This is a genomic window from Paenibacillus sp. 1182, from assembly GCF_017833915.1.
GTDB lineage: Bacteria > Bacillota > Bacilli > Paenibacillales > Paenibacillaceae > Paenibacillus > Paenibacillus polymyxa_D.
In genome coordinates this window covers 1-107,873 of sequence record NZ_JAFICR010000018.1, presented here as the reverse complement: position 1 = coordinate 107,873, position 107,873 = coordinate 1, and the positions used below count along the sequence as shown (strand labels likewise).

Here is a 107,873-nt window from a genome sequence, read left to right as displayed (position 1 = left end):
AATTCCTTCGTGGATAACTTCTCGTTTTCCGTGCATTTGCATGCGGTTATTTATGTATTCGCTGAAACATGCCGAAACTCATAGCTTTAAACTAGGTCTACTTATCCACATGTGGGTAATGATTAGGAAATTAAAAAAAGAACCCTTTCCATAAGGAAAAGGTTCTTCTGTATTCGAAATATTAACGTTTCGAGAACTGTGGTGCACGACGAGCAGCTTTGAGACCGTATTTTTTACGTTCGAAAATATAACGTTCGGATATATTCAGTTTTCCGCACTATAATAGGAAGAAAAAAATTTTTATTCCGACTTTCTAGGGTCTGTTCTGGTTCAAATATGGTCAAAATATGGTCAAAAGCTACATGTTCTTTCTCGTCTTGGTCCTGGAGAATTCCAGGGCCTTTTTGCTTTAACTTCATTTCTTAATCTTCATCAAATTCAAAATGATGATATTTGATTTCATCTTCTACATACTCGACAGTTCTTAAAATGTATTGACCTTCTGCATAGCACAAAAGTTCCCAGCCATCAATTGATAACTCATCTAAAACATATAGAAGATCCAATTCTCCGTATTCCTGTATAACATCCTCAGACTTAAATCTCCAACACTCTTCAGGATGATTGATTTTTTCCAGTATACCATGGCGTTTTAGTTTTACTTTCTCAATTTCAATCTTCTTCATTCCTGCTTCCACGTGTATCCCTCCAAATCAATATTTGTTTGAACAAAAAATCTTAGTACGGCAGAAAAGGCGACTGTATAATCTATTCTTTACTATAACTATCTCTATGTTCTTGTTTACGTTTTTCAATCCAATCTAAAAAGTCGCTTTTCATGGCTCTTCTACTGTTACCCACTGAAAAATTAGGAATTCCACCGTAATCCTCATTAATTCTGAATAGTTCATATACGGTGCTTCTTGAAATGCTCATATATTTAGCTATATCATTAGCAGTAAGTACATCTGGAAGTGATCTTAATGTTTTTCTTTCTTTGGCCACAGCCGACATTTCATGTTCACTATCATTTAATATCTTTTCTCTGTAATGTATTTCAACTTCTTCTTGTATGTATTGGTCAATGTCCTTTAATAGTTTTTCGAAAAAATCCCTTTTATTCCTCATGCTGTTCCTCCTTGTTAGAAGATACATCATCAACGAATGTTCCATTACGTATAGCTCTTAAAATCGCCTTTGCACAAAGTTCGTGGATGAAATCCTGTACATCCTGCGGAAACTGACTAATGTGCATTTGAATCCCCCTTTTTTTTATGGATAAAGGTACATACAATAAGAGTATCTTAAATAAGTTTAGAGGAGGATTCTATGAAGATTGTATCAGAAAAAGTTATAGACAAGAATGGAACCATTATAGGGGACGATCCAGGTGAATTTCCAAGTATCATAGCAAAGTGTAAGGCTCTAGTACTGACACTAGAATCAGGCATAGAACACACTTTCGTTGAGAAAGAGGGGAATATGCGTAAGAATAGACATTAATGAAAGAATAAAAGATCATGTCAATAATATGTGGATGAGCTTTTAATAGAATAACTTTCTAAGGATTCATCTGGCCCAATCATTTAGCTCAGAATGATCATATTTGCGTCAATGTGCAAATTAGGCACATCAATTTCTTATCAGCAATATTAAGTATTCCTCGTTATTCTGCTTTTAAAAGCCTTTTATCCTCCATAAATCTCGTTCATGTTGCTCGTCCCTCTACCTCGATATAAGTGAAGAATTTAATATTTAAATACAGAATCCTGCAATAAATTAAATTATTACAGCTAAGTAACAATAACATAAACTCCAATTTTCTAAAAAACAAGACCAGGACTTAAGTTTCAGCCTGCGAATATAATATCCTCTAGCTTAATCCAACTAAAATCATCCTCACCACGAAACAGTTTTACTTCGCGTCTAGCCGTGTTAATTGACGTAACAACACCAGTCATAACCGTGTCGTCGAATGGACTAAATACGGTCACGCTGACAGGCTGACGTGAGTTGTAGGAATCTATTAGAGCCTGCTCAATTAGCTGTACCTCTTGGTCGTCCAACTCCGGTTTGCCCCGCCGTTGTCGATCCTTCATGAGACGCAAATAAGCCTCTTTATGCTCTGGTATGATAATGCGGCTGCTTTCCCATAATCCGTTACCTTCTAGTTTTTTAGACATGTATGTAGCCTCCTGATGTGTTATGTATTGATTATATTGCGAACACTTGTTCTGTGCAATAAAATATTATTGCCAAGTCACACAGAAGTTTTTCAATTTAGGTTGTTTTCTTACTCCTGAGTTTACCTATATTATATTGGCAGATATAGCCAAACGCGTATCAATAGGGTAAACTATACTTACGGAAGATGCACAGCAACTACTCCAGCCGATGGAGATTCATGACGGTGAGAATATGCTTAACGATACAAGAATTTATTACTTTATCCTTTCAGAGGACATGACCAACATAGGCGCTTTCGATGAAAAGAAAAAAATGTTAATATATGAGCCTTTTTATAAACGAAAGATGTCTCTACCTTCAAAATTGAAATTTTGCATTACTTCAGCTATGCATTTACATGAACCTAAAAACAATAGAATCACTGCTGAGTTTAGAGACCCATCTGGAAATGTGTTGGATGTACTCCCGCTTAGTGAATTAATGTTAGAAAATAATAACGATATAGAGAAAATTAAGTCTGTAGATGGAGGCGTTAGCGTCGCCACACAACAGGGTATTGAAGTTGATACGGCCGGAGAATATCATTTTGTTGTTTTATTGAATGACGAAGTCACCCTGTTTACAGCCCCGGTTATAATAGAAAATGAAAATGGGGATTCGAGCGATGACGATGAATAATTTCGTGAAAATAGGAGATAGAGAAGGCTCGAATGTAGTAAAGTTCGGAATAAAAGAAAACAGACGGCAAAAAACTACTCCTAAACAACAATGGTCTTCAAATGAATCAGCAGCTGGTGAGGAAAGCCCAACAGGAAGCGGAGGTGGAGGCGGAATGAACGATATACTGCGTAGAATAGAAAGTCTGGAGCAAGGTCAAAAAGACTTGAAAGACGATTTAAAAGATAAGGTTTCAAAATCAGACTTGGACAAATCCACTTTAGAATTGAAGCTATACATGCGTGAACTTTTCGAAAAAGTGCCCACCGAAGACAGAATCAAGACCATCTTTAGTGAACAACTTAAGTCCCACGGTGTAGCCACTGAAACATATGTAAAAGCACAAATCAACGAATCTAACGCTACTCTAATGAAATGGATTGTCGGAATCGGAATATCGGCAATTGTTTCTATTGGTTTGGCCCTAATACGCTTTTTCACTCATTAAAACGAAAGTCCGCCACGCGTCGGACTTTCGTTTTTTTTTAATATTCTGTATAGTACCTATTTGCAGCCCCCGGAGGCGTAACGATCTTTTGATCACGATCCCAGCCCTCTATTATCATGATGTGTCGGGTATCGCTCTTGTTATCCCATGCAATATAGTTGTCTTGTTCCAAAGCCAGCAGGCCCGCCTTTATATCCGCTGCACTCCTACCTGTCTTTATTTCCAGTTCCTTAATCGTTGGTAGTCGGCGGCGACCAGCAGAATAGTTGTACAGTATCCGCAGTAATTTTCGTTCCCGATCAGTGAGCATAAGGCAATACCTTAAGTGCACGCGGCATATTCTCACCACGTTCAATATATCCCTTTTTCTGTAGACGCTCCATGTACCCATATGCTGTTGATGTAGATGCCAGCCCCAACCCTATTTGTAGTTCTCGAACCGTTGGCGGATATTTACTCACCTCGATAAATTGTTCGATATAACTCAAGGCTCTCAGTTCTTTCGATGTCAATTTCATCATGATGTCACCCCTTGATGTTTGGATGAACTCATTATATAACGAACAAATGTTCTTATCAATACATAAAAAGCCTTGAGCCTTACCCGTGGTATGTGCATGCACAGCTTATTTATTATACTTTAGTATAATTTTTATTTGACTATAGTATAACATCGGTGTATAATTAATATCAGAAGGGAGGGAAAAAGAATGGCAAAGAAAAAGAGAAAACGTAAGCCCCCTGAAGTCAAAGATGTAATCCAGTTCTTGACGGTCCTGATTACATTTATGACAGCGATCATCAACCTCATAGTCTTACTACTTAGGTAGTAAGCTGAGGGTTACGGTTCGCCCCCAAAAGGGGCGGATTGTAACGGGGCTTATGTTCTCTCTTTAATTAAGTATACCACGAAGCGAAGGAGGTTACACCGTATATGAGCAAGTTAAACACTGCCAGCTTTATAATGAGTCTAGCCGGGTTTGTCATAAGTGTAATTACCCTCATAATTGTGTTGAAAGGCTGATAAAAATGACCATCGCGGAAATGATCGTACGCGAAATTGATAAGCGAGGATATAAAAATAAATGGGTGGCCGAGCAAGTAGGCATTAAAGAGGTCACCTTTTCTTTAAAGTTAAAAAAGGACCGTTTTACTGCTTCTGAGTTGGTGCGGATCGGCATACTGTTTGATTTGGATCTTAACGTATTCAAAGAATGCTCTATAAATGAGGTATCGGAATGAAATATGGACCACGCAAGCCCAGCCTAAACAAGCGTTTAGCAGCTCGTACCAGCCTCAAACGGCAGATTGTACACCGTGCAGGACTACAGATGCCACGGGGCTGGGGATGGCTAAGAAACCCACGTAAGGCGGCATACAATAAGGCGTACAATCGCAGCACGTTTGATATATTCAAGCTGCTTTCAAAATTGTTCAAATAAAAATAGCTCTGCCGACCAATTAAGGTTAGCAGAGCTTTCTATTATATACCGCCAAATAAGACTGCCTTTTTTCAATTCTCTTAACAACTATATTTTATGGTACTTAGTGACTATGTACACAGATATACAGATTAATTATAATTATTTTTGTAGTTAAATTATAGAAAGAAGGGATTTAATTTGAAAAGATTAATGAGTTTTGGTATCGCCACATCATTGCTTCTGTCACTAAGCCCTGCTGCTTTTGCGCAGGATTCAATTTCAGCAAATCAAACTGATAATGGTTACATTAAAGTGATCGAAAATACTGAGAATCAGGACGGACATGTTATTACTCCTTTTGATGTTCAATTGATTAATCCGATACATCACACTGGAAAAGGAGCATTTGAGAAAACCTTCACCATGATCCCTGAGAATGGAGAAGACGCCAATGTGTTCGTTAAAAATAATGGAAGTTCAACAGCTTATGTAGAGATTAAGAAAGCTGGTTCCAGCACCTCTATAGACACTTCGGTTTCACCTGGTAGTCAGAAGACCTTGCAAATTTATTCCCAAAGTAAAAACTCATATAGTGTATACATTTACACCCAAGACGGTTCCCAGATGGACCTCAATATAAGCGCAAGACAATTCTAATTAATGTACAGAAATTACTAAGTGGCTTCATATACATTCGACTCACATAAAACAGAGAAGGACTCTATCGGTTATATACCGTTGGAGTCCTTTTTCACATCTACTCTAAATTCAAACTGCTTACGGAAAAAATAAGATCCGTTAATCCTAATTGACTCTGGTGTAATCTTCTCCACTGCGCCACCGTAATCCACTATATCTATCAGATCCTCACCCAACGTCTGGACTACATATACTCTTACCTGGCTTAATGCAGCTGCAAATAATTCTATATCCGACTTTAACACTTTATATGTATGGTTCATGCTGATCACCTCAGAATAGTTATTCGGTGATTGTTGTGATTTTTCCTCCAATGAATAAGGTCCCGCTAATCTAAATTGGCGGGACCGTTTTACTTATTCCGTTTAGAATCCATAGCTAACCCAGTAGCTTTTCCTTCAATTCAATACTCCTATTACTCTCGGCCAGCTTTTCAAGCACTTCTCGAGCATCCCACTCATGAATTGGATGCACTCTAAGTTGATAATCTTTTATAAATTTTTCAAACACTTCGTAACTTAACTCAAAATCATTAACTTTGAAATGTTCTTCAAAGTTCTTAGTGATTTTTTGAACATCGGGGTTACTTTGATCAGGATGCAATCGTATGTTAAATAACATACAAAGATTCGTGATAAAGTGTTGATCTTCACGACTAAGCTCTTTTTCTGCACACCATTTATCATATGGTGACAATTCATCTTCTGCTAAACGTAACAATGCAGATTTCCATTCAAGCAAAATGTTTATACGCTTCTCAAGTTGAGTTATATCCGGGTTTTCCATGATGCACCTCTCATTTTTCAAGTCATTAAAGTATTACTTTGCTACCATAATAAATCAACCACTCCACAACCATCCCTACTCCTTCTGCGATTCCTTTACTAACGACTCCTCTCAATTCCTGAACGATTGCAGACCTTGCGCCTGCGGCTATTTCAGCAGTAGTCAATTCTACTGCTCCTAAGTAGCTTTCAAGAACACCAAAAACCTTATTGTTATATTTAATAACAGCTGCCACTGTCTCTGTATCAAAGAATTTTTCCAGAGTCCACCGCGACACAGGGTTATCGATAACATATCTTAATGCTTTAATAGCAGTTTCTACAGCCTTAACTTTCACCCCTTGGGTACTAACTTCCCCATCAGGCTGTACAGTAGGAGCAGGCGGAGTTACAGTATTTGCATCGATTGTTGGTGTTGTTCCGTATGTAGCAGTTACTGAAGATGTTTCTGCAAATGCCGCGAAAGGAGTTATAACAGAAAATAATAAAGCAGTTGCCATTGAGCTCAAAATAGTTTTTTTAGCTAATTTCCATTTCACTTATACATTCCTCCAATATTTTGTATTTACAACAAAATAATATACAAAAGTGAATGTCGAAGTAACGGGAAAATAGTAAATTGTAATAAACAGTAAGGAAGTCCCATGATGAATTGTTTAAAATTCTAAGTATTTAATCAATAACATAAATAAATTTCAGGCTATTCCTCCTTCATAAATATGGTCTTTTGAACTATTAAATCTAAATGTAGTGTTGATTAATGTCAAAAACCCCCGCTAACCTAAAACTGGTTGGCGGGGGGTTGCTATTTTACTATAAATTCCACTCGGGTCCCGTCAGCATAGTCGTCCAGCTTGTGTCCTACCCACGATCCAGCTCCACGATTATCCTTTGGACTTATGTACTTAATGTCTGCACCCTCTCCACCTTCGGAACACATCGCCATAGGCCATTCATCGCGATCTTCGCCCTTCTTGGTGGGTACACCTTTCAATGATAAATCCCGGTTATGGTCGGCTCCTTCACGGTCTATAGTGCATACTGGTGACTTTCCGGCTGCTATAGCCTCTTTAATGTGCTGTGCTGTCTCGGGATAACGGTCTGACGGGAATTCCAGCTTGACCGTATCGGCAGATACCTGCGTTACCGGAACGGCTACAGGGTCGCTCTTAGTGCTCTTTACAACGTCTTGTTGTACGCTGCATCCAGCTAATAGGACTGTTATCAACACGGTAAATATCCACTTAAACATATGTATACCTCCCATATGGATTATGCTGATCACCTCATGTTGTAAAACGCTCGACCTTTTCTGAAGTACCTTGGGTTATTACTTTAACCTCATCTCCAACGATTAAAATGCCATATTCATTTTCCTGTACTCTGACTTCTTTCCGATCTGATCCTTCAAATTGGCATGTTATAAAATATTTTTTTGTTGAAGAATTCTCCACCCAGTCTACTCTTTTATCAATTACTTTTGCGATTCGTTCAATTTTGGGTAGTTTTGAATTCCTTGCGTTTTCGCGTTCGGCAGATATTATTGCAGGTACTAAAACGGCCATTATTAAACCGATCATTATAAGTACAATTAGAAATCCTTCGAGCATGTATTATTCACTCCTTAAAATTTCATTAATAAACTGCTATATCCCAAAACGTAAAAACACCCCACCAGCTTAGCCAGTAGGGTGTCACCGATGCCTTCGGATTGCACAACGGTGCTTCCGTATGTGTTGTTATCAGTATAATTGGTTTGGGTGATTCTGTAAATACATTCAAAAAAATATGGTGAATTCTGGTGAATCATAGAGTAAAGTTAATTCTGCATCTAACAACTACTAAGGAGAGTATTTAATATGAAAGAGATTATTTATCTGGACACTAATTTTCTGAATTCTTTTATGGCCCAAACTCACCGTGGTCTTCCTTCCAACTCTACGCATGAACAGTTCGAACAAGATACAAGGACAGATTCATCTGCTACCAAAAGACAAGGTACACATGATGTTACGGCACAATTAAATACGGGGTCGGTAAATATTCCGTTCATTTCTGTTTCTCCAAACGGTACAGTAACCTACAAGTATTCAGCAAACAATCAAGCTGATGAGGTATTCTCTCTTACTCAATTAGAGGCTGGCAAAGAAATTATATCGAAGCAATTACACGACAACTCACTTATTGAGTTTGAAAATTATCTTGAAACTATCAATATAGAAACTATCACTAATGTTAACGAACCAAATTTAGAAAACCTCTTTGGTAAATATGTAAAAGTTTCTGCTGACTTTAGTATTTTTGATTTTGACTATCTCAAAAGCATAGCCGACCCTAATGCATTAATTGAAGTTATGAAACAAACAAATCCTCATGCTCAATCCGGTGATGTCGAAGAAACAAAAAAGATGTTTGAGTTAATCGGAAGCTTCATTGAATATCTCGGAAACATCCTACCGACAAATCTTTTTTTAAGACAAGGACTGTTTATCTCACCATTGAAAAAGGAGCACTTACGAGAAAGTAGTTCGGAACTAAATTTTAAATACGGCGGAGGGTCTAAGCTGCAGATTCATGTATTGGCGAAAGCGACTCGTGTTTTCGAGGATTTAAATATAGATATGTTTGAAGGTAATAGTAATCTTGAACAGTTATCAAGCATGATGAGCGGAGTTACTGAAATGATACTGAAAACAGTTAGCGCAATAAAAAAAGGAGATATCATTTTATCTCCAGTTGCTATTTATTTTGAATAAGTCTGCGTTTTTTTGCTCTTTCTTTCATTTCGCTTTTGCCATCGGCAATTTGTTTAGATATTCTTGAAAAGTCTTGATCAAAAATTTCTCGTTCTCTGTTAGTTCGGGCTATACCTTGGCCGATTATACTTTTAATCTGTTTTTTCAAGGACATTTTCTTCACCACCCTATTTTTATTATATTCTCATACTTGATAATATTCCACCACACAAAATTATCTATACCCATTAATACCCTGCCGTCACCGCATCCCAGCAGGGTATTTGTTTTATAGATTTATTCTGCAGTAACAGGCGTTTGGACAGATTCAGTTGGCATAGAAATAGGGTCTGGTTCAGGTTGAACCTGAGCAACTGGTGTTACCTCTGCTGTAGCCTGTGCCAAGAAATCATTCAACTTTGCAGCCAGACCCGATACAGCTTCTTTAGCTGCTGCCTGAGAGGCTTCTTCGATGTTGATTTTGGGTTCTACTGTAACGATGCCCGTTTGCTGTTTCTGTTTAGAATTGAACTCCAAATAAGCTTTTTCAATAGTTGCCTGCAATTCTGTAGCCGATACCACAATACCCTGTTCTGTAAGCCTCAAGGATGCATACTGTAAAGCTTCTTTCATCTTTCGAACCCCGCCTGCATCTTTAAACGTAGTCTGAGCAAGCGCGAAAGCTTCCCCCGCTACTTTGTGGATTACCTCACGTTGCGCGGCTGTTGTACGTGCGTCTAGCCAGTTGTTAGCCTTATTCTTTAGTGTATTAATCCCTGCCAAAGCAAAGGTCACTAGTACGCCTACAATGGCTGTAACAATGGTACTAATAGCTGGTTGAATTGTTTCGATTACATTTTGCATTTATAAATCCCCCTCTTATTGTGTTGGCAAACCTGCAGCACGTCGCAAGTAATTAGCCAGGTTGTTATAGTGTTGCATTTGTTCCTTGTCACCCTCTTGTTTCGCTTTAAACCAAGCTGGTTGCAGCCAGCGGAAGATAATCTCTTGGGCATTGGATTTAAACAGCTTCACAGCTCCAGCAAGCGGCAGATTTTTTTCGTTCAACCCTGCCGCAGCCCGCAGGTTGTTAGCGAGGTTATGAAAATGCGTCTTGCCTTCCTGATCCCCCGCCTTCTGGCTTGCGAACCAAGCTGGAGATACGTAGTTATCAATTAAGGATTGAGCGATATACACAGGTAACGGCGTAAAGTCCAACGCAGCAGGAGCCACAGCAGCGCCTTTAAGCTCCGTTTCCACGTCATAAACCAATTCCTTTAGCGTTTTGCCAATCGTCGCCAGAGCTTGGTCTACGTCCCTCTTACGATACGGGTCAAGCTGCTTATGCGATGGGATATGTGTACGTGGGTTAATCCCCCATTTGTTACAGCAGTAGGCCAAGTACCATACAAAGCGTTTGTAAGCCTCCAGCGTATTGATCTTGCCTCCAAAGCATAATTCCACGCCCAAAGCTATATCGTTCGCATCGTCGCCAAAGCGTTCGTTATCCGTAGTGACGTTATACAAGACATGCCAAGCTTTCTCGGCTGCATCCGATCCGGTTCCAGTTGGAATAATCTCAAGTATCTTCTTATCATCCACAAAGACCTGAGCAGATGCGGATCGGTCTTTTAGATTTTGAAAATAGGCAAAGTGGTTATCCGCTGAAGCTCCTGGATTACCTGTGTCGTGTGCAACTAAAAAGACCGGATTCCCGCTTGTTAGGCGAGTACCCGGTCTTACATTATGGCGCTTGTTTATGTAGCGCCGTTCTATTGTGTATTTGGTTTGATTAAACAATCTTTACAATCCCCCTTTTACGAATACCGCCGTAACAATAGCGATTATAGTCCCACCCAACACAAACGTGAGGAACTGAAACCACTGCTTGTTATTCGTGGTTCGTTCTTTAACGCTGTCCTGCTGAGTTTGTTGGAGCCAGCTGAACAGTTTCATTTCCAGCGTATCAATTTTGGTCATAACTTGATCGAATTGCAATTGCATCATTCTAGTCGAATCCTTGAGCTGGCGAATCTCTTCATCATGGCGCCCCGCTGTTTGTTCGATCAGTTTAAAACGCGCTTCATCCGACAATGTTTGTGCGGAAAGCCTCGCAAACTTCGCGCTCAAACCTTGTAGCTGAGCTGTTAACTCTTCTGTTTTCGCGTGCAATTGTTCAATTGCCATCACGTCTCCTTCCGGCATACCCTTTCCCCCGTCTCTATCTATTTTGCTCAGGAAATTTTTCCTGCCTTACTCTTCCCGTTTTTCTAATGGTGTGCCATCTACATCTAATCCCCAACTTACTAGATATGCTCTAACCGGTTCCTTTTGTATATCTGGCACCTGAGCAAACGTCTTTATGCCTTTCATGATTAGAGATCCATATATGGCTGCCACGTTAATCACCTCCCCTCTTTAAGAGCTTTAAGTTCAGCTTGCATTGCAAGCATTTGCTCGTACATATCAGCCATTGCAATCTGTGTATTTGTAAGTTCTTCACGAAGCTTTGGCTGCGGTTCTGGCTGCTTGGTTAGTTCCGCTATCTGTTCCGGCGTAAGTCCCTCAGTCCATAGTTTGTCTGGCTGCTTAGGAGCAACATATGCTGGCTGTCCCCCTTCTTCCCTGCCCTTAGCCTGCCAATCGTTTAACGCCGATATATACGCCTCTTGTGCCTCGTATACGGCACTCTCATAAACCTTCCATGCAGCAAGATCGAAACGCGGTTTGAACAGTCCCGGCGTTGTGATCGGTACGCCAACTGTGTAGCCTAAAAGCTCCGGCTTTTTTGGTTCGGTGCCCTCGTCTTGATCAGTGCTATCTGGCTGGGCATAAAAAGGGACGACACCATTAAAGGCATCGTCCACCAGTTCGTCCTCTAGATAGAAGCCGTCTGTATTTACTTTAGGTACTACTTTCATATGTTAGACCTCCTTATTGTTCAGCCAGAAACGGCGGCAAACTGTCCAAACTAACCCAACCAGTATTCGTTATCGTGATGCCAACTACAGCAAGTATCGCAACATTGCCATTAGATCCAATATTGACGCGCCCTAAAACATCATGCCCGCTGTCCGTATTCGCTGCCACTCCTGCCACCATTGTACGCGATGGTCTATATCCCGCAGGTAACTGGAAGACATTCGTATTCATAGCTCCTGGTTTAGCTATGCCTTTTATGTGGACATAACCTGCCGAATCTTTCAAGTAAGATATCTGACTCAACGTTACGTCATGATTAGTCCAACCATTAAGCAACGTAGGCGTAAGCCATGCAGGATTATCTTTGTCAGCCTTCTTGTTCTCCAGTACCGACACCCTTGAGGTTGTCTGCTGCATACCGTCCACCAAGTCTGCAAGCAGCGTCTTTTCATTCGCAGCATATGAGCCTGTGAATGGTACGACCGGAGATGGTGTAGCCATAAGGTATGTGACGCTATAAGAAGCTGCGGCATTAAATTTACTCGGATTCAGTTCGGACGTTATTCCGTTGCTGCTGGAATTTGTATAGTTGGCCCAACTGCTTGTATCGTTTTTGTTGTTAGCGAAAATATTGATAATTCGGCTAGGTGTATTGACTGTATTACTGCCCGAAACGGCATTAGCGTTAATATAGTAGAACCCGTTTGTGTGCAGTTTAGGACCAACCGACTCGCGCAGCACAATCCCCGTACCTACTTCAACCTGATTATCGCCCTCGTTAAACGCAAGTTGCCCCTCTGATACAATAGGCTCTACTGTAGGCGTTGCAAGCTGGTATACGAGTTGGTACGGTGTATACCCTGCATATGCCTGTTGTGGTGCGGATTGGGTAAAGTTAGGCGCACCGACACGTTGAACCCAATATTTAGTGCCTGTACCGTTCCACGTTGCTGTGGTAGCCGCCTGCGCTTGGGCTGGCGTGATGGTATTAGCGTCATAAGCTTTGTAGCCGTAGAAATAGGCTTTGATGTCGTTCTGGTCTGGTTGGTACCCGTCTGCCCATCCACTATCCGCAACGGGTATTGATAGATATAACCCGTCAGCGGCTAAAAACGATTGATCCGCATCTGTCCACGGGTAGGCATGTGCGATTAATTTGCCGTCATACTTTACAACTCTTTCGCTGTCCGTCTTTGGGTTGGGCAAAGGTAAAGTTACCTGTTTATTGCCTGCCTTGGTGTCCTTGTACGCCCAAGCTTGATTACCATCCAGCGTCAAGCCATTCCAACTCTTAGACTTGAAGTATTGTCCGTCACGCTCAAACACTGTATCCGCATTAGCCCCTGTAACTGGATCGGCATACAGGTCTGTTTGCAATGCCAACATGGAGTCCTCGCGAGGTTTGAAGGGTTTAGCTGTGCTGCCGATGTTGAGCATTATGTTTTCAAACACAAACGTCCCTGTAGCACCCTCAGCGTTATTGTTCTGCAACTCAATCCCCATTCGGTAACAATTGTTCGGCGTTGTTATGCTGGTATTAAAAAGATCGCTTATAAATGTTCCGTTGGCATCGTAAAAACTCACCCTCACATACGTGCCAAGCGGTATGGTGCCGGAAATTTTATAACTCATTCCTGGTACACAAGGTAACGCCACAGATGAAGCTTGGTTTCCCGTTGTAGCCTTTAGTTGCAGCTTGTTAGGCCCCAAAACTACCGCATTAGCGTGTAAAACCCATTCATAGAAGCTTGGCAACAGGTTTTCCCCGTACCGTATCACATATGGATTACGTACAGGCATTACACTGTCTACGTAAGGCCATTTAGCGGCTGCTTGAGCTGGTGTATAACTTGCGGCTGCTGCATAATCTGCATCACTGACCTCATAGACGCGCACGCTGTCCATATTAAACGTATTACCAGATGCACCCGTTCCCGTGATCGTAACAATGTGAAAAAAGTCCGTCGCGGCGAACCGCACAACAGATGGCGCAAAAGCAGAGGCTGATGTTACCTCATTACCTGCAGCTCCAGCAATCCCGTTTATGGATATGGCCACCTTGCTGGTATTTCCGTTTTTAACATCGCCCACAGCTATATACTTTTTCCCCGGCGTAGTTAAAAAGCTTGCTGAAGCTGTAGCGGGCACAGAACCAAGCGTAAGTTTGAATGAGCTGGCCCCGCTGGTTTTATTAGCGGTATCAACTGCTATAGTCGTATTAGACGACCACAGCCCCACGCTTTCGCAACTCCCCATCCGCCCGAGCAGATTCACCATCATCCGGCCTGTCAAACCAGAAAGCTGGAATAAGGCTGACTTGGAAGTATTGATGATCTGCACGCCCGGCTGAAGCGTTACACCCTGACGAGATATAGTATTAAGGCGTTCTTTAACCTCATCCATACCACCAGCAAAACCGTCTATCTTCTCCCAGTTATCATTCATCATCGTTTCAACGTCGAAAAAATCATTCCCGTCTGCCACCGGGTCCTTCATGTATAGGCTCAAATTAGGTGTATTACTAGCCAATCCGCACACCTCCTGCAAATTTGTTTAATTGAGTGTTATTAATTTCATTGATCTTCATCACATGGTGTATCTCACGTATAACAAGGTACCTGAACTGATACCGCACTTCTAAGTGTGCTGGCTTGATCTCTTCTATAGCATCTTTTAAGTCTTGGAGATTTGGCGGCAATCCTAGTGTCCCGATAAACCTGATCACAAAATAGTATTCAGACGGAAAAACAGTAACATCAACCTCTCCGCGATCATAGCTATCTGCCACATTTTTGATCATGCTCGCAGACACCTTGCCGCTCCCGCGCATCTTAGAGATAACCACGCTCCGCCGCTGCTCAATTGGCTTAGAGGGCATGGAAATTATTTTAAGATCCTTTTCCCAAAACTTAATGCCCCATGTCGCAGTCTCCGGGTGAAACTGGCGGAATGTATCCACTATTGCAGCATCCAAATTATCAAACTCAATATCTTCCGACTGCATTATTTCTACGAATTCTTGAATTTCCTCATAATAGTCCGGCAAGTATGACATTAGTTTTTTAGACATGCACATCCACCGTCCCGAGCACGGCAACCGAATCTAACGGAACCTGAATGTTGCTGGTTACGCCGTTAATGGTTAAATCAAAATAGTCGATAACAGGCGGCACGTCCAAGATAAAGTTGGCGATCCGCGTAATACGCACCAATGTGTCGGTATCGTTAAAAGCTAATCCCTCCAGATACTTTGAAATGCTGGCTTCCAACTGCTCTTTTACATCATCCGTAGTCGCATCCCTTGCGAGTTGAACCCGCACACTGACGTTAATAGGCACTTCGCCAGCTCCCACAACCGTAACCACTGGTCCGATTGGAGCGGCCCCCTCGCCGTGTCCATCCTGTGTTGGATCTATATAGTCTTGCGCAGCTTGAACTACTGCTGCCGATGGAGCGCGTTTTTCATTATTCAAAATAACTACCTTTACCGTGCCATTACCATTCCACAAAGGAAATACTTTCGCATCGCCTACGCCCGGCACTTCCCTAGCCCAGTTAACATATTGGTTCTTATTTGCGCTGGTGATAGCCTTAGTTACTCTGTCTTGGTACCGATCAAATAGAGCTGGGCCCGTTTCTGTATCCTCGCCGGAAACAAGTAGATCTACCAATTCCGCCTTGGCCAACCCGTTAATAAAGTCAATCGGTAACAGTGAACCCGAAAACTGATTACCTATTACACCAGCCGTTTCGCATTCCACAGCAAACTGGCCGACACCCAATTTACTGAGTACGACATAGTTTAGATCCTCAATGCTGTAGCGGCTGCCAATAGGCACATCCATGAGAACCCCTTGGCTGTCGTAAAACTTTCCTCGCCAATGTGCTTTGGTCGCTTCTTTACGAGTTATACCGGACCATGCCACAGCCGAGTCCAAATATTCCTCATTATCTGCGTTCGGGAATATCAGGCTTATACTCGTATCCAATTCCACATACATTTGCGCTAATTCGGAAGCAGCTGGGGCCAACGCATCATATATAACACTGCCCTCCCGTTTATCCATACTGTCCGGTATACGGGCTAGCATGCGCTCTAAGATGTTGTCAAAAGTTTGAGTCTCATACAATGCCGCTCACCCCCGTTTCGTTCCTGAAATTACCTTGCGTAGTCACGACTTCGAATTCTGCCAGTACGTCCGATCCTGTAAAGGTAAATTGAAAATCCCTCACATCTGTAATCCGGTCATCCGCCAGCAAAGCCTCACGCACTAATCGCTTAAGCTCAGTCTGCACAAATAACCGGCTCTGCCCTTGCAGCCGGTCTACTTCTGCCCCGTAATCGTCGGAGTATATGAGATTTTCATATCGCAGTGTTTGAAGTATCTTATACACCACTTGCCGCATAGCCTCCAGACCGTCCACAATGCCGCGTGCGCGTCCATTTGTGAAGTCTAAGGCATATGTCTTGGTGGGCATTTCCTCTTCCTCAATCTCTTCGTCAACTATGCTACCACCCTCAGGAATCATGCGTTCACCAACTTATCTATAACGGCAAATTGTTGGCCGCCCTTCATTCGCTGCAACAGCACTGCGTCCCCCATTTTCAAACCTTCGCGGATCACTAGCACATCCGGCAACGCTGTTTGAGTGTTCTTGGTAGCCGTTTCAGAAGGAGTCTCGTCTTTGTATACATGACTGTGTGTGAGACTAACCACATACCGCTTTACACGCTCCGTGACAAGTAATAAATCTGCGTCCAACACCAGCCGTTGATCAACAGTAATTTCAAGCGGATCTACTCCCGTCACCTGTCCTACCATACTTTCGCTTGGTTTGGATGCTTCTATACTGCCTAAAGCTATATCCCGCAGTTGTTTAATCATTAGTTAGATCACCTTCAATTCGAGTGACATGGTATGTTCCATTCCTGAAAATTTATGTGTGCATGAATCTACCAAGTAAACTTGGCTTACCTTCAAATCGTCGATGAAGACAGGCACATAACACCCCGCCCGGATGCTCAAGTCTCCCATAGCATCTATGCTTAAGCTTTTGCTTTCTCTGTTGTGTAAGGTGAGCAAGTTTTGCGCCTTTTGTTTTATTTGAGCAGCATTCATCTTCTCGTCTACTTTGTCATAGAGTTGAAGCTTACCCCACTTTTTAATATTGTTACCGTCTTGGTAAACGTAGGCATCGCGCTTACCTGACTCTTTATTGTCCTGCACCAGCTTTACATAGTTGTACGTTTCGCTGTCTATGGACCGTTTAAGCGCGTATCCGGTCATTAAACTGCCGTCACCCACCGAAACAGATACAAGCATGTCAGCGGCTCGTTTAAGGGCTAGAGCGCCAAAGTCGTCGTAGAAAACATAGATGGTTCCGGTAGACATTAGTGTTTGGTCTATGGCCTTGTAGATAATATCCAATAGCTTTTGATTGTCCTCTACCATGGCTGGGATTTTATATCCCGTGTCAGCTATCATTCCGGTTTTCAGCTTAAAATCCTCTGCAATTCGTTTTATCACCGCGCCAGCCGTCAGGTTTTTAAATACATAAGTGTCGTTTGCATTCAGATAACGGATCTGATCATAAGCAGTAATTTTCATGTCGGATTTCTCCGACTGCTCCACCGAAAACACATAGCCGTAGAATATCTTGTATTTACCTTTGGTAATCCGGACGATATCCCCATTCTGGACTTTAAACTTCTTGTTTTGATATATTCCATCTTTAACAAGCGTGATATCTACGCTGCCCGGGCTCCCAGTGCGTTCGGTCTTCCAAGCAAGCTCAGACACCAGCCCGGCGGCGTTTTCTTTGCCTGCCATCGCTTCGCCGGACACCTGCCACACGTTTCCGTCTCGATTGTCTATGAATATATCCATGCCATCACCCCGGCAGTCTTAGCACTTGTCCAACCTTTAGCCGTTTGGCCTGTGCATTTGTAATTTTGTTGAGTGTCTGAATCTCTTTGTAACGGGACCCGTCACCTAAGTTCTTTTTGGCAATAATCCAAAGCGTGTCGCCTGCCTTGACCTTAACCGACTTGGGTTTAACCTTCTCATTAGGACGCTTGGCCTTCGCCTTTGTGGTCGTGGTCTTTTTTGCGCCTGTCTTGGTTGTGGTTTGCTTAACCTTGGCCTGCACCGCATTGTAAAAAACGTATTTCCTGAAAGATATCGTGTACTCAATGTCCGAAGTACCAGCCACTGGCTTCCATTCAAACTCTTCTATTGTGACTGGCATGTTTATAGCAATTTCCTGCGGACTCTTTTGCGCGCCCGACTCAAAGCTGATCGCAGAATAAATAAAGCGGATGGGCCGCTTGGTGTCCATCCACTTATCTATTAAAGCAATATATTCAGGTATAGGCCTCAATTCGTCCCCGTTAACAAAGGGGTACGCCTGACCGGGAAAGAAACTGTCAAACGATATTTCCGTCAGCTTTCGCGATTGAATTGCGTTAATCTCGCCCCCGTCCACGATTTTAAATGTGGAACCGTCTCCAGCCTCTTTGATGCTCATTTCAGGGGGATTGACTGGAATTCGAAATGCTTCTTCCCCGTTGTTGTAGCTTAGTAGTATGGCGTGTTCCATTAGGTGTACACCCCCTGTGCCGTAGAAACAAACTGTTCTTCCAGATGATCACCAATCTTTTTGATGATTGTATCTACATCAGCCCCATTGTTTATATCGCCCGTCTTGACTTGCACTGTAGGCGTAAGAGTAACAAAGTTCTGTATAGACTTCATTTCTGCGATATCCCGCATGACCTTGAGGTCTTCGCTTGAGATATCTACCTTGTCTTCGATCTTGCCTACTTTGCCCACTTTACCAACCTTGCCAACATCGCCAGCGCCGTTTGGCTTTGCTGCCTTAGGAGCTTTATAAGGCTGGGCAGTTCCTTTAAGAGAAAAATTGCTTACGGATTTAGTAAGGTCGTTAGCCATCGACTTACCATTATTGAATGCTTTGAGAACATCCATTGATTGCATACGGTACTTGCTAAAGTCCATAACATCTTTATCCGAAGTCGGCTTTTGCGGACCATCTGCCATCTTCATGTACTGGATCGCAGAAATGGTAGAACCGGTAATCGAATTTGTTTTTTCGATCAGCCAGTTTAAGCCATCGACCATCTTGTTTATCAGATCTACGAAATACTTACCGATATCATTCCACAGGTCATAAAACAGCTTTTTGATTGCGTAAACCGGGTCGATAAAAATATTTGCGAAGAACTCCACGAAATCTAAAATTACATTCCAGAATCCAGCAATCCAGTTGTTTAGTTGGGCAAACATTGCATAAAACACCCCCACAACAAAAGCCACAACTTCCCCGGTGGATATCCCGAATTTATTCAGTACCGTTATAATACCAATGATAGCAGCCACAATTAGAGCTAATGGCCAAACGGCTATAATCCAATCTATCGCAAACCCAACAGCTACAGCGGCAGCTACAACGCCTAAAACTAATAACGTGTTTTTCACCAGATCCCAGTTGTTCACAAGAAATTGAACTACGCTTGTTGTTGCTGTTGCAATCATGGACATTCCAGCTTGAATACTGCCGAAAAATTGATCAAACTTACCGCTTTGGAAACCGTTGTTTATCATATCGAACAATGGTTCAAAGGCTTTTAATGCCTGCATCCCTGCCTTAGATAGGCTAAACTCAAAAGTGTTTACTGCCTTCTTCCATTTTGCAGCTGGAGATTCTAACATTTTGTCAAATGCCTTTTGCGTTAAATTCTGTTGGTTAAGGAGCTTATCCATTCCCTTTATGAATTCATCAATATTTCCTGCCTTACCAGCCTTCAACGCATCACTTGACCTAATGGTACTCCTCCCTATGTCGAACCTTTCCACGATGGAAGTGTAATCCCCCGAAAGGAGTTCCTTCATACTAAAAGCTGCCCCTTCTAAACCTTCAGCAGGATTTAACTTCGCAAGCCGCATAGAAAGCATATTCAACTTTGTTAACTGTTGAGGGTCCATAGTGTTAGACATAAACTTCATCGTTCCTGACAATGCTTCATTTACATCTTGCCCAGCCTTTAATGCTTGTTTAGTAATCGAATCATAAATAGCATTCCCTAGATTCAGATCACCAGCTCGAGAGGAAAATGTGTCAATAAATGATTGTTGATCCATCGCCCCGCTCATAACCTTTTCAAATAGGGCCTTTGCCGCTGCAATAGAAACGTAAACGGCTGCAATGTTTCTGAGGTTGCTCAACATACTCTCGGAAGCCCGTCCGCCCTCACGCAAACGTCGATTCAGTCTTTCTTGTAATTGGTTTATCTTCTGTTCCAAAGCTTCTATCCGTGCTAATGCGGCTTGTAACGATGCTGCGTTTGCGCCGCTGCTTGTTCTCAGTTGCCGAACAACACGAATGAGCCTCAATACAAGCATTTGCAGATTGCCAAACATTGCTTGTAACGATGCTGGTAATTGTATCCGTATTCTGGCTTGGATATTCCGCAGTTGGCTGTCAATTTGTTGCCGAATGTGCCGCGCCTGCGCTATTGCATCAGCAGCGTTGATTGTTATATTTACAACCGAAGCTGTAAACATCCCACGAATTCGGTCGCGAATAACAGTAATTTCGCGCAAAATATCAGCCGAGTTCACCACAATATTGACAACAGATCCTGAGCCCATTTGCCTTATGTGGTTACGCACGACTTCCAGCTCTCGAATTGCATTGGCTGCATCAATATTGATTCGCACATTCCCATCGGATAAAGATTGCAGTCTTCGTTGTACAGTATTCAACTCACTAACTGCATTAGCCGCGTTTACGTTTATTTGAATATTAGCACGGGCAGCCGTTTGCAACCGTTCCATTTGCCGTGTTGTATTTTGAAGAGCCTGATTGACTGCATTTAGTTTGTTTGAAAAGTTATCATATAATTGGAGCGTCGATTGAACAGTAGCCATTTTCCCTCCTTTCCAAAAAAAAGGCACAAAAAAAGCACCCTATTTGGATGCTTTACCTGTACTTTGTTTTTTAGGATTTACTATTTTTTCAACTACATTGATTTCCTGTAAACCTGCCTTCACTCCTACTAAATACAAAGGAGAATTTTCTCGATATTCAGCTAATTCACTTGTTTTACCATCATCCAAGTATTCAAGTAACGATGCCAGCGCAGAGTCTTTCATAGCTACTCCATCCAAAATCTTTGATTTTCCTTCCGTTAAATGAGCTCCAAGTTTCTCGGGAAATCTTTCGTCAAACTTCATTGCTATTAAATTTGATCTATGTTGATTAATTATATCCCGATACTCTTTAACGTTTTCGTAAGCTTCGACTTGACTAAACGAACCAGATGAATAAGCTTTAACGAATTCATTGAAATTCGCTTCACTCTCAATCATTTGTGTAGTTTCACTGAGAACTTGCTTTTTAAACGAATCAAACTCCTTCTTTATTTGAGCGGATTCTGTCATGGGTTTTACAGATTCTTTGCCGCTCTCTGAACCTTTTGTGATTCCAACAATGATAACCAAAGGAATTCCTATTATCAATATGATTGCGAGAAGAACCAATTGGCTTTTATGACGTTTCTTTCTTTTTTCCATCTTGTATTCTTTTTTCGATTCTTGCCACTCGCCGTAATTAGACATAATGACCCTCCTGAGTGGGTATATTTTACCATTATTCTATCAACCCGCTCAGGAAGAGTAAATCATTTATTTAGTCTCGCCGCTTCTTTTTTCTCATTTTCGATACGTTCCTTAATCATTTGATATATGACTCCACGCTCAGTGACAGACATTTTCATCAAGTCCTGGGGCAATATACGTAATTTGTGGAGGGCATAATATGCGAAGTTTGCATCCGCATCGCCCTCCTCCATTAGTTTTTTGTTTCATCCATAACCTTGTTGATATCTTGATCGTAACCGTTAAGCTCCTGCACCTTTTCTAACAAAGTAGCGAACTCACCGGACAAAAGCATTTTATTGAGTAAATTGTCTGCCCCAACAACACCATAGTTCTCTTGCAGTTCTGCATCTTTCAGGTTAGGATACACAACGCTTTCCAAAACTAGCTTTGTGGTATAATCGTCCGGGTCAATTTCAGGAATCTTCATTCCCCCTTTGCCCTTCTCTGTTTTTGTAGCAGACTTTCTAATGGATTTGTTCCGCTCTTCTGAAATACCTTGGATCTTCCACAGAATAGGTTTGCCGTCTTCATCTTTAAATCTCTCAGAAACAACAACCTCTTCTGTAATATCAACTGAAGAATTTTCTTTAAAGAATGCGCTAAATTGACTCATTATTTATATCCCCTTAATTTAGATTATTTTAGTTACCACCCAAAACAGGTTTTGTGAAACTGTCTTGCAATCCTACCCCGGAAAAAGTAAAGTCCAAATCTTCGTCCAACAATTGAGATTCAGTATCCAACTTAGCAATAATAATGCTGCTTATATTGACATTCTTGAGCGTCACGGTTTGTTTGCCGATCGAGGAAGTCGGGTCTTCATTGACCGCAACCAGATCAAAATAGGTATCTTTTCCTGTGGTCACATAATCCAGCATCATTTGTCTGAACAACGAGGTCACATAGTAAAAAGTCATTGACCCCGTTCCCTTCCAACCATTGGCTTTATTCTGATCCCCCAGATATCCCAATACTTTTACTTCTGTCATGTTTTTCTCGATCTTTGCCTCGAATTTCTTGCAGTAGGCCATCTCTTCCACACTACCGTTTATGGTGGCGTACAATCGACCCTGCTGGCCGGAAATAGTATCCTTAGCTTGCAACCACTGTGTCATATTATCTCGCCCTCACTAACTGATAGATTTTTTCGATACTGTCTACTGGTTTAACGTAATACTCAGCGTAAATAGCATCTTTGTCTGTACCAGGCACGATCGTTACGTCCGTCTGAGGATTAAACTCCTCAATAGCACTGATTTGTTGATTAAGTTCGAACAAATTGATAGCTTCTTTTTTGACGAGATTACGTCCGTCAACGTTGTTATCAACTTTGCCGATGTATGACTTTTCAAAGACTCGTTGTAAATCAGTCTTGATCCCATCCAATGTACGAACGACTCTATTTTTGCGAAAGTCTTTATTCTTTTTAGGCGTAAAGCTGCGGAACGTGTTGATATCCTGCTGTACTTTGGCCTTGCCGCCTTTATAGATAAAGAAGAATTGACCACTTTGCACACCTGCGATTGCTTCACGGTTCGTGAACCTCACATCTACATCTACTGCATCGTCGTAGTCAGCATAAGTAAGTGATTCGTTAACGTTAGCCGCGGCTGTTGCAGCTGCGACCCAAGCAACTGCTTTAACCTTATCGATCACCGTACCGTCCGAAAGAATAACGCCGTTCGTGACGTTTATTACTCCTTCGCTGTCGGCCGCACTGTAGTTTGGTAGTACCACTTGTACATTTTTGCCCTCGTCATTCCGCAGGCGATTAACGTAAGTGGTGTACAAAGGTTTCAACGTTGCATCATCGTATGGTACTCCAACGGTGTTGAAATCTTGGGTCTCAATGGCTGCCATATAATCGGAATGATCAGCGTTGGTTACAGTGCCATTTGCCCCGCCAGCTAATGGAGCTCCCGCCGTGGCTGCCAACGTTTTGTCAGTAGCAGATGCTTTGAATGTCACCCACTCGTTCGGAACCAGCCCGTCAATGTTGGTAACCTTTTGAGTATTCATCTCTCGGCCCTCAACCAGGGTGCGAACGTTGAAGCTAGAAGGCGTATCAATGTCAGCCTGAATTACAATGGAAATATCATTGCCTCTCACGCCTCCATACTTCGCTGTAGCAACAAGATTGCCACTTGTGACTGTAGCCTTTGTTCCTTCGTTTAATCGGTACACCAACAGCGTCTTGGCGCGCTTAAGAGCCTCCTTAACCAGCAGGAGGCTTGTATCTGTAATGTCGTATCCCAACGCTTTTGCGATATCATCACCAGCATCAATGGTAATGATTTGTTTTGCTGGCCCCCAGCTTAATGTCAACGGCAAGGTGACGACACCGCGATCACTCAATGTACCTAGCGGTTTAGGCTCGGAAACGACGTTGGTATATACGCCAGGTAGATCCTGGTTCTGTGTAACCCATGTACCGGCCATTATTTAACCTCCTTCTTTAACCATTCAGCGAGAACGCGTCTAGCTTCACTAATGGTGTAATCCTGGTCATCCGCTAGAAGGACGTTCAGTGTATCTTTTTCAATCTGTGTAAACTGATGAGATTCTTGAAATTGTACTTTGGCAAAACGGGGTTCTACCGAAGCTGCAGACGTTGCCGTCTCTTTCTTCGTAGGTGCCACAACAGGCGTTGCCCCGGTTTCTGTTTCTTGGTTATCAGTATCAGCCACGTATACCAGCCTCCTGTTTTAAAGTCCTCATTTTTGTTTCTGGTCCCTTTGGACGCATTAAATGGACATTCACATCCAGGAAGAAATGCAGCACATCATCGACGATTTGGTGTTTCAACCCCACCGCTCTGTACAAGCTACCTTCCCATTGGATGTACTCCAATTCCTCATAAAGCCGATAAGCTACTGCTTCGCATTCACGGCGCTTCTCCGGGTTGTCTGGGTCTGGGAAATAGTGAATGTCGAAACTATTAGTCCGCATGTAGCGGCGGCCTAACTCTCGTGCCTGTGCGCCGTCTATGAGCAGCACAAAAAAGCACGGTTCATGAAAACCCTGCTCAATTCTTTCGTCGTACACCGGGGCACCAGTTTGAAAGGTGCTCAGGTACTTCAATATTCCGTTTTTTACATCTTCCATTGCATCACCTCAAATGGTCTTCCATAAAGCGTCTAAGCTTACGGTCCATGAGCGCAGGCAATTCGCGTTCAAGTTCCCTTTCGGAAATGGTGAGCATGAATCTGCCTTCCACCCAGCCCGTGTGTAACCGGGTGCGGTGTCCATATTCCACATAAGGCGCATATTCGATAGGGTTAAACAATTCGATACTGTAACCCCCTCCTACGCGCTCTACAGGCCCTAGTTGCCAGTTACGCCGGAGCATCCCCGTATCTACGGGAGTCCTCGCCACCGTTTTAGCTAAAAGCCTGCTGGCAAGTTCTCTTACGCAGTTCTCGACGAACTGTGGGTAATCAGCTTGCATCTTTCGCAGGCTCTTGCCCAGCTGCTCAAACTCTGAAAAATCAAATTCAGCAAAGCTCATGCCTTACCAACCCGCTTCATTTTGATTTCTTGATGTGTTGGGTATATGAAAGGTTCGCCTGACTGCTGAAACTCATAGCTCATGCCGTCCTGCGTCACATAAATGCGGCTTCCAGACGGGATAACAATGTCAGGTGCAATGAATAGTTTCCCATCATAGGCAACATCATTGTTCGTGTCCGTTTGGGCCGCACTTGGCAATGAAGCTTGAGACAATGCACACGGCTGGTTGTCTAATATAACGCCTTTGCGCGGTCGCTCAGTGCCTGTTACCGGGTCTTTGTAGGTTATCTGTCCTTCTACCTGACAAACGCCTGTGTAGGTCATTTCAAGCAGCTTGCGTTCAGTTGTTGGATTGCCCAGTTGCATGCTACCACCTCAATCTGCGGAAGGCATTTAGCTGTGCGCCATATGCCTTAATAAAAGCTGTACCCTCAACGCCCTGCTTAGCATCCGCAAAGAATGTGAATTGCACGTCACCACGCTTGATGCTCTGGACGTTCTTCTCACCCTCGCCAGCTGCAGCCGGAGCTACAAACTGGTTAAGGTAATAGTCCTTAGCAATCAACAGCACTGTGTTTTCCAACTGCTCTGGGATATCAGAGCAGTTGCAGTAGTTTTTGATACCGTCAATCGTAAAGTTGAGGGCAAAAGACAACTGCACATCCTTATCTGTTTCGGTGACTGGAAGTCCAAGCAGAACCTTTAGCTTGGCGAGTAAGGCTTCAAGACGCTTCGGGTCCATATTACTCACCAGCCTATTCGGTTTTATTTGCGGTGTCCGCTTCGGCTTTATTTGCGCTGTCCGTTTTCTTTGCTGGTGTTACTTCTTCAAGTACGCCTTTTTCAACTAGCTTGGCTCCATACTTATCGTCAAGATCGATTTCACCAGAATTCACAATAACCCCGGCTTGGATCACCGGGGATAGTACCTTATATTTTTGTTTTGCCATGATATAAGTTCCTCCTATTAAACCGACAAGCGGTAGATTTGGGACGGTTTTTGTACAGCTACGAAAGCAGATTCACCAACGTATACTTCTTCACTTGGCGGTGGACCCTCTTTTACGATAGGCAGTACATAGATTCCTGGTTCAAAGTTCTTTTCAATTGTTGGACCTTGTACAGTGATGATAGGTTGTTCGCCTAACAGCGCCACCGTACGAGCTTCCAGCAACCGCGTTGGTGCCGCACCTTCCAAGGAAACCACATCGTCGTTAACACGGATCGTAATTGGAGCGTCAGCGATTTGTGTAATGATTCCTTGTACTTGCTCCCGCGTAGGAAGCATAGCGCTGTTAACGCCGAACAACGCGCCTCTTGTCTGAGCATTGAGAGTCAGATCAAGCATAACGTCACCCGAAATGTCGATATACCGCGGCGCTTGGCCTGCGTTAGCGTCTTTGTATGCCTTAATAGCCACTCGTAAATCATCCAGCGGCGTAGAAGCGGCGCGATCCGACCACAGAACTGTTGGAGTTACCTTTGCGCTCAGCCCAAAACCAACGTTAATCTGCACATCGTTTTTGTTATAGACGATAACACCGTTATAAACGGCCTGCGCTCTCAACCATTCCTCTGTATCGTTCACGCCCTCGATTAGGCGGTCAGTTTGATCATAGATGCGTTGAATTGCCCGTTGGCGCTCGTTATCCACACGTGGATTCGTGAATTTAAGCTGTTCACGCTCATCCAAACGGAATCCGTGCTGAATCTTTGCCACCTCTTGAGTAAGTGTTTTCAGACCTTGCTTGTCACGCAATGGAGCACCAGAGTTCCAGCCAGTGATAGATGCGCTTGGCGCGTACGTTTGTGTAAATACGTCATAGCTAAAATCAAGGTCGTACGTTGTATCCATGGCACTGACAGCCTTAAGCAAATATTGCCGCGCTAGTACCCGATTTTCGACGTACCCCATGAATTCCGGTTGTTTAAATTGATCCAATGAAAGAATACCCATTTATATATTCCCCTTCCCTTATCCCCGTTTTAGTAGTAGCGGTAACGTCCGCCTGCCGCTGTTTTAAATGCTGCTGTAACGCCTGTGAGTTTGCTTTCCACAACCAAAGCTTCTGCCCATGCACCTACGATGACGTTTTGCGTGGTTGCATCACCTGTGAATACGTCATGTGACGTGAGATAAACCTTACCTGTGTCTGCGTCTGCAAAAGGTTTAGCCAGCCCGTTAGCTTGGATGCTGACTGCTGTACCGGCTGGAACAAGTGTGTTTACAGCAAACTTTGTGCCATCCAATGTAACCCCACCGATTTTTTCAATGGAGCCCTTTACGACATAAAGGATTTCCTTTTGTGATCCATACTCTTTAACTCGTGGATTCAAATTCATTATTTTTCACTCCCATTTCTTTGCTCGGCAATAGACTTGCCTGCGTCATAGCCCTTCAATGGTGCTGGTGGGTTGCCTGCTCCTGCACCTTCTGCTGGTTTAGCACCTTTGAAAGTCGGTTGCGTATTGCCTTCCTCTTTTGGCACAAATAAAAAACCATCGCTTTCGCGAAGGCCTGTGAGTTGGTCGTCCAAACCGCTTTTTATAGCGCCATTGTCGTCCAATTCGATTTTTGTTTTGTCCAGTAGCTTCGCTACAATATCAGCGTTATGAACCTGACCACTCAAAGCCATCTTAAGTGCTGTGTTCAAGCGCAGTTCCTTCATATCAGCTTCGTACTTCTCGGTAGCGGCTTTATTGTCCGTCTGAAGCTTCGTAATCTGATCTTGTAGCGCTGGCACATCCCCTGCGGCCTTCTGCAAATCAGCCAACTGCTTATCCCGGTCCTTCAGATCCGTTTCGAGTCGTTTCTTGGTATTGTTCACTTCATCGAATTTATCTTTAGGGAACCAGTTGCCATCATTTACGACCGCTAGTTTCTTATCACCAGCCTTTTCAACAACTTGGTTATACAAATCTTCTCCAAGTAATTCTTTCAAATCCATCAGTAACACCCCTAATTAGTTTTTATGACGTGTAACCCACCACGCATAGGATACGTTCAGTCAGCCCCGAACCTTTAAAGAGGGCGGTACCCAGTTTATAGCCATATGGCAGGGCAAAATAAAAAGCCTGCTGCAACTAAATGTGCAATCAGGCTTTAATCCTTACTATTTTGTTTTTCAAATGGCTCTTTGACTTGCCTTAGCATGTCAGCAGCTATTTCTTCAGGCGTTTTAGTAAAATCCAACTTTAGCGGCGTATCATCGATTAAACCGATAGTCCGCTTTGGCTGCTTGGAAGTCTTCGACATACGTCCACCCCAGTTTCTTAATTATTAACTGTAGCCATAGATAATCCATATACTCATTCTTGGCTGTTTCTGACATTGTAGCATAGTTCTCGCTGCTTTGTAACTGCTCAAGAGCGGTCAATGCGGTAGATTCCAGCACATTATTAAACACAAGCAGATCGGAGGATTTACCATTAGATGATACTCCACTTACTCCACCATCATGCCCAACTGCAAGCAGGCTAGATATAGCCGGATAAATCGCCATGTTGCGTATATCCTTAACGTTAACCCTTGTTCCTCTTGGATGATTGTGAGTAAGGATTACGCTATTCGGCGGCGCTTTGACAAGTGATTCATGTATCTCAGGAGTAAATGTGACTTTGTTTATGATACCGTCAGCTCTGCCAATTTTTTTGCCTGCTGTCTGATCCATAATAACCATGATTTCTTTGCCAGCTTTGTGACCTTCCCGAGCTAGGCTACGGTTAACCTCAGCTAACTTTTCTAATACCGGTTCGGATACGCTTGGCAGATCAACATGGTAAGAAGCTTTAGGATTGTATTTCCGGTTAAAGCTGCCTCCAGGTTCTTCAACCTCAGGATCAGGCACGTTGCTTTCTGTGGGTTCATTCGGTGTGTTTGGCTTAACATACTCCTTTTCCCACTGCTCATAGGTAATGTCACCGGGTACCGCTTGGTTCTTTCCATCTTCATCCCGAGCTATTCGCTCCTGAACATTGTCCTCGTAATAAGGAATCGTCGTTGAACGACAATAGGCATGCAACGGCGGGTAATTGACACCTACCTCAGCCTCTGAAACCGCAAATACCTCTCCATCCATGTGCCGGCAGATACTTGATGTGCGTTTATCCAGGGTAGCCGTAAACTTATATTGCTCTACGCCCAGTTCCTTATAGGCATCCATACGGGATTGACCGGCAAAGTAGGCGGATTCCGTTTGGATAATACGCGCAGCTGCTGAACGGGAAACTCCCATACGGTCAGACAGCGCGTTAATCATCTTGTCCGGTGTATCGCCGCGTATCATTCCTTGAGTCAGTACGGTTTGAAGCTCATGCACCAGCTTGTCCCGGTCTTTCCAGATACGAGCGCTAAAATTAGATCCATCGGCTGCCCAAGGCTTCGATAAGACCGCCTCAATCTGCCGTTTGTCCAGTTTGGAGAATGTAGCACCTAGCCCTGTGCCTTTATGGAGCTCGAAGATGGAATGATAGTACCCATCCTTGTATATGTCGCCCATAAGCTCTTTAGCGCCTGCCTGACGCTTTCCAGTCAATACCTCGACATGTTGCCGCATCTGTAACTTTAGAGCCTCAAGACGAGTCATACGGACTCTGATGGATGCATTCTCTAACTCTTTCATCCAACGCTGATCGACCGCATTCTCACGGCCTGCCTTAATGTAGTCCTCAACAGTCCATTTGAACTCTTTGAGCTCGCCAGCTTTGAGCACTTGCCGCGCTTCAGCTAGGCCCATTTCGTTATTCTTAGCAAACCGTTGATGAAACGCGTCAATATCCTTTTGAATGGCTGCGTTAGCCTTGGCATACTCTATCTCCATTTTACGGACATAAGCATCACCCTTGCTTAGCTGCGCCTCATTGAGGGCATCCATACGGCCTGACCAGTATTCCTCGGACTTCATGACTGTTCATCCTGTTTCGGGTCTGTCTCAGGAGGATTGCCGCCCGTACCGCCATAAGGCTGGTCTTGCACTGTTTTTAAGGCCTCGGCAGATTCTTTCCTTTTGCGCTCTTCTTCGGCTTGAACATCAGTGACCCAAGGATGATTTGCCAAGTTAGTTTCATCGGACAGTATGCCTACGCTGTTTTTGACATTCTCAACCGCTTCAGTCTCATTGATCATAACGTCCCGGTTAAGAATGAAATCAACGTCATAACTGGAGTAGTCAACCTTTGTTGTGTTATACAGATGTTGATCTACGAACCAAAGGAGTTGTTCCAGCGAGGCTTGAAATTCTGCCTCAATCGTATTCGCATCTAAATCTAAATCCTGATAGAGTGAGCGAAGGGCTATGCCGGATGGATTGTTACCAAACTTGTCCGTTTGCGTGTCAACGCCGCGTCCAAACTCGTATATACTCTTACGCAATTCAGCGATATGGTTGCTTAGAGCCGTTGTGTCGATGTCGATTCCTATAGTATCAATTCCACCGTCCCCATCAACCCTAACCATACGTAGTTGAGCTAAGTTCCGCCTTGCATCTTCCAACTTTCCGCCACCGTAATTCTTCAGCACAATAATGCTGCTCGGCATATCCTCGATATTGTCCGCATTCTCCGACATCCGCAAATCATAATCATCCACCAAGGTTTTGATCATTTCTATAAGCGGTTGTTCTTCGTCATTATACTTAAACGCTACAAAAGGCGGGCGTTCCCAATTAAGAAGCATTTCCTTACCGTTTACTATGGCTGTAAAGTGAGATTCCACTTCTCCTATCGGACTCAAATCATTTGAACCTAGCTTGTCTTGAGAGAAGCGCATGACTCCTTTTGAATCCCAAAACTCAACTATTGTAATGGTCTTCTTGGTTTTAGCTTCGTAATAGATCACATCATAGAATCGAATGACTGCATCCAACTCTGTATGCGCTGAATCTTTCCAAAGCGGGACAATTTCCTCACTCGGAATGCTCTTGAAGGCAAGTTCTTCAGTCTCGGTGTAATAAACCTGTAGCCAGGCTATCCCCTTATTGATTGCATTCTTGCCAACGTTCTTAAGTGTACGCTGAAAGTCTTTGCCGAAGTATTCACTAAGACGTTTCTTGTATTCATCTGGACCGTCAGTTTGTATGCTAAATGGTTTGGAAAGCAGATACCCTGTTTTCTGATCTACGAGTTTGCGAACAAATCCATGTATTAGCTTATTGTTAGCTAGATTATGAACTTCTTGCCTTACCCCGCCTTCGCCAACAACAGTACGCTTCTTCTCAAGTATTTTCGTCTTGTTCTCATAATACATCTGCCCCAAGATCATGAGTTGACGCTTCATAGATCCTTTGAAATCCGTGACCTCTTGCAGAGCTATTTCCTTATTGGTCATTGGAGAGTTTTCCTCAAGCATGCGGATGATATCTTGTGTTGTGCTCAATGCATGTCCTCCTTCCTGTATTAATCAAATGAGATACCTGGCTGCCTCATATCGTCTTCAAAGGCGTACCTCGTAGCATCAATAGTATGATTGTCCTTATCATCCAACCGAGTCCGTGGATTGCCGTCTGCGTCCGTCTGATAGTCAATATTCTCAAACTCTCGGGCAATGTTTGGCGTACGAACTGGGTCAATTACGATTTCCTCCAGGTCATCAAGCCACTTTTCGCCATACTCTACTGAACCTGGGCCTTTCTTCGCACCCTTGAAACGGCAATAAAGCTGCATTTTTAATTCATCCACCGACTTCGGCTCTGCACTGTCCGCTATGGTGAGCTGTGAATCATACTTTTTCTTCTTGAGCTTTTCGCCCAATTCCCGGTTAGATATCTTCACCCCATATACTTCGTCCAAGGCGTATATCTTCCGCCGCGTCTTATCGTAGTGCCAGCGAACGAACGCCACCGGATCAACGCCATACCCCCAGTCATTGCCCTGCCGGATGTTATCGAAGCTTTTAACCTCTTCATCTGTAATTGTGCGGAATGTAAGGTTGTCAAACGGCACCACACCGGACCCAATAGCTTTCCCGAGATACTCCCATTCATAACGCCGTTGGTTCTTCTCCTTTGCACTCTCAGCCTCTTTTATGAAGGCTTTGGAGATAAACGGGTTGTCCAAATAAGTAGAGTGATGAACGTGTGTATGATCCGGTTGGAATACAGACTCGTACTTCTTGTTGACCCATGACTGCTTACGTTTAGGTGGGTTGTAACTGTAAAAAAACTTATAAAAAAGACCATCTCCCAATTCTCCACGCAATAAGGAGTTGGTGATGGTTGTAACTTCTTCTTCCGTCTTAAATTCTGCTAATTCCTCAATCCACCCTATGGCAAATGGGAAATTGGCATCTTTTAGTGATTTAAGCCTCTCAGGGTTCTGTGCACCTCTAAAGGCCATATAATTTCCTCGCGGCAAATATGTTATCCGCATGGGGGATTTATTAATCTTGAAAAACTGCGACACACCTTGTTCGGTTATGGCCCATTTCATTTGCTCGAAAATGGACAATTCAATGGTGTTGTCGATATAACGTATGCCAATAGCATTAACAGGATAACGCATAATCAACTGCACGATGATGTGTGCTATATCTGACGATTTCCCCGAACCACGACCGCCTTTTTCTATGATGTTGAGGATGTTCGGATCATTCGCAGCTCTCCATGTCGCATGAAACGCCTTCGGGATGAATTCGGATAGTTTTCTAGCCATCATCTTCACCCTGTATATCGTCAACAAAAACAGGCGCTACAACGGCGTTAACATCCAGTTTATCAACCCACAATCCATAACGTTTCCCAAGCAGTTCAGCAGCCTTATTGCGCTCTTTCACTGGCGTTTCAAGGCCTAATTGATCCTTTACCTCTCCACGGATAACCTGTGTCAGAAACTCTAGCACTTCATCCTGACTAGCGATACGGGCCGATTCCTTGCTTTCCATTCTTTCTTTTATATACTCCTTAATGTTAGGGTTTGTTAGTAGTTTGCTAGCATTAACCCTTGCGGTCGCATCCTTTTTGCATTTCGGATAAGCCATTTTGTAGCTCTCTGTTCCGTTTTGTGTTTCGATATAATAATCAGCAAATGCTTTATGCCTCTCATTCATTTGCTGTCACCACCATAAATTGGAGCAACTCAATAGCACTTTTGAACTCATAGGTGTCTGGCACCATGCAATCTTTTTCTTTCCCCGTCTTCTTGTCTTTCTTTTTACCTTCAATCCAGAATGTCAACTTGTACCTAGAGTACACGCTTTTAAACTCTTTTGAGTACCGTTGTTCTTGTATGAGCGACACATCGTGTCCTTTTTGCCCAAGTTTCAACAGTAACAACTTTATGTTTTTGCTAACATTCATATCACCCACCCTCTTTCTGTTTGGCTGTCACCAGTAAGTAACTCTTTAATAGAAAATGTAGCGTTATTGTGGAGAATCAGGAGGTTTGCCGTCGATGATCTTTACAACGTTATCGCCAGTCATTGATTCTTTCGTAGCAAAGGTTACCGCTTCCCCGCCTATCTCCATACTCACCAAACCCATATCTGGATCTGTCGTAATGGATCCGCCTTCTCTACTGAGTTTCTTCATCCATTCCTGATACTCGTTTGGCAATCCTAACGCCTCCCCTTATCTGGTCATTCTCCATAGCCTAAAACGATCTATAAGGCGTTCATACCATCTTGATTCCCGCCCGTATGGTTCGATGTATCCATCTACTGATACAAATACAATATTTTCGTGGTTTAACGATCGTATCTCTTTCAGATGCGGTGTATGAATCGTAAACACCTTATCCCTGCCAGGCTGCTTGTACCAGGACAGAAATACTTCTACATTTTCTAATTCATCCGCAGGGTAGTAATATTCGAATATCTCACGGTTCACTAAATGAACAGATACTGTTATTTCTTCCGCTTTCTCGATTGACAGGTCGTTCATATTTCCCTCCCCACGACAAATGGACCCGTGTATCCTACTTAGCTGTCACCTCTCAGCTATTTTCAGATGTAAATTACGGGTCTGTTTGTTTCCAAACTGCGTTTTTCCTCCAAGTCCTGAACTATCGCCTTTACCACTCGTTCAAAGCTCGCATCATTTTTAATTTTAAAGTCGACACCTTTTATAGCTATAGAATGTGTGCTCAACCCTTTGTACTCCGCTATCTCCTGTGGTGTGCCTTCTATGGTTCCGTCTGTATAGAGTTTCACGTTCAAACCTCCTCGTAAGTAGCATGGAAGATATCCGGTTTACATGGGTAAAACTCCCCTGCCACTCCTTTAATGATGTAATCCCCTATACTCGCTGTTAAATCCCCCTCAAATGTTGATATCTGTAAGGAAGGTTCTGAATAAGCATATTCCACAAATAATGTTTGACCGACAAATCGGCATACCTCATCATAATTGGTGTCCCCATTCCACTGAATAGCCTCAACTACCACTGGCTTTTTACGATATTTAGCCATCAAAATCCCTCCCTAACAATGCTTTTCAGCTAATTGGTTATCCCTGCAATTAGCGGATTAATCAATTCTTCAAACTCTTTTCGATCATCTCTAATAGTGTCCATTCTGCTCGCACCTCCGATTTTCTTTCAGACCAAATAAAAAAGCCGCCTATTGGCGACTTCTACTTAACTGATACCCCACCATATTCCACTGCTAATATAAACCGCAGCTACTGTACCGACCACTACCGCAACTATTAAAAGAATCCTATATATTTCTCTTGTTAGACCCCTCGGTATGAATGTACACAAAATTTCACCTAGAATATAAATCACTACCGCTGTAATCGCTCCAATAATGAACGGGCCTGCATTATCCCATATTCCTGTCCAAGTCATCATTTTTTCCCTCCTGTTCTTTATTTCGTCAGGAGAGCAGTAACTTATTAGCACTGTTATTTGAATATTCAAATATACCATAATATAAGACACAGAGCGGAATCGAACCGCTATAATCCTGTATGTGTCATATCCCCGGACTAAGCCGGGAAAAGCCTTACCTAAACAGTATGTGTTCCTTCCACATCTCGGGCTTCACGTTCCAATGTCCGTTTTCTAAGCCACAGAAGTGCTTCTTCCAGCTTTGTGATTACGACTGCATTATCACGGCATCGAAATTCACTGTTTTGGAATCCTTCGAGACGTGCAAGAACCATAGCAATTAAATCTTCGTTGGTTACTCCATTTACTCCAGCTTCTTGGATCGGTCCTTCTTGGAAATGAACAATCCCCAGGACGTTACCGCTATGATCTTGAACCTCAAAATAGTGCGGCGCGTTGTACTGGTAGTCCTTTTCATGATGAACTGTAGCATACTTTTCAGTCAGCAATCCGTTCTTTACCTTTACCAGTTCCAATTTGTGCCCTCCTATTTGAGTTGATCTGCCAGTTGCTTAATCACAGCCGGCGTACTGATACGTTGTCCATTTTTACGGTTGCCCTTGATGTATGCTGCATTCTCGTCTGTGTAATACACTACGCCGTTACCCTCTACGACTGGATATCCGCTTTCGTCTGCTTGCAGTTCAGTAGCAACATGTTTACCGTGCTGTTTGGCATGCTCCTCATCGTGCAGATGCAGGATGCCATACTGGTCAAGATATGCGTAATTCTGTGCCATCGTTTGTTTCCTCCCTTTAACGTAAAAAAACGGCGGTTTCCCGTCGCTTTTCGTCTTCTTTTCACTCAATACTTTCTACCATGAAGGTCATGAGTGATTATTTTATTTGTTGCCCGTATTTCTATAGCACCCGGGCGGAGTCGCTTGGAAAGGACTCTAACCTGTTCCCTCCCCGCTTCCACACCACCGCAACTCAGTGCTCTATCACCCTGTGTTCAAAGCGGTGCCTTTAAGCGTGGACGAGTCCTGCCGTGGTAAGGGACAGCAGGGACACCCGGGCGTTAACCCTATGTCCCTACTTTAAAATGGTTTCTCCCCCAAATTGCCCCCACGTTACCCCCAACTTACCCCCAAAATTCCGCATAGCTTCAAGGTTTCTGCTATACTTTTGACTCCTTCGTCTATTCGGCGGTCAATGGTGTTAACGCTCATGCCGTGGTTCTGGAATTGTATCACAGTGAATTTATATTTACGCCCCTTAATGAAGCGGTGCTCAATGATCTTTTTTACCTCATCGTCCAGGATTAAATTGATTGCCATGTCTAATTCGGTGATCAACTTGCTCCATTCCTGATACACGCGCCTTTCTTCCGCCGTTAGAGACTCCTTACGGCCTAATGATTCGACGGTAAGGCGCATCTTAGGGTAATTGCCCAGCAACTCGCGAACGTCCTTCTTATCGGCTTCTGTGATGCTCGGGTATAATTCCATTTGCTCTATCGCCCCCATCTTGTCGCTCCTTTATAGAAAATCAAATATAGTTGTCTGCCCTTCACGCGGCGAATCTGCCGAGTCCTGTATTAATCCATCATCCAGCATAAACTTAGGAGCCTCATAGAGATATCTTTCATGGACTGGATCTCCTTCGCGTGAATGCGCTGGGTTCTTAATCTCTGCCTTTTTCGTCCACACCCAAAAGCTCTTAGCAGTTACCATGTCGTTGTTATCTGACATCAAAATTCCTTCCTTCGCTCAGTATGTTAGGCTCAATCGGAGTGATGATCCTATACCTATCTATACTGACTACACCCACATATAACAGTAATGCGCATAATATAGAGGTATAGGCTCTTATCATGGGGTGTTCTCCTGGGTAGTCCTAGTTGCCTTGTGAAGCATTCTTAGTCCTTCAATAGACTTCTTGAGCCTGGCTATCTCTGCATCCTTTTGTTGTATTTCTGCCTCTGCCTTGGTTAAATCGTTATTCCAGCCCATTGCAGCTTTCTGAAACCGTTCGTATTCCCTTTCAAGTGCTGCATATTGTTGGAGCCAGTATTCAAGTGGTTCATAAGGGGTTTCTATACTAGGCATAGTCTGATACTTTGGAATATTCACGCAGGATCTTGCATGCTTGAACGCATTAACCTTGTCCATATCCTCTTGCCAGTTACGTGGTTTATCTGTCATCTATATATCCTCCCTTAGTGGGTGTAGGTCCTACACCCTGTTTGGTTTAATCCTCAACTAAATTTGCAAGTTACTTCGTCCTCATATTCTCCTAAATAAATCTGTTCGTCCCCGCACCATCCGTCAACGTCATGATCAAAGCAATAGCAATATATTTCACCATCCTGAACAAACGACGCTGTGTAAGTGTAGTAGCAAGGACCACCGCCCCAATAGGTCATTACCAATTCTCCGCCCAGCATAGGGCAACTGATCTCTCCCCATTCCTTCCCGTTCGACCATTTAAGGAACTTGATTTTGCTCATATATCTATCATCCTTCCAACGCTCCGTCAGAGTGCAGGAGCGTATTGTATTGGTGGTTACTCCCCTAATGCCTGACGGGCTAACTTACCGTTGTCATATTCAATTTCCGATACATTTCCGCATGTTGGTTCATCGTCTCTAAATGGTCTTGTAAGCTTATAGTTTTCCTTATCTGCATAAAATTCCAGTGCCTTTTGGAATCTGTAGGCTTTGTCTGTCATGTCTATTTGACTTGAAACGGATGTATCCAGGTCAGCAGATATCCGGGCTATTGTCCGGTCCCTCTCTGCCATCTGTTCCAACAGAAGATTAACACCCTCGGCCAGTTCCACATGATCTGCTTCCCATGCATTTAATATGCCTCTTCGTGCTTGTCTCTCTGTCAGCATGCCTTTAGCTCTGTCAGCGAGATACATTAACCGTTCACTCACCTTTACCGCCTCCTTGGGGCTGTAGCAGCTCCGGGTTATCGTGTATGTTTCCTATTACCTCAGACTCCCTCTCCAGATACTCCCAATCGTCGTAGGCAATATCTCCGCCTATCAGAAAGCTTCCATTCTCGTAACTGACTTGAGCAAAATTATATGTTGGTTCCGTATTTTCAGGTGTTTCGTAAAGGTCAGGGATTTTTAAAACATCACCATCGTAGATATCCTCCCCATTCTTATCCGTCGAACCCGTGAACCGTAACCAAACTACATCCATTTCCCAATCCCAACCGTCTTCGTCTTGGCGAGAAGTGTCTGTCAAGAATAATGCTCCTTTTGAAGCGATATTTATTTCAAAGTTGTCATCCAACTCAGGACCGAGCATCACTTTATCTTCTTTATTCCACCATTTGAACTTAATTTTTGTATCACTCATTTATCCATTCGCTCCTTTTAATTTGATTGGGTAGGGTAAGAGGCTGTTATGCCTATTTCAATTCTCTTTGATTTGTCTAATATCTAAGTCAATCAGCTCTAATCCGCCTAATTCCTCTATTTCTTGTGGGCTTAGGCTCATTTGGGACTTTTCAGACCGAATCTGCGCGCCGATCTCACGCATGCTATTCCCTTCATATTCTCCTAGATATACCAACTGTCTCACCGCTACTGTTCCATACACTTTGTATTTACTCATTGGTATCTCTCCTTTATAGGTAGTAGGGGGAAACTATTTAATGTGAATTTCGCGCGGCTTATCACCTCGGTACGGCCCAATTAGGCCCTCTTCTTCCATCCGGTCAATAATTCTAGCAGCCCATACATATCCAATACGCATTTTCCGCTGTAGGAACGTAACCGATGCTTTGCGGTTGGCCTTCACTACCTCCAATGCTTCTTCGTAACGTTCTGGCTTTTCTATGTTCATTTTGTATATCTCTCCCTTGATATATAGGTAGTAGGGGGTGTATCCCCCTTATAGACTGTCATTTATGGCTTTTATAGCTGCCAACACCGGGTAAACCTGATGCGGATTAACTGCATTGCCCAGCGCCTTAAGCCGACCCACACGGTCTTTAATACCAGTGGCTACCCGTGGTGGCTCCCAATCGTACTGCTCCTGCCCTAATGCTGCCGGCCATCTATGTTCGTCCAGTTTTCGGGAAAGCCCATCAAGCATTCCACCCAATCTGGATTGAGCTGCCCACTCTGCCCCGATAAGGTCATTGATATGTCCGTTCGTAGCGACTTGCTTTGACCTCCCCCGTGGCTGCCCACTGCATCCGCTGCGCTCGGTGTGCCCCACATTTTCGCTGTAGTTGCCAGGTCCACACTGTGGCTGCTGCCATTCTTGCAAGCCCTCCTGCCTGTCTTTGTTAAGTCTATGTTTTCCCGAGCCGTTGTTTCTGAGGCTGTTGGTGTAGGCCACATCGTCTGTGCAGGAAGCGATAAATACTCTGTCTCTCCTATGCGGGGCACCGACGGCACAAGCCGGAATAACAAACGTTTGTGTGGTGTAGCCGAGCCCTTCCAAGTCAGAAAGCACAATGTCGAGTCCCAGAGTGATGTGCCCAGCAACATTTTCACCAAGGAACCAACGGGGCCGGATTTCCGATAGTAATCTAGCAACTTCTGGCCAGAGGTGACGGTCATCTTCCTCGCCTCTGCGTTTCCCGGCATTGGAAAAGGGTTGGCAGGGGTATCCAGCGGAAATAATGTCAATTGTTCGATTGTCTCCAAGTATTCCATCCTCCTTTAGCCGGTCAGCAGTTAATGTACATACATCGTCGTATATGGGGATGTTGGGCCAGTGCTTACGTAATACAGCCTGCGGAAACGGCTCACGCTCACAAAATGCCACCGTCTCCATGCCTGCCCAATGAGCTGCCAAATCAATTCCGCCTATACCACTGAACAGGCTCAATTTACGCATATGTGTCTCTCCCCCTTATGGAGGGCTGTTCCCTCCTTCTTATCCCCAAAGGTGTGTTATGTCCTCTCTGCCCTTGGGGGCTATGCTTTTTTCTTTCTTACCGTCCCTATTGGTAACGTAGATGCGTCTTTTTTACTCCATCCGTACTGCTCTACTCGCTGTACAAAATACTCTTTCTTAATGCCGTTTTTCTCAGCGATCCGTATCCATCTTTTATGCCGATCATAGGCGCTTTCGTTTTTAGGTGGCGTGCTGATTGCCTTTTCAATGCTCCATCTGCATTTTTGGATTCTGGAGCGCAAAAGCTCTTTACTGACTCCGTTTTTCTTAGCTGTATCAAATTGTTCTGGAGTTATAGAAATCATGCTTATCCCTCCGGCATGAATGTTTTGAAAGTCCTAAAGTATAGCTCCCGCACTTTATAAGCCTTTGTTTTACCGCCGATATTGAGATTCACTGTGCCGTTCCGTTGCTTCAGCGGAATTTTCTCCCCTTTAACACCTCTACCTACTCCATATACCGTCCCGTCTTCATCCATCCAATAGGCTGGCGTGCATGGTATCTGTTTCATGACTGCACACCCGTATGCCCAAATCCACCTACACCACGCTCTGTCTCTGTCAGTTCGTTTGCCTCGACCAAATTGATTTTTGGAGTCTCCATAATGAATCCCTGAGCCACTCGGTCACCTTTTTTTATTAGGTAGGTTCCTTCTTGGACAAATTCGGTGTGATTTCCAAACTTGCCATCCACAAAATAAATTACATTTGTACCTGCGGCGAATACCTCGTTCGTATTGTCGAACAACATTGAAACTTCGCCTCTATAATCCGAGTCAATTACACCTATACCATTCGGTTGCCGCAGTTTTGTTTTGACTGAGATACCGGACCGCATCGCAATAATAAGTACGTATCCTTCTGGGACCTCAAAAGCTAGTCCTAAAGGAACTCTCTTTGTTTCTCCTGGTGCAATCACCACTTCTTCAGTAGCAACTAAATCAAACGCCGCAGCTCCTGTAGTTGCATATTTGGGTAATACCGCATCTTCCGATACCTTTTTCACTCTTACATCCATTTCGCAAATCTCCTTTATATGTTGTTATATGAATTACCATCATCATTCAATGACGTATTACATTTCTTCCCATCCACCTTTTTTATTGGTTATGACTCGTAAAGTTAGATCAGGAAATTTTGCGTCAAATAGCTTTCGCCGTAACGAGAAATCCCTTGCTGCAAAACCCTTTACATCCTCGACTATCGTTTTTCCATCTTCCATGTACATAAAGTCTGCTTTGTAGGTTATTGCCCTTCGCTTTTTTCCGTGCTTTGTGAACGGCTCCAGCAGTGTAAATTTCGGTTGTAAAGTCAATTCACTTATTAGTCCACCGCGCTCTAAAATTACTAGTTCAGCGTATCTCTTCGCTTCTGTCATACTGTCAAATTCAATGCCGTCTACGATTTTTTTCTTTGCATTGTACTTATTCACGCCATCGCCCCCAATGCTCCACCTGGGCGTTCTTCTATCTTTCTGTTTTTGATTCGATCCAGCGCTAATATCAATACCTCGTCTGGGTCACGGTTGAGTACATCTCCTATTTGACGGATACTTTTTCCTTCTGACCACATAAGTTCAAAATTGTCTATTTCTTTCCGCTTCCAAGCGAAGTTCATTCCATCACATGCCAAGTAAATAGATCTGCGATCTTTCTCAATCCCTTTTGATGCCATCCGTTACACCTGCCCTCCGGTAGATTTCCTTGGTCGCTTCAATGCGGCAATCATAGTCAACGTTCAGATTGTTTGCTATTAGCTTTAACTCCACGTCAGACACATTCTCAAATGCCCTCATGTTCGTTCTCAGCCTCCTTTTCAGCGATTCCATACGTTTCCCTTCCTATACGCAGGAACTCGTCATAATCCTTATCAATTAGGTCATAGGGGTCTATTGGATTCATGGGGTATCCTCCAGTGGGGTTTCATAGATGTTGCCGATTACCTCAAACTCACGTTTTGCCGACAGAGATAAATGACCAACCATATACTTTAATTCCACAAGATCAAACTCCACTGTTGCTTTTGCGGTGAAACTATCATCAGCCGTAGACCATAAATGCTTGTGATCCTGCCACGTCAATATATCTCCCTCATATATCTCTTTACCGTTACGGTCTTTTAGTCCGGTATATTGCATGAGCACCTTTTCATCATCTGAGAAGCCGCGTACATATTGCCCATCAAGCGGATTGAATGCCGCCACCTTGCCTTCTGGATCAATAGTCACCTCATAGTCCATTTCCTTTGCAAACACGTCCCACGCTCTAAATTTGATGGGTCTACTCACTTGTATCCTCTCCTTTCAAAGCTGTACGGGCTCGTTCGCCATAGTCCATCATGACTTCTGACTCTACGACAGCTCCTTCTTCTTCAACGCCCCAGTGGTGATTATTTTTATTCGCATAAAACTCCAGTGCCTTATCCTTAATCTCCAATTGACCAAGCACATAGAAGATATCGTTTAGTAGGTCATCCGTGTGCGTCCAGCCTGTATCATGTCGTCTCTCAGTCATTATTTTTATTGCTTTTATCCGTATCTCTTGTATCTTCTTATCCATGGTTTAGACCTCCTCAATATCATCGACTTCAATTTCGTCTGTTTGTCCATTCCGTAAAGCATCCCGCCAGTCAATTGCGGATTCAATGAGTTCGTTTTGTTTTTTCTCGGTTAGTTCATAAAATTGATCTTCCGTCAATTCGATTTCCACTTCATAATCCACACGCACAGTTGCTGTTCCCGATATTCTAATCATCCCTTATTCCTCTCCTTTGTTGCGCTCGGATAATTTGACTATTATCTTCCCGTTTACATAGTTAGAGTCTTGGTTGATTACAAGCTTATGAAGTCCATATTCATCACGCATTTCCTTAGCCAATTCAAAAATCTTCTCGTCCAGCAATTCCGTGAATCTTTCGATTGTCATTTCCATATGCATTAGTCCTCTCCTTGCCCTTTAGGGGCTGTGATTTTATTCGGCTGCCGCTTCGCTAGGTGATTCGGTCGCTTCGGGGGCCTACGGCGTATTAATTCTTGAGTAGTGCGTTACATTGAACACTCGGTGATTACTACGATCAATCCATCCATATAAACCAGACCCAAGGTTTGCGCGTTGTGCTATCTGCGGCGTGTATCCGTCTGTTACCAAGTAGTTAACATGGCTTTCGATTGATCGATCTTTCGGGTCGTATTTAGTCCATTGGATCATTCCTCTATCCCCTCCATCACTGATATTCTCCGTGAGCGTCCCAACCACACCGAACACAATAGCCTGCTTGTTCTATTTCGTTACTCCCGTAACCTGTGCTGACTGTATATGTCTTCCATTTATGATCCCTGTATCTACAAATCAGACGTTTGATCCATTTAATCATTACTCTATTCCCTCTCCTTCAACAGACACTGACCAACCACATTTACAAGCCCGAAAAAATGTGTCCTCTTCGATTCTCAGCACGCCTTCTCCATTCCCGACATTTTCATTTCCGCACTTCGGACAGATAGCGTATTCCTTTGTCAACTCCAACGATTTAAGAATATTCACTCTGTTATCCCCTCTCCTTGAGCTATTAGAGCTGCTAAACAGATGGCTTCAGGCCCACTGTCTGCTTGTACTCTGCAATTCTCGTATCCCGCCATATATGGTCTAGCAATCCATTTTCCGAAGCTGGTAGGATATAAGCCAATCTGAATACGATCCATAATTTTTGGCTTCTCTAGCACTTCCCATGCCGCTGAAATGTCGGCACTGTACATTGCTGGTGCTGTTGAATACCCTTTACTGTTGATGACCATCCCTGGTCTGACTCGATCCGCCTTATATCCCATCACATCCGTAGCAATCCATATATCTCGCTCTTGTGGCTGCATACTATTCCATTTAGCTATTACTTCTTCACGATTCATCTATCTTCTTCCCTTCTTATTGGAGTCAGCCTTGCTGTATGCGTTTCATAGCGTCTTCACGTCGTTTTGATGTCCCGCTATTGTGATAGATATCCACACTTTTCAAGATGCGGTCAAATAGTCGACCTTTCTTATCAATGACGTTCCCCCACTTATCTTTAAATAGCCATTGCTCCAATTCGTCTAAGTCAAGATTGGATGTAATATTAGTCTTTTTCCCTTGTCTGCCGTTAAGAATAGGGAATAGCACGTCCTTATATTCATCCGCCAGCAAATCCCCAGCTCCTAATTCATCCAACGTCAACAAATCGCACGATACAGCACCATTGATTACGTCAGTTAAGTTTATTTTTGAATCGAATCTAGTGGCTGTTTTTGCTAGTTTCATGAGCTGAGGTACGTCCAAAAACAAGCAAACATAACCTTGCCGATTCAGCTCGTGGTGTATAGCCGCCATCAAATGACTTTTTCCGTTCCCAGGGTCCCCGTAGAACAATAATCCGGTCTCTCTGGTCTCGTAGGTATCTATAAAGTCTAACGCCGCTCTATGCACCTGTTCTGTGCCTGTACGTGGCTGGAAACTTTCAAAGGACGCTCGTTTAAGTTCCTCGTTCATGATGCTTCTTGCAAATACACGCTCCATTTGCCCTCTGCGGTGCCTTCGGTCACTTTCTAACTGCGCCTTTTCGCTTTCTTCTTGCACACATTTACACGCCCGATTAAGCCCCCATTGTTTCTTAGGTGGGAAATAGGTTCGTTTAATCTGCTGGCGGCACTTCAAGCAGCAGTACACGCCCTCGTATTCATCATCTGCGAACAAACATGTCGTACTTCGAACCGGCTCCCGTGGATCTTTCGGAATCTCCTTCCGCTCTGATCCGATCTTGTTGATCGCTTCCGCTATTGGCGACCGCCCCACCGTTCTGGCTGGCTTGTGCTTGGCTGTCTGCATCGTGTTTTGAAGAAGCTGCTTTTCCTCCGGTGAAAGGTTTAGCTTGTCTATATCCACCCTTCTGCTCCTCCTCTTCTACTCTTTCGACAACCCAGTTTAAAATGGCTCGGTAATCACTAGCGTATTTTTTGCCTTTTGAGCCTTTATAGTTGTCCAAGATTTCTATCATTCGTTTTGTTCTATCTTCTCCATGAGCAAGAACAAGTTTGTCATATTCTTGTTGAGTCAGTTTTACAAACTCAGCAAATTTGATTTTGGGTATACTGTCTTTTTTCTTATCATTCTTAACATTCTCTATATTCTTTACATTCTTGTTTGTGTTCACTGGTTGTTCATCCGTTGTTCGCTCGTTGTTCACTAGGTGTTCATTTTGGTGTTCACTTGTTTGGTAATCAGACCACGAAAGTATTGATACCAAACGGTTTTGGTTGTTTGTTCGTTGTTCAATTTGCTGTTCGTTTTCGAACATTTTTAAGACTCGTTGCACCTTGCTTTCGTGAATGTTAAATCTCTCCGCAATCTTCTTTCGACCAGTGATTAACTGCCCCGGTTGAAGGGTGATTTTCTCTCCAGCAAATACCGCTGGCTGCTCTTTGTGTGTTGCATTCATAAGGAGGTACATCCACACAGCCAGAAAATCACTATCCTTACAAACAACCGGATTATCCAAAGTTTTACGGTGGAGTTTGATCCATCCGTCCATGTCACCACCTACTAATTCTTTAGTGCTATTGCCGTTTGTCTAGCCAACAATCTCTTTGTTCTGATCCCTTCAGGATGTTCGTCCAAATACTTATGACATACCAAGCAGCTATCTAGTAAATCCAACTCCGTTGTCTTATGATCAATATGTCCACGTCCAGTAATATGAGCTTGTTGGACAGCTCTAGCACCCTTACACTTGATCATGACCTCACAATAGCCCTCTGAACGCTCTCTGACCTTTTTGCGGACCTTGTTTGAAATATCACCCTTCTGCTTCTGTGTAAGCTTTACACGGACACTTGCACCGGGCTTATCAACCGGATGAAATCCATAGTCGATCATTGCATGCCTCCAATCTCTAAAAAGGAAGATCCTCGTCTGCTATATCAATCGGTTTGCCATCATCGGAAAATGGATCGTTGTTGTTTTTGGTCCCTGCCTGCTGTCTACCAGCACTATCATTCTTGTTAGATTCAAGGAACCGGACGTTATCAGCCACAATTTCAGTGACGTAAACACGCTTTCCCTCGTTGTTTTCATAGTTCCTCACTTGAACCCGACCTTCTACAGCTGTTAAACGCCCTTTTTTTAGATAATTAGCGCACGTCTCGGCAAGCTGCCGCCATGTAACGATTGGTAAAAAGTCCGCCTCTCGTTCGCCGCCTTGGCTTGTAAACGGACGGTCTACGGCAAGAGTAAAGGAGCATGTTGCAACTCCGCTGGGTGTATATCGTAATTCAGGTTCTTTGGTCAAACGGCCGATCAATATTACTCGATTTAACAATGTGTTATCCCCTTTATCTATTAATCAAATCTGAATAGTGTACTATTTGGTTGAGTTGTTTCGTCTCCCGACAGTATCGGCAGCGTTCACAACGACGTGGTTTCACTAAGCCCGCTTTGACTTCAATCAAGTGTGGCATGTTATCCGCTATCCCCTCTAATTCACGCTTGATGTCGTACCCGTTGATACCGATCACGGCTTTATCTGGCGGGTCCTGCTTTGATACCGCAACGATAATAGGTTCAATCCATCCGTCACGCTGCTGTACAATCCGTTCAATCTCAGCGTATAGGGCCATTTGAGTTACATAGTGGTTTTGCTGTACAAAGGACACATAACCGTTGTCCTGATCCCAAGATTCCTTATGGATGGATTGGACTGTTTTAATATCTGAAAACCGATTGCGTTCCAAAGCGTAATTATCCATTTTAATTTTCCAATTTGCTCCGGCAAAACTGGCGGTCATTATGACCTCTTTTTTTCCTTGCAATACAAACATACAAAGCGCATCACTCTCTATGGTTTCGATCATCTTGTTGGCATATTGGAACTGGGATTTCAGTTTTCCTTTCGTTGCTCCACGAGTAACTATGATTTCAGGGTTACTATCTTTGAATCTTTTAAAAGCTTCTGGTCCCTCGAAATAGGCATGCACATAGGAGCCGACCAGGAGCGCATCTGTAGCTGGTTCCGTCCAGCCTTGAAGCCTAGCCATAGCTCGCGCTTCACAGTCTCGGAACTCTTTATACTGGCTGTTACTCCAATAGGTTAGGTTGGCTTCCTGAGAGTAATAGTTTTCTTCATTCAGCAGCATCTGGACCACCGTCCGTCTTCGCCTTTTCCACTTCTTGTTGCGCCTTAAATTCCAATTCAGCAGCGCTAGGAACATGGACCGCCCCAAAGTCAAAATAGTCTTCACGTTTGCCCATGCCATCTCTGAGCGACTTCCAAATGTTCCCGATACGAAGATAGTCATTTTCAGTGAATGCATCCTGAGCGCATCCGATGCACTTCTCAATCATTTCTTTATTAACTCCGTACTTCTCCTGGAACTGTTGGAATGCTTTCCTTACACGGTCAGCAAGCGGTTCTGTGTAGCTGTTGACCAGCGTCTTGCGGCATTCTGCAAGAGCTGCATCTACTATATCGCCCGGGATTACACCAAGGATGCAAGCGCGCATCCTGCGACTGCCCATATTTGCTACAACCTCGTAAACGTCACGTGCTTCAGTGAGTTGCTTTGTGGTGCTCCCCGCCTTACGTTCATGTTTGACTGTAAAAACAATCTGGCGGCGAGTATTCGTTTCAATATCCCATGCATAGGCCATAGCCTTGGACTCACCGTTCCGTTGCTCCAGCTCAATCAGCCCGTAATCAATATTGCCCCATGACTGTGCTAATACCTCAGCCAGCCGAATAGATGGCCCGGAAACCTTACTACCACCTTTCGGATATTCATATTCCGCCTCTTCTGCAAGCTTCTTCCGCTGGCAGGAAAGCATGATGCGGTTAAAGGATGCCTGTTGATCACGTGGGAACTGTTTTGCCATAAAAATAGCTGCTTTTACTTCCTCAGTTTGGCGAGTTGTCGCCATTTCGGTAGTGGTTGATCGGAAAGAAGGCGGGGCCTCCGGTAAGTAATTTTGATAGTCAATTGGTTGTTGATCGTCAAAACTCATATTTACATCCTCCTAAAATTTTGATATAGTGACCACAAATGTTTATTTAAATGTTTCTGATTCGACTCTGGTTGCAGCCAGGGTCGTTTCACTTTCTAAGGTATTACGCACGTCATACAAAGCTTCGAGTACATATTGCAATTTACCATCCCGAAAAATCAACAATGGTTCTACGATGTTATTGAGCGATTTACCACGTATCTCCGTATCAGCTTGAAGTTCCTCCAGAACCCGGATTGCTTGTTCTAACGGCGTTTTCACGTTTGGCTCCCTCCTTTTGCTCACGTCTAATCCGACGATATTCCTGATATGTTACATCACTGCTGAATTTGAAAATCACAGTTCCATTCGGATGCTCTATGGCTTGTCCGCCTACTTGGGATAAAGCACACAAATCCGCGTAACTACTACTGCCTTTGCACCTTACTTGCATATGCATCATCCATCACCCTCACCAGTACCTGATTTTTACACTCAACAGCATCAAGCATGCATTCCATACAATGGGGCTGGTTATCTTCATAGACCAAATACTTGGCTTCTGCGCCGCATCCGCATCTGATCTCCATGTCACACCTCCCATTTGATCTTTTGAGACAACTCAACATAACGACCAAATGAGATACGGTTTTTGATAAGTCCATATTCAGGCTCCTGCTCATACAATCGGCCCAAGTATTCCAGATGTTCATCCGTCAGTACACTCAGCCCCGTAAGATCCTTTGTGATTACCGCAGGACGTTTACGCCACCACCGCCACATACCTATCAACTCCTTTTGATAGATTCTGCCTGCAACCTTGCCATAGTTTTAAGCTGGAACCATCTACCGTCACGCTTGATCAGCAGCATGTCATTTACTCGCTTGCCAGCAACAAAACCACTAAAGATTGGGTTCATATTCATTCTCCTTCTTCTAATCCAGAATAGATTTCCTTACGGTATTCTTCATTTGCTTCACCAAGTAACTGCTCAAGCTTGTCCATATTTTCAGCTTGGCTTTTAAATCCTTGTGCGGTCCTGTCATTACCTTTAGATGCATGCACCACGGATTTAGTAGACAAGTCTTCTGCTACGGCTTTAATACCGTCCAGCACGTTCAACATGTCGTCAAAATCTAATGTACGAATAAATTCGATAAGTTCACTTTCCTGTTTGCTCAGTTCCATGTTCAAGCACCCTCCTTGAATTTATTGATAAAGTAAATCTGCCCTTTGCCTGTAATCTTTGTTGTTCGTGTGATTTTGGAACCTTCACTGGAACTCATTCTCTGCCCCATTTTGATTTCCATGATCTTAAGATCCATTGAGCGTTGGGTTGGCATATTGCGTTCGCTACCGGATTTAATGAGGTAACCATTCTGTCGTAACCATTCAAACAACCTGATCTCACCAATCTCAAAACCATTTTGTTTAAGTAGCTTGGCTAAGTCAGCGACGAGAATAGAGTCCTTTGAAACCTCCAGTGCTTCTGCAAATACTACTTTGGGCTTGTCCTGTTCAATCTTCGCTGTCAGTTCTGCTTTCTCTGCATTAGCTTGTTTCAACTTGGATGCAAGTCCGATGATAAAGTCTGGATCATTAAGCGTTTTTTCAATGGTGTCTGGTGTCATGTAGGCGCCATGCTTGCGAATTGCCGGTAGGATCTCATCCGCTACTTTAATTTGAAACGCTTCGCCAACATCGTTTTTAGCTTTCATGGCTAAACGGTAGAAGATGTTCTCAGGTACGAAAGAATCTTTCGCCCACTTGTGGTCGAAACCAAATTCAGTCAAATATTCAAAAATGCGATCCCATCTTATGCTGCTGTAGATTTTCCCTTTCTTGGTCTCTGACTTGGTGAACCCAAGCCCGCGAACAGTGTCCTCTAAACTAAGTTGAACTGTCCCATTTGAATCAATGAATCCTTTAACACCATGGATCGTAACTAATTGAGTCACATAATCAGTCCTTTCAAATAATTTCCTTTCTGGTATGATGTAGATTGTCTAGGCTTACCACCATACGTGGAAGGAGGTGGGAACATGTTGGATTTTGATAAAATTATGAATTTTACTGTTAAGGAAGCTACTTACAAAGCTGCACATAGAATTAAGGATCAGAAGAAAGATTTTTTAACTGAAATGCTCGATCCAGAAATGAAGCAGATTGTAGAACAAAACCATCTTACATTTATTATCATTGAAGAAATGGTCAAAGCTGGTTTGAAACAATACCACGAAGCTTTGGAATTAGATAACGCTAGCAAGTCCTGAATTAATCTTTGTTGAAGTTTTCTAGATACAAGAGGAATGCATCTTTTACTTTCGATTGTTTTTCCTTCTGTATAGAAAGACCATCATCATAAACACCTTTTCCATTTCCGAGTGCTGCTGAAATAGCGGCACTTGCTTTTTCCATTTCCTCACGAAATATTTCTCTTACTCTTTCCTCAGTTAATTGAGTCATACTGTTTCTCCTTTCTTATTGCTGACATTTCTATGTTTCGAACGATTCAATTGATGGAAGTGCTTGTCCAAAAAAACCTTCATTTCTGAACCCCGAATCATCCAGCGTCCACCATCGCGCCCATTAGTGATTAGTTTCATTTCCTCTTTGTAATTTGGATTAAGTAGAATATGTTCTAACAACCAATCTCGTTTTCGGCAAGTCTCAATCTCTAATCTTTTTAAATCCCACCAACATCCAATTTCATGTTTATCAAGAATTGCTTTAGCCGCATCAAAAATCATTTCACGTAGCAGAACTTCATCTAACTTGATCTGCAATATCGGGTTTGTCTTTTGTATTGTCTTCATCCCCTTTCGTGTCTTTTGACACATTCATTTCAAAAAAAATATAATTAAAAACTTTTTTTCCGAAATGAGTTATTAACCCAGACCAGACTTGACCGCTGGCTTCTCGCTGACCACTAAGAAAACGTGAAAGACAAGAAGGAGAAACGCCAATCTGTTTTGCGAAGTGAGAAGCATTAATCCGCTCCTCCTTCATGTATTTTTTTATTTTATCAACATCTATTAGAGCAGTCTTCAAACTTACCACCTCCTTCCTGTTCCTTTTGACACATTAATCATATATCAATTGTGTCAAATAGCAAAACCTTGAATTTGGTCAAATACGTCTATATTCAAGCGAATTCAGGCATTTGTGTCAAATGACAAATATATTTCTTCTTTTAACTTGCTTTTTGACAACAAGAATGTATAATTAGTATTGTCAAATAGCAAAACATTGGATGGTGAATAATTCTTGAAAGACAATGAATTTGAAGAATCATTCGGTCAATTTATTAAGAGGTTACGCGAATCTAAATCCTTAACCATTACAGAAGTCGCAGAAAAGGCGGGAATAAGCCATTCACATCTTTCTAGAATTGAAAATGGTGAAAGGAATGCCCCTAAAGTACAAACGTTGCAAAAATTGTCTAAAATATTGAATTGCCCTTTCGACATCATGATGGAACGGGCTGGCTACATTGAATACGATAAAGCTACACTTAGGCATTTCGTTCAAACATTAAATGATCTTATAAAAGAAAGAGATATTTCATATGAAAAAGTGGGCGAAAGTGTTGGGTTATCTCAGTTTAAACTTATACAAATAGGAGCTCATGGGCTTCCTCCAATGGATAAGATTAATAAGATCGCTGAATTTTTTAGTGTGTCAGCAGATTACTTGCTTGGGCAAAACGAAAGATCAATTAACACTGATGAAGAAGATGACGTTGATTCAATTGCTTCAATACCAGAGGAACGTGAATACAAAGAATTTAAAAAATTTCTGAATAATCCTGAATATGGATTGTTTTTCAGAGATTATTTAGAAGCGCCTGAAGAAAGAAAACGGGAACTAATGCAGTTCTGGAGATTCATTCAGGAGAAAGAAAAAGACCGCAAACCAGGCGATTACCAAGGAGAAAAATAATATATCAAATCAATTATCTTGTGGCCTATGTCGTAAGACTGGCTTCTTCTACCCATACATACGAACATACATTCCGATTACCTGGAGGAACGACATGATTTCCCATTATCAACCTACATACTTAGAACATTGTATTGAAAATATGTATTTAAAAAATGGTATTACTGAACCTCAACATGTAACTATCGAAAGAATTGCAGCTGCTTTGAATATCTGGATTTACTCGTCTGCCCAAAAAAGCAAGGCTTATGAATCAGCGTCCGGTTTACGTAGTGTGCTTTTAGATAATCGGTTGCCTTTAAGGGAACAACGTATTGAGTTGCTTCATGAAGTGGGTCATTTACTAAGACACGCAGGTAATCAAACAATTATGCCCAGGGCGTTCATAGAACTTCAAGAAGCAGATGCAGATCAATTCGTTCTCTATGCTTCAATGCCTTTCTTTATGCTGTCTAGGCTTAAGCTGCCAAGGTTATTTAACGATGCCCTTTTATATCTATCTAATACATTTGAAGTCCCTATTTATCTAGCTAGAAAAAGATTAAACCAAATAATGCGGAGAAATTATGAAGGGCAAATACGGACAAGCATTGAACAGCAAACCAATACTACGAAAGGGGTGATGTCTAAAAAAATACCGCAGATTTGTGAACCAACAATTTACGCTTACTACGATCCATCTTTTACTTATGAGGGTCCATCTCAGCTGATATTTCATGTAGATGAAATTACGCTTTCTCAAAAAAAAGAAATCCCGATTCCTTTGGATGGTCCTTTTAAGCCAATCGAAAGTGAAGATCTACTACAGTTTGAAGGGGTGAAAATTCTTCAGCATGACATTGTTTATTTCGAACCTGGAAATATAAAACTCATGCTAGGCCGAATAAGTCGCAGATACGGTACAGGTTCTAAAACTTTACTATTACAAATGAAAGACCTAGAAGAAGTTATAAATCGGGGCAGAATTTATTAATCATGGAGGGAAAATGTTATGGCAAGCTTTCAGAAGTACACAACGAAGAAAGAAGGCAATATGTGGCTGTATAAGTATTACACTGGTGAAATCGACCCAGTAACAGGGAAGAAAAAATCATCTACCAAACGCGGTTTTAAAACCAAAGCAGAAGCAAAATTGGACGCAGCCCAAACTGAAAAGGAAGTAAAAGACGGTAAGTTCATTATACAAGATAAATCAATTACTTTCGAAGAGGTCTATGAGAAGTGGTATGAAACCAATTTTAAAAGATTTAAGCTTCCAACCAGAAAAACAGTTCGCTCATGTTTCAATAGTCAAATTCTCCCGCACTTCGGTAATATAAAAATAAAAGATATAACCCGTTCATATTGCCAAGATGTGATTAACAAAATTGCAGAAGATATTAAATCAGTGGAAAACATGAAGATGTATGCCAATCAAGTTTTCGAGTTTGCAGTTCTGATGGAAATACTCAAGAGCAATCCAATGGATGTAGGCGTCGTCATACCTAAAAAAGAAAGTGATCAATTAGCGGGGGAACAAAAAATGAGAAATTATTGGGAAAAGCACGAAATCAAAAAATTCCTTGGAATAGCCAAGCAAGCATATAGCTATCGTGATCAATTGATGTTTCACCTATTAATTTATACTGGCGCAAGAAAAGGGGAGGTTCTGGCCTTACGTTGGAACGATATAGATTTTAGAGAAAAAACAATTAATCTTGATAAGACATTATTTTTTGATAAAAAAACTTTCACGCCTTTGACCTCCAAAACGCCTGCCTCCAGACGTGTTCTTAGTTTAGACGATACAACCCTTGCCCTGCTAAAAAAACACCGTACAGAGCAAAGCAGAGGCATTGTGCAGCCAATAGGCACTAACGATGACAGAATGATTTTTACACGTGAGGATGGAACACCAATTCGCTTGGCCTATCCAAACGACAAACTGAATGAAATCATTCGCTCTAACAACTTACACAAAATAACTGTACATGGCTTAAGACATACCCATGCATCACTTTTATTTGAAGCCGGGGCCAGCATTAAAGAAGTCCAGGAACGTCTTGGACATTCAGATATTAAAATGACTATGAACATTTACACGCATGTAACAAAAGCAGTAAAAGAAAAAACAGCTGATCGGTTTGAAAAATTTATGGAATTCGAGCCTCCAATCACTGGTTCAGATGTGGTCACGAATGATCAAGAATAATAAAAATGGTCAAAATATGGTCACGGAACTTTTTAGCTCAAATTAAAGCCCCTGACCAATGAAGGCCAAGGGCTGAAATTCCTTGATATACAAGGGATATTAACGTTTCGAGAACTGTGGAGCACGACGAGCGGCTTTGAGACCGTATTTTTTACGTTCTTTCATACGTGGGTCACGAGTCAAAAATCCTGCTTTTTTCAAAGCTGGACGGAATTCCGGATCTGCTTTCAACAAAGCACGGGAAATACCGTGGCGAATTGCGCCGGCTTGACCAGAGATACCACCACCATGAGCGATAACGAGTACGTCATAGCTACCAACTGTTTCTGTCAGGTTCAGTGGTTGTTTTACGATCAGTTTGAGAGTTTCCAAACCGAAATATTCATTAATATCACGCTTATTGATGACAATGCGTCCTTCACCCGGTACGAGACGAACACGAGCTACCGAATGTTTACGACGACCTGTCCCATAGTATTGTACTTGTGCCATGAAACTGTCCTCCCTTTTAATTATCCGCGAAGTTCGTAAACTTCAGGTTTTTGTGCTGCATGTGGATGCTCAGTGCCTCTGTAAGCTTTAAGTCTCAGCTTCATTTTCTCGCCTTGACGAGTTTTAGGAAGCATACCGTGAACAGCCAATTCCAACATGCGCTCAGGCTTGTTCTTAACCATTTCTTGTGCAACCGTTACTTTCAGACCACCCGGATGCAGGGAGTGACGGTAGTATTTCTTGTTCTCCATTTTTTTACCGGTCAATACGATTTTTTCCGCATTGATTACAACAACAAAATCACCTGTGTCCACATGTGGTGTAAACTGTGGCTTGTGTTTGCCGCGAATCAACGCAGCCGCTTCGCTTGCCAGACGACCGAGCGTTTTGCCTTCGGCATCAATGATGTGCCAGTTGCGCTCAACTTCATTTGGCTTCGCCATATACGTAGTACGCATGAAAAGTATCCTCCTTAAGTTCGTTAACAGAAATCATCATTTATCTTCGTTCGTTAAGTTGCTGCATTATTGATGGATTAGATGTTACTTTAAAGTGATTATCTTAATTGGGGCTGTGGGAAAGCCATTAAGAAAACACAACTTTTATATTACAGGATAACCATCAATTCCGCAAGAGTAAAATCAATGTTTTTTGATGTTTTTGTCGTACTCTACATTCCAGAGAGTTAAAGCGTGTCCGACGGCCGTAGGTCCAGCCTTTGAACGATTTTTCGCCTCCAAAATGGAAGGAATATCATCCGACGATTTTTTGCCTTCTCCCACTTCCAGCAAAGTCCCCATAATAATCCGAACCATGTGCTGCAAAAATCCGCTACCTGTAATATAAGTATGGATAATTCCCTGATCATCCGAGCCCGGACGTGAAAAGGAATGGTCTACTGTCATATAGGCTTCGTAAATAGTGCGAACATGATTCGTCTTTTGGGAACGTCGAGATGCGAACGAAGTATAATCAAAGGTGCCAACTAAATGAGCCAACCCTTCCTCCATCGCTCTTACATCCAAACTCGTTGGATGATGGGCCTGTGTACGACGGTGAAAGATGTCCGGAAACCGGTTCGCATTAATACTGTACCGATATGTCTTCCGCTTCGCCATGCGGCGTGCATGAAAGGACATTGGCACCTCTCTCGCATCCGTAACGATGATATCACGAGGCAACCAGGCATTAAGTGCCAGACACCAGCGCTGTATTGGAATCGGCGATTCAGTGTGAAAATTGAATACCTGCCCGTATGCATGTACACCTGCATCTGTACGGCCTGAGCCTGTAATTTTAAGACGCTCGCCCGTCAATGAGTAGATAGCATGTTCAAGGCAGTCCTGAATAGTGTTACCGTTAGGCTGCGTCTGAAAGCCATCATAGTGGGTTCCGTCATAGTTCACCTTCATGCACAAGTTCCGCATGCTTCTCACACCTTTATAGGGGTATTCTCTGGCCTTACAAGGAATAACCGAACATAACAAAGGAGAAGTCCCTCAAGGACTCCTCCAAGAGAAAAAAAGGGTTGTTCAGAATCAAGCCGATTCTGTCCACCCTTCCCTCATCTTCGCCTGTTTACGCGCGGTCAACCAATTCCAGATATACCATTGGAGCGGCGTCGCCACGACGAGGTCCCAATTTCAAGATACGAGTGTATCCACCTGGACGCTCAGTGTAACGTGTAGCCAATTCGCTAAACAGCTTTTGGATTGCATCCTGCTCACCATCCAAAGTTTCACGGCGAACGAACGCAGCCACTTGACGACGTGCGTGCAGATCTCCTTTTTTCGCTTTGGTGATCAGTTTTTCAGCAATAGAACGAACTTCTTTTGCTTTAGCCTCAGTAGTTTGGATACGCTCATACAAGAACAGATCGGTTACCAAATCACGAAACAAAGCTTTACGGGCACTGGAGTTACGGCCCAATTTTTGGTATGCCATGTAAATTCCCCTCCTTCACAAAAACGTTGCTGTACTATTCTTCCGTACGAAGTCCTAAACCAAGTTCCTCGAGCTTCTCTTGTACTTCTTCCAAAGATTTGCGACCCAAGTTACGGACCTTCATCATATCTTCTTCAGATTTAGTCGTGAGTTCTTGTACCGTATTGATACCAGCGCGCTTAAGGCAGTTATAGGAACGGACGGAGAGATCCAGCTCTTCGATCGTCATTTCAAGAACTTTTTCTTTCTTGTCTTCTTCTTTTTCAACCATAATTTCAGCATCTTTAGCCTCGTCCGTGAGACCCACGAACAACATCACATGCTCGGTCAAAATTTTGGCTCCAAGGCTCACTGCTTCCTCGGGACGAATACTTCCGTCAGTCCAAACCTCAAGTGTCAGCTTGTCATAATTCGTAACCTGGCCGACACGCGTATTTTCTACGCCGTAGTTCACGCGTGCAATCGGAGTGTAGATGGAGTCGACGGGAATGACGCCGATCGGCTGGTCATCACGTTTGTTCCGATCCTGCTTAACGTAACCGCGACCGCGATTGGCAAAAATACGCATGTGAAGTCTCGAACCCGGTCCGAGCGTAGCAATGTGAAGATCCGGATTAAGAATTTCCACATCACTATCCGCACGGATATCTCCTGCCGTTACAACTCCTTCGCCTTCCGCATCGATTTCGAGTACTTTCTCTTCATCCGAGTGGATTTTAAGCGATAAAGCTTTCAAGTTCAGAATGATCTCCGTTACGTCTTCCTTCACACCGGGAACCGTTGCAAACTCGTGCAGAACCCCATCGATTTGAACCGATGTGACTGCTGCCCCCGGTAACGAGGATAACAGAATACGGCGAAGCGAGTTTCCAAGCGTCGTACCGTATCCGCGTTCCAGCGGTTCTACTACGAATTTTCCATAGGTGCCATCATCATTGACGTCAACCGTCTCAATTTTCGGCTTTTCGATTTCTATCACTGCAATATCCCTCCTTCAAAACGTCGCTCCTATATGAAACATTCACCTTATCCATAGTCTATCATGCAGTATACCTAAACATCCATTCTTGGCAGTTTGTGCCGGATCTATACTACACGCAGAGGAGAAATCTCATTAGACGCGACGACGTTTTGGAGGACGGCATCCGTTATGAGGTACCGGAGTTACGTCTTTGATCAGGTTAACTTCCAAACCAGCAGCTTGCAAAGAGCGGATTGCTGCTTCGCGACCTGCACCAGGTCCTTTAACCATGACTTCGACAGTTTTCATGCCGTGTTCCATAGCAGCTTTAGCAGCAGTTTCTGCGGCCATTTGCGCTGCGAATGGAGTAGATTTACGGGAACCACGGAATCCCATGCCGCCTGAGCTGGCCCAAGAGATTGCGTTACCGTGTGGATCTGTGATCGTAACGATCGTGTTGTTGAACGTGGAACGGATGTGTGCCACGCCAGTCTCGATATTTTTACGGTCACGGCGTTTTGTACGTACAACTTTTTTCGGTTTAGCCATTGAATGTTATCCTCCCTTCTTATTTCTTTTTGTTCGCTACAGTCCGACGAGGACCTTTACGCGTACGAGCATTAGTTTTAGTACGTTGTCCGCGAACAGGCAACCCACGACGGTGACGAACACCACGGTAGCAGCCAATCTCAGTCAGACGTTTAATATTCAAGGAAATTTCACGACGCAGATCGCCTTCTACTTTAACTTCTTTGTCGATCGTTTCACGTAATTTGCTCACTTCATCTTCAGTCAAATCACGAACACGCGTGTTTGCACTGATGCCTGTTTCCTTCAAGATTTTCTGAGAAGTCGTTTTACCGATTCCGAAAATGTAAGTCAAGGCGATCTCAACGCGTTTGTCACGTGGCAAATCCACACCAGCTATACGAGCCATTTTACGCTACACCCCCTTCTATTAACCTTGTTTTTGTTTGTGTTTCGGATTTTCGCAAATAACCATTACATTCCCTTTGCGGCGAATGACTTTGCATTTTTCGCAAATAGGTTTTACAGAAGGTCTTACCTTCATGTTGATTACCTCCTCCAAGCTTTACCCTGGTAAAACTCGCTTCGTGAACATTCACATCGTTTTGCCGAGCAAAACAAGTTTTTTTAAATGATATACGTTTAATAAAAACCTGCATGAATTACTTGCGGTACGTTATACGGCCTTTGGTTAAATCGTAAGGCGATAACTGTACAACCACCTTGTCGCCTGTCAAAATACGGATAAAGTGCATCCGCAGCTTTCCGGAAACATGAGCAAGAATTTGATGACCGTTCTCCAGCTCTACCTTGAACGTAGCGTTCGGCAGTGGCTCGATTACCGTACCTTCAACCTCAATGACATCTTCTTTGGCCAAAGTCAGTCTCCTTTCTCTTCAGCTTGGTATTCGGACGAATCCAGGAAAGTTTTCACTGCATGGCGCAGCTTTCCATTCGTCACCCGACCGCTTTCGTTTAAACTGTTTACAATCTCGCTACTAATCTTTGGCTGAGGCACCAAATGAAGAACATTTTTCTTCTTCGCTTGATCAAACTTTCGTTTATCCCCATCCGCAATATATACAAACCTGCTATCTGCTACTGAAACGACAACCGCAATCTGTCCGGCACCTCTGCCTTTCAGAATCTTCACCAGCTGACCGATTTGCAGGTTTCCTTGCTGAATCATTCCAATCACCTACGCACTCAGTTTCGTGAAAATGTCCATGCCGCCCGTTCCGCACGTCACCGCTTGCTCGTTATGAGCACATGAGGTTACGTTGATCGTAACGACCGTCCAGTTGTCTTCCAGCGTCCCTACATGGTGAGAACCTATTTGAATCATAGATTCAATAGCCAGCACAATGCCGGTTTTCAGCCTCGGCCCCTGCTCAGGAATACCACGGTTTGGATTCTCAATATATTGCCGAATGGCATGCGACATTGTAAACTGGCGAGTTTTCGCGATGATATCGCCTTTGTTTAACTTGCGTTTGCCGGGAAATCCGTGCACCAGTTGTTCGTTGACTGAAGCGCAAATGCTAGCAGGAAAACCGTTATAACCTTTAAAAGACGGCACAGCTCCCTGACTGCGAATATACCGATCAGCTAAATGATCAAGTTCACCGGTCGTAATACCGGGCTCGATGTGTCCTGCCAAGAAATGATCCGTTTCCGTAACTATTCTCTCAGCTTTCCTCATAAAGCTTGATTCCGCCCCCGACTTGCAAATGATCATTACAGCTAACCCCGCAACAAGGACACGATATTTTGGGAAACCACATCAATATCCTGTTCTCCGTCGATATGACGCAGAAGATTCTGGTTCTCATAAAACGTGAGGAGTGGTGCTGTTTTATTACTATATTCGTCAAGTCGTGTTCTTACGCTATCTTCATTATCGTCAGGACGCTGATAGAGTTCCCCACCGTCTTTGTCGCAAATGCCTTCAACCTTAGGAGGATTAAAGACAATATGATAGCTAGTTCCGCAGGTTTTACAAACCCGCCGTCCTGTGATTCGTGCCAACAAGTTGTCACTATCCACTTTCAAGTTAATAACGTCATCTAGCTTCGTATTCAAACGACCCAAAATTTGATCCAAGGCTTCAGCCTGAGCCAAAGTTCTTGGAAAACCGTCCAGCAAGAACCCTTTCTTGCAATCTGGCTGTTGCAGCCGTTCTTCAACGATGCCGATTGTTACGTCATCCGGAACAAGTTCACCCTTGTCGATATATTCTTTAGCTTTAATGCCAATAGGTGTTCCCTGTTTCATCGCTAGGCGAAAAGCATCACCTGTCGAGATATGAGGAATGCCGAATTCCTTCACAATGACATCTGCTTGTGTACCTTTACCAGCCCCCGGAGGGCCCATGATCAAAATATTCACAATCTGTCACTCCTCAAGACGACCCCTACACAAGAAACAGCACAAAAGGTGCCGGTAAGCATGCGAACATCCTAAGCCGGTACCTATTGCCTATTTGTTGATGAAGCCTTTGTAATGGCGTTTGATCAGTTGGCTTTCGATTTGCTTCATTGTATCCAATGCTACACCAATGATGATGAGCAATGAAGTACCGCCAATTTGCACGGAACGAGGCAAGCCCGAAAGCGAACCGAAGAATACCGGCAAAACGGATATGACTGCCAGAAACAAAGCTCCTGTCATTGTCAAACGTGACATTACTCGTGTCAAGTATTTCTCCGTGGCTTTACCCGGACGAATTCCCGGAATATAACCGCCGTTTTTCTTCATATTGTCGGCCATTTGCTGCGGATTCATCTGTACAAAGGTATAGAAGAATGTGAAACCGATAATCATTACGACATACAAAACCATGCCCAGCGGCTTGTCATAATACAAGTAAGTGGTAACCCACTTAGCCCAAACATGATCTGCCCAGAAACTCGCAATAATTGTCGGGAATTGCAGCAATGATACCGCAAAGATTACCGGAATAACGCCTGCCGCATTAATTTTCATCGGAATATGCGTATTCTGGCCACCGTACATTTTGTTGCCAACTACACGTTTCGCGTATTGTACCGGGATTTTCCGAATACCTTGCTGGATGTAGATAACACCAACAATAATCAGAACAATCACCAGAGCAATTATAATTGCCTTCAGAATATTCATAAACAGCTGATCCGCCTGAATAAACTGAGATTCTACAACCGTCCGAATATGTCTTGGAATACCCGCCGCAATCCCTGCGAAGATAACAATAGAGATACCATTGCCGATTCCCTTTTCGGTAATTTGCTCACCGAGCCACATAAGGAACGTAGTTCCTGCTGTAAGCACAATGGCAATGACCAGATAATCTGCAAAAGTGGCTCCTGGAATCATCGCTGCACCGTACAGTCGATTAAAGCCAATCGACGTTCCGAATGCTTGAATCAGGCCAAGTATTACCGTACCATAACGCGTAATTTGAGCCAACTTCTTTTTACCATGCTCTCCTTGTTTAGCCCATTCCGCAAGTTTCGGAATCACGTCCATTGACAGCAACTGTACAATGATGGACGCTGTAATATATGGCATAATCCCGAGGGCGAAGATCGAAAACTGATACAATGCGCCCCCTGAGAAGGTGTTAAGGAGTCCAAACAACTCGCTTCCTGCTTGATCCTGAGAAGTAAAGACTTGCTTGTTCACGCCGGGAACCGGCACGAAGGAGCCAATACGATATACAAAGAGTATAAACAGGGTGAACAGGATTCGGGTTCTAAGATCCTCAACCCGCCATATATTTTTCAGGGTCTTGAACATTAGATCACCTCGGTTTTACCGCCGGCAGCTTCAATTTTCTCTACCGCAGATTGAGAGAACTTGTTCGCTTTAACTGTCAATTTCACAGTGATTTCACCGTTACCCAGAATTTTAATTCCGGATTTGGCGTTTTTCACAATGCCATTGTTCAGCAAAAACTCAGGGCTTACTTCTGTACCCGCTGCAAAACTGTTCAAATCTTCGATATTCAAAACCGCATACTCTTTACGAGTAGGATTTACGAAACCGCGTTTAGGCAAGCGACGATACAGTGGGTTTTGACCACCCTCGAAGCCCGGACGTACACCACCGCCGGAACGAGCGTTTTGACCTTTATGACCACGACCAGAAGTTTTACCCGTACCACTACTAGGACCACGACCCAAACGTTTACGTTCTTTGCGGGAGCCTGGAGCTGGGGAAAGCTCATGTAACTTCATCGTTCGTTGCACCTCCTTGATTATTGTTAAAATACTTTATTTCTTAAGCCTCAATTTCTTTAACAGAAACCAAATGGCTAACTTGATTAATCATCCCGCGAATAGCTGCATTGTCGGGTTGAACTACTTTATGGTTGATTTTACGCAAGCCGAGCGTTTTAACAGTCGTTCTCTGATTACCAGGACGGCCGATCAACGAACGAACGAGGGTAATTTCTAATTTCGCCATGATATTCCCTCCTTAGCCCAGCAGCTCTTCGATGGATTTGCCGCGCAATTTTGCAACTTCTTCAGCGCGTTTCAAACGGGACAAACCTTCCAAAGTCGCATTGACCATATTCATGGAATTCGAAGAACCCAAAGATTTTGTCAAGATATCACCTACACCAGCAAGTTCCAGTACAGCACGAACCGGACCGCCAGCGATAACTCCAGTACCTTCCGATGCCGGTTTCAACAGAACCCGGCCAGCACCGAACTTACCTGTAACAAGGTGAGGAATTGTTGTTCCTACGAGTGGAACGTGAACCAGGTTTTTCTTAGCATCTTCAATACCTTTGCGAATTGCATCAGGTACTTCGCCAGCTTTACCGATTCCAGCGCCTACCCAGCCGTTGCCGTCGCCCACTACTACCAGAGCACTGAAGCTGAAACGGCGTCCGCCTTTGACAACTTTAGCTACACGATTAATATTTACTACTCTTTCAGTCAGTTCCAAAGTATTCGGATCTACACGCAAGTCGTTAACCTCCTTTTGAGAAATGTCTTAGAATTCAAGGCCTGCTTCGCGAGCTGCATCAGCCAAAGCTTGAATCCGTCCATGATACAAGTATCCACCACGGTCAAATACGATGTTAGCATGACCTTTTTCTTTCGCACGTTTAGCAACGAGTTCGCCAACCTTACGAGCTGCTTCAACACTACCGCCGTTTTTGATTTCGCTGCTCAGTTCTTTATCCATAGTGGATGCAGATACCAATGTTACACCAGCTACATCATCAATCAGTTGTGCGTAGATATGCTTGGAAGAGCGGAATACGTTCAAACGAGGACGTACAGCCGTACCTTCGATTTTCTTACGTACACGCAGATGTCTTCTAACACGTGCTTTATTTTTATCTTGTTTTGTAATCATCTCAAGTTTTCACTCCCTTCAGTTTGCCTTTTAAATCTTTATACTAAGACGCACTGGGTAAAAAAGAAGTACGAAGTCTTTCCAGCAGAAAGACCGCACAAAGTCGGTAAGAAACTTATTTCTTCTTACCGGCTTTACCTTCTTTACGGATGATGCGCTCGCCTTCGTATTTAATCCCTTTACCTTTGTACGGTTCAGGTTCACGAACGGAACGAATTTTAGCAGCATAGGCACCTACACGCTCTTTATCAATTCCGCGAACGATGATTTTAGTGTTCGAAGGAACTTCGAATTCGATGCCCGCTTCCGGTGTGATTTCAACCGGATGAGAATATCCAACGTTCAGAACGATTTTATCTCCGGATTTGCTTGCACGATATCCGACCCCAACCAGCTCCAGAGATTTAGAAAATCCTTCAGTTACACCACTTACCATGTTGCTGACAACGCTGCGGGTTGTTCCATGCAAAGAGCGGTGAAGTTTGTTGTCCGAAGGACGAACTACATTAATTTCATTGTTTTCCACAGTAACGGACATGTCTTTATGAAGCTCACGAGTCAATGTTCCTTTAGGACCTTTAACTGTGATCGCTGTGTTGTTCAAAGTCACGTCAACACCACTTGGTACTGTGATTGGTTTACGACCAATACGGGACATATCTGTTGCACCTCCTATCTTTTAAACGTTATCTTACCAAACGTAGCAAACAACTTCTCCGCCGGCTTTAGACTGACGTGCTTCTTTGTCGGTCATGATACCTTTGGATGTTGAAATGATTGCGATCCCGAGTCCACCCAGTACGCGTGGAATCTCATTGCTCTTCGTGTAAACGCGAAGACCTGGTTTACTGATTCTTTTCAAACCTGTGATAACACGCTCGTTGTTCGCACCGTATTTCAAGAAAATACGGATGATCCCTTGTTTGCTATCTTCAACAAATTCCGCATCACGAATGAATCCTTCACGTTTCAGGATGTCGGCGATTTGTTTTTTCATTGTAGATGCAGGCATTTCTACTGTTTCGTGACGAACTGTGTTCGCGTTACGAATACGAGTAAGCATATCTGCAATTGGATCAGACATAGTCATTGTGTATAAACCTCCTTCCCAAACAGGACTTTTTACCAGCTTGCTTTTTTCACGCCAGGAATCTGGCCTTTATAAGCTAATTCACGGAAGCAAATTCTGCAGATCTTAAACTTTTGCAGTACCGAATGTGGACGACCACAACGCTCGCAACGAGTGTAAGCACGAACTTTAAACTTTGGTGCGCGTTGTTGTTTGACTTTCATCGAAGTTTTTGCCACTTAGCCTGACACCTCCTAAATAGTTTCGGAGAACAGGGTGTCTTTAAAATCAGACGCCCGAAACGTTATGCCAACATTATTTTGCGAAAGGCATGCCCAGCTGAGTCAGAAGCTCACGGGACTCTTCGTCAGTTTTGGCAGTCGTTACGATAACGATGTCCATACCACGAACTTTATCAACTTGATCATACTCGATTTCCGGGAAGATCAACTGTTCTTTCAGACCAAGCGTGTAGTTACCACGTCCGTCGAAAGCTTTTGTCGATACACCATGGAAGTCACGTACGCGAGGAAGAGTAATGTTGAACAATTTGTCCAAGAAATAATACATACGCTCGCCACGAAGTGTTACCTTTACACCGATTGGCATGTTTTCACGCAATTTAAAACCTGCGATAGATTTTTTCGCGCGAGTGATTACTGGCTTTTGACCAGCGATCAGCTGCATGTCGTTGAGAGCTGAATCAAGCACTTTGGAGTTTTGGACTGCGTCGCCAACACCCATGTTGATTACAACTTTCTCGATTTTAGGCACTTGCATCACTGTTGTATAGTTGAACTTCTGCATCAAAGCAGGAGTGATTTCTTTCAAGAAACGTTCTTTCATTCTTGTTGTAGCCATGAATCATATACCTCCTTTCTTTAAAAAATAATTAGTCGATCACTTCGCCAGAACGTTTTGCAATGCGCACTTTTTTTCCGTTGTCCAAAACTTTGTAACCAACACGGGTTACTTTTCCGCTCTTCGGATCAATGTGCATAACGTTGGAAACGTGAATCGGAGCTTCTTTCTCGATGATGCCGCCTTGTGGATTCAGCTGATTAGGCTTTTGGTGTTTTTTAATCATGTTAACACCTTCCACAAGCACACGGTTTTGACGAGGGTAAGCAGCGATAACGCGACCTTTTTTACCTTTATCTTTACCTGTAATCACCAGAACAGTGTCGTCTTTTTTGACGTGCAGCTTGTTGTTATGGGATTCCAGAACTTTTTTCACTTTTGGCATTTCGTACACCTCCTACGGGCACATTTTAAGGTGAGTTTAGATCACTTCCGGAGCCAAGGAAACGATTTTCATGAAGTCCTTGTCACGAAGTTCGCGAGCAACTGGTCCGAAAATACGAGTACCACGTGGGCTCTTGTCTTCTTTAACGACCACTGCTGCGTTCTCGTCAAATCCGATGTAGGAACCGTCTTTACGGCGGATAGAACGTTTAGTACGAACAACAACCGCTCTTACTACATCACCCTTTTTGACAACGCCGCCTGGTGTTGCTTGTTTTACGGAACAAACGATCAGGTCACCAATTTGAGCTGTACGACGTCCCGTACCACCGAGCACACGGATACACATCAGTTCCTTCGCGCCGGAATTGTCAGCTACAGTCAAACGTGTAAATGGTTGAATCATTTATTTATCCTCCTTTCGGAAAAACTACACTACATTAGATTATAACAGCTTTTTCAACGATTTCGACCAGTCTCCAGTTTTTGTCTTTGGACAAAGGGCGAGTTTCCATGATTTTAACAGTATCACCGATTTGTGCAGTGTTGTTTTCATCATGAGCTTTGAATTTCTTAGTTACTTTAATGCGTTTATGGTAGAGATCATGTTTTTTGTAAGTTTCTACAGCAATCACAATCGTTTTATCCATTTTGTCGCTGACTACTTTACCGACTAATACTTTACGGGCATTACGTTCGCTCATTGTTGGCCTCCTTCCTAATTACAGGCGGATTTTCCACCCGGTCTGATATCTTAGCTAATCCCAAGTTCTCTTTCACGGATCACAGTTTTAGCACGAGCAATTTCCTTACGCACAGCGCCGATCCGAGTCGGGTTATCAAGCTGACCGGTAGCGAGTTGAAAACGAAGGTTAAAAAGTTCTTCTTTAAAACCGGAGATCTTTTGTTCGATTTCAGCAGTGGTTAGGTTGCGGAATTCACTAGCCTTCATTTGCTTCACCACCCAATTCTTCACGTTTCACAAACTTAGTTTTGATTGGCAGTTTGTGAGCGGCAAGACGCATTGCTTCACGAGCAATCTCTTCCGGAACACCAGCAAGTTCAAACATAATCTTGCCTGGTTTCACTACTGCAACCCATTTTTCTACGTTACCTTTACCACTACCCATACGAACCTCAAGAGGCTTCTGAGTAATTGGTTTATCAGGGAAAATTTTAATCCAAACCTTACCACCACGTTTGATGTAACGAGTCATCGCAATACGAGCAGCTTCGATTTGACGGTTAGTAATCCATGCAGGTTCAGTAGCTTGCAAACCGTACTCACCAAAGTTCAGTGTAGTACCGCCTTTTGCACGACCCTTCATATGACCACGTTGTTGTTTACGATGTTTTACGCGTTTTGGTACCAACATGATTAGTTGCCTCCTTCCTGAGGAGCTTGTTTCTTAGCTGGAGGAAGAACCTCTCCACGATAGATCCATACTTTTACGCCAAGACGGCCGTAAGTAGTATGAGCTTCCGCTGTACCATAGTCAATGTCGGCACGAAGCGTATGCAGTGGAACAGTTCCTTCGCTGTACCCTTCGGAACGAGCGATTTCGGCACCGCCAAGACGTCCGCCTACTTGAGTTTTAATTCCTTTTGCTCCGGAACGCATAGTTCTTTGAATCGCTTGTTTCAAAGCACGACGGAAAGAAACACGACGTTCCAATTGTTGTGCAATGCTTTCAGCAACCAAGATTGCGTCCAGTTCAGGATTTTTAATTTCAGAAATATTGATGTGCACCTTTTTACCGCCTGCGATTTTAGTAATTTCATTACGCAGATTTTCAACTTCGGAACCACCCTTACCGATAACCATGCCTGGTTTCGCAGTGTGAATCGTTACATTGACACGGTTAGCTGCTCTCTCGATTTCAACACGGGATACAGCGGAGTCTTTCAATCTTTTTTTCAGATGTTCACGAATTCTAACGTCTTCCAGCAAAAGATCACCGAAATCTTTGCCTGCATACCATTTGGATTCCCAATCACGGATAATACCGATTCGGAGTCCGACGGGATTTACCTTTTGGCCCACACGTTTTCCCTCCTTATTTTTCAGATACCACCAGAGTAATATGACTGGTGCGTTTGTTAATACGGCTTGCACGACCCATTGCACGCGGGCGGAATCGTTTCATTGTAGGACCTTGGTTTACAAAAACCTGAGATACTACCAATTTATTTACGTCCAAAGAGTAGTTGTGATCTGCATTTGCAATCGCAGAATTCAACAATTTCTCAACGACTGGAGAAGCGGACTTTGGAGTGTGACGAAGAATTGCAATCGCCTCACCAACCTGCTTACCGCGAATCAAATCGATAACAAGTTTCACTTTGCGAGCAGAAATCCGTACGGATTTAGCATGTGCTTTTGCTTCCATTGAGTTTACCTCCTCTCAAACACTACGCTGTGTTGATTATCTTCTTGTTTTCTTATCGTCATCCGTATGGCCTTTGTACGTACGTGTTGGAGCAAATTCGCCCAATTTGTGTCCGACCATATCTTCCGTTACGTATACTGGCACGTGTTTACGGCCATCGTATACACCAAACGTATGTCCGATAAATTGCGGGAAAATCGTAGAGCGACGGGACCAAGTTTTGATTACCACTTTTTTCTCCGACTCGTTCAAAACCTCTACTTTTTTCAACAGGTAACCATCAATGAATGGTCCTTTTTTGAGACTGCGACCCATTTATGAATCCTCCCTTCGTTAAAACGTAGTCGTTCCTTAATATGTTAACGTGCGACTTATGCGCACGTTTTATTACTTAGTACGACGACGAACGATGTACTTATCAGATGCTTTACCTTTTTTACGTGTCTTGTAACCAAGGGTTGGTTTACCCCATGGAGACATTGGAGATTTACGTCCGATTGGAGCGCGACCTTCACCACCACCGTGTGGGTGATCGTTAGGGTTCATTACAACACCGCGAACTTCAGGACGTTGTCCCAACCAGCGACTACGACCAGCTTTACCGATTTTCACCAGTTCATGGTCTTCGTTACCTACAGAACCGATTGTCGCGCGGCAAACTTTCAGAATGCGGCGAACTTCACCAGAAGTCAAACGAATTGTAACATACTTTTCTTCTTTACCAAGAAGTTGGGCTTCCGTACCAGCGGCACGAACGAGTTGGCCACCTTTACCCGGTTTCAATTCGATGTTGTGGATAACCGTACCTACTGGAATGTTTTCCAATGGCAAAGAGTTACCGATTTTAATATCGGAACCTGCACCGGATACCACTTCGTCTCCTACTTTCAGACCTTTAGGAGCGATGATGTAACGTTTTTCACCATCCACATAGTGGATAAGTGCGATGTTGGACGTACGGTTTGGATCATATTCGATCGTAGCAACGCGGCCCGGTATTCCATCTTTGTTACGTTTGAAGTCAATAATACGGTACTTACGTTTGTGTCCGCCGCCATGATGACGAACCGTAATTTTACCTTGGTTATTGCGTCCAGCTTGCTTGCTCAGAGGTGCCAGCAACGATTTCTCGGGCTGATTAGTTGTAATCTCCTCGAAAGTAGATACAGACATAGCACGTCTGGCCGGGGACGTTGGTTTATACTTTTTAATTGGCACTGAGTTTCCCTCCTTACTTTACAGTTTCAATTATACCGTTTCAAAAAACTCAAGCGGCTTACTGTCTTTGCTCAGCGTTACGAACGCTTTCTTCCACTCGCTCGTATAGCCGGAATGACGTCCGTAGCGTTTTGGTTTTGCAGGAACACGAAGCGTGTTTACGTTACTTACTTTCACGTTAAAAATGGCTTCGATTGCTTTTTTAACTTCGACTTTGTTAGAACGAATGTCAACCTCGAAAACGTATTTCAAGTCATTCATCATACCAGCCGTACGTTCGGTGATAACCGGACGTTTGATAATATCACGAGGATCCTTCATTACGCGAGCACCTCCTCTACCTTCTGAACTGCTTCCTTCGTAATGATCAGTTTGTCGTGTCCGAGCACATCAAGAACATTAATGCCATCTGCGGCTACAAACTTCACACCAGGAATATTACGAGCGGACAGTGCTACATTATCATCATAGCTAGGAGCTACGATCAATGCTTTACGATCAGCTTTAAGGTTATTCAAAATGGCTGCGAATTCTTTCGTTTTAGGTCCGTTCAGTGTAAGAGCGTCCAATACGATAATTTCATTCTCAATCACTTTGGATGACAACGCCGATTTGATCGCCAGACGACGAACTTTCTTAGGCAATTTGTATGCATAGCTGCGTGGAGTCGGTCCAAATACAGTACCGCCACCAACCCATTGCGGTGCACGGATCGAACCTTGACGAGCGCGGCCAGTACCTTTTTGTTTCCAAGGTTTACGTCCGCCACCACGTACTTCAGAACGTCCTTTTACTTTGTGAGTACCTTGACGCAGGGAAGCCAATTGCATAACAACAGCGTCATGAAGAACGTGCTTATTCGGCTCGATACCGAACACTGCGTCGTTCAATTCAATTTCACCAACTTGGCTGCCGCTAATATTAAATAGTGCTACTTTTGGCATTTCGTGTTCCTCCTTTCTTCAGTTGTTTATTTTTTCACCGTTTCTAATACTTTAACGAAGCTATTTTTAGGTCCTGGAATGGAACCTTTCACGAGCAACACATTACGTTCTGTATCGATCTTAACAACTTCAAGACGTTGGATAGTTACCGTTTCATGCCCCATGTGTCCTGGCAGGTGTTTACCTTTAGGAACGCGGTTAGCTTGAATGGAACCCATAGAACCTGGACCTCTGTGGTAACGCGAGCCGTGTGCCATTGGTCCGCGGCTTTGTCCCCAACGTTTGATAACGCCGGCAAAACCTTTACCTTTAGAAATACCTGTTACGTCAACGAACTCGCCTTCTGTGAAGACATCAGCCTTCAGTTCTTGGCCAACCTCGTACGCAGCAAGGTCGATGCCACGAAGTTCACGAACGTAGCGCTTAGGTGCAGTATTTGCTTTTTTCGCATGTCCTGCTTCAGGTTTGTTGGATCTTTTTTCTTTTTTATCAGAGAAACCGAGTTGGATAGCTTCGTATCCATCGTTTTCCAGATCTTTCTTTTGCAGAACAACACAAGGACCTGCTTCGATAACCGTAACAGCAAGTACGTTACCTTCAGGGGTAAACACTTGAGTCATTCCGAGTTTTTTTCCTAAGATACCTTTCATGTTGACACCTCATTTCTTTTCCTAATTACATATTACAATTTAATTTCGATATCTACACCGGACGGCAGGTCCAAGCGCATCAAGGCATCCACAGTTTGTGGAGTCGGGTTAACAATGTCGATCAAACGCTTGTGTGTGCGCATTTCGAACTGCTCCCGGGAATCCTTGTACTTGTGTACCGCACGGAGAATAGTAATGATTTGTTTTTCAGTTGGCAGCGGAATTGGCCCGGATACACCTGCGCCCGAACGTTTTGCTGTTTCAACAATTTTCTCAGCGGATTGATCAAGAATTCTATGATCGTAAGCTTTCAAACGGATACGAATTTTTTGCTTTGCCATTTTAGTCCCTCCTTCTATCGCCCAATTTGGTATCGGACATACTCCGTGAAAATTTTCCGACAGCCCTCCCATGGCAAAGGGGCCGGGTGTGTCAGTAACCTCTCACATCATCGCACAGTCACAAACAACATTAGTTATTATATCGAATAGTTCTGCCTATTGCAAGCAAAAACGAAAAAACAATGCATCTTATTTTCAAAAGATACAATTGTGCTCGCAGCTCGCGATTTTTTCAAGAGAAAAGCCCCCGCACCAGGGCAGGGGCTCGTTAAGCTTCGTTCCAATACAACGTTACTCGTTCCAGTACACTGTTGCTCTATTTAAAGGCAAAAGCCTTCTTATTTGGAGATTGTTGCTACGGCACCAGCGCCAACTGTACGTCCGCCTTCACGAATAGAGAACTTAGTTCCTTCTTCGATAGCGATCGGGTTGATCAGTTGAACAGTAACCGTGATGTTATCACCAGGCATTACCATTTCGGAACCTTCTGGCAAAGTAATGATTCCAGTTACGTCAGTTGTACGGAAGTAGAACTGTGGACGGTAACCAGTGAAGAAAGGTTTGTGACGTCCGCCTTCTTCTTTAGTCAAAACGTAGATTTGAGCAGAAAATTCTGTATGTGGGTTAACAGAACCTGGTTTAGCCAATACTTGGCCGCGCTCGATTTGTGCACGATCTACACCACGAAGCAGTGCGCCGATGTTGTCACCAGCTTGAGCGGAATCAAGCAATTTACGGAACATTTCTACGCCTGTTACTACGGATTTACGGGATTCTTCTTGAATACCGATGATTTCGATTTCGTCGCCCACTTTAACTGTACCACGCTCTACACGGCCTGTAGCAACTGTACCACGACCAGTGATGGAGAATACGTCCTCGACAGGCATAAGGAAAGGCTTGTCAGTGTCGCGTTCTGGAGTTGGGATGTAAGTGTCGATTGTTTCGAACATTTCAACGATTTTCTTAGCCCAGTCGCCATCTGGGTTTTGCAGTGCTTCACGAGCGGAACCACGAGTGATTGGAGTGTCGTCGCCTGGGAAGTCATACTCGCTCAGCAAGTCGCGAACTTCCATTTCAACCAATTCCAGCAACTCTTCGTCTTCAACCATGTCGCATTTGTTCAAGAATACAACGATATAAGGAACACCAACTTGGCGGGACAACAGGATGTGCTCGCGAGTTTGCGGCATTGGGCCGTCAGCTGCGGATACAACCAGAATCGCTCCGTCCATTTGTGCAGCGCCAGTGATCATGTTTTTAACATAGTCGGCGTGACCTGGGCAGTCAACGTGTGCATAGTGACGGTTAGGTGTTTCATACTCCACGTGTGCAGTGGAGATTGTGATACCGCGTTCGCGCTCTTCTGGAGCTTTATCGATTTGATCGAATGCTACAGCAGCACCACCGTAAGTTTTGGACAATACAGTTGTGATTGCAGCAGTCAAAGTAGTTTTACCATGATCGACGTGACCAATAGTACCGATATTAACGTGCGGTTTGTTACGCTCAAACTTAGCCTTTGCCATTTGAACAATTCCTCCTCAATAACTTGTATTATTTTAGGCTGCCGGATGCCCTTTTGGTAAAACCCAGAGCATACCGGTCAGCTGATACATTGTATTACTCGCCGCCTTTGGTTTTGGCAACGATCTCTTCAGCAATGCTCTTCGGAACTTCTTCATAATGAGAAAGTTCCATGGAGAACACACCGCGTCCTTGTGTACCGGAGCGAAGTGTAGTCGAGTATCCGAACATTTCGGACAAAGGCACCTTCGCACGAATGATTTGAGCTCCACTGCGGGAATCCATACCTTCAATCCGACCACGACGGGAGTTCAACATACCCATTACGTCACCCATATATTCCTCAGGAACCGTTACTTCAACTTTCATAATCGGCTCGAGCAATACTGGTTTACATTTGTCTTTCGCTGCTTTCAGCGCCATTGATCCGGCAATTTTAAATGCCATTTCATTGGAATCGACATCATGGTATGATCCGTCCACGATTGTAGCTTTAACGTCCACAAGCGGGAAGCCTGCGATAACGCCGTTTTTCATTTGTTCCTCAATACCAGCAAGAGCAGGAGCGATGTACTCTCTAGGAACAGAGCCGCCGACTACCTTACTTTCGAATTGACTACCAGTACCTGGCTCAAGCGGTTCGAACTCAACCCATACGTGACCATATTGACCACGACCACCGGACTGACGAACGAATTTACCTTCGACACGTGCTGGAGCACGGAACGTTTCACGGTAAGCAACCTGTGGTTTACCCACATTTGTTTCTACCTTGAACTCACGACGCATACGGTCAATGATGATGTCCAAGTGAAGCTCACCCATACCCGCCAAGATGGTTTGACCTGTTTCTTCGTTAGTATGAGCGCGAAGAGTCGGATCCTCTTCAGTCAACTTACCGAGAGCTACAGACATTTTATCTTGGTCAGCTTTGGTTTTAGGCTCAACCGCGATTTCGATAACCGGATCAGGGAAGTTCATGGACTCGAGAATAACAGGACTCTTCTCATCACACAGTGTATCACCTGTACCTGTATCTTTCAAACCTACGGCAGCCGCAATATCACCAGAGTAAACTACAGTGATTTCTTGACGACTGTTCGCATGCATTTGAAGAATACGTCCGATACGTTCGCGTTTACCTTTTGTTGCATTCAATACGTAAGAACCGGATTGAAGAACACCGGAGTATACGCGGAAGAATGTCAACTTACCAACGTAAGGATCCGTCATGATTTTGAATGCCAATGCGGAGAATGGCTCTTCATCGGAAGAGTGACGTTCAACTTCCGTACCGTCTTCCAAATGCCCTTGAATACTTGGCACATCAATAGGAGCCGGCAGATAGTCGAGAACAGCATCCAACATCAGCTGAACACCTTTATTGCGGTAAGAAGATCCACAGATAACTGGGAAGATTTTAACTTCTACAACACCTTTACGGAGAGCGGCTTTAATTTCGGCAACCGAAATTTCTTCGCCTTCCAGGTATTTCATTGTCAATTCTTCGTCCAGTTCAGCAACCTTCTCGATCAATTCATTACGAAGTTCTTCAACTTGATCTTTGAATTCCGCAGGAACTTCTACTTCTTCGATATCTTGACCAAGATCATCTTTGTACATATGAGCTTTTTGTTCAACGATATCGATAATACCAGTAAAATCATTTTCTGCGCCGATTGGCAATTGAATCGCAACTGCGTTCGCTTGAAGGCGATCACGCATGTCAGAGACAACATTCAGGAAGTCGGCACCAATGATATCCATTTTGTTTACATATGCGATCCGTGGAACGCCGTAGCGATCAGCCTGTCTCCATACGGTTTCGGACTGAGGCTCAACGCCTTCTTTCGCACTGAAAACACCAACTGCTCCGTCCAATACACGAAGGGAACGTTCAACTTCAACAGTGAAGTCAACGTGCCCCGGGGTGTCGATGATATTGACGCGATGACCTTTCCAGGCAGCGGTCGTCGCAGCGGAAGTAATCGTGATTCCGCGCTCTTGTTCTTGTTCCATCCAGTCCATTGTCGCAGCGCCTTCGTGAACTTCACCGATTTTGTGCGTACGGCCTGTGTAGAACAAGATCCGCTCTGTTGTTGTGGTTTTACCCGCGTCAATATGAGCCATGATCCCGATATTACGTGTATTTTTCAAGGAGAACTCTCTTGCCATGAAATGGGTCTCCCTTCAAAATTGAAGTTATTTTTTTGAGCTGAATCCTACCAACGATAGTGAGCAAACGCTTTGTTCGCTTCAGCCATTTTGTGCGTGTCTTCACGTTTTTTCACGGAAGCGCCTGTGTTGTTGGAAGCATCGATAATTTCAGCCGCCAAACGCTCTTCCATGGTTTTCTCACCGCGGTTGCGGGAGTAGTTTACGAGCCAACGTAATCCCAGGGACGTACGTCTTTCTGGTTTTACCTCGATTGGTACTTGGTAGTTGGCACCGCCGACACGGCGTGCTTTAACTTCCAGGACTGGCATGATATTCTTGATAGCTGCTTCAAAAACTTCCATCGGGTCATTCCCCGTACGTTCTTGGATAAGCTTGAACGCATTGTACAGAATGCTTTGAGCAACGCCTCGTTTTCCGTCGAGCATGATGCGATTGATCAAGCGGGTAACCAACTTGCTGTTGTATACCGGATCTGGCAACACGTCTCTTTTGGTAACTGGACCTTTGCGTGGCATGGATATCCCCCTTTCTTACATGTTAAACCGACATACGCGGTTTATATTCATTAGGATTTTTTAGCTTTAGGGCGTTTTGCGCCGTATTTGGAACGAGCTTGCATGCGGTTGTTTACGCCTGCAGTATCCAAAGCACCGCGAACGATATGGTAACGCACACCCGGAAGGTCTTTTACACGACCGCCGCGAATCAGCACTACGCTGTGTTCTTGAAGGTTATGTCCAATACCTGGAATGTAAGCAGTCACCTCTACACGGTTCGTCAAGCGAACACGAGCATATTTACGAAGTGCGGAGTTTGGTTTTTTCGGAGTCATAGTACCTACACGAGTGCACACTCCGCGTTTTTGCGGGGCACTGATGTCGGTAGCTTCACGTTTCAAGGCATTAAAACCTTTTTGCAAAGCCGGTGATTTCGATTTCTCGATTTTGGCTTGACGTCCTTTACGAACCAGTTGGTTAATAGTTGGCATGTTGGTTGCCACCCCCTTCCTCAATTTTTGCTGTTACTTTACAAACCTTATCTAAGCCCACAGACCCAGGCGGTTCATAAAAGAACAAATGAAAAGTCTTTGCCGCCAAGAATAACGATTCCTTAGACAAAAACGTTCCTTACCCTATTGTTTTACGATAGCAGCCATTGCGGCTCCCACTTCAATCCCACATGCAGCTCCGAGATTTTTCATTGTGTCTACGAGAGTCACTTTGACTCCTTGCTTGTTGCACAAAGCAATGATGTTGGAAGTGAGACGCTGATCTGCGTCTTCTGCCACATATACTTCTGAGGCAAAGCCCAATTCTACCATACGAATGGTTTGTTTGGTACCGATTTTGACATGAGCATCTTGCAGTCCCTGTTCTTTAGACATATCTCATTCCTCCGAAAAGACCCAATAGCATATAGGCTGCTCACGCACCTTTGCTATATTAGCATTGACTATAAGTAATGTCAAGACAAATATAAACCATAATTCATTTAAACAGAATAACACGATTCATTTTTGAAAAAAGCACCGGAGCACCGTCTACTGCAGCTTTTATACAAAGCTTATGTCAGCGGTGTTCCGGTAATCATACTATTTTTGTATTACTCTGCCGAAATTGGTTCGAGCTCCTCAGATGGAGACTGCCCCTCTTCCGGCTGGGCAAATTTCACGCTACGGTAACGGTTCATGCCTGTTCCCGCAGGAATCAATTTACCAATAATTACGTTCTCTTTCAGTCCAAGCAGCTGATCAACCTTGCCTTTAATAGCTGCATCAGTCAGGACACGAGTAGTTTCCTGGAAGGATGCTGCTGACAAGAAGGAGTCAGTTTCCAGAGATGCCTTGGTAATACCGAGCAGTACTGGCTTAGCTACCGCTGGTTCTTGGCCGCTGAGAATCGCTATCTTGTTCGCATTTTCATACTCATGGACATCAACAAAGGAGCCTGGAAGTAAGATTGTGTCGCCCGCATCAATGATACGGATTTTACGCAACATTTGACGAATCATAACTTCTACGTGCTTGTCGTTGATTTCTACGCCCTGGTTCCGGTATACGCGTTGAACTTCCTGAAGGATATAGTTCTGTACCCCGCGAATACCTTTAATACGCAGCATTTCTTTAGGATCAATTGAACCATCCGTCAGTTCGTCCCCAGCTTCAACAGTCATACCTTCGCTTACGCGCAGGCGGGAACCATACGTTACTGAGTATGTTTTCGTTTCAGCTTCACCCTGAATGTCGATCTCACGGCGGTCTTTACCTTCACGAACTTCTTTAACTGTACCGTCAATTTCACTAATCGTTGCCTGACCTTTAGGATTACGCGCTTCAAAAAGCTCCTGGATACGAGGCAAACCTTGTGTAATATCGTCACCCGCTACGCCGCCTGTGTGGAACGTACGCATAGTAAGCTGTGTTCCCGGCTCACCGATGGATTGTGCAGCGATGATACCAACTGCTTCACCAATCTCAACGTGTTTACCAGTCGCCAGATTGCGACCGTAACATTTCTTGCAGACGCCATGTTTAGCACGGCAACTTAATACAGAACGTATTTGAACTTTGTGTACGCCAGCTTTAACAATCGCTTCAGCTTTGTCGGAGTCAATCAATTCGTTACGTCTAGCCAAAATCTCGCCAGTCTCAGGATGACGTACCGTTTCAAAGCAATAGCGACCTTCCAGACGGTCATAGAGATCTTCAATTACTTCTTTACCATCCTGGATACGACTTACTGTGAAGCCTTTATCCGTTCCGCAGTCTTCTTCACGCACGATAACATCCTGTGCGACATCTACGAGACGACGAGTCAGGTAACCCGAGTCAGCCGTACGAAGGGCAGTATCCGCCAAACCTTTACGCGCTCCGTGAGTGGAGATGAAGTACTCGAGTACTGTCAGACCTTCACGGAAGTTTGATTTGATTGGGAGTTCGATAATACGTCCGGATGGATTCGCCATCAGACCACGCATACCGCCGAGCTGAGTAATCTGTGATTTGTTACCCCGCGCTTTGGAGTCCACCATCATCATGATGGAGTTGTAGCGATCCATGGACTTCATCAATACTTCAGTAATATCATCTTTCGCTTTAGACCAAATATCGATAATCCGGTCATAGCGTTCTTCATTCGTAATCAGACCACGACGGTACTGATTCGTTACAACTTGCGCTTTGTCTTCGGATCCCTTAAGAATCTCTTGTTTTTCCACCGGCACGATTACGTCCGATACAGCAACCGTTACCCCTGCACGAGTGGAATACGTAAAGCCAAGCTGCTTGATTTTATCCAGAATTACAGCTGTTTCTGTTGTATGGTAAGTCTCAAAACAACGGGCAATGATATTACCAAGGTAATCCTTGCCTACCCCGCTAGCTTGCGGAGCGTTTTGAATGGCTTCTGTAAGATTTACACCCTTCTCGTAAACAAAGAACTCCTCCGCAGTACCATAAAGCAGGTTCGCACGGGTAGCATCATTGATGTACGGGAAGCTTGCCGGGAAAATTTCATTAAAGATAATTTTACCAACCGTTGTGATCAACATCGCTTCCTGTTGTTTTTCCGTAAAGCTCGTTTTATTCAAAGCTTTAACCGGAATAGCTACACGAGCATGAAGTCCAGCTGTACCACGTTGGTAAGCCGATATAGCTTCATTCATGTTGCGAAGGATCATATTACTTCCTTCTTCTTCTTTGTTATCCATAGTCAGATAGAAAGAACCAAGAACCATATCCTGGGAAGGTGTAACAACTGGCTTGCCGTCTTTCGGATTCAAAATGTTGCCGGATGCTAGCATAAGCAAACGAGCTTCAGCTTGGGCTTCCGCAGACAACGGAACGTGAACAGCCATTTGGTCACCGTCAAAGTCGGCATTATATGCAGTACATACGAGCGGATGCAGACGAATCGCACGACCTTCAACCAAAATCGGTTCGAACGCCTGGATACCGAGTCTATGCAACGTAGGGGCACGGTTCAGAAGAACCGGATGCTCCTTGATTACTTCTTCCAGCACATCCCATACTTCTGCACTCACACGCTCTACTTTACGTTTCGCGCTCTTGATATTGTGCGCCAAACCTTTGTTCACCAGTTCTTTCATAACAAAAGGTTTGAACAGTTCCAACGCCATTTCTTTTGGCAAACCGCATTGATACATTTTCAAGTACGGACCTACAACGATAACGGAACGACCAGAGTAGTCAACACGTTTTCCGAGCAAGTTTTGACGGAAACGTCCTTGTTTACCTTTCAGCATGTGGCTGAGGGATTTCAAAGGACGGTTACCTGGACCTGTAACAGGACGACCACGACGACCATTATCAATCAAAGCGTCAACAGCTTCCTGCAACATCCGTTTTTCATTTTGTACGATAATATCTGGCGCACCTAGATCTAACAGACGTTTCAGACGGTTATTACGGTTAATAACACGACGATACAAGTCGTTAAGGTCAGAGGTAGCGAAACGACCACCATCCAACTGTACCATTGGACGAAGCTCAGGAGGAATAACAGGAAGTACGTCCATGATCATCCAATCCGGTTGGTTGCCTGAGTTACGGAAGGCCTCAATAACTTCAAGGCGTTTGATCGCACGGTTACGACGTTGTCCTTGAGCTGTACGCAGCTCTTCTTTCAAAAATTCTAACTCTTTGTCTATATCCAAATCTTGAAGAAGCTTTTTAACCGCTTCAGCACCCATACCTGCCTGGAAGCCATAGCCGTATTTCTCACGGTAGCTACGGTATTCTTTTTCGGACAGGAGTTGTTTTTTCTCCAAAGGCGTATCTCCTGGATCGGTTACAACATAAGATGCGAAGTAAATGATCTCTTCCAGAGATCTTGGAGACATATCAAGAGCAAGACCCATACGACTTGGAATGCCTTTGAAGTACCAAATGTGCGATACAGGAGCAGCCAACTCAATATGGCCCATACGCTCACGGCGAACCTTAGCGCGAGTAACTTCTACTCCACAACGGTCACAGACAACACCTTTATAGCGTACACGTTTGTACTTACCGCAATGACATTCCCAGTCTTTCGTAGGTCCGAAAATTTTCTCGCAAAATAGTCCTTCTTTTTCCGGTTTAAGCGTACGATAGTTAATCGTCTCCGGTTTTTTGACTTCTCCGCGGGACCAAGAACGAATCTTTTCGGGGGAAGCAAGCCCGATTTTCATATATTCGAAATTGTTAACGTCCAACAAGGAGCAACCCTCCTTAACCAAATCCTGAGTTTTTAGGTTTGATACCGCCCAGCAGCACCGGGCGGTATCAAGAAACCTGATCCATCCTAGAATGGATCAAGGTATATAACAAAGCTGATATGAGTCAGTTAGCAGTCAAACTACTCTACGCCAACCTCAGAGCCTTCCAGATTCAAACTCAGCTTATCGCCGCTTGTGTCATCCTCATCATCAAGCTCTCTCATTTCGATCTCTTGTTCGTCTTCAGACAGAATCTTCACGTCCATACCCAAGCTTTGCAGCTCTTTGATCAAGACCTTAAATGATTCTGGAACACCCGGTTCAGGTACATTTTCACCTTTGACAATGGATTCGTAAGTTTTAACACGTCCAACCACATCATCGGATTTCACAGTCAAAATTTCCTGAAGCGTGTACGCCGCGCCGTAGGCTTCCAATGCCCATACTTCCATCTCCCCGAAGCGCTGTCCACCGAATTGAGCTTTACCACCCAATGGTTGCTGCGTAACGAGAGAGTAAGGACCTGTAGAACGAGCATGGATTTTATCATCGACCATGTGCGCCAGTTTGATCATGTGCATGACACCGACAGTAACTTCACGTTCAAAACGATCACCCGTACGTCCGTCATACAACACAGTCTTACCATTACGCTGCATGCCTGCCTCTTCCATTGTATCGAACACGTCATACTCCTTGGCACCATCGAATACTGGAGTTGCCACATGAATACCAAGACGCATTGCAGCCATACCCAGATGGACTTCAAGCACCTGTCCGATGTTCATCCGTGAAGGTACCCCCAGCGGGTTCAGAACGACCTGTACTGGTGTGCCATCCGGCAGGAACGGCATATCTTCTTCAGGCAAAATACGGGCAACGACACCCTTGTTGCCGTGACGTCCAGCCATTTTATCGCCTTCGGAGATTTTACGTTTTTGAGCAATATATACACGAACCAACTGATTTACACCTGGTGGCAGTTCATCGCCATTTTCACGTGTAAACACCTTTACATCTACAACAATCCCATCTGTTCCGTGAGGAACTCTCAAAGAAGTATCGCGAACCTCGCGTGCCTTCTCACCAAAGATTGCGTGTAAGAGACGTTCTTCAGCTGTCAATTCAGTCACACCTTTAGGTGTAACTTTACCAACAAGAATGTCACCTGCACCGATTTCGGCACCAATACGAATGATTCCACGCTCATCCAAGTTGCGAAGCGCCTCTTCACCGACATTTGGAATGTCACGAGTGATTTCTTCAGGTCCAAGTTTCGTGTCACGAGCCTCGGATTCGTATTCCTCAATATGGATCGAGGTGTATACATCCTCCTTGACCAGTTTCTCACTCAGCAGGATCGCATCCTCGTAGTTGTAACCTTCCCAAGTCATGAAGGCAACGACAACGTTACGTCCCAACGCCAACTCACCCATCTCTGTAGATGGACCATCCGCAAGAATATCGCCAACTTTGACAATATCTCCTCTGTTCACAATCGGACGTTGGTTAATGCAAGTTCCTTGGTTAGATCGCATGAATTTGTGTAATTTATACTTAACAATGTCGCCCTTCACTTCAGCACCATCTACAGTTTCGATACGACGCAACCAAATTTCGTTAGCCGAAGAGCGTTCGATAACTCCGTTGTATTTGGATACAATGCAAACACCAGAATCTTTTGCAGACTTGTGCTCCATTCCTGTTCCGACCAATGGAGACTTTGGAATCAAAAGTGGGACAGCCTGACGTTGCATGTTGGAACCCATCAATGCGCGGTTAGAGTCATCATTCTCCAGAAACGGAATCAGTGCTGTCGCAACTGATACGACCTGTTTAGGTGATACGTCCATGTAATCGACACGGCTACTAGCCATTGGAATAATGTTATCAGACTGTTTGTTATAACGGACAATGACGACCTCATCCTTAAAGGTGTTTTCCTCCGTCAATTCCGCGTTCGCCTGAGCTACGATGTAGTTATCTTCTTCATCAGCAGTCAGGTAATCAATCTGGTCTGTAACTTTTCCGGTTTTCGGATCTACCCAACGATAAGGAGCTTCGATAAATCCGTACTCGTTGATACGTGCAAATGTGGACAAAGAGTTGATCAAACCAATGTTTGGTCCCTCTGGTGTCTCGATAGGACACATACGGCCGTAGTGACTTGGATGGACGTCACGCACTTCCATGCCTGCGCGTTCACGCGTCAAACCGCCGGGTCCGAGTGCGGACAGACGACGTTTGTGCGTTAATTCAGCAAGCGGGTTTGTCTGATCCATAAACTGTGACAGCTGCGAGCTACCAAAAAACTCTTTAATCGAAGCAATTACTGGACGTATGTTAATCAACGCTTGTGGCGTAATTACATTAGCATCCTGAATCGACATTCTTTCACGCACCACGCGTTCCATACGGGATAAACCGATACGGAACTGGTTTTGGAGCAACTCACCTACAGAACGTAAACGACGGTTACCCAAATGGTCAATATCGTCCGTACTTCCGATACCGTGAAGCAAGTTAATAAAATAACTGATGGAGGAAATAATATCGGCAGGCGTAATATTCTTAACCGATTTATCAATATTTCCGTTAGCAATCAGTTTTACTACTTTACCGTCCTCAATTGGCGAGAATACATCAATCGTTTGAAGTGGAATATCATTGCTTTCCAGCACGCCGCTAGCAACATGATACGTGCGGTGTCCTACTGATTCCTCCAGTTGGGCCAAAATCTCGTCCAACAGGCGACGATCCACCATTTGTCCTGCTTCAGCGATAATTTCACCAGTTGTTGTATCAATCAATGTCTCAGCAAGACGTTGATTGAACAGACGGTTTTTGATGTGAAGCTTTTTATTGATTTTGTAACGGCCTACGTTGGCCAGATCATAACGTTTTGGATCAAAGAAGCGTGCAACAAGCAAGCTCTTTGCGTTATCCAGTGTAGGTGGCTCACCCGGGCGAAGACGCTCATAAATTTCAATCAGCGCTTTCTCCGTGGAATCCGTATTGTCTTTATCAAGTGTGTTGCGGATATATTCGTCATTGCCGAGCAAATCCAGAATCTCAGCATCAGTGCCAAAGCCAAGTGCACGCAGCAACACCGTAACCGGAATTTTACGGGTACGGTCAATCCGGACATAGATAATATCCTTCGCATCCATCTCCAGTTCGAGCCAAGCCCCCCGGTTAGGAATTACCGTTGCGGTGTATGTTGTTTTCGCATTCTTGTCGACTTTTGTGCTGAAATAGACGCTGGGAGAGCGAACCAACTGGCTGACAATAACCCGTTCCGCACCGTTAATAATAAACGTACCCGTTTCAGTCATCAGCGGGAAGTCTCCCATGAATACTTCCTGCTCTTTCACTTCCCCGGTCTCTTTATTAATAAGCCGGACTTTTACCCGAAGCGGTGCTGCATACGTAACGTCGCGTTCCTTTGCGTCGTCAACGGTATATTTGGGTTCTCCGAGAGAATAGTCGATAAACTCCAAAATCAGATTTCCAGTGAAATCTTGAATTGGTGAAATATCCCGAAACATTTCCCGTAATCCTTCCTCCAAAAACCAATCATAGGATTTTTGTTGGATCTCAATCAGGTTCGGAACCTCGAGTACCTCATTAATACGTGCATAACTGCGCCGAGTGCGTCGACCATATTGAACAAGATGTCCTGCCAACTTAAACTCACCCCTCATGTCTACTCACTTTAAAAATACATTGCGAACCTCTGTTTGTGACCTTATAATAAGACACATACAGAAGATTCAATCTTACAAATACAGAAAAGCCCTTACTCGAATGCATTCGAAAAAAGAGCAACGTATCTGCAGAATCCTCTTACCGGAAGATCTTCATCACTTGTAGATTTGCCCAAAATGGTTGTATTATACGTAATAGCGATAAATACTATACCTACTACGCATAAATCTATTGACATTTCAACAAACTAAAGCCATGGAGGGCATCCTAATACTGACATTTTATAATGATATCACAGACCAGGATTCAAGTCAATGGTCCTATTGCATTTTCTTAAAAACTTTTTTTGGCCTTCAAAATTCGATAGCCTTTATCCTTTGTAACTTCCTCCACATGACCGAAAAGACTCTCTATCTTAGCACTCGCCGAAGGGGCCCCCTGCTTTTTCTGAATGACTACCCACAAAGTTCCACCCTCATTTAAATGCTCATAAGCAAGTTCAAAAATGGTATGCACTGTTTCTTTTCCTGCACGTATAGGAGGATTCGTCAAAATTACGTCAAAACGTTCATTCTTCACTTCCGCAAACAAATCGCTTTGCTTAACGGTGACATTCTTAACCCCATTACGTTCCGCATTCTCTATCGCTAGTTGAACGGCTCGCTCATTAATATCAACCATTGTGACGTGTCCTTCTGGGACAAGCGCGGCTGCCGCCAAACCAATCGGCCCGTAACCGCATCCTACATCTAATACCGAGGCTTGTGCAGGAAGCTGCATCGCTTCAATCAGCACGCGACTCCCATAATCAATGCCCTGCTTCGAAAAAACGCCTGAATCGCTGACAAAACGGTATGACCGCCCCCGCAGCACTGTTTCCAGGCTCCGTCTTTCATGCGCCGTCTCTGGCCGCTTGGAGTAGTAATGATCAGCCATTCATGCCCACCTCTTTCGGTTGTACTACCATCATAGCCTTTACAATTACCTTTTAGACATGCTGGCACTACCGTTTTACAGCAACAAACCCCTTGAAGATCACCTCAAGGGGTTTGTTTTAGTTCATTGTCTGCTAGAAAGCAGTCAATTATTTCACTTCTACAGAAGCGCCTGCTTCTTCCAATTTTGCTTTAATGGATTCAGCTTCTTCTTTAGCGATTTTTTCTTTCAGTGGTTTTGGAGCGTTGTCAACCAGTTCTTTTGCTTCTTTCAGGCCAAGACCTGTGATTTCGCGAACTGCTTTGATAACGTTGATTTTGGAACCGCCAGCGCTTGTCAAGATTACGTCGAACTCGGATTGCTCAGCTTCAGCTGCGCCACCTGCTGCGCCACCTGCTACAGCTACTGGAGCTGCTGCAGTTACGCCGAATTCTTCTTCGATTGCTTTCACGAGATCGTTCAGTTCCAATACGGACATACCTTTAATTGCTTCCAAGATTTGCTCTTTACTCATGGTTGAACCTCCATTTAAATTCGTATTTTTTTGTTCTCAACTGCTATACAGCAGGTTTAATCCCTAACTTATGCGCTTTGCTCTTCTTTTTCTGCAACAGCTTTAACTGCAAGCGCGAAGTTGCGCACAGGAGCTTGAAGCACGCTGAGGAGCATGGAAAGGAGACCTTCGCGGGATGGCAGTTCTGCCAGTGCTTTGATTTCCTCAACACCGATAACGCGACCTTCTACAACTGCACCTTTCAGTTCCAGTGCATTGTTCTTCTTAGCGAAATCGTTCAAGATTTTAGCTGCAGACACTGCATCATCTTTGCCGAACGCGATTGCAGTAGGACCTGTCAATACTGCGTCCAGTTCAGTCAATTCTGCTGCCGCAGTTGCACGGCGGAGCAGTGTGTTTTTCAGCACTTGAAATTCGATTCCGGCTTCGCGAAGCTGCTTACGCAGCTCAGTTACTTGGGCAACATTCAGACCGCGATAGTCTGCAACCACAGTCGTTACGCTCTCACGCAATTTCGCAGCTACAACTTCAACAGCTTCTTGTTTTGCTTGAATCACCTTTGCATTTGCCAAACTGTACACCTCCTGATCAATTTATCCGCTTTGTTCGAAGCACCCGATCTGGTGATCTCACAAAGCTTGCTTTCATAAGCATGAAAAAAGCCTCCGTAGAGTACGAAGGCTTGATAAATCTACATGGACGGGACAAGCCCGTCACATGAAACGTTCTATCATAACACCTCGGTAGGAAATTAAGCCCTAAGGCACCTACTGTCTACGGTAAGCATATTCAACTTTAATGGTCAGTCACAAGGACTCACAACTTTTATAGAATAACAATTTTGATTGAACATGTCAATCAAAATATTATCTGTAAACAGATGCGTTCACACGTGCACTTGGTCCCATAGTCGAAGAAATAGCGATGTTTTTCAGGTATACACCTTTAGCAGCCGCTGGCTTCGCACGGTTCAAGGCTTCAACCAAGGCTTTAAGGTTCTCGTTCAGCTGTTCAGCACTGAAGGAAGCTTTGCCGATTGGTGCATGAATTTGACCGGCTTTGTCGAGACGGTATTCGATTTTACCGGCTTTAATTTCTTGAACAGCCTTGGCAACGTCGAAAGTAACTGTGCCTGCTTTAGGGTTAGGCATCAAACCTTTACCACCGAGCAAACGACCCAGTTTACCAACCTCACTCATCATATCAGGTGTCGCAACGCAGACGTCGAATTCAAACCAGCCTTGTTGGATTTTGTTGATCATATCTTGATCGCCAACAAAATCAGCGCCAGCAGCTTCCGCTTCTTTCATTTTGTCACCTTTTGCAAATACCAGAACGCGTTGTGTTTTACCCGTACCATGCGGCAGGACAACAACACCACGAACAGCCTGGTCTTGTTTACGGGAATCTACGCCCAGACGAACTGCAGCTTCAACGGTTTCGTCGAATTTAGCAGTCGCAGCCTTTTTCACCAGTTCAACGGCTTCTAAAGGCTCGTAAGTTGCTTCGCTGTCAATCAGCTTAGCAGCTTCCAGGTACTTCTTACCATGTTTAGCCATAATGTTTTCCTCCTTATGTGGTATTAGCGGATATTCCTCCCACACTTGCCGGACAGTCAAACTGCCGGCACACGTAGATTAATAAAATTAATCTACGATGGTGATACCCATGCTGCGAGCAGTACCTTCAACCATACGCATTGCCGATTCTACGGAAGCTGCGTTAAGGTCAGGCATTTTTTGCTCTGCAATTTGACGAACAGCAGCGCGATTTACAGTTGCAACTTTCGTTTTATTTGGTTCACCGGAACCTTTTTCGATTTTAGCAGCAACTTTCAACAGAACAGCAGCCGGTGGAGTTTTGGTGATGAACGTAAAAGAACGATCCTCAAATACCGAAATTTCAACCGGAATAATCAGGCCTGCTTGATCAGCAGTACGAGCATTGAACTCTTTACAGAATGCCATGATGTTGACACCTGCTTGACCCAAAGCTGGACCTACTGGAGGCGCTGGATTAGCTTTCCCTGCAGGAATCTGCAGTTTTACCATTTTAATTACCTTTTTTGCCATGGATGACACCTCCTTGACTCAATAGTGGTAGACGGACCTATCGATCCTCCCACAAGAAACCTGTAAGAAAAATCTATATTTTCTCCACTTGAGTATAATCCAACTCAAGCGGGGTTTCCCGTCCAAACATGTTGACGTGAACTTTAAGCTTGCTCTTCTCAACCAAAATTTCTTCCACGGAGCCCACAAAATTCGCAAAAGGACCAACTTTAATTCGCACGGATTCCTTAACATCGAATTCAATCTTCGGTTTCGGCTCTACCATGCCCATATGCTTCAGAATCTGTTCAACTTCTTCTGGAAGCAATGGCGTCGGTTTGGAACCCGAGCCTGTTGACCCTACAAATCCCGTAACACCTGGTGTGTTGCGTACAACATACCAAGAGTCGTCGGTTTGGACCATTTCGACTAAGACATAACCAGGGTAGACTTTACGCATAACGGTTTTTTTCTTACCGTCCTTGGTTACCAGTTCTTCTTCCATAGGAACAAGAACACGGAATATCTTGTCTTCCATGCCCATGGACTCAACGCGTTTTTCCAAATTGGCTTTGACTTTGTTCTCATACCCTGAATAGGTATGAACGACGTACCATCTTTTTTCCATATCAAGCCACCTGGAACCCTTCCTAGATAATCGCTTCGATCACAGCGGAAATGCCGATGTCGAGAACCCAAAAATAAATCGTGACGAACGCAATTGTCCCTATGACAATCAGCGTATAGTTGGTCAGTTCTTTACGATTGGGCCAGCGAACCTTCTTGAGTTCAGCCCAGCTTTCAGAGAAAAAGGAAAACAGAGACTTGAAACTGCGTTTCACGCCGACTACACCTCCAAAAACTATCTGGTTTCCCGATGAGAAGTCTGTTCGTTACAGGACTTACAGAATTTCTTCATCTCCATGCGGTCGGGGTGATTACGCTTGTTTTTCGTCGTTGTGTAATTTCTTTGTTTGCATGTTGTACAAGCCAAAGTAATAATTACCCGCATGATGTGCACCTCCCGAAGACATCCAACACCGGAAGTCTCATAATTGATCCTAAAAAAAACCGCGAATTTAGGCCTACCTAAAACACTTTATCACACGGGGTTTTCCATGTCAACGAATGTTTGCATACAATTCGCAGTCCCGACTGTGGTGCATTTTAACATCTGTGCATCCTTTTAAACTGTTCTCTGAAAAGCCGCTTCAAAAATCAAGGCGATATCTATTATTCGTCTTTTTTAGTATAAATCATTTGTAACACTTATAAACCTGCATAGCCTACCTATAACGAATAAAAAAAGACTCGGACTCGAGCCTTTTTCCCTGTCAGCCTCTACTTTCAACTATCTCTTACTTCCAGATACTTTTCAAGTTTACGCTTGACCCGTTGCAGCGCGTTATCAATGGATTTCACATGGCGGTCAAGATCCTCTGCAATCTCCTGATACGAACGTCCGTCCAGATACAACATAAGTACCTTGCGTTCCAGTTCGCTCAGAATCTCGGACATCTTGTCCTCAAGGCCCACAAATTCTTCCTGATTGATGATCAGCTCTTCAGGGTCACTTACTTGTGTTCCGCAAATCACATCGAGCAACGTCCGGTCTGACTCTTCATCATAGATGGGCTTGTCCAGAGACACGTAAGAGTTCAGAGGAATGTGCTTTTGTCGTGTAGCCGTCTTAATTGCCGTAATAATCTGTCGTGTAATGCACAACTCGGCGAAAGCCTTGAACGAAGCAAGCTTGTCTCCCTTAAAATCACGAATGGATTTGTAGAGACCAATCATGCCCTCCTGAATAATATCCTCGCGATCAGCACCAATCAGGAAGTAGGATCTGGCCTTGGCCCGCACAAAGTTCCGGTATTTGTTGATCAGAAACTCCAGCGCTTCCCCATCACCTTCATGGACTGCTCCGACAATGTCTTCATCATTTTTGTAATCAAACTTTGACAACATGATATCCTTGAGGTCCACACTCACTAACAATCCCTCCGGCTGCAACGCAAGGTACCCGTTACTCTCTCAAATATACGACAAGTATACGCGATGTAACCTGATACCGTCAACCACAACAACCTAAAAAAGAAGAGCGCTAACAAAATTGTCAATGGTTTCAAAATGGAGTGGCGTCCAATTATTGGTTTATTCTCTTCTCCATCGTTCAAACAACTTTCGAAGCTCCGGGCTCAGTTTGGCATCTAGCGAGTTACGGGACAATTTAGCACTATCCTGCTGGATTCGCTTCTGCACTTCCCTTTCGGATTCCTCAATCTCGATCAGTAATTCTCGCGCCGACACCCTAAGTGCACCTTGTCCAAATGCGACATGTTGCTCTACCTGATCGCTTGTCGCTACGTAAATACTTCTTCTTTTACTGCTCAGCTCCCGAACCAATCGCTCGATGCACTCATCAGCAGTTTCTTTTTCTCTGGTAAAATAAATCTGGACTTTGCTCTGAGCAAAAGTTTTACCTAATCCTGGCACCCTGTAAGCATCAAATACGACGATGACTCTTCTGCCGGAATACGCCTGATGATCCGCCAGTCGTTCAAGAAGTCTGTCCCTCGCTTCCTGCATACCAGATTGTACCAGTGCGGAAAGTTCGGGCCAGGCTCCAATCATGTTGTAACCGTCCACAAGCAGAACATCCCGCGTGTCAGCCATATCGTTAGCCCCGTGCCTGTCGTCCGCGCAATACTTCGTACATGACAACACCTGCAGCTACAGAAGCATTAAGGGAATTAATTTGCCCCGCCATTGGCAGCTTGACGAGTACATCGCATTTCTCACGAATCAAACGGCCCATACCTTTATTTTCGTTACCAATGACAATGGCTACTGGTCCAGTGAATACTCCATTCCCAAAGACAGAGTCTGTCGCTGTAACATCCGTGCCAACTACCCATACACCTTCTTCTTTAAGACGATCAATGGTTTGTCCCAGATTGTTTACACGCGCCACCGGAACGTACTCCACAGCACCTGCCGATGTTTTGGACACCGTTACAGTTACAGCTGCAGAACGCCTTTTCGGCACAATAACACCATGCGCTCCAGTACAGTCCGCTGTACGAAGGATGGAGCCCAAATTATGAGGGTCTTCAATCTCATCCAGCAAAATCAAAAACGGCTCTTCTCCCTTATCACGAGCAGTTGCGAGCAATTCTTCCACTTCAACATAGGCAAAAGGCGCAGCTTGCGCGACCACTCCCTGATGTTGAATGCCCGGAACCATTTGATCCAGCTTACGCTTGTCCACCTGCAAAACAATAATTCCTGCTTTTCTCGCCTCAGCTGTAATCGGCAGTGTCAAATGTTTTTGCGCATTATCCGCAATCCAAATTTTATTTATTGTTCTGCCTGAACGCAATGCCTCCGTTACCGAATGCTTACCGGCAATCCATTCTTCTTCCATCTCTAGCTTCCTCCCGGGAAACGGCTGATACTTGTTCCATCCAGTCCATTCCCATTTATGATTTTTCTGTATTTTCCATTTGTGCAATTCCGTACGTAATCAACTCTCTTAATCTGTCCAAATGTCCATCACAATAAAGAGATCCAATCAACCCCTCCAGTGCAGTGGCGTGCCGATACTCAAGCACATCAGCATTTTTGGGCAAACTTCCTGATTTAGCATTTCTTCCTTGTCGGACAATATCGCGTTCTTCTTCCGTCAGTACATTTTCCAATAGCCCCAACATGCGACTCTGCGCCTTGGCGGAGACTAGCCCTGTGGCTCGCCGATGCAGATGATTTGGACGCAGGTTAGGCTGTGCCAACAAATATTGCCGGACAGCTACCTCGTACACTGCATCACCAATGTAAGCTAGTGCAATGGGGGGCATCAAACGTGCTGGCTTGGACGCAGGGTACGGGAACCAGTTCCCCGTACCTTCCGATGCTCCTGAGTTCAGTGGCTTTTCATTCATTTTCGCCGCCACCGCATCCCCTGCGTCGTATCTTCAAGCACAATGCCTTTTGCAGCCAACAGATCGCGAATTTCGTCAGCTCTACCCCAATTTTTGGTCTTACGAGCTTCGACACGTTCAGCAATTAACTGCTCAATTTCGTCATCCAGCAACTCTTCACTCGGCTCCGAATAAATGCGAAGCACGTTATTCATCGAATGAAAGGTATGCAATACAGCTTGTAATTCTGCCTGATGTACGACATCTCGTTGCAACAAATGGTTTGCTTCGCTAACCCAATCGAATACAGCAGTAATCGCATCAGGTGTGTTGAAATCATCATTCATTTTTTCGCCAAACTGCTGCAAAATTCCGTCGAGCTTCGTTTGCAGTTCCGTCGATACTCCCTCATTACCTTTCAGCGCATTAGCTAAACGATGCTTCACATTGGCAACTGCATTGGCGATCCGTTCGACACTGTTCTCCGCCTGACTCATAGTCTCTTGGTTGTAGTTTAACGGATTTCGGTAATGCGTCGACAACATAAAATAACGTATAGCCTCAGGCTTGTGATGAGCGCGCAAATCTTTAACCAAAATACCATTACCGAGTGATTTCGACATTTTTTCATTATCTATGCGAATATATCCGTTATGCATCCAGTAGCGAGATAATGGCTTACCTGTAATCACTTCGGATTGTGCGCATTCACATTCATGATGCGGAAATTGCAGATCCTGTCCGCCCCCATGAATATCCAGTGTATCCCCCAAATAATGGCGAGCCATAGCAGAGCATTCGATATGCCAGCCTGGTCGTCCATTTCCCCAAGGGCTCGACCAATGAATTTCGCCCGGCTTCGCTGCCTTCCAGAGTACAAAGTCCTCGGCATTTTCCTTGCGTTCATCCACATTGATACGAATTCCGAACTGAAGCTCTTCCAGATTTTGACCTGACAGTTGTCCGTAATCTTTGAACTTTTTGGTCCGATAGAACACGTCGCCATCATTCTCATAGGCATAGTCTTTGTCTACCAATTCCTTAATAAAATCAATAATCAGATCCATGCTCTCTGTTACACGAGGGTTCATACTGGCAGCAGGAACATTCAATCCTGCCAGATCCTCATGGTAGGCGGCAATAAATTTCTCAGCAACTGCCGAAACATTCATGTCAAGTTCCCTAGCTTTGCGGATTAGTTTATCATCAACATCTGTAAAGTTCACCACATAGTTTACATCATAGCCCAAATACTCCAGGTAGCTGCGCACCACGTCAAATACAATTACAGGCCGTGCATTACCAATATGAATGTAATCATACACGGTAGGTCCGCATACATACATTTTAACCTTTCCAGGCTCCAGTGGCACAAAGGGCTCCCGACTCCTCGTCATTGTATTATAAATTTGAAGCGGCATTGTTATGTTCCTCCCTCATGAAAATCATTTTTCTAATTTATTCTCTTGGGCCACCTGATGTTTCTGAGCGGTTGGCCCATCCTTCAAATCAGACATTTCTGCACGCAAACGTTCTATTTCCCGTTGAAGCTCTCGCATAGAATCCACAACCGGATCAGGCAACTGATGACTAAGTCGGTCTGGACGCCTACCATCCTGTCTGACAACTCGCCCCGGGATGCCCACCACCGTACTGTTTGGTGGAACTTCTTTGAGCACAACCGAGTTAGAGCCAATGTTGGATTGTGCCCCAATCGTGAAAGAGCCTAATATCTTCGCACCAGAGCCGATAACAACATTATTCCCAATGGTCGGATGGCGCTTACCTTTCTCTTTCCCAGTCCCGCCGAGTGTGACCCCCTGATACAATACGACATCGTCGCCAATCTCACAGGTTTCCCCGATGACAACTCCCATGCCATGGTCAATGAACAGCCGATCTCCGATACGAGCGCCAGGATGAATTTCAATGCCTGTCATAAACCTTGATACCTGGGATATAACACGGGCTAGAGTACACCAGTTTCGCAAATAAAACCAATGTGCGATTCGGTGTGCCCAAAGGGCATGAACACCGGAATACGTAAAAATGACCTCCAGCTTACTCCGGGCGGCCGGATCATTATCCAAAACAGTCTGAATGTCGGATTTGAAATGTCTGAACATGTCGCCCTCCTATTCCCTTCATATCCTTGCCGCATCATCACAACACTTCACGTTCCGCCAATTTTCGCATCCACCAGCACTCTTCGACATTTTTCTATCTATAACGAGTCTGAGTCTGATAAAAAAGAAAAAGCGCCTCCGCAGCCTAAGCTGCAGAGACGCATGAACGTGGTCCCACTCTGCTTTCGAACATATCTGCTGCATAAAAAGCAGATAATCCGTCTTTGGCGTCCTGTAACGGGAACGAATCGGCACGCCCTTGTCACATCAGCATTTGATGCTAATGAGGGTTCGGGCGCACGGCTCCCAGGCGCATTTCCTCCGCAGGTCAACTGGACGGCTCTCAGCCTGGGGTTTCCCCTCGACCGTCCTCTCTGGCAGATGCCCTTATGCAGTGTACTTCTCCTGTTCGCAGCCTTTACACGTAAATATCAATCCGTATCAATGGAGTCATTATAGCGAAAAGACAACAAATTGACAAGAAATATCAGCCTTTAATTTGTGCCTTGAGACGATCCAGTACCTTGTCACGTCCAAGCAAAAAGATAGTTTCATTCAGATCCCGTCCATGCGTTTGGCCTGTAAGAGCCACACGAATCGGCATGAATAATTGTTTCCCCTTAAAACCGGTTTCCTTTTGAACTTCTTTGATCAGCTTAGCCATTTGTGGAGCTGTAAATTCCTCACTCGTTTCAACTTTACCTGCAAAAGCTCTAAGTACCTCAGGAACCTGCTCTTCGGCCAATACAGCTGCTGCTTCAGCATCCAGTTCCAGATGTGAACGGAAAAACAACTCAGACAACGTTACAATATCGGACGCAGATGTCATCTGTTCCTGGTATAAGCGAACAAGGGCCTTAGCCCAATCCAGTTGTTCCGCAGACAGCTCAGTAGGCAACAGCCCCGCTGTCTGGAGATGTGGAATCGCCATGCTGGCAATTCGCTCAGGATCAGCCTTTTTAATATAGTGATTGTTCAAATAAGCAAGCTTATTTGTATCAAACACAGCTGGACTTTTGGACAAACGATTAGGATCGAAAATCGAAATCAGTTGTTCCCGATCATAGATCTCTTCTTCGCCTTCTGGGGACCAACCCAGCAGTGCGATGAAGTTGAATATAGCTTCTGGCAAATAGCCCAACTTGTCATACTGCTCCATAAACTGAATAATGGATTCGTTACGTTTACTGAGCTTTTTGTGATCCTCACCTACAATCAGCGTCATATGACCGAAGCGTGGCGGTTCCCACCCGAGAGCTTCAAAGATCATCAACTGCCGCGGTGTATTGGAAACATGGTCTTCGCCCCGTAGTACATGCGATATTTTCATCAAATAATCGTCAACTGCTACAGCGAAGTTATATGTCGGAATACCGTCTTTTTTGACGATAACAAAATCGCCGCTTTCCTTGGAATTGAACGTAATTTGTCCTTTAACGATATCGTCAAACGTATATTCACGATCTTCCGGTACACGAAAACGAATACTTGGTACACGGCCCTCTGCTTCAAATGCCTGGCACTGTTCTTCTGTTAGATCACGATGTTTTCCAGAATAGCGCGGTGTCTCCCCACGTGCCGTCTGCTCTTCACGCTCGCGCTCCAGCTCTTCTTCAGTGCAGTAACAGCGGTAAGCCAAACCACGATCCAGCAAATCCTGCCAGTATGTTTTATATATGTCCAAGCGTTCAGTCTGACGATAAGGTCCAAACTCTCCTCCCACGTCTACGCTCTCATCCCAGTCCATACCCAACCATTTCAAATATTTAAGTTGGCTTTCTTCTCCGCCCTCAATATTGCGCTTCACATCTGTGTCTTCGATTCGAATAATAAATTTCCCACCTTGATTGCGGGCAAACAAATAATTAAATAATGCCGTTCTGGCATTTCCAATGTGCAGATGCCCTGTAGGGCTTGGTGCATAACGTACACGAACTTCCGTGCTCATATAATCTCCTCCAAATTGAATTACTCAAGATGATAGCATTTACTTGATAAGACAGACAACCGATTGAGCCGCGATTCCTTCACCCCGGCCGGGAAACCCGAGTTGCTCTGTCGTGGTCGCCTTGACGTTCACCTGGGATAGCTCCTCTGCTTCCAGCGCCCGAGCGATGACTTCATTCATCTGCGGAATATACGATGCCATTTTGGGCTTTTGTGCGATAATCGTAGAATCGATATTCCCCAAGCGATATCCTCGCTCTTTAGCTAGCCCCCACACATGCTCCAGTAGCTTAAGACTGTCAGCATCCTTAAATTCTGGGTCATTATCCGGAAAATGCTTCCCGATGTCTCCCAAGCCAAGCGCGCCCAGGATAGCATCGCTAATGGCATGCAGCAGTACGTCTGCATCGGAATGGCCCAATAAACCTTTTTCATACGGAATATTCACACCTCCGATGATGCATGGCCTTCCTTCCACCAGCTGGTGGACGTCAAATCCCTGTCCCACTCTGATCATTTGATATCCTCTCCCTCTGTTTTCACCCATAGCGCCGCCATATCCAAATCCTCCGGTGTAGTAATTTTGATGTTCTTGTAGCTGCCTTGAACGACAGTAACCGGAATGCCTAGCCGCTCTATCAGCATAGAATCATCTGTTCCCAAGAATCTCGACTGCTCCGCTTCCTCATAGGCTCGCAGCAGATCGGAAAGACGAAAAGTCTGTGGCGTTTGAATACTCCACAGACTTCGGCGATCCGGCGTTGCTGTAATGATACCATCCCCGTTCACTTGCTTGACCGTATCCTTTACAGGTACTGCCGCTACAGAAGCACCAGTACGCTGGGCTGCCTCAAGGCATGAACGTACAAGCTCAGGTTGAATGAGTGGACGCACACCATCATGCACCATCACCCAATCCGCTTGTAAGTGGCGCAGACCGCGATAGACCGAATGCTGGCGTTCACTGCCACCAGCTACCACCCGTACATTTTTACCGATTTTGTATTGATGAATCCAATCTCGGCAGCGTTCCACATCTGCTGTCCCAGTCACCATCACCATTTCATCCACTTCGGGCATAGCTGCGAATATTTCAAGTGTATGTATGAAGATGGGCTTGTCCCGCAAAAGCAGAAATTGCTTGCTCTCCTGCGTCCCCATACGGGAGCCGCGCCCTGCTGCCACAATGACAACTCCTACCCGATTGTTCATTCAAATAACTCCTGCCCTGATCGCACTTGGACGATCCGTATGATAACACATCTACTTCATCATACCGCGTTTATTGAGCTTTTTCCAATAATTTCGGTTTGGCAAAGATCATACGTCCGGCAGAGGTCTGAAGTACACTCGTGACCAGCACCTCCATAAGAGAGCCAATATAGTCACGTCCGCCTTCCACAACAATCATCGTACCATCATCCAGATAGGCTACACCCTGCCCATGCTCCTTGCCGTCTTTAATAATCTGCACCATAATTTCCTCACCGGGTAGTACGACAGGCTTCACTGCATTCGCCAAATCGTTAATATTCAGCACTGATACACCTTGCAGTTCGCATACTTTATTCAGGTTAAAATCGTTAGTTACAACTTTACCCTGTAACACCTTTGCCAGCTTGACCAACTTACTGTCAACCTCTGAAATTTCCTCAAAATCACCTTCGTAAATGAGCACATTCACATCCAGCTCTTTTTGGATTTTATTCAAAATATCCAGGCCCCGTCGTCCACGATTACGCTTAAGTAAATCTGATGAATCTGCAATATGCTGAAGCTCCTCTAACACAAATTCAGGAATCACAATCGTTCCTTCAATAAAACCTGTCTTGCAGATATCTGCAATACGCCCATCTATAATGACGCTGGTGTCCAAAATTTTATGTTCCTCCAGCTTGCGTTCTTCTGCACCCGTTCCCCGACCAAAAAAGCCAGAACTCCAAAAGGATGACAGCTCGTCCCGCTTTTCTAGTCCAACCATTAATCCCACATATCCACATATCACGGTAACAGCCGTCTGGATAAGTTGACCCGGGGCCCCCAACCATGAAAAAAGCGGATAGACTGCTAAGGAAAGTATCAATCCCACCGCTAAACCAATCACACCTGCCATCATCTCGTTCATCGGAATTCGTACCAAGCCTTCAATGCCCTGTTGCAACCGGTTCGCCACGGATGCTCCTGCGAATGAGCACCCGGCCATAAATAACACTGCTCCCGCCATCATCCAAACAACCATTCCCGGTAAAGACCCATCACTCAACCATTCTGGCATCCACGATACAATGCCCCCTACCCGCTGGTATAACGTATAGCCAAACCATGCTCCGCACAATCCTGTAAAAGTTAAAATAGCCTTTCTCCACATTGAATCTCTATACCTCCTTTATTTTCTTTTCATTAGTCTGCTATTTATTGGATACATAGCATTTCTCTTACCAGTATGATCCATTTCCCACATAACTAACCCTGTGTTTTCACTTTTTATGCATAAAAAAAGCATTTATCTCCTTGAAATAATTCAAGGAAATAAATGCTTATACTTGCTTGATACTACCGCTGTGAATGACGATATTGATCGTCCTGTTCTTCCTGACTGGAACGATCCCGATCACGCCCACGTCTGCGTGATAGTTTACGAATGTTCAGCTTCATACCATACAATGCATACAGCACCAGTGGCACAAAAATCAGCTTCGACAGCTGGTCAGGGAATTTAACAGCCAACACCACCGCTGCAATTACGACCCATGGAGCCACCCAAATTGCTTTTTTCGGGAGGCCAACCTTTTTAAAATTTGGATATTTCATGGAGCTGACCATCAAATAAGAGACCAGCAACATGGCAATCGACATGTATAACAAAGAAATATCGTTATGGAATAAGGACAAAGTGGCTAATACGCCACCTGCTGCCGGAATTGGTAGACCCGTAAAATAACCTGGTACACCAGGACGTACGTTAAATCGAGCCAAACGCAACGCTCCGCACATCGGGAAAATGGCAGTAACCGTCCAAGCGAGAGCCGAATTCGCATCATGAAAAGCAACCATGTACATAATAACTGCGGGAGCAACACCAAAAGATATCATATCTGATAAGGAGTCCAGTTCTTTACCGAATTCGCTTTGGGCATTCAGGACCCGGGCCATTCTTCCATCCAGTCCGTCCAACAACATGGCGACAATAACCATAATAGCGGCAAGACTGTATTTTCCGTCTACAGCCAATAAAATGGCGATCATTCCGAGAAACAAGTTACCTAAGGTACACAAGTTCGGAATTGATTTGGTAATCATCTCTTCACCTCAATGTATGAATTGTTCCATTATAATCCTTTCACTGTATTACATTTACATTTGCCTGTCAATGAAAACTTGTTCCTGCAAACGTTTAAGACCTTCTTTAATCGTACGCGCACGAACCTCTCCAATACCATCCACTTCATCCAGTTCTTCTATCGTTGCTGTGATGACATGTGGAAAACGTCCAAACCGCTCTACCAGATTATGAATAATCACATTCGGTAAACGCGGTATCTTGTTCAGTACCCGATAGCCGCGTGCAGCAATATACTCCTCTGATGTCGCAGCTGAAGAAGGGTAGCCTAGTAAACGTACAATATGATTCACATCCAACAATTCGTCGTCCGTAGAACGTTTGAGTCCCAATATAATTTCACGAATCTTTTCGTCGCTATCGTCTTTGGCATAATCCTTATACAACAACCATGCTTCTTCCTCAATATTGCTGACAAGCTCTTCCATCTGCATACTAATTAGACGGCCCTCATTTCCGAGCTCGTTAATAAATCGTTTGATCTCCATTTTGATGCGCAGCACCATTTCGATCCGTTGGATGACATTAACGACCTCCGGCATGGTAACCAGCTCTTCAAATTCAGATGCTGTCAAATTCGTAGAGGCTTGCCCCAACACAGATCTATATTTTTCTAACGTCTGAATAGCCTGATTGGCTTTCGTTAAAATAACCCCGATTTCCTTGAGCGCATACCGTAATGTCCCCTGATACAAGGTAATAATATTACGCCGCTGGGAAATAGACACCACTAGTTTACCAGTTTGCTTAGCAACTCGTTCTGCCGTCCGGTGCCGAATTCCTGTTTCAATCGACGAAATCGAGGAGTCAGGAATCAGTTGCGTATTAGCATATAAAATTCGTTTTAAATCCTCGCTTAATATGATTGCGCCGTCCATTTTAGCCAACTCATACAAATAGTTCGGCGAAAAATCACAATTAATGGAGAAACCGCCATCCACGACTTCCATAACTTCTGGGCTATAGCCAACGACCAGAAGAGCACCCGTTTTGGCACGCAAAACGTTTTCTAATCCGTCGCGAAAGGGAGTTCCCGGTGCCACAAGCCGCAGCAAATCGTTCATTTTATCCAGTTGGCTCGCTTCTTTCATTCTCAATGCCCCCTAATCTAATGCGGCTGCCAGTGCATCTGCTACCGTTCCTACTCCTATAATTTGTATCCCTTTCGGATGTGTCCAGCCCTTCAAGCTTTTCTCTGGCATGATCACCCGTTTGAAACCTAGTTTCTCCGCTTCTCGTACTCGCTGTTCTGCTCGGGATACCGCACGCACCTCACCTGTCAGTCCCACCTCGCCAAAAATCACATCGTACGGCTTGGTAGGAGCATCTCTAAAGCTGGAAGCAATACTCACAGCTATAGCCAAATCTACCGCCGGTTCATCCAACTTTACACCTCCGGCTACGTTGAGATAAGCGTCCTGGTTTTGCAAAAACATGCCCATCCGCTTTTCTAGCACGGCTATGATTAATCCCATTCGATGATGATCGACTCCTGTGCCCATCCGGCGTGGAGATGGAAAATGCGTAGCTGCAATCAATGCTTGCAGTTCAACCAATACAGGCCGGGTTCCTTCCATACTGGCTACAACAGTAGAACCCGCCACCCCTAGTGGGCGTTCAGACAGAAACAACTCGGAAGGATTGGATACCTCACGCAAACCGCTTTCAGCCATTTCAAAAATACCAATCTCATTTGTAGAACCAAAACGATTTTTAACTGCACGCAAAAGCCGATACGTATGATGACGCTCTCCTTCAAAATAAAGCACACAATCAACCATATGTTCCAACAAACGCGGACCTGCAATGGCACCTTCCTTGGTCACATGCCCTACCAGTACCGTAGCAATACCTAGCCCCTTGGCAATTCGCATAAAGCGTGAAGTACATTCCCGCACCTGAGCCACACTACCTGGTGCACTCGTCACCTCAGGCAAATATACAGTCTGTATCGAGTCGATGACCAAAAACTCCGGCTTCAAGCTGTCCACCGCTTCTTCAATCGTCTCCAAATTCGTCTCACATAATACGTATAGGCTGGGGGACAAGGCACCGAGTCGATCTGCACGTAGTTTCGTTTGACGGACAGATTCCTCACCAGACACGTACAGCACCTTTAAACCAGTTAAAGCCAGCTCATTAGATGTTTGCAGCATAAGCGTAGATTTACCGATTCCCGGATCACCGCCCACCAAAACGAGTGAACCCGGCACCACACCTCCACCGAGTACTCGATTCAATTCGCCAATTCCCGTCAAAATTCGTGCTTCTTTACCGCTCTCCACCTCTATAATAGGGAGTGGCTTGTCTTTTGTGCTATGAGTAAGAAGGGAAGACCCCATTCCTTGAGTTTTTACAACGCTTTCCGTTTCTTCGACCATGGAATTCCATGCCTGGCATCCAGGACATTTCCCGTACCATTTGGGCGATTCATAACCACATTCCGTACAGGAAAATTTAGTTTTCACTTTAGCCATACTTTGTTCCCTGGCTCCTTATTGACGACGATGATGTCAAATTTATGTTCATACAACCCAGAAAGAGCTGTAACAATAAAAGTTTACCATTGAAGCTTGGCGGACGTAAAGCAATATCACAAACTTTCCCAAAGCATTTACCCAACCTTTTCACCGTGTTTTATACACAAAAAGGGTGCCTTCGCAATAGCTTTCCAGCCTGCGAGACACCCTTTTCTACTGTTTATTTAGTAAACTGCTTTAGGACTTGGCAGATACATTACCCTTTTTGGTTACAGTCAATGTACCGTTCTCCTCATCAATGAAGAGAGAGTCACCTTTAGTAATGTTGCCAGTCAACAATTCCTCGGACAGGCGATCTTCGATATGCTTCTGGATTGCACGACGCAATGGACGCGCACCATACGCTGGATCAAAGCCTTCCTTCGCAAGGAATTTTTTAGCGTTGTCTGTCAACTCGAAGTCAACCTCATACTCATTCAGGCGTTTACGCAGCTCCTCAGACATGAGTGACACAATTTCAGCAATATGTTTTTCTTCGAGAGAATGGAAAACGATAATTTCATCAATCCGGTTCAAGAACTCAGGACGGAAGCTTTTCTTCAATTCATCCATCACTTTGCCCTTCATATTATCATAATCCGCCCCAGCGTCTACTACAGCTGTAAAACCAAGCGTGGAGTTACGTTTAATAGCCTGTGCACCAACATTAGATGTTAGGATGATGAGTGTGTTACGGAAATCGACGACACGACCTTTGGAATCTGTTAGACGACCATCTTCCAGAACTTGCAGAAGAATATTGAATACTTCTGGGTGTGCTTTTTCAATTTCATCCAGCAATACAACAGAGTAAGGCTTACGACGTACCTTCTCGGTCAGTTGACCGCCTTCCTCATATCCAACGTACCCTGGAGGCGCTCCTACCAGACGGGACGTGGAGTGTTTCTCCATATATTCAGACATATCAATACGGATAACCGCATTTTCATCTCCAAACATGGATTCAGCCAAGGCGCGTGCCAACTCTGTTTTACCCACCCCAGTTGGACCGAGGAAAATAAAGGACCCAATTGGACGCTTCGGATCTTTCAGTCCGGCACGTGCCCGGCGAATCGCCCGGCTTACTGCCTTAACTGCTTCGTCCTGTCCGATTACCCGCTCATGCAGCAACTCTTCCATATTCAACAAGCGGTGTGTTTCTTCCTCTTTCAGCTTGCTGACTGGAACACCTGTCCAGATTGCAACGACTTGAGCGATATCCTCTGGTGTAACTTCAGAATCTGTACGACCCTGTTGTTCTTTCCATTGGTTTTTGGTCACGTCTAGCTCTTCACGGATTTTTTGCTCTGTATCACGCAGGGCTGCCGCTTTTTCAAACTCCTGACTTTGTACCGCTGAATCCTTTTCCTTCCGGATATCTTCCAGACGGTTTTCCAGCTGTTTCAGGTTTGGCGGTACAGTGTAAGAATTCAGTCTTACTTTGGAGCCCGCTTCATCAATAAGGTCAATAGCCTTATCTGGCAGGAAGCGATCAGTGATATAACGATCTGACAATTTTACGGCTGCTTCAATAGCCTCATCTGTGATCTTTACACGGTGATGCGCTTCGTAACGGTCACGCAGACCATACAGAATTTGAATCGCCTCTTCTGGAGAAGGTTGATCCACTGTAATGGGTTGAAAGCGACGCTCCAAAGCAGCATCTTTCTCAATATATTTGCGGTATTCATCCAGCGTGGTCGCACCGATGCATTGCAGCTCGCCACGTGCTAGAGCAGGTTTCAGGATGTTGGACGCATCAATTGCGCCTTCCGCTCCACCAGCACCAATCAGCGTATGCAGCTCATCAATGAACAACACGATATTACCCGCTTGACGAATCTCGTCCATAATTTTTTTCAAACGATCCTCGAATTCGCCACGATACTTGGTGCCTGCTACCACTGAGCCCATATCCAGTGTCATTACGCGCTTGTCGCGCAATGTTTCGGGAATCTCATTCGCTATGATTTTTTGAGCCAATCCTTCGGCAATCGCCGTTTTACCTACCCCAGGCTCACCAATCAGAACCGGATTGTTCTTTGTACGGCGGCTGAGCACCTGAATTACGCGTTCAATTTCCTTGCTACGCCCAATAACAGGGTCCAGGTTGTTTTCCTTCGCAGATGCCGTCAGATCGCGTGCCAGACTGTCCAGGGTTGGCGTGCTGACATTAGCTGGAGCACCGTGATGGCTGGAAACAGCCTCGCTGCTGCCGAGCAATTGAAGCACTTGCTGACGCGCTTTGTTCAGACTGATGCCCAGGTTGTTCAGTACGCGTGCTGCTACGCCTTCGCCTTCACGAATAAGACCAAGCAAAATATGTTCTGTACCTACATAGGTATGGCCCAGTTTGCGGGCTTCATCCATAGACAGTTCGATGACTTTTTTGGCACGTGGAGTATAGGCAATGTTCGTCGGTTGCTCTTGACCGCGTCCAATCAACGTTTCCACTTCATCCTGGATTTTTTCCAGTCCCAGGCCCAAACCGATTAAGGCTTTCGCTGCTATTCCTTCACCTTCACGAATGAGGCCTAGCAAAATGTGCTCTGTACCAATGTTGTTGTGTCCCAATCGAACTGCTTCTTCCTGAGCCAAAGCAAGCACTTTCTGTGCACGTTCCGTAAATCTTCCAAACATCATATATCCTGCACCTCCACAGTGTGTATTTCAGATCATTTTATATATTAAAGGGTTGTGCCTAATTTTTGCCGGATCAGCTTCGCCCGGTACATATCGCGCTCTTCGGTATTCATTTTATCCCCAAAGCTTTTTTGCAGGAACCCGGGTTGTGTCATCACATTCAGCTCATTCATCGCTGCGGTGGAAGGACGCTCCAAAATCCCCAAATCTACGCCAAGACGTACATCAGACAGCCGCTGTGCAGCCTCCTTGGAATCCAATACTGCTGCATACGACAAAATACCGAATGAACGCATCACCCGATCTGTAATTCGCAGCATAGATTCATTCATTAGCCTTTCTCTGGCAGAACGCTCGTGCTCAATAATTTGTAGCACCACGCCATGAAGATTCTCAATAATTTCCGCTTCGGTTTGTCCCAGTGTAATCTGATTAGATACCTGAAACAAATTTCCGACCGCTTCGCTGCCTTCACCGTAAATGCCGCGAACTGTAAGACCTACCTGTGAAACAGCAGACAATATACGATTGATTTGATGAGTCATGACTAATGCGGGCAAATGCATCATCACCGAAGCTCTCATACCTGTGCCGACATTCGTCGGACAACTGGTTAGAAAACCTCTCCGATCATCAAATGCATAATCAACATGCGCTTCAAATGCATCATCAATAACCATAGCGCGTTCCCAAGCTTCTCTAACCTGACATCCCGGATATAAGCACTGGATACGCAGATGATCCTCTTCGTTTATCATAACACTAACCGATTCATCATCGCTAATTAAGACAGCACCGTTACGAGATTCGTTCGCCAAATTAGGACTAATCAAATGCTTCTCAACCAGCACCTGCTTGTCGATCTCATCCAACTCGGATATTTTCAACGTATGAAAAGTACCAAAACCGTCTAAATCATCATACTGAAGGATATCCGTCAAGCGCTGAAGTGCTTCTTCCGACTGCTGATTGGTAGCAAGCATGGGAAAAGGCAGATGCTGCAAGTTACGCGCAATTCTTACTCGGCTGCTAATGACAATCTCCGAATCCGCAGCATCACCACGCATCCAGTCACTTAGCGGCTTCTCCGTAAACCGAATATTGGGCATTACGCATCCCTCCTACTCTTCACAAACTTTACTCTTCAGTCATTTCTTTTTCAAGCTCTCTGATTTGATCCCTAAGCTCAGCAGCTGATTCAAACTCTTCCTGTACAATATGCTGTTGCATCTCTTTTTTCAAATCGTCAATTTGCCGTTTAACCTTCAGTCGGCCACCAGTACGAACCGGAACTTTACCAACATGATTCGTACTGCCATGCACACGCTTGAACAGAGGGTCCAGACGATTACCAAAATATTGATAGCACGACGGGCATCCGAAACGTCCCAGCTTACTAAACTGTGCATAGGTCATGCCACAATCCTTGCATTGCAGGTTCTGCGGACCACTGTGGCCTGGTGACTGGCTCTTTGTACTGGAGTCAAAATCCAACATCCCCGACAGCAAGCTATGAATTGAAAAGCCGTTAGGTGTTCCAGGGATCATCTCCCCTTTTTCCTTCGCACACGTCTCACAAATATGAAACTCTGTCTTTTCGCCATTCACAATTTTGGTGAAATGCAAAGTTGCCGGCCGCATATTACATTCTTGGCACAGCATAAAAGCACCTCCTTCAATGTCAGGATTTAATACCCACCCTACATCCAAAAATTAGTCTCTATTCACACATTATTTGGTCGCCAGCAATGAGATCAGCATAGCCTTAAGCAATCTTGCTCGCAGTTGATCACGATAGGGAAGCTTCAGTAATAATGTATCCCTCGATAAAGCAGCCTTCATTAGATTAGCTTCCCTTTTGCTTAAAAAATGGGCTTCCTCTAACTGATAAATCAGTCCTTCTGCTGCTGATTGGCTAATTTCCTCCCCGATGCTCTGATGAAGATGTGTATGGATGGCATGCTGTGCGGGTAGCTGAATTCGCTGAATACGAATGTAGCCTCCACCACCGCGTTTACTTTCCACCACATAGCCTTTTTCCAGCGTAAACCGGGTGCTAATTACATAATTAATTTGCGACGGCACGCAGGAAAAGCGGTCAGCCAGATCATTACGCTGAATCTCCACTAAACCTTGGGGACTTTCCAGCAATATACTCTTCAAATATTGTTCAATAATATCGGAAACATTGCGCATTTCATCATCCTCCACTAACGGAAACGCAAGTATTCAAGTACATTTCACGCTCCACAGAGTCCGCCGTATATTGAACTTAACCAAACGGTAAAGTCACGAATCTAAGCTGTATTTAGGCTATTGCCTGTTCTACATTCATTGAAATGTACCGTTTTGTCTCTAGTGTGGCCTTTATTTGCGATTAATCATACACTTCTCTTATGTTCATAAGAGTCAGCTCCTAACTATACGCAAATCATTTCAATCCTCGTTTGCTTCTTTACTATCGAAATTACTTCATACGGCCAATCCATCAGCATAATACTTTTACAGAATCACACTAGGTTTGATTGACTTTGACTTTCTTTGACTATATTCACATTATAGCACATTATTCATTTTTGCCAAGGGGTCAATACCATTTTTCGCAATCTAATTATGTTTTATACAATACCATAAAAAAACTCTTCCCATTACAGAAAGAGTTTTGAAAATAATGATAACCACACAAGTTATATTCTCTGAAAGATGAGCTTAAAAGATCTAAATAGGCCTTTATCAGAAAAAATCTAATAAAAACGTTTGATTTACTGGTATTACGCGTTTAAGGGCAGACACAGACTCACTACTCCCTTCAATCCGCTCCCACTTATACAGATCATCAGCCTGCTGATAGCCAAGCATCAGAGTCGTCAGTGACTGAATCCCAAGTTTCAAGTCAGCTACTATGGCGTTTTCAGATGAATTGCTTATATCCACTCTCTCCAGATGTCCTTGCCCCTCCGTAGTAATCGTTAATCTCCATAATCCATCATTCCATGGAGCATACCGATCTGTCAGATCTAAGGTTAAACTTGTTTCCTCTTCAAGCTGTTCAAAAGGGTATCTTTCTACAAAAGCAGCTGCATCCACAATACGACCCATAAAATAAGGCACAGTTTCCTGTTGAATTCGTGGATCATCGAGTAAAAATGGTAAATTGTCATCTGCTGGAACGTAAATAAATTTGCCTTGGGTTATCATGGAGTCATGATTTGCAAAATAAGTCCATAAAGCCCGACGAGCCGTCACATTTTCATATACCAACTCATCACAATTCAACTGTTTATCTTCAATTTTGTATAGTGCATATCCCTGAGGATCGCCTGTTGCTGAGTAATATACCACAGTTCGATAGTTCTCATTTAAAATCCGCTCTTGCCACCATTCCTTATCTCGTACCAGCGTGCCATTATAACGAGATGCATACGCTTGATACACTTGGTCCAGTTCTAAAATATTTTTGATATCGCGTTTGACTGTACCCTCTGTTTTAAGTTTTGCGGGGAATTTTTCAATGGGAATGACGTACTTTTTGTATTCAATATACGTTTCCCATCCAAATTTACGATAGAAGGCAAAGGAGAATGGATGCAGAAAAGAAAGGCTTTGTCCCGCAGACTTCATCTCCTCAAGCGCATGCGTCAACAAGCGTGATACCATGCCACCGCGACGCTTCTCTGGCCATGTTGCCACACCAGCAATGCCTCCCATATCAAAAACCTGACCGTTTATGTATACCTGTAGCGGTAACAAAGTCAGTTTAGCATTCAAGTCATGTCCGTCGAATATTCCCCATGTTTGCTCTGGTTTGAACTTCTTCCTGGCTTTCTCCAGATCCTCCAGGGACATTGTAAACTGAAAAGCATATTGAGATAATTCAATAGCCGCTTCAAATTCCTTACGTTGTAATTGTCTGATCTCCATAACTTCGTCACCTCGCTTGTATACTTGGACATCCATAAAAAGATTACACACTTAGAGTGTGGCAAACCCCATTCTCTCTGTCAACCTTAGAAACAGGCGGTCATCCAAAAACACATAAAAAAAGGATGATAATCTCACTGAGATTATCATCCTTTTCACTTTTGCTTGGCGACGTCCTACTCTCCCAGGACCCTGCGGTCCAAGTACCATCGGCGCTGGAGGGCTTAACGGTCGTGTTCGGGATGGGTACGTGTGG

At 44.2% G+C, this 107,873-nt stretch carries 165 protein-coding genes, 1 rRNA gene and 1 other annotated feature; of the genes, 11 read left to right on the top strand and 155 right to left on the bottom strand.

The window, feature by feature from the left end; all coding sequences use genetic code 11:
* Positions 1-181: 181 nt before the first annotated feature.
* The 4 genes from rpsI (JOD82_RS29815) to JOD82_RS26630 form a co-directional block, all read right to left on the bottom strand.
* The gene (gene rpsI, locus JOD82_RS29815) at positions 182-247 is read right to left on the bottom strand and encodes a 30S ribosomal protein S9 (RefSeq protein WP_397376032.1); all 66 of its coding nucleotides are present in this window, start codon (positions 245-247) and stop codon (positions 182-184) included.
* A gap of 175 nt (positions 248-422) precedes the next feature.
* Positions 423-698 carry a hypothetical protein gene (locus JOD82_RS26640; RefSeq protein ID WP_209950285.1) on the bottom strand — a complete coding sequence of 92 codons (276 nt, stop codon included), beginning with the start codon at positions 696-698 and terminating at the stop codon, positions 423-425.
* Between the two features lie 70 nt (positions 699-768).
* Positions 769-1,128 (bottom strand): helix-turn-helix domain-containing protein, encoded by a 360-nt coding sequence (locus JOD82_RS26635; RefSeq protein WP_245249152.1) that lies wholly within the window; start codon positions 1,126-1,128, stop codon positions 769-771.
* Positions 1,118-1,255: a hypothetical protein gene (locus tag JOD82_RS26630; RefSeq protein WP_209950284.1), complete on the bottom strand. Its 138-nt coding sequence runs from the start codon at positions 1,253-1,255 to the stop codon at positions 1,118-1,120. Before JOD82_RS26630 ends, JOD82_RS26635 begins: the two co-directional genes overlap by 11 nt.
* A gap of 74 nt (positions 1,256-1,329) precedes the next feature.
* On the opposite strand from JOD82_RS26630, the gene JOD82_RS26625 reads away from it, so the two are divergent.
* A complete protein-coding gene (locus JOD82_RS26625) occupies positions 1,330-1,503 on the top strand; it encodes a hypothetical protein (protein ID WP_209950283.1) in 174 nt (57 codons plus the stop codon).
* A gap of 347 nt (positions 1,504-1,850) precedes the next feature.
* Here the strand turns inward: JOD82_RS26625 and JOD82_RS26620 are convergent, their stop codons facing one another.
* Entirely contained in the window at positions 1,851-2,183 is a 333-nt protein-coding gene (locus tag JOD82_RS26620) for a YolD-like family protein (protein WP_209950282.1), read from the bottom strand.
* A 211-nt stretch (positions 2,184-2,394) separates the two neighbouring features.
* Between JOD82_RS26620 and JOD82_RS26615 the strand changes: the two genes are divergently transcribed.
* Positions 2,395-2,865 carry a hypothetical protein gene (locus JOD82_RS26615; RefSeq protein ID WP_209950281.1) on the top strand — a complete coding sequence of 157 codons (471 nt, stop codon included), beginning with the start codon at positions 2,395-2,397 and terminating at the stop codon, positions 2,863-2,865.
* Positions 2,852-3,352 carry a hypothetical protein gene (locus tag JOD82_RS26610; protein ID WP_209950280.1) on the top strand — a complete coding sequence of 167 codons (501 nt, stop codon included), beginning with the start codon at positions 2,852-2,854 and terminating at the stop codon, positions 3,350-3,352. The genes JOD82_RS26615 and JOD82_RS26610 overlap by 14 nt, the downstream gene beginning before the upstream one ends.
* 37 nt (positions 3,353-3,389) lie before the next feature.
* On the opposite strand, the gene JOD82_RS26605 is transcribed toward JOD82_RS26610, so the two are convergent.
* Positions 3,390-3,662 (bottom strand): helix-turn-helix domain-containing protein, encoded by a 273-nt coding sequence (locus JOD82_RS26605; protein ID WP_209950279.1) that lies wholly within the window; start codon positions 3,660-3,662, stop codon positions 3,390-3,392.
* Entirely contained in the window at positions 3,652-3,873 is a 222-nt protein-coding gene (locus JOD82_RS26600; protein ID WP_151255876.1) for a LexA family protein, read from the bottom strand. The genes JOD82_RS26605 and JOD82_RS26600 overlap by 11 nt, the downstream gene beginning before the upstream one ends.
* 508 nt (positions 3,874-4,381) lie before the next feature.
* On the opposite strand from JOD82_RS26600, the gene JOD82_RS26595 reads away from it, so the two are divergent.
* From JOD82_RS26595 to JOD82_RS26585, 3 genes are all read left to right on the top strand, one after another.
* A complete protein-coding gene (locus tag JOD82_RS26595) occupies positions 4,382-4,594 on the top strand; it encodes a hypothetical protein (RefSeq protein ID WP_104495830.1) in 213 nt (70 codons plus the stop codon).
* Positions 4,591-4,794, top strand: a complete 204-nt coding sequence (locus tag JOD82_RS26590) for a hypothetical protein (RefSeq protein WP_209950278.1) — start codon at positions 4,591-4,593, stop codon at positions 4,792-4,794. Before JOD82_RS26595 ends, JOD82_RS26590 begins: the two co-directional genes overlap by 4 nt.
* Positions 4,795-4,974: 180 nt before the next feature.
* Entirely contained in the window at positions 4,975-5,433 is a 459-nt protein-coding gene (locus JOD82_RS26585; protein WP_209950277.1) for a hypothetical protein, read from the top strand.
* 71 nt (positions 5,434-5,504) lie between these two features.
* Here the strand turns inward: JOD82_RS26585 and JOD82_RS26580 are convergent, their stop codons facing one another.
* The 5 genes from JOD82_RS26580 to JOD82_RS26560 form a co-directional block, all read right to left on the bottom strand.
* The gene (locus JOD82_RS26580; RefSeq protein ID WP_209950276.1) at positions 5,505-5,738 is read right to left on the bottom strand and encodes a hypothetical protein; all 234 of its coding nucleotides are present in this window, start codon (positions 5,736-5,738) and stop codon (positions 5,505-5,507) included.
* Positions 5,739-5,853: 115 nt separating this feature from the next.
* Entirely contained in the window at positions 5,854-6,261 is a 408-nt protein-coding gene (locus JOD82_RS26575) for a hypothetical protein (RefSeq protein WP_209950275.1), read from the bottom strand.
* Positions 6,262-6,286: 25 nt separating this feature from the next.
* Positions 6,287-6,799 carry a hypothetical protein gene (locus JOD82_RS26570; RefSeq protein WP_209950274.1) on the bottom strand — a complete coding sequence of 171 codons (513 nt, stop codon included), beginning with the start codon at positions 6,797-6,799 and terminating at the stop codon, positions 6,287-6,289.
* A gap of 266 nt (positions 6,800-7,065) precedes the next feature.
* Complete coding sequence (locus tag JOD82_RS26565; RefSeq protein ID WP_209950273.1) at positions 7,066-7,512, bottom strand: NucA/NucB deoxyribonuclease domain-containing protein; 447 nt, start codon at positions 7,510-7,512, stop codon at positions 7,066-7,068.
* Between the two features lie 34 nt (positions 7,513-7,546).
* Entirely contained in the window at positions 7,547-7,870 is a 324-nt protein-coding gene (locus JOD82_RS26560; protein ID WP_209950272.1) for a DUF2500 family protein, read from the bottom strand.
* A gap of 249 nt (positions 7,871-8,119) precedes the next feature.
* Between JOD82_RS26560 and JOD82_RS26555 the strand changes: the two genes are divergently transcribed.
* Complete coding sequence (locus JOD82_RS26555) at positions 8,120-9,016, top strand: DUF6414 family protein (protein WP_209950271.1); 897 nt, start codon at positions 8,120-8,122, stop codon at positions 9,014-9,016.
* On the opposite strand, the gene JOD82_RS26550 is transcribed toward JOD82_RS26555, so the two are convergent.
* The 72 genes from JOD82_RS26550 to JOD82_RS29650 all read right to left on the bottom strand — a co-directional run bounded on the left by JOD82_RS26550 (position 9,000) and on the right by JOD82_RS29650 (position 49,761).
* Positions 9,000-9,170, bottom strand: a complete 171-nt coding sequence (locus tag JOD82_RS26550) for a hypothetical protein (protein WP_209950270.1) — start codon at positions 9,168-9,170, stop codon at positions 9,000-9,002. The genes JOD82_RS26555 and JOD82_RS26550 overlap by 17 nt on opposite strands.
* Positions 9,171-9,292: 122 nt before the next feature.
* Positions 9,293-9,859, bottom strand: coding sequence for a phage holin, LLH family (locus JOD82_RS26545; protein ID WP_209950269.1), 567 nt, complete (start codon positions 9,857-9,859; stop codon positions 9,293-9,295).
* A gap of 15 nt (positions 9,860-9,874) precedes the next feature.
* The gene (locus tag JOD82_RS26540) at positions 9,875-10,795 is read right to left on the bottom strand and encodes a peptidoglycan recognition protein family protein (RefSeq protein WP_209950268.1); all 921 of its coding nucleotides are present in this window, start codon (positions 10,793-10,795) and stop codon (positions 9,875-9,877) included.
* Positions 10,796-10,798: 3 nt separating this feature from the next.
* Positions 10,799-11,200, bottom strand: a complete 402-nt coding sequence (locus JOD82_RS26535; RefSeq protein WP_209950267.1) for a hypothetical protein — start codon at positions 11,198-11,200, stop codon at positions 10,799-10,801.
* 48 nt (positions 11,201-11,248) lie between these two features.
* Entirely contained in the window at positions 11,249-11,395 is a 147-nt protein-coding gene (locus JOD82_RS26530) for a CD1375 family protein (protein ID WP_209950266.1), read from the bottom strand.
* A 5-nt stretch (positions 11,396-11,400) separates the two neighbouring features.
* Positions 11,401-11,916: a hypothetical protein gene (locus JOD82_RS26525; protein WP_209950265.1), complete on the bottom strand. Its 516-nt coding sequence runs from the start codon at positions 11,914-11,916 to the stop codon at positions 11,401-11,403.
* Positions 11,917-11,929: 13 nt separating this feature from the next.
* Positions 11,930-14,446, bottom strand: coding sequence for a hypothetical protein (locus JOD82_RS26520; RefSeq protein ID WP_209950264.1), 2,517 nt, complete (start codon positions 14,444-14,446; stop codon positions 11,930-11,932).
* Positions 14,439-14,987 carry a YmfQ family protein gene (locus JOD82_RS26515; protein ID WP_312887717.1) on the bottom strand — a complete coding sequence of 183 codons (549 nt, stop codon included), beginning with the start codon at positions 14,985-14,987 and terminating at the stop codon, positions 14,439-14,441. Before JOD82_RS26515 ends, JOD82_RS26520 begins: the two co-directional genes overlap by 8 nt.
* Entirely contained in the window at positions 14,980-16,047 is a 1,068-nt protein-coding gene (locus JOD82_RS26510; protein ID WP_209950262.1) for a baseplate J/gp47 family protein, read from the bottom strand. The genes JOD82_RS26515 and JOD82_RS26510 overlap by 8 nt, the downstream gene beginning before the upstream one ends.
* Entirely contained in the window at positions 16,040-16,396 is a 357-nt protein-coding gene (locus tag JOD82_RS26505) for a DUF2634 domain-containing protein (RefSeq protein WP_245249151.1), read from the bottom strand. The genes JOD82_RS26510 and JOD82_RS26505 overlap by 8 nt, the downstream gene beginning before the upstream one ends.
* A gap of 47 nt (positions 16,397-16,443) precedes the next feature.
* A complete protein-coding gene (locus JOD82_RS26500) occupies positions 16,444-16,803 on the bottom strand; it encodes a DUF2577 domain-containing protein (protein WP_209950260.1) in 360 nt (119 codons plus the stop codon).
* A gap of 3 nt (positions 16,804-16,806) precedes the next feature.
* Positions 16,807-17,805, bottom strand: coding sequence for an XkdQ/YqbQ family protein (locus JOD82_RS26495; protein WP_209950259.1), 999 nt, complete (start codon positions 17,803-17,805; stop codon positions 16,807-16,809).
* Positions 17,806-17,809: 4 nt separating this feature from the next.
* Positions 17,810-18,517 (bottom strand): LysM peptidoglycan-binding domain-containing protein, encoded by a 708-nt coding sequence (locus JOD82_RS26490; RefSeq protein ID WP_209950258.1) that lies wholly within the window; start codon positions 18,515-18,517, stop codon positions 17,810-17,812.
* A complete protein-coding gene (locus JOD82_RS26485) occupies positions 18,517-20,868 on the bottom strand; it encodes a hypothetical protein (RefSeq protein ID WP_209950257.1) in 2,352 nt (783 codons plus the stop codon). Before JOD82_RS26485 ends, JOD82_RS26490 begins: the two co-directional genes overlap by 1 nt.
* A gap of 39 nt (positions 20,869-20,907) precedes the next feature.
* Positions 20,908-21,558 (bottom strand): hypothetical protein, encoded by a 651-nt coding sequence (locus JOD82_RS26480; protein ID WP_076292398.1) that lies wholly within the window; start codon positions 21,556-21,558, stop codon positions 20,908-20,910.
* 232 nt (positions 21,559-21,790) lie between these two features.
* Entirely contained in the window at positions 21,791-22,213 is a 423-nt protein-coding gene (locus tag JOD82_RS26475; RefSeq protein ID WP_209950256.1) for a phage tail assembly chaperone, read from the bottom strand.
* A gap of 28 nt (positions 22,214-22,241) precedes the next feature.
* Entirely contained in the window at positions 22,242-22,715 is a 474-nt protein-coding gene (locus JOD82_RS26470) for a phage tail tube protein (RefSeq protein WP_103049863.1), read from the bottom strand.
* Position 22,716: 1 nt separating this feature from the next.
* Positions 22,717-24,039, bottom strand: a complete 1,323-nt coding sequence (locus JOD82_RS26465; protein WP_245249150.1) for a phage tail sheath family protein — start codon at positions 24,037-24,039, stop codon at positions 22,717-22,719.
* Positions 24,039-24,287: a hypothetical protein gene (locus JOD82_RS26460; protein ID WP_245249149.1), complete on the bottom strand. Its 249-nt coding sequence runs from the start codon at positions 24,285-24,287 to the stop codon at positions 24,039-24,041. The genes JOD82_RS26465 and JOD82_RS26460 overlap by 1 nt, the downstream gene beginning before the upstream one ends.
* Positions 24,280-24,705, bottom strand: a complete 426-nt coding sequence (locus JOD82_RS26455; RefSeq protein ID WP_209950255.1) for a phage tail terminator family protein — start codon at positions 24,703-24,705, stop codon at positions 24,280-24,282. The genes JOD82_RS26460 and JOD82_RS26455 overlap by 8 nt, the downstream gene beginning before the upstream one ends.
* Before the next feature lie 4 nt (positions 24,706-24,709).
* A complete protein-coding gene (locus JOD82_RS26450; RefSeq protein WP_209950254.1) occupies positions 24,710-25,108 on the bottom strand; it encodes an HK97 gp10 family phage protein in 399 nt (132 codons plus the stop codon).
* Positions 25,105-25,476, bottom strand: coding sequence for an ABC transporter ATP-binding protein (locus JOD82_RS26445; RefSeq protein ID WP_209950253.1), 372 nt, complete (start codon positions 25,474-25,476; stop codon positions 25,105-25,107). Before JOD82_RS26445 ends, JOD82_RS26450 begins: the two co-directional genes overlap by 4 nt.
* Before the next feature lies 1 nt (position 25,477).
* Positions 25,478-25,852, bottom strand: coding sequence for a head-tail connector protein (locus tag JOD82_RS26440; protein WP_209950252.1), 375 nt, complete (start codon positions 25,850-25,852; stop codon positions 25,478-25,480).
* Between the two features lie 13 nt (positions 25,853-25,865).
* Positions 25,866-26,060: a hypothetical protein gene (locus tag JOD82_RS26435; protein WP_209950251.1), complete on the bottom strand. Its 195-nt coding sequence runs from the start codon at positions 26,058-26,060 to the stop codon at positions 25,866-25,868.
* A 17-nt stretch (positions 26,061-26,077) separates the two neighbouring features.
* A complete protein-coding gene (locus JOD82_RS26430; protein WP_209950250.1) occupies positions 26,078-27,067 on the bottom strand; it encodes a major capsid protein in 990 nt (329 codons plus the stop codon).
* A gap of 29 nt (positions 27,068-27,096) precedes the next feature.
* The gene (locus JOD82_RS26425; protein ID WP_209950249.1) at positions 27,097-27,453 is read right to left on the bottom strand and encodes a hypothetical protein; all 357 of its coding nucleotides are present in this window, start codon (positions 27,451-27,453) and stop codon (positions 27,097-27,099) included.
* On the bottom strand, positions 27,453-28,058 hold the full coding sequence (locus JOD82_RS26420) for a phage scaffolding protein (RefSeq protein ID WP_209950248.1): 606 nt from the start codon (positions 28,056-28,058) through the stop codon (positions 27,453-27,455). Before JOD82_RS26420 ends, JOD82_RS26425 begins: the two co-directional genes overlap by 1 nt.
* A gap of 258 nt (positions 28,059-28,316) precedes the next feature.
* On the bottom strand, positions 28,317-30,014 hold the full coding sequence (locus JOD82_RS26415) for a minor capsid protein (RefSeq protein WP_209950247.1): 1,698 nt from the start codon (positions 30,012-30,014) through the stop codon (positions 28,317-28,319).
* The gene (locus tag JOD82_RS26410; protein WP_209950246.1) at positions 30,011-31,483 is read right to left on the bottom strand and encodes a phage portal protein; all 1,473 of its coding nucleotides are present in this window, start codon (positions 31,481-31,483) and stop codon (positions 30,011-30,013) included. Before JOD82_RS26410 ends, JOD82_RS26415 begins: the two co-directional genes overlap by 4 nt.
* 20 nt (positions 31,484-31,503) lie before the next feature.
* Positions 31,504-32,757, bottom strand: a complete 1,254-nt coding sequence (locus JOD82_RS26405) for a PBSX family phage terminase large subunit (protein WP_209950245.1) — start codon at positions 32,755-32,757, stop codon at positions 31,504-31,506.
* Positions 32,750-33,151 carry a terminase small subunit gene (locus JOD82_RS26400; protein ID WP_209950244.1) on the bottom strand — a complete coding sequence of 134 codons (402 nt, stop codon included), beginning with the start codon at positions 33,149-33,151 and terminating at the stop codon, positions 32,750-32,752. The genes JOD82_RS26405 and JOD82_RS26400 overlap by 8 nt, the downstream gene beginning before the upstream one ends.
* Positions 33,144-33,401, bottom strand: a complete 258-nt coding sequence (locus JOD82_RS26395) for a hypothetical protein (protein ID WP_209950243.1) — start codon at positions 33,399-33,401, stop codon at positions 33,144-33,146. Before JOD82_RS26395 ends, JOD82_RS26400 begins: the two co-directional genes overlap by 8 nt.
* A gap of 63 nt (positions 33,402-33,464) precedes the next feature.
* Entirely contained in the window at positions 33,465-33,656 is a 192-nt protein-coding gene (locus JOD82_RS26390; protein ID WP_209950242.1) for a hypothetical protein, read from the bottom strand.
* 15 nt (positions 33,657-33,671) lie between these two features.
* A complete protein-coding gene (locus tag JOD82_RS26385) occupies positions 33,672-33,983 on the bottom strand; it encodes a hypothetical protein (protein WP_209950241.1) in 312 nt (103 codons plus the stop codon).
* Positions 33,984-34,045: 62 nt separating this feature from the next.
* Positions 34,046-34,252, bottom strand: coding sequence for a hypothetical protein (locus tag JOD82_RS26380; protein WP_209950240.1), 207 nt, complete (start codon positions 34,250-34,252; stop codon positions 34,046-34,048).
* Between the two features lie 2 nt (positions 34,253-34,254).
* The gene (locus JOD82_RS26375; protein ID WP_209950239.1) at positions 34,255-34,509 is read right to left on the bottom strand and encodes a hypothetical protein; all 255 of its coding nucleotides are present in this window, start codon (positions 34,507-34,509) and stop codon (positions 34,255-34,257) included.
* Between the two features lie 167 nt (positions 34,510-34,676).
* Positions 34,677-34,892, bottom strand: a complete 216-nt coding sequence (locus tag JOD82_RS26370) for a hypothetical protein (protein ID WP_023987524.1) — start codon at positions 34,890-34,892, stop codon at positions 34,677-34,679.
* Positions 34,893-35,050: 158 nt separating this feature from the next.
* The gene (locus JOD82_RS26365) at positions 35,051-35,407 is read right to left on the bottom strand and encodes an Acb2/Tad1 domain-containing protein (protein ID WP_209950238.1); all 357 of its coding nucleotides are present in this window, start codon (positions 35,405-35,407) and stop codon (positions 35,051-35,053) included.
* Positions 35,408-35,418: 11 nt separating this feature from the next.
* Positions 35,419-35,670, bottom strand: coding sequence for a hypothetical protein (locus JOD82_RS26360; RefSeq protein WP_209950237.1), 252 nt, complete (start codon positions 35,668-35,670; stop codon positions 35,419-35,421).
* A gap of 333 nt (positions 35,671-36,003) precedes the next feature.
* Positions 36,004-36,381, bottom strand: a complete 378-nt coding sequence (locus JOD82_RS26355; protein WP_209950236.1) for a hypothetical protein — start codon at positions 36,379-36,381, stop codon at positions 36,004-36,006.
* A 30-nt stretch (positions 36,382-36,411) separates the two neighbouring features.
* The gene (locus JOD82_RS26350) at positions 36,412-36,624 is read right to left on the bottom strand and encodes a hypothetical protein (protein ID WP_209950235.1); all 213 of its coding nucleotides are present in this window, start codon (positions 36,622-36,624) and stop codon (positions 36,412-36,414) included.
* Positions 36,625-36,744: 120 nt separating this feature from the next.
* Entirely contained in the window at positions 36,745-37,077 is a 333-nt protein-coding gene (locus JOD82_RS26345; protein WP_209950234.1) for a hypothetical protein, read from the bottom strand.
* A gap of 53 nt (positions 37,078-37,130) precedes the next feature.
* Positions 37,131-37,382 carry a hypothetical protein gene (locus JOD82_RS26340; protein WP_245249147.1) on the bottom strand — a complete coding sequence of 84 codons (252 nt, stop codon included), beginning with the start codon at positions 37,380-37,382 and terminating at the stop codon, positions 37,131-37,133.
* A gap of 56 nt (positions 37,383-37,438) precedes the next feature.
* Entirely contained in the window at positions 37,439-37,813 is a 375-nt protein-coding gene (locus tag JOD82_RS26335; protein ID WP_209950233.1) for a hypothetical protein, read from the bottom strand.
* Positions 37,806-38,246: a YopX family protein gene (locus JOD82_RS26330; protein WP_209950232.1), complete on the bottom strand. Its 441-nt coding sequence runs from the start codon at positions 38,244-38,246 to the stop codon at positions 37,806-37,808. The genes JOD82_RS26335 and JOD82_RS26330 overlap by 8 nt, the downstream gene beginning before the upstream one ends.
* A 57-nt stretch (positions 38,247-38,303) precedes the next feature.
* Positions 38,304-38,504, bottom strand: coding sequence for a hypothetical protein (locus JOD82_RS26325; RefSeq protein ID WP_209950231.1), 201 nt, complete (start codon positions 38,502-38,504; stop codon positions 38,304-38,306).
* A gap of 33 nt (positions 38,505-38,537) precedes the next feature.
* The gene (locus JOD82_RS26320; RefSeq protein ID WP_209950230.1) at positions 38,538-38,735 is read right to left on the bottom strand and encodes a DNA translocase FtsK; all 198 of its coding nucleotides are present in this window, start codon (positions 38,733-38,735) and stop codon (positions 38,538-38,540) included.
* 48 nt (positions 38,736-38,783) lie between these two features.
* The gene (locus JOD82_RS26315; RefSeq protein ID WP_209950229.1) at positions 38,784-39,740 is read right to left on the bottom strand and encodes a DNA cytosine methyltransferase; all 957 of its coding nucleotides are present in this window, start codon (positions 39,738-39,740) and stop codon (positions 38,784-38,786) included.
* 80 nt (positions 39,741-39,820) lie between these two features.
* Positions 39,821-40,105 carry a hypothetical protein gene (locus JOD82_RS26310; protein ID WP_209950228.1) on the bottom strand — a complete coding sequence of 95 codons (285 nt, stop codon included), beginning with the start codon at positions 40,103-40,105 and terminating at the stop codon, positions 39,821-39,823.
* A gap of 2 nt (positions 40,106-40,107) precedes the next feature.
* Positions 40,108-40,311: a hypothetical protein gene (locus JOD82_RS26305; RefSeq protein WP_209950227.1), complete on the bottom strand. Its 204-nt coding sequence runs from the start codon at positions 40,309-40,311 to the stop codon at positions 40,108-40,110.
* Positions 40,308-40,817 carry a dUTP diphosphatase gene (locus JOD82_RS26300; RefSeq protein ID WP_209950226.1) on the bottom strand — a complete coding sequence of 170 codons (510 nt, stop codon included), beginning with the start codon at positions 40,815-40,817 and terminating at the stop codon, positions 40,308-40,310. The genes JOD82_RS26305 and JOD82_RS26300 overlap by 4 nt, the downstream gene beginning before the upstream one ends.
* Positions 40,818-40,874: 57 nt before the next feature.
* Positions 40,875-41,231, bottom strand: a complete 357-nt coding sequence (locus tag JOD82_RS26295; RefSeq protein ID WP_209950225.1) for a DUF1064 domain-containing protein — start codon at positions 41,229-41,231, stop codon at positions 40,875-40,877.
* Positions 41,228-41,473, bottom strand: coding sequence for a hypothetical protein (locus JOD82_RS26290; protein ID WP_209950224.1), 246 nt, complete (start codon positions 41,471-41,473; stop codon positions 41,228-41,230). The genes JOD82_RS26295 and JOD82_RS26290 overlap by 4 nt, the downstream gene beginning before the upstream one ends.
* Complete coding sequence (locus JOD82_RS26285; protein ID WP_209950223.1) at positions 41,454-41,594, bottom strand: hypothetical protein; 141 nt, start codon at positions 41,592-41,594, stop codon at positions 41,454-41,456. Before JOD82_RS26285 ends, JOD82_RS26290 begins: the two co-directional genes overlap by 20 nt.
* 102 nt (positions 41,595-41,696) lie before the next feature.
* Positions 41,697-42,086, bottom strand: a complete 390-nt coding sequence (locus JOD82_RS26280) for a YopX family protein (protein ID WP_209950222.1) — start codon at positions 42,084-42,086, stop codon at positions 41,697-41,699.
* Entirely contained in the window at positions 42,079-42,357 is a 279-nt protein-coding gene (locus JOD82_RS26275) for a hypothetical protein (protein WP_209950221.1), read from the bottom strand. The genes JOD82_RS26280 and JOD82_RS26275 overlap by 8 nt, the downstream gene beginning before the upstream one ends.
* 3 nt (positions 42,358-42,360) lie before the next feature.
* Positions 42,361-42,552: a hypothetical protein gene (locus JOD82_RS26270; RefSeq protein ID WP_209950220.1), complete on the bottom strand. Its 192-nt coding sequence runs from the start codon at positions 42,550-42,552 to the stop codon at positions 42,361-42,363.
* A 3-nt stretch (positions 42,553-42,555) separates the two neighbouring features.
* Positions 42,556-42,729, bottom strand: a complete 174-nt coding sequence (locus tag JOD82_RS26265; RefSeq protein WP_209950219.1) for a hypothetical protein — start codon at positions 42,727-42,729, stop codon at positions 42,556-42,558.
* Positions 42,730-43,170: 441 nt separating this feature from the next.
* Entirely contained in the window at positions 43,171-43,341 is a 171-nt protein-coding gene (locus JOD82_RS26260; RefSeq protein ID WP_209950218.1) for a DUF3797 domain-containing protein, read from the bottom strand.
* Positions 43,338-43,703, bottom strand: coding sequence for a BC1872 family protein (locus JOD82_RS26255; protein ID WP_209950217.1), 366 nt, complete (start codon positions 43,701-43,703; stop codon positions 43,338-43,340). The genes JOD82_RS26260 and JOD82_RS26255 overlap by 4 nt, the downstream gene beginning before the upstream one ends.
* A 25-nt stretch (positions 43,704-43,728) precedes the next feature.
* Complete coding sequence (locus JOD82_RS29410) at positions 43,729-44,406, bottom strand: ATP-binding protein (RefSeq protein ID WP_312887718.1); 678 nt, start codon at positions 44,404-44,406, stop codon at positions 43,729-43,731.
* 103 nt (positions 44,407-44,509) lie between these two features.
* The gene (locus JOD82_RS29405) at positions 44,510-45,358 is read right to left on the bottom strand and encodes a hypothetical protein (RefSeq protein WP_245249146.1); all 849 of its coding nucleotides are present in this window, start codon (positions 45,356-45,358) and stop codon (positions 44,510-44,512) included.
* Positions 45,359-45,369: 11 nt separating this feature from the next.
* Positions 45,370-45,702 carry a hypothetical protein gene (locus JOD82_RS26245; RefSeq protein ID WP_209950215.1) on the bottom strand — a complete coding sequence of 111 codons (333 nt, stop codon included), beginning with the start codon at positions 45,700-45,702 and terminating at the stop codon, positions 45,370-45,372.
* Positions 45,703-45,718: 16 nt separating this feature from the next.
* The gene (gene ssb / locus JOD82_RS26240) at positions 45,719-46,144 is read right to left on the bottom strand and encodes a single-stranded DNA-binding protein (RefSeq protein WP_209950214.1); all 426 of its coding nucleotides are present in this window, start codon (positions 46,142-46,144) and stop codon (positions 45,719-45,721) included.
* A gap of 13 nt (positions 46,145-46,157) precedes the next feature.
* Entirely contained in the window at positions 46,158-46,958 is an 801-nt protein-coding gene (locus JOD82_RS26235) for a PD-(D/E)XK nuclease-like domain-containing protein (protein WP_209950290.1), read from the bottom strand.
* Positions 46,945-47,823, bottom strand: coding sequence for a hypothetical protein (locus JOD82_RS26230; RefSeq protein ID WP_209950213.1), 879 nt, complete (start codon positions 47,821-47,823; stop codon positions 46,945-46,947). The genes JOD82_RS26235 and JOD82_RS26230 overlap by 14 nt, the downstream gene beginning before the upstream one ends.
* Positions 47,824-47,865: 42 nt before the next feature.
* Entirely contained in the window at positions 47,866-48,084 is a 219-nt protein-coding gene (locus tag JOD82_RS26225) for a hypothetical protein (RefSeq protein WP_209950212.1), read from the bottom strand.
* 146 nt (positions 48,085-48,230) lie between these two features.
* A complete protein-coding gene (locus JOD82_RS26220) occupies positions 48,231-48,392 on the bottom strand; it encodes a hypothetical protein (RefSeq protein ID WP_209950211.1) in 162 nt (53 codons plus the stop codon).
* Between the two features lies 1 nt (position 48,393).
* Positions 48,394-48,585 carry a hypothetical protein gene (locus tag JOD82_RS26215; protein ID WP_209950210.1) on the bottom strand — a complete coding sequence of 64 codons (192 nt, stop codon included), beginning with the start codon at positions 48,583-48,585 and terminating at the stop codon, positions 48,394-48,396.
* A 5-nt stretch (positions 48,586-48,590) separates the two neighbouring features.
* Positions 48,591-48,722: a hypothetical protein gene (locus tag JOD82_RS29575; protein WP_280921464.1), complete on the bottom strand. Its 132-nt coding sequence runs from the start codon at positions 48,720-48,722 to the stop codon at positions 48,591-48,593.
* A gap of 2 nt (positions 48,723-48,724) precedes the next feature.
* Complete coding sequence (locus JOD82_RS26210) at positions 48,725-48,991, bottom strand: hypothetical protein (protein ID WP_209950209.1); 267 nt, start codon at positions 48,989-48,991, stop codon at positions 48,725-48,727.
* 2 nt (positions 48,992-48,993) lie between these two features.
* Positions 48,994-49,761, bottom strand: a complete 768-nt coding sequence (locus JOD82_RS29650; protein WP_312887716.1) for a phage antirepressor KilAC domain-containing protein — start codon at positions 49,759-49,761, stop codon at positions 48,994-48,996.
* Between the two features lie 84 nt (positions 49,762-49,845).
* Between JOD82_RS29650 and JOD82_RS26200 the strand changes: the two genes are divergently transcribed.
* Positions 49,846-50,076, top strand: a complete 231-nt coding sequence (locus JOD82_RS26200) for a hypothetical protein (protein WP_209950208.1) — start codon at positions 49,846-49,848, stop codon at positions 50,074-50,076.
* A gap of 1 nt (position 50,077) precedes the next feature.
* On the opposite strand, the gene JOD82_RS26195 is transcribed toward JOD82_RS26200, so the two are convergent.
* Genes JOD82_RS26195 through JOD82_RS26185 form a run of 3 tightly spaced genes read right to left on the bottom strand, consistent with a single transcriptional unit; the run spans position 50,078 to position 50,854 of the window.
* Positions 50,078-50,269 carry a hypothetical protein gene (locus JOD82_RS26195; protein WP_209950207.1) on the bottom strand — a complete coding sequence of 64 codons (192 nt, stop codon included), beginning with the start codon at positions 50,267-50,269 and terminating at the stop codon, positions 50,078-50,080.
* On the bottom strand, positions 50,266-50,619 hold the full coding sequence (locus tag JOD82_RS26190; RefSeq protein ID WP_209950206.1) for a DUF771 domain-containing protein: 354 nt from the start codon (positions 50,617-50,619) through the stop codon (positions 50,266-50,268). Before JOD82_RS26190 ends, JOD82_RS26195 begins: the two co-directional genes overlap by 4 nt.
* Positions 50,570-50,854: a helix-turn-helix transcriptional regulator gene (locus JOD82_RS26185; RefSeq protein ID WP_209950205.1), complete on the bottom strand. Its 285-nt coding sequence runs from the start codon at positions 50,852-50,854 to the stop codon at positions 50,570-50,572. Before JOD82_RS26185 ends, JOD82_RS26190 begins: the two co-directional genes overlap by 50 nt.
* A 216-nt stretch (positions 50,855-51,070) precedes the next feature.
* Here JOD82_RS26185 and JOD82_RS26180 point away from each other — a divergent pair, with 216 nt between their 5' ends.
* The 3 genes from JOD82_RS26180 (at position 51,071) to JOD82_RS26170 (ending at position 53,936) form a co-directional block, all read left to right on the top strand.
* Entirely contained in the window at positions 51,071-51,745 is a 675-nt protein-coding gene (locus JOD82_RS26180; protein ID WP_209950204.1) for a helix-turn-helix transcriptional regulator, read from the top strand.
* Between the two features lie 94 nt (positions 51,746-51,839).
* On the top strand, positions 51,840-52,718 hold the full coding sequence (locus JOD82_RS26175; protein ID WP_209950203.1) for an ImmA/IrrE family metallo-endopeptidase: 879 nt from the start codon (positions 51,840-51,842) through the stop codon (positions 52,716-52,718).
* 18 nt (positions 52,719-52,736) lie between these two features.
* Positions 52,737-53,936, top strand: coding sequence for a site-specific integrase (locus tag JOD82_RS26170; protein WP_209950202.1), 1,200 nt, complete (start codon positions 52,737-52,739; stop codon positions 53,934-53,936).
* A gap of 99 nt (positions 53,937-54,035) precedes the next feature.
* On the opposite strand, the gene rpsI (JOD82_RS26165) is transcribed toward JOD82_RS26170, so the two are convergent.
* The 68 genes from rpsI (JOD82_RS26165) to rrf all read right to left on the bottom strand — a co-directional run.
* A complete protein-coding gene (rpsI, locus tag JOD82_RS26165) occupies positions 54,036-54,428 on the bottom strand; it encodes a 30S ribosomal protein S9 (RefSeq protein ID WP_013312140.1) in 393 nt (130 codons plus the stop codon).
* Positions 54,429-54,448: 20 nt separating this feature from the next.
* Positions 54,449-54,886, bottom strand: coding sequence for a 50S ribosomal protein L13 (rplM, locus tag JOD82_RS26160; RefSeq protein WP_013312141.1), 438 nt, complete (start codon positions 54,884-54,886; stop codon positions 54,449-54,451).
* A 183-nt stretch (positions 54,887-55,069) separates the two neighbouring features.
* Positions 55,070-55,855: a tRNA pseudouridine(38-40) synthase TruA gene (gene truA / locus JOD82_RS26155; protein WP_209950201.1), complete on the bottom strand. Its 786-nt coding sequence runs from the start codon at positions 55,853-55,855 to the stop codon at positions 55,070-55,072.
* Between the two features lie 151 nt (positions 55,856-56,006).
* A complete protein-coding gene (rplQ, locus tag JOD82_RS26150) occupies positions 56,007-56,372 on the bottom strand; it encodes a 50S ribosomal protein L17 (protein WP_013312143.1) in 366 nt (121 codons plus the stop codon).
* 34 nt (positions 56,373-56,406) lie between these two features.
* Positions 56,407-57,351 (bottom strand): DNA-directed RNA polymerase subunit alpha, encoded by a 945-nt coding sequence (locus tag JOD82_RS26145; protein ID WP_007432558.1) that lies wholly within the window; start codon positions 57,349-57,351, stop codon positions 56,407-56,409.
* A 135-nt stretch (positions 57,352-57,486) separates the two neighbouring features.
* Positions 57,487-57,882: a 30S ribosomal protein S11 gene (gene rpsK / locus JOD82_RS26140; protein ID WP_013312144.1), complete on the bottom strand. Its 396-nt coding sequence runs from the start codon at positions 57,880-57,882 to the stop codon at positions 57,487-57,489.
* Between the two features lie 19 nt (positions 57,883-57,901).
* Positions 57,902-58,270 (bottom strand): 30S ribosomal protein S13, encoded by a 369-nt coding sequence (gene rpsM / locus JOD82_RS26135; RefSeq protein WP_007432560.1) that lies wholly within the window; start codon positions 58,268-58,270, stop codon positions 57,902-57,904.
* A gap of 21 nt (positions 58,271-58,291) precedes the next feature.
* Positions 58,292-58,405, bottom strand: a complete 114-nt coding sequence (gene rpmJ / locus JOD82_RS26130) for a 50S ribosomal protein L36 (RefSeq protein ID WP_003333770.1) — start codon at positions 58,403-58,405, stop codon at positions 58,292-58,294.
* Positions 58,406-58,523: 118 nt separating this feature from the next.
* A complete protein-coding gene (infA, locus tag JOD82_RS26125; RefSeq protein ID WP_006212898.1) occupies positions 58,524-58,739 on the bottom strand; it encodes a translation initiation factor IF-1 in 216 nt (71 codons plus the stop codon).
* 2 nt (positions 58,740-58,741) lie between these two features.
* Entirely contained in the window at positions 58,742-59,050 is a 309-nt protein-coding gene (locus tag JOD82_RS26120) for a KOW domain-containing RNA-binding protein (RefSeq protein ID WP_013312145.1), read from the bottom strand.
* A gap of 9 nt (positions 59,051-59,059) precedes the next feature.
* On the bottom strand, positions 59,060-59,599 hold the full coding sequence (locus tag JOD82_RS26115) for a M24 family metallopeptidase (RefSeq protein ID WP_209950200.1): 540 nt from the start codon (positions 59,597-59,599) through the stop codon (positions 59,060-59,062).
* A gap of 5 nt (positions 59,600-59,604) precedes the next feature.
* Positions 59,605-60,249, bottom strand: a complete 645-nt coding sequence (locus JOD82_RS26110; protein WP_029514486.1) for an adenylate kinase — start codon at positions 60,247-60,249, stop codon at positions 59,605-59,607.
* 90 nt (positions 60,250-60,339) lie between these two features.
* Positions 60,340-61,638, bottom strand: coding sequence for a preprotein translocase subunit SecY (secY, locus tag JOD82_RS26105; RefSeq protein WP_013312148.1), 1,299 nt, complete (start codon positions 61,636-61,638; stop codon positions 60,340-60,342).
* Positions 61,638-62,078, bottom strand: coding sequence for a 50S ribosomal protein L15 (gene rplO, locus JOD82_RS26100; RefSeq protein ID WP_013312149.1), 441 nt, complete (start codon positions 62,076-62,078; stop codon positions 61,638-61,640). The genes secY and rplO overlap by 1 nt, the downstream gene beginning before the upstream one ends.
* Positions 62,079-62,121: 43 nt before the next feature.
* On the bottom strand, positions 62,122-62,307 hold the full coding sequence (gene rpmD, locus JOD82_RS26095) for a 50S ribosomal protein L30 (protein WP_013312150.1): 186 nt from the start codon (positions 62,305-62,307) through the stop codon (positions 62,122-62,124).
* Between the two features lie 12 nt (positions 62,308-62,319).
* Positions 62,320-62,817, bottom strand: coding sequence for a 30S ribosomal protein S5 (rpsE, locus tag JOD82_RS26090; RefSeq protein WP_013312151.1), 498 nt, complete (start codon positions 62,815-62,817; stop codon positions 62,320-62,322).
* A 27-nt stretch (positions 62,818-62,844) separates the two neighbouring features.
* On the bottom strand, positions 62,845-63,213 hold the full coding sequence (rplR, locus tag JOD82_RS26085; protein WP_007432568.1) for a 50S ribosomal protein L18: 369 nt from the start codon (positions 63,211-63,213) through the stop codon (positions 62,845-62,847).
* A gap of 115 nt (positions 63,214-63,328) precedes the next feature.
* The gene (gene rplF / locus JOD82_RS26080) at positions 63,329-63,871 is read right to left on the bottom strand and encodes a 50S ribosomal protein L6 (protein ID WP_029514488.1); all 543 of its coding nucleotides are present in this window, start codon (positions 63,869-63,871) and stop codon (positions 63,329-63,331) included.
* 33 nt (positions 63,872-63,904) lie between these two features.
* Complete coding sequence (gene rpsH / locus JOD82_RS26075; protein WP_007432570.1) at positions 63,905-64,303, bottom strand: 30S ribosomal protein S8; 399 nt, start codon at positions 64,301-64,303, stop codon at positions 63,905-63,907.
* 32 nt (positions 64,304-64,335) lie between these two features.
* Positions 64,336-64,521 carry a type Z 30S ribosomal protein S14 gene (locus tag JOD82_RS26070; protein ID WP_010348808.1) on the bottom strand — a complete coding sequence of 62 codons (186 nt, stop codon included), beginning with the start codon at positions 64,519-64,521 and terminating at the stop codon, positions 64,336-64,338.
* A 76-nt stretch (positions 64,522-64,597) separates the two neighbouring features.
* The gene (gene rplE / locus JOD82_RS26065) at positions 64,598-65,143 is read right to left on the bottom strand and encodes a 50S ribosomal protein L5 (protein WP_007432571.1); all 546 of its coding nucleotides are present in this window, start codon (positions 65,141-65,143) and stop codon (positions 64,598-64,600) included.
* Positions 65,144-65,174: 31 nt separating this feature from the next.
* Positions 65,175-65,528, bottom strand: a complete 354-nt coding sequence (rplX, locus tag JOD82_RS26060; RefSeq protein WP_013312155.1) for a 50S ribosomal protein L24 — start codon at positions 65,526-65,528, stop codon at positions 65,175-65,177.
* Between the two features lie 36 nt (positions 65,529-65,564).
* Positions 65,565-65,933 carry a 50S ribosomal protein L14 gene (rplN, locus tag JOD82_RS26055; RefSeq protein ID WP_007432573.1) on the bottom strand — a complete coding sequence of 123 codons (369 nt, stop codon included), beginning with the start codon at positions 65,931-65,933 and terminating at the stop codon, positions 65,565-65,567.
* A gap of 34 nt (positions 65,934-65,967) precedes the next feature.
* Entirely contained in the window at positions 65,968-66,231 is a 264-nt protein-coding gene (rpsQ, locus tag JOD82_RS26050) for a 30S ribosomal protein S17 (RefSeq protein WP_007432574.1), read from the bottom strand.
* Positions 66,232-66,281: 50 nt separating this feature from the next.
* Positions 66,282-66,479 carry a 50S ribosomal protein L29 gene (gene rpmC, locus JOD82_RS26045; RefSeq protein WP_007432575.1) on the bottom strand — a complete coding sequence of 66 codons (198 nt, stop codon included), beginning with the start codon at positions 66,477-66,479 and terminating at the stop codon, positions 66,282-66,284.
* On the bottom strand, positions 66,469-66,903 hold the full coding sequence (rplP, locus tag JOD82_RS26040) for a 50S ribosomal protein L16 (RefSeq protein WP_007432576.1): 435 nt from the start codon (positions 66,901-66,903) through the stop codon (positions 66,469-66,471). The genes rpmC and rplP overlap by 11 nt, the downstream gene beginning before the upstream one ends.
* Before the next feature lie 2 nt (positions 66,904-66,905).
* Entirely contained in the window at positions 66,906-67,571 is a 666-nt protein-coding gene (gene rpsC, locus JOD82_RS26035; protein WP_013312156.1) for a 30S ribosomal protein S3, read from the bottom strand.
* Between the two features lie 13 nt (positions 67,572-67,584).
* Entirely contained in the window at positions 67,585-67,917 is a 333-nt protein-coding gene (rplV, locus tag JOD82_RS26030; RefSeq protein ID WP_013312157.1) for a 50S ribosomal protein L22, read from the bottom strand.
* Positions 67,918-67,953: 36 nt separating this feature from the next.
* Positions 67,954-68,232, bottom strand: a complete 279-nt coding sequence (rpsS, locus tag JOD82_RS26025; RefSeq protein WP_029514489.1) for a 30S ribosomal protein S19 — start codon at positions 68,230-68,232, stop codon at positions 67,954-67,956.
* Between the two features lie 72 nt (positions 68,233-68,304).
* A complete protein-coding gene (rplB, locus tag JOD82_RS26020; RefSeq protein WP_029514490.1) occupies positions 68,305-69,135 on the bottom strand; it encodes a 50S ribosomal protein L2 in 831 nt (276 codons plus the stop codon).
* A gap of 30 nt (positions 69,136-69,165) precedes the next feature.
* Positions 69,166-69,456, bottom strand: coding sequence for a 50S ribosomal protein L23 (gene rplW, locus JOD82_RS26015; protein WP_013312159.1), 291 nt, complete (start codon positions 69,454-69,456; stop codon positions 69,166-69,168).
* Positions 69,456-70,079, bottom strand: a complete 624-nt coding sequence (gene rplD, locus JOD82_RS26010; RefSeq protein WP_013312160.1) for a 50S ribosomal protein L4 — start codon at positions 70,077-70,079, stop codon at positions 69,456-69,458. The genes rplW and rplD overlap by 1 nt, the downstream gene beginning before the upstream one ends.
* Before the next feature lie 26 nt (positions 70,080-70,105).
* On the bottom strand, positions 70,106-70,729 hold the full coding sequence (rplC, locus tag JOD82_RS26005) for a 50S ribosomal protein L3 (protein ID WP_013312161.1): 624 nt from the start codon (positions 70,727-70,729) through the stop codon (positions 70,106-70,108).
* Between the two features lie 32 nt (positions 70,730-70,761).
* Positions 70,762-71,070, bottom strand: a complete 309-nt coding sequence (gene rpsJ / locus JOD82_RS26000) for a 30S ribosomal protein S10 (protein WP_005544556.1) — start codon at positions 71,068-71,070, stop codon at positions 70,762-70,764.
* Between the two features lie 338 nt (positions 71,071-71,408).
* Positions 71,409-72,599 (bottom strand): elongation factor Tu, encoded by a 1,191-nt coding sequence (tuf, locus tag JOD82_RS25995; protein ID WP_023990558.1) that lies wholly within the window; start codon positions 72,597-72,599, stop codon positions 71,409-71,411.
* A 94-nt stretch (positions 72,600-72,693) separates the two neighbouring features.
* The gene (gene fusA, locus JOD82_RS25990) at positions 72,694-74,772 is read right to left on the bottom strand and encodes an elongation factor G (RefSeq protein ID WP_029514491.1); all 2,079 of its coding nucleotides are present in this window, start codon (positions 74,770-74,772) and stop codon (positions 72,694-72,696) included.
* Positions 74,773-74,819: 47 nt separating this feature from the next.
* Entirely contained in the window at positions 74,820-75,290 is a 471-nt protein-coding gene (gene rpsG, locus JOD82_RS25985) for a 30S ribosomal protein S7 (RefSeq protein ID WP_007432586.1), read from the bottom strand.
* Between the two features lie 50 nt (positions 75,291-75,340).
* Positions 75,341-75,763: a 30S ribosomal protein S12 gene (rpsL, locus tag JOD82_RS25980; protein WP_007432587.1), complete on the bottom strand. Its 423-nt coding sequence runs from the start codon at positions 75,761-75,763 to the stop codon at positions 75,341-75,343.
* Between the two features lie 144 nt (positions 75,764-75,907).
* A complete protein-coding gene (locus tag JOD82_RS25975; protein WP_007432588.1) occupies positions 75,908-76,159 on the bottom strand; it encodes a ribosomal L7Ae/L30e/S12e/Gadd45 family protein in 252 nt (83 codons plus the stop codon).
* 218 nt (positions 76,160-76,377) lie between these two features.
* On the bottom strand, positions 76,378-79,992 hold the full coding sequence (rpoC, locus tag JOD82_RS25970) for a DNA-directed RNA polymerase subunit beta' (RefSeq protein ID WP_029514492.1): 3,615 nt from the start codon (positions 79,990-79,992) through the stop codon (positions 76,378-76,380).
* Between the two features lie 140 nt (positions 79,993-80,132).
* The gene (gene rpoB, locus JOD82_RS25965) at positions 80,133-83,678 is read right to left on the bottom strand and encodes a DNA-directed RNA polymerase subunit beta (RefSeq protein ID WP_029514493.1); all 3,546 of its coding nucleotides are present in this window, start codon (positions 83,676-83,678) and stop codon (positions 80,133-80,135) included.
* Between the two features lie 355 nt (positions 83,679-84,033).
* Positions 84,034-84,636, bottom strand: a complete 603-nt coding sequence (locus JOD82_RS25960) for a class I SAM-dependent methyltransferase (RefSeq protein WP_029514494.1) — start codon at positions 84,634-84,636, stop codon at positions 84,034-84,036.
* Positions 84,637-84,784: 148 nt separating this feature from the next.
* On the bottom strand, positions 84,785-85,150 hold the full coding sequence (gene rplL / locus JOD82_RS25955; protein ID WP_029514495.1) for a 50S ribosomal protein L7/L12: 366 nt from the start codon (positions 85,148-85,150) through the stop codon (positions 84,785-84,787).
* A 68-nt stretch (positions 85,151-85,218) separates the two neighbouring features.
* Positions 85,219-85,722 (bottom strand): 50S ribosomal protein L10, encoded by a 504-nt coding sequence (rplJ, locus tag JOD82_RS25950; RefSeq protein ID WP_013312168.1) that lies wholly within the window; start codon positions 85,720-85,722, stop codon positions 85,219-85,221.
* Between the two features lie 74 nt (positions 85,723-85,796).
* Positions 85,797-85,948 (bottom strand) — a sequence feature (ribosomal protein L10 leader region).
* A 68-nt stretch (positions 85,949-86,016) separates the two neighbouring features.
* On the bottom strand, positions 86,017-86,709 hold the full coding sequence (gene rplA, locus JOD82_RS25945; protein WP_209950199.1) for a 50S ribosomal protein L1: 693 nt from the start codon (positions 86,707-86,709) through the stop codon (positions 86,017-86,019).
* A gap of 87 nt (positions 86,710-86,796) precedes the next feature.
* The gene (rplK, locus tag JOD82_RS25940) at positions 86,797-87,222 is read right to left on the bottom strand and encodes a 50S ribosomal protein L11 (RefSeq protein WP_007432595.1); all 426 of its coding nucleotides are present in this window, start codon (positions 87,220-87,222) and stop codon (positions 86,797-86,799) included.
* 73 nt (positions 87,223-87,295) lie between these two features.
* A complete protein-coding gene (nusG, locus tag JOD82_RS25935) occupies positions 87,296-87,829 on the bottom strand; it encodes a transcription termination/antitermination protein NusG (RefSeq protein WP_007432596.1) in 534 nt (177 codons plus the stop codon).
* Positions 87,830-87,851: 22 nt separating this feature from the next.
* On the bottom strand, positions 87,852-88,043 hold the full coding sequence (gene secE, locus JOD82_RS25930) for a preprotein translocase subunit SecE (RefSeq protein WP_013312170.1): 192 nt from the start codon (positions 88,041-88,043) through the stop codon (positions 87,852-87,854).
* A gap of 20 nt (positions 88,044-88,063) precedes the next feature.
* The gene (gene rpmG / locus JOD82_RS25925) at positions 88,064-88,213 is read right to left on the bottom strand and encodes a 50S ribosomal protein L33 (RefSeq protein WP_023990562.1); all 150 of its coding nucleotides are present in this window, start codon (positions 88,211-88,213) and stop codon (positions 88,064-88,066) included.
* A gap of 335 nt (positions 88,214-88,548) precedes the next feature.
* Positions 88,549-89,193 (bottom strand): RNA polymerase sporulation sigma factor SigH, encoded by a 645-nt coding sequence (sigH, locus tag JOD82_RS25920; RefSeq protein ID WP_016324748.1) that lies wholly within the window; start codon positions 89,191-89,193, stop codon positions 88,549-88,551.
* A gap of 162 nt (positions 89,194-89,355) precedes the next feature.
* Entirely contained in the window at positions 89,356-89,877 is a 522-nt protein-coding gene (locus JOD82_RS25915; RefSeq protein ID WP_007432599.1) for an NYN domain-containing protein, read from the bottom strand.
* Between the two features lie 4 nt (positions 89,878-89,881).
* The gene (gene rlmB, locus JOD82_RS25910; RefSeq protein ID WP_209950198.1) at positions 89,882-90,628 is read right to left on the bottom strand and encodes a 23S rRNA (guanosine(2251)-2'-O)-methyltransferase RlmB; all 747 of its coding nucleotides are present in this window, start codon (positions 90,626-90,628) and stop codon (positions 89,882-89,884) included.
* A gap of 55 nt (positions 90,629-90,683) precedes the next feature.
* Complete coding sequence (locus tag JOD82_RS25905) at positions 90,684-91,142, bottom strand: Mini-ribonuclease 3 (RefSeq protein ID WP_039274946.1); 459 nt, start codon at positions 91,140-91,142, stop codon at positions 90,684-90,686.
* Entirely contained in the window at positions 91,139-92,542 is a 1,404-nt protein-coding gene (gene cysS / locus JOD82_RS25900) for a cysteine--tRNA ligase (RefSeq protein WP_209950197.1), read from the bottom strand. Before cysS ends, JOD82_RS25905 begins: the two co-directional genes overlap by 4 nt.
* 24 nt (positions 92,543-92,566) lie before the next feature.
* Entirely contained in the window at positions 92,567-93,247 is a 681-nt protein-coding gene (gene cysE, locus JOD82_RS25895) for a serine O-acetyltransferase (protein ID WP_039274948.1), read from the bottom strand.
* Positions 93,248-93,734: 487 nt separating this feature from the next.
* Entirely contained in the window at positions 93,735-95,195 is a 1,461-nt protein-coding gene (gltX, locus tag JOD82_RS25890) for a glutamate--tRNA ligase (RefSeq protein ID WP_029514500.1), read from the bottom strand.
* Positions 95,196-95,234: 39 nt separating this feature from the next.
* Entirely contained in the window at positions 95,235-95,711 is a 477-nt protein-coding gene (gene ispF / locus JOD82_RS25885) for a 2-C-methyl-D-erythritol 2,4-cyclodiphosphate synthase (protein ID WP_025723806.1), read from the bottom strand.
* Complete coding sequence (gene ispD, locus JOD82_RS25880) at positions 95,708-96,406, bottom strand: 2-C-methyl-D-erythritol 4-phosphate cytidylyltransferase (RefSeq protein ID WP_029514501.1); 699 nt, start codon at positions 96,404-96,406, stop codon at positions 95,708-95,710. Before ispD ends, ispF begins: the two co-directional genes overlap by 4 nt.
* Positions 96,407-96,476: 70 nt before the next feature.
* Positions 96,477-97,562, bottom strand: coding sequence for a PIN/TRAM domain-containing protein (locus JOD82_RS25875; protein ID WP_029514502.1), 1,086 nt, complete (start codon positions 97,560-97,562; stop codon positions 96,477-96,479).
* Positions 97,563-97,747: 185 nt separating this feature from the next.
* Positions 97,748-98,494: a CDP-diacylglycerol--serine O-phosphatidyltransferase gene (gene pssA / locus JOD82_RS25870; RefSeq protein WP_069011498.1), complete on the bottom strand. Its 747-nt coding sequence runs from the start codon at positions 98,492-98,494 to the stop codon at positions 97,748-97,750.
* Between the two features lie 54 nt (positions 98,495-98,548).
* On the bottom strand, positions 98,549-99,625 hold the full coding sequence (disA, locus tag JOD82_RS25865) for a DNA integrity scanning diadenylate cyclase DisA (protein ID WP_013312183.1): 1,077 nt from the start codon (positions 99,623-99,625) through the stop codon (positions 98,549-98,551).
* 12 nt (positions 99,626-99,637) lie between these two features.
* On the bottom strand, positions 99,638-101,011 hold the full coding sequence (gene radA / locus JOD82_RS25860; protein WP_029514504.1) for a DNA repair protein RadA: 1,374 nt from the start codon (positions 101,009-101,011) through the stop codon (positions 99,638-99,640).
* A 240-nt stretch (positions 101,012-101,251) separates the two neighbouring features.
* The gene (clpC, locus tag JOD82_RS25855) at positions 101,252-103,696 is read right to left on the bottom strand and encodes an ATP-dependent protease ATP-binding subunit ClpC (RefSeq protein ID WP_069011499.1); all 2,445 of its coding nucleotides are present in this window, start codon (positions 103,694-103,696) and stop codon (positions 101,252-101,254) included.
* Positions 103,697-103,740: 44 nt separating this feature from the next.
* Complete coding sequence (gene mcsB / locus JOD82_RS25850) at positions 103,741-104,805, bottom strand: protein-arginine kinase McsB (protein WP_069011500.1); 1,065 nt, start codon at positions 104,803-104,805, stop codon at positions 103,741-103,743.
* A gap of 28 nt (positions 104,806-104,833) precedes the next feature.
* Complete coding sequence (gene mcsA, locus JOD82_RS25845) at positions 104,834-105,358, bottom strand: protein-arginine kinase activator protein McsA (protein ID WP_069011501.1); 525 nt, start codon at positions 105,356-105,358, stop codon at positions 104,834-104,836.
* Between the two features lie 69 nt (positions 105,359-105,427).
* Positions 105,428-105,892, bottom strand: a complete 465-nt coding sequence (locus tag JOD82_RS25840; protein ID WP_013312188.1) for a CtsR family transcriptional regulator — start codon at positions 105,890-105,892, stop codon at positions 105,428-105,430.
* Between the two features lie 537 nt (positions 105,893-106,429).
* Entirely contained in the window at positions 106,430-107,617 is a 1,188-nt protein-coding gene (locus tag JOD82_RS25835) for a GNAT family N-acetyltransferase (protein WP_069011502.1), read from the bottom strand.
* Positions 107,618-107,780: 163 nt separating this feature from the next.
* Positions 107,781-107,873 (bottom strand): 5S ribosomal RNA (rrf, locus tag JOD82_RS25830); the annotation flags it as partial.

Coding starts and splice junctions, on each gene's coding strand:
- JOD82_RS26635 (WP_245249152.1), bottom strand. CDS start 1,128: ATGAGGAATAAAAGGGATTTTTTCGAAAAACTATTAAAGGACATTGAC.
- JOD82_RS26630 (WP_209950284.1), bottom strand. CDS start 1,255: ATGCACATTAGTCAGTTTCCGCAGGATGTACAGGATTTCATCCACGAA.
- JOD82_RS26625 (WP_209950283.1), top strand. CDS start 1,330: ATGAAGATTGTATCAGAAAAAGTTATAGACAAGAATGGAACCATTATA.
- JOD82_RS26620 (WP_209950282.1), bottom strand. CDS start 2,183: ATGTCTAAAAAACTAGAAGGTAACGGATTATGGGAAAGCAGCCGCATT.
- JOD82_RS26615 (WP_209950281.1), top strand. CDS start 2,395: ATGGAGATTCATGACGGTGAGAATATGCTTAACGATACAAGAATTTAT.
- JOD82_RS26610 (WP_209950280.1), top strand. CDS start 2,852: ATGACGATGAATAATTTCGTGAAAATAGGAGATAGAGAAGGCTCGAAT.
- JOD82_RS26605 (WP_209950279.1), bottom strand. CDS start 3,662: ATGCTCACTGATCGGGAACGAAAATTACTGCGGATACTGTACAACTAT.
- JOD82_RS26600 (WP_151255876.1), bottom strand. CDS start 3,873: ATGATGAAATTGACATCGAAAGAACTGAGAGCCTTGAGTTATATCGAA.
- JOD82_RS26595 (WP_104495830.1), top strand. CDS start 4,382: ATGACCATCGCGGAAATGATCGTACGCGAAATTGATAAGCGAGGATAT.
- JOD82_RS26590 (WP_209950278.1), top strand. CDS start 4,591: ATGAAATATGGACCACGCAAGCCCAGCCTAAACAAGCGTTTAGCAGCT.
- JOD82_RS26580 (WP_209950276.1), bottom strand. CDS start 5,738: ATGAACCATACATATAAAGTGTTAAAGTCGGATATAGAATTATTTGCA.
- JOD82_RS26575 (WP_209950275.1), bottom strand. CDS start 6,261: ATGGAAAACCCGGATATAACTCAACTTGAGAAGCGTATAAACATTTTG.
- JOD82_RS26565 (WP_209950273.1), bottom strand. CDS start 7,512: ATGTTTAAGTGGATATTTACCGTGTTGATAACAGTCCTATTAGCTGGA.
- JOD82_RS26560 (WP_209950272.1), bottom strand. CDS start 7,870: ATGCTCGAAGGATTTCTAATTGTACTTATAATGATCGGTTTAATAATG.
- JOD82_RS26555 (WP_209950271.1), top strand. CDS start 8,120: ATGAAAGAGATTATTTATCTGGACACTAATTTTCTGAATTCTTTTATG.
- JOD82_RS26550 (WP_209950270.1), bottom strand. CDS start 9,170: ATGTCCTTGAAAAAACAGATTAAAAGTATAATCGGCCAAGGTATAGCC.
- JOD82_RS26545 (WP_209950269.1), bottom strand. CDS start 9,859: ATGCAAAATGTAATCGAAACAATTCAACCAGCTATTAGTACCATTGTT.
- JOD82_RS26535 (WP_209950267.1), bottom strand. CDS start 11,200: ATGCCGGAAGGAGACGTGATGGCAATTGAACAATTGCACGCGAAAACA.
- JOD82_RS26525 (WP_209950265.1), bottom strand. CDS start 11,916: ATGAAAGTAGTACCTAAAGTAAATACAGACGGCTTCTATCTAGAGGAC.
- JOD82_RS26515 (WP_312887717.1), bottom strand. CDS start 14,987: ATGTCTAAAAAACTAATGTCATACTTGCCGGACTATTATGAGGAAATT.
- JOD82_RS26505 (WP_245249151.1), bottom strand. CDS start 16,396: ATGCCCACCAAGACATATGCCTTAGACTTCACAAATGGACGCGCACGC.
- JOD82_RS26500 (WP_209950260.1), bottom strand. CDS start 16,803: ATGATTAAACAACTGCGGGATATAGCTTTAGGCAGTATAGAAGCATCC.
- JOD82_RS26495 (WP_209950259.1), bottom strand. CDS start 17,805: ATGGATATATTCATAGACAATCGAGACGGAAACGTGTGGCAGGTGTCC.
- JOD82_RS26490 (WP_209950258.1), bottom strand. CDS start 18,517: ATGGAACACGCCATACTACTAAGCTACAACAACGGGGAAGAAGCATTT.
- JOD82_RS26485 (WP_209950257.1), bottom strand. CDS start 20,868: ATGGCTACTGTTCAATCGACGCTCCAATTATATGATAACTTTTCAAAC.
- JOD82_RS26480 (WP_076292398.1), bottom strand. CDS start 21,558: ATGTCTAATTACGGCGAGTGGCAAGAATCGAAAAAAGAATACAAGATG.
- JOD82_RS26475 (WP_209950256.1), bottom strand. CDS start 22,213: ATGAGTCAATTTAGCGCATTCTTTAAAGAAAATTCTTCAGTTGATATT.
- JOD82_RS26470 (WP_103049863.1), bottom strand. CDS start 22,715: ATGACACAGTGGTTGCAAGCTAAGGATACTATTTCCGGCCAGCAGGGT.
- JOD82_RS26465 (WP_245249150.1), bottom strand. CDS start 24,039: ATGGCCGGTACATGGGTTACACAGAACCAGGATCTACCTGGCGTATAT.
- JOD82_RS26455 (WP_209950255.1), bottom strand. CDS start 24,705: ATGGAAGATGTAAAAAACGGAATATTGAAGTACCTGAGCACCTTTCAA.
- JOD82_RS26450 (WP_209950254.1), bottom strand. CDS start 25,108: ATGAGCTTTGCTGAATTTGATTTTTCAGAGTTTGAGCAGCTGGGCAAG.
- JOD82_RS26445 (WP_209950253.1), bottom strand. CDS start 25,476: ATGCAACTGGGCAATCCAACAACTGAACGCAAGCTGCTTGAAATGACC.
- JOD82_RS26440 (WP_209950252.1), bottom strand. CDS start 25,852: ATGGACCCGAAGCGTCTTGAAGCCTTACTCGCCAAGCTAAAGGTTCTG.
- JOD82_RS26435 (WP_209950251.1), bottom strand. CDS start 26,060: ATGGCAAAACAAAAATATAAGGTACTATCCCCGGTGATCCAAGCCGGG.
- JOD82_RS26430 (WP_209950250.1), bottom strand. CDS start 27,067: ATGGGTATTCTTTCATTGGATCAATTTAAACAACCGGAATTCATGGGG.
- JOD82_RS26425 (WP_209950249.1), bottom strand. CDS start 27,453: ATGAATTTGAATCCACGAGTTAAAGAGTATGGATCACAAAAGGAAATC.
- JOD82_RS26420 (WP_209950248.1), bottom strand. CDS start 28,058: ATGGATTTGAAAGAATTACTTGGAGAAGATTTGTATAACCAAGTTGTT.
- JOD82_RS26415 (WP_209950247.1), bottom strand. CDS start 30,014: ATGAAGTCCGAGGAATACTGGTCAGGCCGTATGGATGCCCTCAATGAG.
- JOD82_RS26405 (WP_209950245.1), bottom strand. CDS start 32,757: ATGGCTAGAAAACTATCCGAATTCATCCCGAAGGCGTTTCATGCGACA.
- JOD82_RS26400 (WP_209950244.1), bottom strand. CDS start 33,151: ATGAATGAGAGGCATAAAGCATTTGCTGATTATTATATCGAAACACAA.
- JOD82_RS26395 (WP_209950243.1), bottom strand. CDS start 33,401: ATGAATGTTAGCAAAAACATAAAGTTGTTACTGTTGAAACTTGGGCAA.
- JOD82_RS26385 (WP_209950241.1), bottom strand. CDS start 33,983: ATGAACGACCTGTCAATCGAGAAAGCGGAAGAAATAACAGTATCTGTT.
- JOD82_RS26375 (WP_209950239.1), bottom strand. CDS start 34,509: ATGGCTAAATATCGTAAAAAGCCAGTGGTAGTTGAGGCTATTCAGTGG.
- JOD82_RS26370 (WP_023987524.1), bottom strand. CDS start 34,892: ATGATGACTTGGACAGGAATATGGGATAATGCAGGCCCGTTCATTATT.
- JOD82_RS26360 (WP_209950237.1), bottom strand. CDS start 35,670: ATGGCACAGAATTACGCATATCTTGACCAGTATGGCATCCTGCATCTG.
- JOD82_RS26355 (WP_209950236.1), bottom strand. CDS start 36,381: ATGGAATTATACCCGAGCATCACAGAAGCCGATAAGAAGGACGTTCGC.
- JOD82_RS26350 (WP_209950235.1), bottom strand. CDS start 36,624: ATGTCAGATAACAACGACATGGTAACTGCTAAGAGCTTTTGGGTGTGG.
- JOD82_RS26345 (WP_209950234.1), bottom strand. CDS start 37,077: ATGACAGATAAACCACGTAACTGGCAAGAGGATATGGACAAGGTTAAT.
- JOD82_RS26340 (WP_245249147.1), bottom strand. CDS start 37,382: ATGAGCAAAATCAAGTTCCTTAAATGGTCGAACGGGAAGGAATGGGGA.
- JOD82_RS26330 (WP_209950232.1), bottom strand. CDS start 38,246: ATGAGTGATACAAAAATTAAGTTCAAATGGTGGAATAAAGAAGATAAA.
- JOD82_RS26325 (WP_209950231.1), bottom strand. CDS start 38,504: ATGAGTAAATACAAAGTGTATGGAACAGTAGCGGTGAGACAGTTGGTA.
- JOD82_RS26320 (WP_209950230.1), bottom strand. CDS start 38,735: ATGAACATAGAAAAGCCAGAACGTTACGAAGAAGCATTGGAGGTAGTG.
- JOD82_RS26315 (WP_209950229.1), bottom strand. CDS start 39,740: ATGCGTAAATTGAGCCTGTTCAGTGGTATAGGCGGAATTGATTTGGCA.
- JOD82_RS26310 (WP_209950228.1), bottom strand. CDS start 40,105: ATGATTTCTATAACTCCAGAACAATTTGATACAGCTAAGAAAAACGGA.
- JOD82_RS26305 (WP_209950227.1), bottom strand. CDS start 40,311: ATGAAACAGATACCATGCACGCCAGCCTATTGGATGGATGAAGACGGG.
- JOD82_RS26300 (WP_209950226.1), bottom strand. CDS start 40,817: ATGGATGTAAGAGTGAAAAAGGTATCGGAAGATGCGGTATTACCCAAA.
- JOD82_RS26290 (WP_209950224.1), bottom strand. CDS start 41,473: ATGGCATCAAAAGGGATTGAGAAAGATCGCAGATCTATTTACTTGGCA.
- JOD82_RS26285 (WP_209950223.1), bottom strand. CDS start 41,594: ATGAGGGCATTTGAGAATGTGTCTGACGTGGAGTTAAAGCTAATAGCA.
- JOD82_RS26275 (WP_209950221.1), bottom strand. CDS start 42,357: ATGGATAAGAAGATACAAGAGATACGGATAAAAGCAATAAAAATAATG.
- JOD82_RS26270 (WP_209950220.1), bottom strand. CDS start 42,552: ATGATTAGAATATCGGGAACAGCAACTGTGCGTGTGGATTATGAAGTG.
- JOD82_RS26265 (WP_209950219.1), bottom strand. CDS start 42,729: ATGGAAATGACAATCGAAAGATTCACGGAATTGCTGGACGAGAAGATT.
- JOD82_RS26255 (WP_209950217.1), bottom strand. CDS start 43,703: ATGAATCGTGAAGAAGTAATAGCTAAATGGAATAGTATGCAGCCACAA.
- JOD82_RS29405 (WP_245249146.1), bottom strand. CDS start 45,358: ATGGACGGATGGATCAAACTCCACCGTAAAACTTTGGATAATCCGGTT.
- JOD82_RS26245 (WP_209950215.1), bottom strand. CDS start 45,702: ATGATCGACTATGGATTTCATCCGGTTGATAAGCCCGGTGCAAGTGTC.
- JOD82_RS26235 (WP_209950290.1), bottom strand. CDS start 46,958: ATGCTGCTGAATGAAGAAAACTATTACTCTCAGGAAGCCAACCTAACC.
- JOD82_RS26230 (WP_209950213.1), bottom strand. CDS start 47,823: ATGAGTTTTGACGATCAACAACCAATTGACTATCAAAATTACTTACCG.
- JOD82_RS26220 (WP_209950211.1), bottom strand. CDS start 48,392: ATGGAGATCAGATGCGGATGCGGCGCAGAAGCCAAGTATTTGGTCTAT.
- JOD82_RS26215 (WP_209950210.1), bottom strand. CDS start 48,585: ATGTGGCGGTGGTGGCGTAAACGTCCTGCGGTAATCACAAAGGATCTT.
- JOD82_RS29575 (WP_280921464.1), bottom strand. CDS start 48,722: ATGAACCCAATCTTTAGTGGTTTTGTTGCTGGCAAGCGAGTAAATGAC.
- JOD82_RS26210 (WP_209950209.1), bottom strand. CDS start 48,991: ATGGAACTGAGCAAACAGGAAAGTGAACTTATCGAATTTATTCGTACA.
- JOD82_RS26200 (WP_209950208.1), top strand. CDS start 49,846: ATGTTGGATTTTGATAAAATTATGAATTTTACTGTTAAGGAAGCTACT.
- JOD82_RS26195 (WP_209950207.1), bottom strand. CDS start 50,269: ATGACTCAATTAACTGAGGAAAGAGTAAGAGAAATATTTCGTGAGGAA.
- JOD82_RS26190 (WP_209950206.1), bottom strand. CDS start 50,619: ATGAAGACAATACAAAAGACAAACCCGATATTGCAGATCAAGTTAGAT.
- JOD82_RS26175 (WP_209950203.1), top strand. CDS start 51,840: ATGATTTCCCATTATCAACCTACATACTTAGAACATTGTATTGAAAAT.
- JOD82_RS26170 (WP_209950202.1), top strand. CDS start 52,737: ATGGCAAGCTTTCAGAAGTACACAACGAAGAAAGAAGGCAATATGTGG.
- rpsI (WP_013312140.1), bottom strand. CDS start 54,428: ATGGCACAAGTACAATACTATGGGACAGGTCGTCGTAAACATTCGGTA.
- rplM (WP_013312141.1), bottom strand. CDS start 54,886: ATGCGTACTACGTATATGGCGAAGCCAAATGAAGTTGAGCGCAACTGG.
- truA (WP_209950201.1), bottom strand. CDS start 55,855: ATGCGGAACTTGTGCATGAAGGTGAACTATGACGGAACCCACTATGAT.
- rplQ (WP_013312143.1), bottom strand. CDS start 56,372: ATGGCATACCAAAAATTGGGCCGTAACTCCAGTGCCCGTAAAGCTTTG.
- rpsK (WP_013312144.1), bottom strand. CDS start 57,882: ATGGCTAAACCGAAAAAAGTTGTACGTACAAAACGCCGTGACCGTAAA.
- rpsM (WP_007432560.1), bottom strand. CDS start 58,270: ATGGCTCGTATAGCTGGTGTGGATTTGCCACGTGACAAACGCGTTGAG.
- rpmJ (WP_003333770.1), bottom strand. CDS start 58,405: ATGAAGGTAAGACCTTCTGTAAAACCTATTTGCGAAAAATGCAAAGTC.
- JOD82_RS26120 (WP_013312145.1), bottom strand. CDS start 59,050: ATGATTCAGCAAGGAAACCTGCAAATCGGTCAGCTGGTGAAGATTCTG.
- JOD82_RS26115 (WP_209950200.1), bottom strand. CDS start 59,599: ATGATCATTTGCAAGTCGGGGGCGGAATCAAGCTTTATGAGGAAAGCT.
- secY (WP_013312148.1), bottom strand. CDS start 61,638: ATGTTCAAGACCCTGAAAAATATATGGCGGGTTGAGGATCTTAGAACC.
- rplO (WP_013312149.1), bottom strand. CDS start 62,078: ATGAAGTTACATGAGCTTTCCCCAGCTCCAGGCTCCCGCAAAGAACGT.
- rpmD (WP_013312150.1), bottom strand. CDS start 62,307: ATGGCGAAATTAGAAATTACCCTCGTTCGTTCGTTGATCGGCCGTCCT.
- rplR (WP_007432568.1), bottom strand. CDS start 63,213: ATGATTACAAAACAAGATAAAAATAAAGCACGTGTTAGAAGACATCTG.
- rplF (WP_029514488.1), bottom strand. CDS start 63,871: ATGTCCCGTATTGGTCGTAAACCAATCACAGTACCAAGTGGTGTTGAC.
- rpsH (WP_007432570.1), bottom strand. CDS start 64,303: ATGACTATGTCTGATCCAATTGCAGATATGCTTACTCGTATTCGTAAC.
- rplE (WP_007432571.1), bottom strand. CDS start 65,143: ATGGCTACAACAAGAATGAAAGAACGTTTCTTGAAAGAAATCACTCCT.
- rplX (WP_013312155.1), bottom strand. CDS start 65,528: ATGCCAAAAGTGAAAAAAGTTCTGGAATCCCATAACAACAAGCTGCAC.
- rplN (WP_007432573.1), bottom strand. CDS start 65,933: ATGATTCAACCATTTACACGTTTGACTGTAGCTGACAATTCCGGCGCG.
- rpsQ (WP_007432574.1), bottom strand. CDS start 66,231: ATGAGCGAACGTAATGCCCGTAAAGTATTAGTCGGTAAAGTAGTCAGC.
- rpmC (WP_007432575.1), bottom strand. CDS start 66,479: ATGAAGGCTAGTGAATTCCGCAACCTAACCACTGCTGAAATCGAACAA.
- rplP (WP_007432576.1), bottom strand. CDS start 66,903: ATGTTGGTACCAAAACGCGTAAAACATCGTAAACAACAACGTGGTCAT.
- rplV (WP_013312157.1), bottom strand. CDS start 67,917: ATGGAAGCAAAAGCACATGCTAAATCCGTACGGATTTCTGCTCGCAAA.
- rpsS (WP_029514489.1), bottom strand. CDS start 68,232: ATGGGTCGCAGTCTCAAAAAAGGACCATTCATTGATGGTTACCTGTTG.
- rplW (WP_013312159.1), bottom strand. CDS start 69,456: ATGAAGGATCCTCGTGATATTATCAAACGTCCGGTTATCACCGAACGT.
- rplD (WP_013312160.1), bottom strand. CDS start 70,079: ATGCCAAAAGTAGCACTATTTAATATTAGCGGCAGCCAAGTTGGTGAA.
- rplC (WP_013312161.1), bottom strand. CDS start 70,729: ATGAAAGGTATCTTAGGAAAAAAACTCGGAATGACTCAAGTGTTTACC.
- rpsJ (WP_005544556.1), bottom strand. CDS start 71,070: ATGGCAAAGCAAAAAATTCGTATCCGTTTGAAAGCTTACGATCATAGA.
- tuf (WP_023990558.1), bottom strand. CDS start 72,599: ATGGCAAAGGCTAAGTTTGAGCGTAACAAACCGCACGTTAATATCGGT.
- fusA (WP_029514491.1), bottom strand. CDS start 74,772: ATGGCAAGAGAGTTCTCCTTGAAAAATACACGTAATATCGGGATCATG.
- rpsG (WP_007432586.1), bottom strand. CDS start 75,290: ATGCCACGCAAAGGTCCAGTTACCAAAAGAGACGTGTTGCCAGATCCG.
- rpsL (WP_007432587.1), bottom strand. CDS start 75,763: ATGCCAACTATTAACCAACTGGTTCGTAAAGGACGTCAAGCCAAAATC.
- JOD82_RS25975 (WP_007432588.1), bottom strand. CDS start 76,159: ATGTCTAAAGAACAGGGACTGCAAGATGCTCATGTCAAAATCGGTACC.
- JOD82_RS25960 (WP_029514494.1), bottom strand. CDS start 84,636: ATGGCTGATCATTACTACTCCAAGCGGCCAGAGACGGCGCATGAAAGA.
- rplL (WP_029514495.1), bottom strand. CDS start 85,150: ATGAGTAAAGAGCAAATCTTGGAAGCAATTAAAGGTATGTCCGTATTG.
- rplA (WP_209950199.1), bottom strand. CDS start 86,709: ATGGCTAAACATGGTAAGAAGTACCTGGAAGCTGCTAAGCTGATTGAC.
- rplK (WP_007432595.1), bottom strand. CDS start 87,222: ATGGCAAAAAAGGTAATTAAAATGGTAAAACTGCAGATTCCTGCAGGG.
- nusG (WP_007432596.1), bottom strand. CDS start 87,829: ATGGAAAAAAGATGGTACGTCGTTCATACCTATTCAGGGTATGAGAAC.
- rpmG (WP_023990562.1), bottom strand. CDS start 88,213: ATGCGGGTAATTATTACTTTGGCTTGTACAACATGCAAACAAAGAAAT.
- JOD82_RS25915 (WP_007432599.1), bottom strand. CDS start 89,877: ATGGCTGACACGCGGGATGTTCTGCTTGTGGACGGTTACAACATGATT.
- rlmB (WP_209950198.1), bottom strand. CDS start 90,628: ATGGAAGAAGAATGGATTGCCGGTAAGCATTCGGTAACGGAGGCATTG.
- JOD82_RS25905 (WP_039274946.1), bottom strand. CDS start 91,142: ATGAATGAAAAGCCACTGAACTCAGGAGCATCGGAAGGTACGGGGAAC.
- cysS (WP_209950197.1), bottom strand. CDS start 92,542: ATGCCGCTTCAAATTTATAATACAATGACGAGGAGTCGGGAGCCCTTT.
- cysE (WP_039274948.1), bottom strand. CDS start 93,247: ATGTTCAGACATTTCAAATCCGACATTCAGACTGTTTTGGATAATGAT.
- gltX (WP_029514500.1), bottom strand. CDS start 95,195: ATGAGCACGGAAGTTCGTGTACGTTATGCACCAAGCCCTACAGGGCAT.
- ispF (WP_025723806.1), bottom strand. CDS start 95,711: ATGATCAGAGTGGGACAGGGATTTGACGTCCACCAGCTGGTGGAAGGA.
- ispD (WP_029514501.1), bottom strand. CDS start 96,406: ATGAACAATCGGGTAGGAGTTGTCATTGTGGCAGCAGGGCGCGGCTCC.
- JOD82_RS25875 (WP_029514502.1), bottom strand. CDS start 97,562: ATGTGGAGAAAGGCTATTTTAACTTTTACAGGATTGTGCGGAGCATGG.
- pssA (WP_069011498.1), bottom strand. CDS start 98,494: ATGATTACCAAATCAATTCCGAACTTGTGTACCTTAGGTAACTTGTTT.
- disA (WP_013312183.1), bottom strand. CDS start 99,625: ATGAAAGAAGCGAGCCAACTGGATAAAATGAACGATTTGCTGCGGCTT.
- radA (WP_029514504.1), bottom strand. CDS start 101,011: ATGGCTAAAGTGAAAACTAAATTTTCCTGTACGGAATGTGGTTATGAA.
- clpC (WP_069011499.1), bottom strand. CDS start 103,696: ATGATGTTTGGAAGATTTACGGAACGTGCACAGAAAGTGCTTGCTTTG.
- mcsB (WP_069011500.1), bottom strand. CDS start 104,805: ATGCCCAATATTCGGTTTACGGAGAAGCCGCTAAGTGACTGGATGCGT.
- mcsA (WP_069011501.1), bottom strand. CDS start 105,358: ATGCTGTGCCAAGAATGTAATATGCGGCCGGCAACTTTGCATTTCACC.
- JOD82_RS25840 (WP_013312188.1), bottom strand. CDS start 105,892: ATGCGCAATGTTTCCGATATTATTGAACAATATTTGAAGAGTATATTG.
- JOD82_RS25835 (WP_069011502.1), bottom strand. CDS start 107,617: ATGGAGATCAGACAATTACAACGTAAGGAATTTGAAGCGGCTATTGAA.